Origin of the sequence: Siccirubricoccus deserti, from assembly GCF_014283215.1 — a bacterium.
GTDB lineage: Bacteria > Pseudomonadota > Alphaproteobacteria > Acetobacterales > Acetobacteraceae > Siccirubricoccus > Siccirubricoccus deserti.
In genome coordinates, this window is the sequence record NZ_JACOMF010000004.1 from 168,920 (window position 1) to 268,668 (window position 99,749).

Consider the following 99,749-nt stretch of genomic DNA (forward strand, 5'->3'; position numbering starts at 1 on the left):
CCTCGCAGACCACGCCGACCCCGATCACCTCGCCGGTCTCCGGATCGCGCACCGGATAGAGCTGCACCTCCCAGTCGCGCCGCACCCCGGGGATCTTGGGGGTTTCGCCGGAGAGCTCGATGCCGGTGATCGTCGCGCCGGTCTCCAGCACCTCCCGCAGCAGCGGCTCGGTCGAGGCGCGCAGGTCCGGAATCAGGTCCCAGATGACGTGGCCGAAATGCGCCTCCGGCGGCCGGCCGTTCATGTCGGCCAGCGCCTGGTTGATGCGGAGGTAGCGCAGGTCGCGGTCGAGCTGGGCGAGGCCGAGCGGCGCGGTTTGGTAGAGGATTTCGAGGTCGGCGAGCCGCCGCCGCGCCTCCCGCTCGCTCTTGGCCTGGGCGGCCAGGGAGCGGCGCTGCACCGACATGTCCAGATGGGTGCCGCTCAGCACCTGCGCCAGGCCGTGGGCGTCGCGCTCCAGCGCCTGGCCGCGCGACAAGATCCAGATCCAGCGGCCGGAACGGTGGCGCATCCGGAACTCCGCCTCGAAGCTGGCGGAGGTGCCGGCGATGTAGCGGTCGAGCAGCACCCGGGTCCAGGGCAGGTCGTCCGGATGCACCAGCGCCTCGAATTCCGCGACCGTCATGGTCGTGGCGCCCGGCCAGCCCAGCATGCCGTTCCAGCGTTCCGAGACCTGGACCTCCCCGGTGCGGCGGTCCCAGTGCCAGGCGCCGAGATCAGCCCCGGCCAGCGCCACCTCCAGCCGCCGATGGGCGACCGTAAGTGCCTGCTCAGCCTGATGATGCGCGGTGAGGTCGACCAGTCCGGCGGAGAGCAGCGTGCGGCCGGCGACTTCGAGCAGCCGGGCACGCACCAGCAGGTATCGCGGCAACTGGCCGGGCAGCGCCAGCATCGCCTCGAAGGCCTCCGGCGTGCGGCCGCGGCTGGTGACCTCGGCCAGCCGGCGCCGCAGCAGCGGCCCGTGCGGTGGCACCGCCAGCGCCGCCTCCCAGGCCGTGGCGATGTCGTGGCCGGCCACCGGGGCTGTCGCCAGCGCGGCGGCGCGGGATGCGGCTGGCGCCGGTTCCTGCCCCACCAGCATGGCCACCGCCTCGGCATTGCCCGCCAGCAGCCGCAGGCTGCCGGGCTCCAGCAACAGGGCCGGCAGGGGGATGGCGTCGAGCAGGGCGCCATGATCCTCGGCCGCCGGGCCCGTCGCCGCGGCCGGGTCGGTCACCCGGGCCGTCCGAGCATGTGCAGTGGCGGCTCGCAACGGCAGGATACAGAGATGATCGCGGCCTTCATGCAGCAGGCGGGACTTTCCAGCTTCGGCGATTGTCCCTCAGTTCTTCCCGGAACCGGCCTCACATTGGGGTCATATACGAACCCAACGAGATAGTCAGCCCAATGTTTCCCCTCGCAACAGGCGAATGATCGCGGAGAAATCCAGGCCGCCGCCACCCTGCTCCAGGAAGCGGGTGTAGAGCGCCAGCGCGACGGCGCCGAGTGGCGTTTCCAGCCCGGCACCGGCCGCCGCCGCCTGGCTCAGCCCGAGATCCTTGGCCATCAGCGCGGCGGCGAATCCAGGAGTATAGCCGCGGTTGGCAGGGCTGGCGGGCACCGGCCCGGGCACCGGGCAATAACTGGTCAGCGCCCAGGACTGGCCGGAGGATTTGCTCGCCACATCGAACAGCGCCTGGTGCGAGAGGCCGAGCTTCTCGGCCAGCACGAAGGCCTCGGCGGTGACGATCATGTTGGCCGCCAGCATCATGTTGTTGCAGGCCTTGGCGGCCTGGCCGGCGCCGGCGCCGCCGCAATGCACCAGGGTGCGGCCCATCTGCGCCAGGATCGGCTGGACGCGGGCGTAGGCGTCGTCCGGCCCGCCGACCATGAAGGTCAGGGTCGCCGCCTCCGCCCCCATGGTGCCGCCGGAGACCGGGGCATCCAGCATCGGCCGGCCGGCGCCGGCGGCGACCTCCCGCGCGGTGGCGACGTCAATGGTCGAGCAATCGACCAGTATGGCGTCGGGCCGGCTGGCCGCGGCCATGCCGCCGCTGCCGAGCCAGGCGTCGCGCACATGCGTGCCGGCCGGCAGCATGGTGATGACGACATCGGCTCCGGCGGCGGCGGCGGCGGCGCTGGCGGCGGCGGTACCCCCGGCGGCGGCGAAGCCGGCCAGGGCGGCCGGCACCAGGTCGAAGCCCGCCACTACATGCCCTGCCTTCAGCAGGTTGCGCGCCATCGGCGCCCCCATGTTGCCGAGCCCGACGAAGCCGATGCGTGCCATTGGCGATTTCTCCCCGCGTTCCGGCGGCAGTGTGGCCGGGGCGCGGGGCGAAGGCCAGACAGGGCACGGCCTACGCCGGGACGCGTCGCGCGCTGCCGGCCTCGGCCAGGAAGCGCCCGCGATCCTCGCACGGCGCGTCCGGATCGGTGACGTAGGGGGCCGTGCGGAACATCGTCTCCAGCCAGCAATGGCCGCGGCGATTGTTGACGAAGCGGATGTGCGGGTTGCGCGCCAGCATACCCGGCATGGCGCCGGTGACCTCCGTGCCCCGCGCCACCGGCCCGACGGCCAGTCCTGATTTTGTCGACACCCTCCTATGGCCTGAACGGCACCAGCCGCTAGCCTGCGTGCCGGAGGAGGACCAGCCGCATGCGCGTGATCATCATCGGCGGCGGCATCGGCGGGCTGACCACCGCGCTCGCCCTGCATGCCGCCGGAATCGAGGCTGCAGTGTACGAGGCCAGCGCCACGGTCAGGCCGCTTGGCGTCGGCATCAACCTGCAGCCGCATGCGGTGCGCGAGCTGACCGAACTCGGCCTCGGCGACGCACTGGCCGAAACCGGCATCGCGACCCAGGAGCTGGTCTACGCCAACCGCTTCGGCCAGGTGATCTGGCGGGAGGATCGTGGCCTGAAGGCCGGCTATCGCTGGCCACAATACTCCATCCACCGCGGCCGGTTGCAGACGCTGCTCTGGGAAGCGGCACAGACCCGGCTGGGCGCGGCGCGGGTGCAGACCGGCAAGCGGCTGGCCGGCTTCATCCAGGATGAAGGCGGCGTCACCGCCCGCTTCGCCGATGGCGGCACCGCGACCGCCGATCTGCTGATCGCCGCCGATGGCATCCATTCCGTGGTGCGGCGGCATTTCGCCCCGGATGAGGGGCCGCCGAAGTGGAATGGCGCCATCCTCTGGCGCGCCACCAGCGAGGCACCAGCCTATCTCACCGGCGCCTCCATGGTGCAGGCCGGCAGCCATCACCAGAAATTCGTCGTCTATCCGATCGCCGCCCTGCCCGATGGCCGGCGGCTGACCAATTGGATCGCCGAGATCCGCTTCGAGCCGGACCATGTCTGGAACCGCGAGGATTGGAACCGCCCCGGTCAGCTCGGGGATGTGCTGCCGGCCTTCGAGAGCTGGGATTTCGGCTGGCTCGACGTGCCCGGGCTGATGCGGCGGGCGGAGGCGGTGTTCGAATTCCCGATGGTCGACCGCGATCCGCTGGAACGCTGGACCGATGGCCGCGTCACCCTGCTCGGCGATGCGGCGCATCCGATGTACCCCATCGGCAGCAACGGCGCCTCTCAGGCCATCCTCGATGCGCGACGGCTGGCGTGGCATCTGGCCACTGCGCCAGGCTGGCCGGATGCTCTGGCGGCTTACGAAGCGGAGCGGCGGCCGGCGACCGCGGCGATCGTCGCCGCCAATCGCGGCCTCGGCCCCGATCTGGTGCTGGAACTGGTGCATCAGCGCGCGCCGGACGGCTTCACCGACCTCGACAGCGTGATCAGCCGGCGGGAGCTGGAGGAGACGGCCAGCGGCTACAAGAAGCTGGCAGGCTTCGACCCGGCGGTGCTGAACGCGCGGGAGAGCTGGAGCGTTACCACCGGCCGTCCCGGCTGAGGCCTGCCCGCTGAAAGGAGTGGCCCATGCGCTATGCTCCGCTGCTGATCCTGATCGGCGTCCTCGGCCTCGCCGTCCATGCCGCGGTCCGCGGCTGGGGCGCCGTGCCGGGGGCCGAGATCGGCTGGCACGGGATCATCGCCCTGGTGCTGGGCGTCGGTTTCAGCCTGGCGCTGGCGGGGGTGCTGGTCTGGCTGATGCACTACAGCCGGCGGAAGAATTTCGACCAGTAGAGGCGGTTCCCGGGCGCCGTCATACCGGCACCTCCCCCGGTGGCTTCAGCGTGGTCAGCACGAAGCTGCTGCGGGTCTCCTTCACCCCCGGCATGCGCAGCAGCGCCTTAAGGGCGAATGCCGGATAGGCCACGAAATCCGCGGCCAGCACGTGCAGCAGGTAGTCCATCTCGCCGCTCATCGCATAGGCCGCCAGCACTTCCGGCCGTTCGGCCAGCGCTTTGTGGAAGCGGTTGACCACCTCCTCCGCGTGGCTTTCCAGCGCCACCATGACGAAGGCCTGCAACGGCAGGCCGAGCCGCGCCGGGTCCAGCACCGCGCCGTAGCGGGTGATGATGCCGGCCTCCTCCAGCCGCTTCAACCGCCGCTGGCAGGGGGTGGCGGAGAGCCCGACCTGCTCGGCCAGCGCCACCACCGGCAACCGGCCGTCGCGTTGCAGGGCGCGCAGGATGCGACGGTCGATGGCATCCAGCTCAGGAGCGGATTTCGCCATGGCTGAGGCTCTCTTGAGCTGATTCCGCTCAGGATAGCCGAAATCAGCACAAATTTTGCCGAAAAACCCTCCACGTCCTGGCGCATTCTTGCTGTCGGAGGTTGCCATGCCAGCCATCGTCCAGGCGCCGCCACCAGGACTGCCAGCCGGGTTGCGCGGCGACTACGCCGCCGCCGGGGCCGATTTCACCCTACCGCAGGACCATGCCGCCTATACCGCGGCCGACCATGCCACCTGGCGCAGGCTGTTCGCCCGCCAGACAGCGCTGCTGCCGCGCCACGCCGCGGCGGCCTTCCGCAAGGGCCTGGACCGCCTGCCCTTCGCCGCCGGCGTGCCGGATTTCGCCGCAACCTCCGCCGTGTTGCGCGCGGCAACCGGCTGGTCGCTGGTGGCGGTGCCGGGGCTGATCCCGGATGCCCCCTTCTTCGCCCATCTGGCCGCCCGGCGCTTCCCCGTCACCCGCTGGATCCGCCGGCCGGAGGAGCTGGACTACATTGTCGAGCCGGATGTCTTCCACGACGCCTTCGGCCATGTGCCGCTGCTGGTTCAGCCGGATTTCGCCGATTTCCTCGAAGCCTATGGGAGGATGGGCGAGGTCGCAGCGCGGCGCGGCGCGCTGAAGCCGCTGGCGCGGCTCTACTGGCACATGGTGGAATTCGGACTGATCCGCGAGCAGGGCGGGCTGCGGGCCTATGGCGCCGGCATCCTCAGCTCCTCGGCCGAGACGGTCTACGCCACCGGCAGCGCGACACCGCGGCGGCTGCGCTTCGACCCCGCCCGCGTGCTGCGCAGCGACTACTTCATCGACGACCTGCAGCCGACCTACTTCGTCATCGACCGCTATGCCGAACTCTTCGCCGCCATGCGCGAACTGCCGGCGATGCTCGAAGTCGCGCGCGATGCCGCGCCGATCCCGCCCGGAGCGCCCGACCCCGCCGACCTGCCGATCTGATCCCGCCACAGCGGAGACACCCCATGGACATCCCGCCCGATCGCACCGCACTGGCTGGCGTCATCTCCGAGGCCAACCCCATGGGCACGGATGGCTTCGAATTCGTCGAATTCACCGGTCCCGATCTGCCGGCGCTGGAGGCGCTGTTCACCCGCCTCGGCTTCAGCGCCGTGGCGCGGCACCGCAGCAAGCAGGTCACGCTATGGCGCCAGGGCGATGTCAATTTCATCCTGAACGCCGAGCCGGAGAGCTTCGCCCAGGCCTTCCAGCGGGTGCACGGCGCCTCGGCCTGCGCCATGGCCTTCCGCGTCGCCGATGCCGCCGCGGCCTATCGGCGCGCTATCGCGCTGGGCGCCAAGCCGGTCACCGGCAAGGTCGGGCCGATGGAGTTGAACATCCCGGCGATCGAAGGCATCGGCGGCTCGCTGCTGTATTTCGTCGACCGCTACGGCGCCCGCGGCAGCATCTACGACGTGGACTTCCGCTGGCTGAACGATGCCGAGCCACATCCGCGCGGCCATGGGCTGACGGTGATCGATCATCTGACGCATAACGTGCATCGCGGCCGGATGGATGTGTGGTGGGGCTTCTACGAAAAGCTCTTCAATTTCCGCGAAATCCGCTACTTCAACATCGAGGGCAAGCTGACGGGGCTGAAGTCGCGCGCGCTGACCTCGCCCTGCGGCCAGATCCGCATCCCGATCAACGAGAGCAGCGACGACAAGTCGCAGATCGAGGAATACCTGCGCGCCTACAGGGGCGAGGGCATCCAGCACATCGCCCTCGGCACCACCGACATCTTTGCCAGCGTCGAGGGCATGCGGGCCGCGGGCGTGCAGTTCATGGACACGCCGGACACCTATTACGAGCTGCTGCCGAAGCGGATGCCGGACCTCGATGCGGCGGAGATCGCGCGCCTCGCCCGCAACCGCATCCTGACCGATGGCGCGCCGACGCCGGAAGGTGGCCGGTTGTTGCAGATCTTCACCGGCACGGTCATCGGCCCGATCTTCTTCGAGCTGATCCAGCGCAAGGGCGACCAGGGCTTCGGCGAGGGCAATTTCCGCGCCTTGTTCGAAAGCATCGAGCTGGACCAGATCCGCCGCGGGGTGTTGACCGCCCAGTAGTCGGCATTCAGCGGCGTCGCGCTCCCGCTTCGTCCAGCAGCAGCTGCGCCTGGCGCTGCACCCGCTGCCGCGCCCGCTCCGCCCGCGCCTTGCGCAGCATCTCCAGCCCGCGCTCCGCCGCCCGCGCTTCGCCGAGTGACGCCGCCGCGGCCGTGGCGGTGGCCTCGGCAAAGCCGCGGGCGCGGTCGGCGCGGTCCCGTTCTGCGAGGCCGCGGGTCAGCCAGGTGCCGTAGTCGGACGGCAGCCCCAGCGTCCCTTCCCGCGTCAGCGCCGCACCGGCCCCGGCGGCCCTCTCCTCGGCCCCGGCCAGGCGGCCATAGGCTTCGCCCAGGCGGCGCCTTGCCGCCTCCGTTTCCAGCCGGCGCAGCCGCGCCAGCACCGCCAGCGGGTCACGCGGCATCCGCGTCCTCCAGCGCCATGGCGAGGGCGGCGAAGGCCGCTTCCACCGTGCCGCCCTTCTCCTCCCCCTTGCCCTGGGCGAGCATCGCTTCGATCCGCGGCGCCAGGCGGATTGCCGCATCCACCGCCGGATCGGCGCCGGCGCGATAGGCGCCGAGCCGGACCAGATCGGCCATTTCCGCATGCAGCGCCAATATGCCGCGGGCCTGGCGCATCAGCGCCGCCTCCTCCGGTGCCAGGCAGCCGGGCACGGTGCGGGACAGGCTGCGGAGGATGTCGATGGCGGGGTAGCGCCCGCGTTCGCCGATGCCGCGGTCCAGCACCACATGGCCGTCGAGGATGCCGCGCACCGCATCGGCCACCGGCTCGTCATGGTCATCGCCCTCGACCAGCACGGTGAAGAGGCCGGTGATGGCGCCAGGCTTGCCCGCCGCGCGCGGCCCGGCGCGTTCCAGCAGCCGCGGCAGTTCGGCGAAGACGCCCGGGGTATAGCCGCGGGTCGCCGGCGGCTCCCCGCCGGCGAGGCCGATCTCGCGCAGCGCCATGGCGAAGCGGGTCACGCTGTCCATCAGCAGCAGCACTTGCCGGCCCGCCTCGGCGAAATGCTCGGCGATGGCCATGGCGGCGTAGGCGGCCTCCCGCCGCATCAGCGGCGGGCTGTCGGAGGTGGCGCAGACCACCACGCTGCGCGCCAGCCCCTCGGGCCCGAGGTCGTCCTCCAGGAACTCCCGCAACTCCCGCCCGCGTTCGCCGACCAGCGCCAGCACCACCACATCGCAGCCGGCGCCGCCCGCCAGCATCGCCAGCAAGGTGGATTTGCCGACCCCGGAGGCGGCGAAAAGGCCGAGGCGCTGGCCGCGCCGGCAGGTGGCGAAGGCATCAAGCGCCCGCACCCCGAGGTCGATCCGCGGGCCGAGCCGGGCGCGCTGCCCGGCCGAGGGCGCCGCCGCCCGTACCGGCCAGGGCCGCGGCCCGGGGCGGAGCGGCCCGCGCCCATCGATCGGGCGGCCAAGCGGGTCCAGCACCCGGCCGAGCCAGCTCTCATCCACCGCCAGCGTGGCGGAGGGGGCGAGGCTGGCGGCGGTGCCGGTGGCGATGCCTTCCAGCGGGCCGAAGGCTAGCGCGGTGGCGAGCCCATCGGCGAAGCCCACCACCTCGGCGGCAATGGGTTCGGCACCAGGCGGATCCAGCCTGAGGCGGGAGCCGATCTGCAACCAGGGCGCGAGGCCGGTGATTGAAATTGAGAGGCCATTGGCCGAAACCACGTTGCCATGCGGCGCCCAATGCGTCTGGCGCCGCAGAGCCGCACTGGCGAGACTGCATTTCTCAACCATTTGGTAAGACAAAATTCTTTGCCCTGCAGGCACCCGGTTTATCCTCTTCCAAGGAGTCGTCTCGCATCTTGGTACATCAAACTTGTGAAATTCCCCTTCACAATGCGCGCATAGGTGGTATCTCCATACACGTCTGGCGTGTAGGAGATCGAGACATGCGCGTGTTATTGGTTGAAGATGACCTGACCGCTTCTCGTGGCCTCGTCGCGATGCTGAAGGCGGCCGCCATGGTGGTGGACGCCGTCGACACCGGTGAGGAGGCGCTCGAGATGGTGCGCCTCTACGACTATGACGTGGTGCTGCTCGATCTCGTCCTGCCGGACATGGAAGGCTACGAGGTTGTCCGCCGACTGCGCGCCGGCCGGGTGGAAACCCCGGTGATGATCCTCTCCGGCCTTGCCCGGCCGCAGGCCAAGGTGAAGGGCTTCGGCATGGGCGCCGACGACTTCATCACCAAGCCCTTCGATGGGCAGGAGCTGGTGGCCCGCATCCAGGCAGTGGTTCGCCGCACCAAGGGCTTCGCCCAGCCGAGCCTTTCGGTCGGCCCGCTCACTCTGAACCTCGGTTCGCGCGAGGTCTCGGTGGCCGGCGCCCCGGTGCATCTGACCGGCAAGGAGTATGCGATCCTGGAGCTGCTGACCCTGCGCAAGGGGCTGGTGCTCACCAAGGAAGCCTTCCTGAACCACCTCTACGGCGGCATGGACGAGCCGGAGGTGAAGATCATCGACGTCTTCATCTGCAAGCTGCGCAAGAAGCTGGCCCAGGCCGGCGCCGACAATCTGATCGGCACGGTCTGGGGGCGCGGCTATGTGCTGCGGGACCCGCAGCAGCCCGGCAACCGCTTCCCCGCCGCGGCACCGCTCGGCGCCGCGCCCCTGATCCCGGCCCACGCCGCCTGATCGGGCGGTGACGGCACGGCAGGGGATCGCAATGGGATTGATGCCGATCTTCCGCGCCGGGGATGACACACCAGCGCCGCACCGGCGGCATCCGCCCATGCCGGGCAGCCGGAGCCGGCGAGTTTCATCCCGCCCCTTGACGCGCTGCCCCTGCGGCGCTGGGCGAGAAGCCGCCGCCCAACCCAATTTCGCCAAGACCAGCCGGACAGCGACCGCCGCGCTTCAGCCCGCCAGGGCGGCAACGCGCCGGCGCTCATAGGCGCCGCGTTCTGTCGGCAGCGCCACCAGCTGGTCGGTCAGCCCCAGCACCGTCTCCGCCCCGCCGAGGTAGAGCAGCCCATCCGGCGCAAGCCGCGCCGCCAGTGCCGTCAGCACCTGGGTCTTGGTCGGCGCGTCGAAGTAGATCAGCACGTTACGGCAGAAGATGATGTCGAACCGCCCGAGGCCGCGGAGGTCCGACAGCAGGTTCAGATGCTCGAACCGCGTCATCGCCCGCAGCGCGGGCGAGACGCGCCAGCGCCCGGCCTCCTGCTGGAAATGCTTCACCAGCAGCCGTGCCGGCAGGCCGCGCTGCACCTCGAACTGGCTGAAGTAGCCGTCCCGCGCCCGCGCCAGCACCTCATGCGAGATGTCGGTGCCGAGAATCTCGGCCTTCACGCCGGCCGGCTCCAACTCCTGCAGTAGCATGGCGATGGAATAGGCTTCCTGCCCGGTGGAGCAGGCGGCCGACCATATCCTAAGTGGCGTTCCCGGCGGCCGCGCCGCGGCCAGCGTGGGCATCACGCGCTTCAGGTGCTCGAAGGGCTTTCCATCGCGGAAGAAGGAGCTTTCGTTGGTCGTCAGCGCCTCGGTCACCGCATCGGCCAGCAGGGTCGCGCGGGGTTCCCGCAGCCGCATCGCCAGGGCGTCGAGGCTCGCCAGCTTCTCCCGCTTCAGCAGCGGGCCGAGCCTGGTGTCCAGCATGTATTGTTTGTCCGGCGTCAGGATGAGGCCGGAGCGGCTTTTCACCAGGCCGGCGATGAAGGCGAAGCCCTCGGGGCTCATGCCAGTGCTCCCGCGTGGCCGGCGGTCGCCACCAGCACCTGTTCCGCCAGGGCTTCGGGCGGTAGCAGGGCGCGTGCCAGCCCGGCCCGCGCCACCGCGCCAGGCATGCCCCACACCACTGAACTCGCCTCATCCTGCGCCAGCACCGTGCCGCCGGCGGCGGCCACCGCCCTGCAGCCGGCCAGACCGTCATGTCCCATGCCGGTCATGATCAGCGCCAGCACGCCGCCCTCGCAGGCGGTGGTCAGGCTGCGCAGCAACGGATCCACCGCGGGGCGGCAGAAATTCTCCGGCGGTCCATCGGATAGCCGGGCCACCAACCGGCCGGCGGCGACCTCCGCCAGCAGGTGCCGGTCGCCGGGTGCCAGGTAGAGCCGGCCTGGCTGCAGCGCCTCGCCATCCTGCGCCTCGGCGCAGCCGAGGCTGCCGAGCCGGTTCAGGTGGTCTGCCAGCATGGCGGTGAAGCCGGCCGGCATGTGCTGCACGGTCAGCACCGGCACCGGCAGCGGCCGGCTCAGGCCGCGCACCAGAGCCGCCAGCGCCTGCGGGCCACCGGTCGAGCAGCCGATGGCGATTGCCCGCAGGCCACCGCGCGGTACCGGCACGGCGGGAGCTGGGCGTGGCGCGGCCAGCCTGGCCGCCGCCGGGGCACGCCCCATCCGGGCCCAGCCCTTCACCTTGGCGATCAGTTCGGCGCGGAAGCCGGCATCGGCCAAGCCACCGCCGGCCGCGCCCGGTTTCGGGATGTAATCCGCGGCGCCGGCCCGCAGCGCCGCCATGGTGACGGCGGCGCCCTTCTGGGTCAGCGCGCTGGCAACGATCACCACCGGCCGCGGCACCTGGGCCAGCAACAGCGGCAACGCCGTCATGCCGTCCATCACCGGCATCTCAAGGTCGAGGAGCACCACCTGCGGCCGCACCGCCGTCGGCATGGCAGAGAGTGCGTTGACCGCCTGCCGGCCGTCGCCCACCCGGGCGACGATGCGGATCTCGGGGTCGGCTTCCAGCACACGCGCGAGCGCGGCGCGCACCGTGACGCTGTCATCGCACAGCATGACCCGCACCGGGCCCGAAGCGGGTATCACGCGCCGGTATCCTGCAGCAGCCCGGCCTGGATGAATTTGTCGCGCAAGATCGCCTCGTCGAAGGGCTTCATCACATATTCCTGCGCCCCAGCCTCCAGCGCGGTGATGATGCGGTCCATCGCGCCTTCCGTGGTGCAGAACACCACCACGGGGCGGTCGGGGCCGAATTCGGCGCGGACAGCCTGCAGGAATTGCAGCCCGTCCATCACCGGCATGTTCCAGTCGAGCAGCACCGCTTCCGGCAGCGTGTCGCGGCAGGCGGCCAGCGCCTGCTGGCCATCCTCCGCCTCGCGCACGGCGAAGCCGTGTTTTTCCAGAATGCGCCGGGCCGCCTTGCGGACCACGCGGCTGTCGTCGACCACCAGGCAGGTGGTGGCGGGTTCGGGGCTGGTCATCCCTCAGCCGATCGCCAGGATGCGTTCGACGTCGAGCAGGATCAGCAGCCGTTCGCCCATTCGATGAACGCCGTCCGAAACCTCCCGCCACATCGGGTCGAGCGTCGGCGGGTTGGGCGCGCGGTCGGCGCGCGGCAGCGGCAGCACCTCGCCCACCTGGTCGGCCAACAGGCTGTAGAGTTCGTTGTCGCGCTCCACCACCACGCTCATTGCCGCCCCTTCCTCCGCGCCGCGCGGCGGCAGGCCGAGCCGGCGGCGCAGGTCGATGGCGGTGACGATGCGGCCGCGCAGGTTGAGGCTGCCGGCCACCTCCGGCGGCGCCAGCGGAATGCGGGTGATGGTCTGCGCCCCCAGCACGTCGCGCACCGCCAGCACCGGCACCCCGCAGAGCTGGTCGGCGACCGTCAGGGTCAGGTAGCTCTCGGCCGTCACGTCGCCGAGCGGCGAGGCACCGCGCCCCGGCGCGGCGGATGGCGGCTTGGGCGCCGTTGCGGCCGCCCCGTTCATGGCCTGCTGCATTACGGTTCCCCTCTGCTCAGCCCTGCACCGGTGCCGAGAGGCATTGCCGGAGGCTCTCCAGCAGCGCGGCGCGGTCGAATTTGGCGACGTAGTCGGTGAAGCCTGCGTTGCGGCCGCGGGCGATGTCGGCCGGTTCGGCCCGGCCGGTCAGCGCGATCAACGGCAGCGCCTGCCATGGTCCGCCCTCCCGCACTGCGCGGGCCAGGCCGACGCCGCCCATCCCCGGCATCTGGATGTCGGAGACGATGGCCTCGAAGCCGGCGCCGGCATCGCGCAGCCGCAGCGCCTCCTCGGCATCGGCGACGGCGGTGACGGCGTAGCCCGCGGCGCCGAGTGCCGGGACCACCAGGTTGCGGAAGAAGGCGCTGTCCTCCACTACCAGCACCCGCTGGCCTCTGGCCGGAGCGCCAACGCCGCTGCCACCGAACCAATCGGCGCCGGCCTGGCGCAGCCACCAGGCGGTGTCGATCATCTCGGTCACCTTGCCGCCGATGACGGCGCTGCCGAGGTAGCCCGGACGCTCGCCGGCGCTGTCGATCACCAGCGCCTCGTCGACCACGTCGAGGATCTCCTCGACCATCAGCCCCATCGCACGGTCGCCATCGGAGAAGACCAGCACCGGCTGGCGCTCCGGCGCGCCGGCGGCGTCCCATACGCCAGAAAGCGGCACCAGCGGCATCAGCTGGCCGCGGTATTGCACCAGCGGCCGGCCGCCGGCGCATTCGATCTTCTCCCGCGCCACATCCTCCAGCCGGGCGACCAGGCCGAGCGGCACCGCCTTCGGCGTGGCATCGCCGGCGCGGAACAGAAGCAGCGCGGTGCGCGTGTCGGATTGCAGCAGCGCCGCCGGGCGGGCGGCGTCGCGCTCCGCCTCGGCCTCCCCACCCTCGGCGCCGACGCCGGTGGCGCGGGCGATGCCGTTGGGGTCGAGGATCATGATGACGCTGCCGTCACCGAGGATGGTATTGCCGCTGAACATGGTGACATGCCGCAGGATCGGCGCCACCGGCTTCACCACGATCTCCTCGGTGTCGAAGACCCGGTCGACGATGATGCCGAAGACATGGGCGCCGACCTGGGTGACGATGACGAAGCCGCTCTCCTCCTGCGGCTGGTCGTCATCGAGCCGCAGCAGCGAGGCAAGGCGGACCAGCGGCAGCAGCCGGTCGCGCAGCCGGAGCACCGGAGCATCCTTGATGCGTTCCAGCCTGGCCGCGCCCGCCCCGCCGACCCGCACCAGCTCCACCACGCCGATTTGCGGCACCGCGAAGCGCTCGCCGCCCGACTGGACGATGAGGGCGGAGACGATGGCCAGGGTCAGCGGGATCTTGATCAGGAAGCGGGTGCCGCTGCCCTCCTTCGAATGCACCTCGATGGTGCCGCCGATCCGCTCGATGTTCGTCTTTACCACATCCATCCCGACGCCGCGGCCGGAGACGGCGGTGACCGCGGCGGCGGTGGAGAAGCCGGCGCGGAAGATGAAGCGCTGGATCTCGCGCTCCGACATGCCGGCGAGTTCCGCCTCGGTGGCGAGGCCCTGGGCCAGCGCCTTCTGGCGGATGCGCTCGAGGTTCAAACCACGGCCGTCGTCGGCGATCTCGATGATGATGTGGCCGCCCTCGTGGTAGGCGTTCAGCGTGATGCGGCCGGTCTCCGGCTTGCCGGCGCGGCGGCGCTCCTCCGGCCCTTCCAGCCCGTGGTCGCCACTGTTGCGGACCATATGGGTCAGCGGGTCCTTGATCAGTTCCAGCACCTGGCGGTCGAGCTCGGTCTCGGCGCCGCGCATCTCGAGGTCGATCTTCTTGCCGAGTTCGACCGAGAGGTCGCGCACCAGTCGCGGCAGCTTCGCCCAGGCATTGCCGATCGGCTGCATGCGGGTCTTCATCACGCCTTCCTGCAGGTCGGAGGTGATGTGGCTGAGCCGCTGCAGCGGCACCGCGAAGGCGCTGTCGGTCTGGTTGCGGGCGAGTTGCAGCAGCTGGTTGCGGGTCAGCACCAGCTCGCTGACCAGCATCATCAGGTCTTCCAGCACATCGACCGAAACGCGGATGGTTTGCGGCGCCGAGACCGCCCCGCCGCTGGCCGGGCTTTCGGCCTCCGCCTGCGCGGGGCCGGTCCCGGCCAGGGTCGCGGCTGGCGGCGGCAGGGGCGTTGCGGCCTCGACCGCGGCGGCCCCGACGGTCGCCTCCGCCGGCGTGGCAAGGCCCTCGCCATTGGCCTTGGCGTTCAGCGCGGCGATCAGCCCGGCGTCGTCGCCGGCCGGCTCGGCGCCGGTCGCCTCCAGCCCGGCGACGATGGCGCGGATGCAGTCGCCGGCGCGGAGGATCAGCGATATGCCGCCACGGCTGACCGGCAGGGTGCCGTCGCGGTAGCGGCCGAGCACGTTCTCTCCGGCATGCGCCACGGATTCCATGCGCGACAACCCGAGGAAGCCGCAGGTGCCCTTGATGGTGTGGACGATCCGAAACACCTCGGACAGCGTCGCCGCATCCTCCGGCGCCCGTTCGAGCCGCACCAGGGCGGCATCGAGGGCGACCAGCCCCTCATGCGTCTCGGTCAGGAAATCGGCGAGGAGGTCATCCATAACTCATTCCCGGTCAGGCTGCGCCGGCCGAGACTGCCCAAGGGAGACCGAAGATTCGGTAAAGCCTTGCGGTGCCGGACAGCGCCACCGCGCAGTCCGGGCCGTTGGCCCTTTGGAGTGCCTATGAATACCATCCCGTTTCCTTCCGCAGCCTTGCGGCGGAGGACGTGTCGAAGTGCCGATCGGAAGGGATCATCCTCCCGCAACACTGAGACGCGGATTTGTGGGGAGGTCTTACGCCGGGCTCAGCACCAGCGGCGCCACCGGGCCGGCGCCCATCGCCAGCGACAGCGCCCAGCCCTGCTCCGTGGCCAGGGCGAGCATCAGCGGCACCACCACCCGCCGCGGCCCCTCTTCCAGCGCCGCCTCAAGGCCATGCCCAGCCAGCATCGGCAGCAGCCCGGCCGGCCAAGCGGCGTTGCGGCCCTGCGGCAGGATGGTAAAGCCAGCGTCGGCGCTGCCGGCGAGGTGCACGGTGCCGCCGCGCGGCAGCGCCTCGGCTGCCAGCAGCGCCGCGTTGAGCACCAGCGGCACCAGCCCGGCTGGCACCGGCTGCGCCGGCGACAGCGCGTCCACGGCGAATTGCACCCGTGGCGAAGCCGGTGCGCCCAGCAGCAGCCCGCCGATCGCCTGGCCATCGTACTCGGTGGTCGGCCCGCCCCAGCACACCGCGAAAAGCTTCAGCCGCTGGCGCAGCGACGCGGCGGTTTCGCGTGACAGGTCGAGCATCCCTGGATCACCCTGCCCGACGAGGTCGAGGGTTCCGGACAGGCTGCCCACCGCGCCACCGAGATCGTGGCACAGACGCGCGGCAAGCAATCTGGCAAGGCGGGAGTCGAGACTCATTCCTTTTCCATCCTGTCGGGCAATGCATTCGCGTGTTGATCACATTCTGGTTATGCGTCCCTTTATCGTGCCGCTTCCCACCCGGAGCCGGTGATTGAGCGGGTTGATCGAGCCCGGAATGCGGGTGCGACACCCCGATCGGCCGGATTGGGGGATCGGTCAGGTGCAGTCCGTGATCGGCGACCGGATCACGGTGAATTTCGAGCATGCAGGGAAGCTGCTGATCAACGCCGCGGTGGTGGCGCTCGACATCCTTGATGCGGATGCCGATTGAACCTGGCCAAGCCCGGCAGCGCGGGGGCTTGCGGCGCGGGGGGGTTCCGGACCAAATGCCAGGGCCAATGCCCAGCATGCCAGGAAGCCGCTCCATGATCGATCCGTTCGGCCGGCGGATCTCCTATCTCCGCGTCTCGGTCACCGACCGCTGCGATCTCCGCTGCGTGTACTGCATGGCGGAGGACATGACCTTCCTGCCGAAGGCCGAGGTGCTGACCTTGGAGGAGCTGGACCGGCTCTGCGGCGCCTTCGTCGGATTGGGCGTCGAGCGCATCCGGCTGACTGGCGGGGAGCCGCTGGTCCGCAAGGGCGTGCTGACCCTGTTCCGCAGCCTCGGCGCCCGGATCGGCGCTGGCGGCCTGAAGGAGCTGACGGTTACCACCAACGGCACCCAGCTCACGAAAATGGCCGACGACCTCTATGCCGCCGGGGTCAGGCGCATCAACGTCTCGATGGATACGCTGGACCCGGCGGTGTTCAAGGCGGTGACCCGCTGGGGCGAGCTGGAGAAGACGCTGGACGGCATCTTCGCCGCAAAATCCGCCGGGCTGCAGGTGAAGATCAACGCCGTGGCGCTGAAGGGCGTGAACGAGGGCGAATACGACCGGATGCTGGCCTGGTGCGGCGAGCACGGCTTCGACCTGACCCTGATCGAAACCATGCCGCTGGGCGAGATCGGCGGCGACCGCACCGACCAGTACCTGCCGCTCTCCCTGGTCCGCTCCCGGCTGCGGGAGCACTGGACGCTGGAGGAAACCGACTATACGACCGGCGGCCCGGCCCGCTACTTCACGGTGAAGGAGACCGGGCGGCGGATCGGCTTCATCACGCCGATGACCCATAATTTCTGCGAAAGCTGCAACCGGGTGCGGCTGACCTGCACCGGCACGCTGTTCATGTGCCTGGGCCAGGAGGATGCCGCCGACCTGCGCCGCCCGCTGCGCGACCCGGCGGTGGACGACGCCGGCTTGCGCGCCGCCATCGAGGCCGCCATCGCCCGCAAGCCGAAGGGCCATGACTTCATCATCGACCGGCGCCACAATCGGCCGGCGGTCGGCCGCCACATGAGCGTGACCGGCGGCTGAGGAGATGAGCATGGCGTTGCTGCAAGACCTGGCGACCCGGCTCGCGGTGCCCGGGTTGCCGGAATGGACCGGGCTGCTGGCGCTGCTGGTGTTGCTGCTGGTCGGCCTCGCCTATCTGCTGATGCCCTTCAGCGTCTTCGGCCTGAAGGGCCGGCTCGATTCGCTGGAAGCCCAGCTCGACGACATCCAGAACGAGATCCGCAGCCTGGCACTGCGGCTGCCGGACGGACCGCGCCGTGCCGCGGCGCAGGACTGGGTCGATCTGCCGGCCCACACCGCCCGCCCGGTGGAGGAGGCGCCGCGCCGCGCCACGCCGCCGGTGCCGCCACCGGCCGCCTGGCCGGAGGATAGCCGCGGCGGCCGATCGGAACCCAGGCTGGACTGGCCACGGCGGTAAACCCCGGTGCGCCCTTGCCGCCGCCCCTCCGGCGCGGCTTGATGCGGGACCTGGATCGGGCTCCGTTCGCCTCGGCGCGCGGAACCCGCTCCGGCCCTTTGTTTCTTGCGGGCCAATCACGCCGCTCGACCGGGCTTGGCTGAGCGGAGTTTGCCCTTGGTCGGAGTTGGCACGATGCGCGTCAGCGTCATCCAGATGAACCAGGGTAGCGACAAGGAGGCGAACCTTGCCCAGGCCCGGCGGCTGATCGAGGCGGCGGTGGAGGCCGACCGCCCCGCCCTGGTCAGCCTGCCGGAAACCTGGACCAACCTCGGCGGCGGCCGCGAGAGCCGAATGGCCGCGGCCGAGGTACTGCCGCCCGAGGGCAGCGGCGAGACCGGCGGCCCGGCCTATGAGCTGCTGCGCGACCTCGCCCGCACCCATGGCATCCATGTCCATGGCGGCAGCCTGGTGGAGAAGGGTGACGAGAAGCTGTTCAACACCACCTTGGTCTTCGGCCCCGAAGGCCGGGAGATCGCCCGCTACCGCAAGATCCACCTGTTCGACATCACCGGCCCGGATGGCACCGGCTACCGCGAGAGCGCGCTCTACGGCGCTGGCGACCGGCTGGTGACCTTCACCGCCGGCGGCATCACCTTCGGCTGCACCATCTGCTACGACATGCGCTTCGCCGAGGAATACATCGCGCTCCGCCGCGCTGGCGCCGAGGCGATCCTCGTCCCCTCCAACTTCACCCTGCAGACCGGCAAGGACCATTGGGAGGTGCTGCTCAGGGCCCGCGCCATCGAGAGCCAGTGCTGGATTCTCGCCGCCGCCTCCTGGGGCCAGTACGAGGAGCGTGGGGCACAGCGCTCGGTCTACGGCCATTCGCTGGTCGCCGATCCCTGGGGGCATGTGGTCGCCAAGGTCTCGGACGGGATCGGCTGGGCGACGGCGCGGATCGACCCTACGGTGACCGCACGGGTGCGGCGCGACATGCCGGTGCTGGCGCATCGCGATGCCCGTCCGCTGGCGCTGTGACGGCCGCGTGGACGAATTGATCCCGGCCCCCTTCCCGCAGCCGGTGACGTTGCAGGCGGCGGATTTCGCCGGTCGCATCGGCTTTCTCGCCTCCTCCACCGAAGCCGCCTGCGCCGCCCGCGCCCGGCTGGTCGCCCGCTACGGCGATGCGCCGCCGGAGACCGCCGTGGCCATCGTCGCCCTCGGCGGCGACGGCTGCATGCTGGAGACCCAGCATCGGCTGCTCGGCCGCAACATCCCGGTCTACGGGATGAACTGCGGCAGCGTCGGCTTCCTGATGAACGACTACCGCGAGGATCTGCTGCCGGAACGCCTGGCCGATGCCCAGGCCGCCATGCTGCACCCGCTGCGGATGCGCGCGGTCTCGGCTGATGGCACGGCGCAGGAGGCACTGGCAATCAACGAGGTGTCGCTGCTGCGCGAGACTCGCCAGGCCGCCAAGATCCGCATCCTGATCGACGGCAAGGAACGGCTGCGGGAGCTGATCTGCGACGGCGTGCTGGTCTCCACCCCGGCCGGCAGCACCGCTTACAACCTCTCGGCGCATGGGCCAATTGTGCCGCTCGGCGCCAATTTGCTGCCGCTGACGCCGATCTCGGCCTTCCGCCCGCGGCGCTGGCGCGGTGCGTTGCTGCCGGCTGATGCCGAGGTGGTGTTCGAGATCCTCGAAGGCGACAAGCGCCCGGTCGCCGCCGTGGCCGATTACACCGAGGTGCGCGAGGTGCGCCGGGTCGAGGTGCGGGAGGATCGCGGGGTGTCGCTGACCCTGCTGTTCGACCCGGACCATGGCCTCAGCGAGCGGATCATCGCGGAACAGTTCACGGTGTGAGACCACCCGCTGCGCCGGCTCGGCCGGGCCGCCCCCCCCATCCGACCGGCGCGTCGCCCTTGGTCAGACCATCGGCTGAGGCATGCTGTTCTCGGCCTTCTGCCGTTCGGCGCGCCGCAGAAGGCCGGGCTTGGGCTGGCCGCAGGGCAGCCTTCCCCCTCGCAGCCCGGCAGCGTTGAGCCGGCAGCCAACGGTTCACCCGGACTCCGCGTCACATCGGCGCGAGCGGGTAGACGGCAAGAGCACCGATGGGGTCAGATGCGGCCTCGCCGCCTGAAGGCAGCGACGTCCGTGCTCGGGAGCCAGACCCGCACGGTGCGAAGGTCCTTTGAAGACCGGCTGGCCGCGTCCCGCACCTGGGATGCCAGTGGAACTGCCGAACACCGGCCATTGCCGCGGGTCCAGGCGCATCGCGCCATGGGCGCGACGGCTGATCACAACCGCATTTCAAGCAGGAACCAGACCCGGATGTCTCAGGGAAAATCAGGCTTCGACTTCAGTGAGCCGCAGCGGTTCGGCAGCGCGCTCCTCAACAGCGCGCTGTTCGGGCCGGGGACCGAGGCGGTGCTGGCCGCTCAGCGAGCCCTCGTCTCCCAGACGGAGACCATGCTGTCGGGCTGGATGTCCCGCCGACAGGAGGCAGTTCAGGATACCCAGCGGCTGGTCACCCGGCTGCGCGATTGCCGCGACATGCGGGAGGCGATGCAGGCGCAACAGAGCTGGCTGATGGGCGAAATGCGACGGCTGGCTGAGGATGCGACAAGCTGCCAGCAGGCGATGCTGGGCGGCGGCATGACCCTGGCTGCGGCCATGCCGCAGGCCGATGCGTTGAACGATGGCGAGGCCGCGCGCCCACTTGCCACGGTACGGCCGAAGCCGGCGGGGCCGCAGGCCGGAGCAGCCTGAGCCTGCTCCAGGCTCAGCGCAGGCGGCTGTCCTCCCGCAGGCTGCCGCCGACCGCGCCGCCGACATAGGGGCCACTCGCTCCCGTGCCGGCGCAGGCGGCGAGCATCAGCAGCAGCAACAGGACGACGCGCCTCATGCCGCGTCGTTCAGGTGGCAGGCGCTGCGGCGGCCGGGGGCGATCTCGCGCAGCGCCGGGCGCTCGATCCGGCAACGCTCCATCGCATGCGGGCAGCGCGGGTGGAAATGGCAGCCGCTCGGCGGGGCGAGCGGCGAGGGAATCTCGCCTTTCACCCCGGCGAAGGCGCGCTTGCGGGTGTCGATCCGCGGCACCTCGGAGAGCAGCGCCTGGGTGTAGGGGTGGTTGGCGCTGCGGAAGACATCCTCGGCCGGCGCCTCCTCGACCACCCGGCCGAGGTACATGATGACGACGCGGTCGCTGAGATGCTCCACCACGCCGAGGTCGTGCGAGATGAACAGGTAGGTGAGGTCGAGTTCCTGCCGCAGCTTCATGAAGAGGTTCAGGATCTGCGCCTGGATCGAGACATCCAGCGCCGCCACCGCCTCGTCGCACACCAGGAATTCCGGCTGCACCGCCAGGGCCCGGGCGATGCCGATGCGTTGCCGCTGGCCGCCGGAGAACTGGTGCGGGTAGCGCTTCTTCAGCCCAGGATCGAGGCCGGCACGGCGGAATTGCTCATCGACATAGCCGGCGAAATCCTCGCGCCGGACCAGCCCGTGCACCAGCGGCGCCTCGCCGACGATGTCCTCCACCTTCAGCCGCGGGTTCAGCGAGGCGTAGGGGTCCTGGAAGATCATCTGGGTGCGCAGCTTGGTGCGGCGCGCCTCGACGCCGCTCAGGCTGCGCAGGTCGCGGCCATGCGACAGGATGCTGCCCTCGGTCGGCGGCATGATGCCGGCGACCATGCGGCCGAGGGTGGATTTGCCGCAGCCGCTCTCGCCGACCAGCCCCACCACCTCGCCGCGGCGGATCGACAGGTCAACGCCGTCCACCGCATGCACCACATCCTCGCGCACCGTCACGCCCAACCGCCGCGCCAGCTTCGCGGCGAAGTCGAGGGAGCGGGAGAAGCGCTTGTAGACGCCGCGGATCTCGACGATCGGCGGCGTGGTGGCCGCGACGGCGTGCGGCGGGTCCATCACCTCGCTCATGCCCGCACGGCCTCCTCGATATAGGGGTGGATACAGCGGGCGTGGCGGCCGGGCAGGTATTCGGCGAAGGGTGGCGGCTCGGCGCAGCGGGATTCGGCGCGCGGGCAGCGGGCGCGGAAGGCACAGCCGGCCGGCAGGTTGAGCAGCGAGGGCGTCATGCCGGGAATCTGGCTGAGCGGGGCGCCGCGGCGGTTGCGGCTCGGCACGCTGCCGATCAGCCCGGCGGTATAGGGGTGCAGCGGCGCATCCAGCACCGCACCCACCTCGCCGCTTTCCACCACCTTGCCGGCGTACATCACCGCGATGTCGTCGGCGAGGCCGGCGACGACCGAGAGGTCATGGGTGATCCAGATCAGCGCGGTGCCGAATTGCGCGCAGAGCTTCTGCGCCTCGGCCAGGATCTGGCCCTGGATGGTCACGTCCAGCGCCGTGGTCGGCTCGTCGGCGATGATCAGCTCGGGCTTGTGCAGCAGGGCGATGGCGATGGCGACGCGCTGGCGCATGCCGCCGGAGAATTGGTGCGGATAGGCGCGCAGCCGCTCATCCGGGCTCGGGATGCCGACCTGGCCGAGCGCATCGCGGGCCCGTTGCCGGGCTTCCTCGCGGCTGACCCTGGCATGGGCCTGCACCGTCTCGATCATCTGGGTATCGATGCGCAGAACCGGGTTCAGCGTCATCATCGGGTCCTGGAAGATCATGGCGATGCGGTTGCCGCGCAGGTTGCGCATCTCCGCCTCGCTCAGGCTCGCCAGATCGGTGCCCTGGAACAGGACCTGCCCGCCGGTGATGCGCCCGGGCGGATCGACCAGGCCGATGATCGAGAAGCCGGTGACCGTCTTGCCCGAGCCGCTCTCGCCGACCAGGCCCATCACCTTGCCGCGCTCGACGGTGAAGGAGACGTCGTCCACCGCCTTCACCACGCCGGCCCGGGTGAAGAAATGGGTGCGCAGGTTGCGGACTTCCAAAGTCGGCCCGCCCGGTGCCGCCACGGCTGGAAGGCTCATTTCTTCAGCCTCGGGTTCAGCACGTCGCGCAGCTGATCGCCGACCAGGTTGATGGAGACGATGGTCACCAGCAGGGCGATGCCGGGGTAGAAGCTGATCCAGTATTTGCCGCTGAGCATGTACTCATAGCCATTGGCGATCAGCAGCCCGAGCGAGGGCTCGGTGATCGGCACGCCGAGGCCGAGGAAGCTCAAGGTCGCCTCCAGCGCGATGGCGCGGGCGATCTGCATGGTGGCGACGACGATCAGCGGCGGCAGGCAATTCGGCAGCAGGTGGCGGAAGATGATTCTCCGGGTTGGCAGCGCCAGGCACTGCGCCGCCTCGATGTACTCCCTGCGCCGCTCAACCAGCGCCGAGCCGCGGACGGTGCGGGCGTAATAGGCCCATTCCACCACCACCAAGGCGATGACGACGTTCAATATGCCCTTGCCGAGGAAGGCAAGGATCATCAGCGCCGCCAGGATGGCGGGGAAGGAGAGTTGCAGGTCGACCAGCCGCATGATGGCGCCATCGGTCCGGCCGCCGGCATAAGCCGCGATCATGCCGAGCGAGGCGCCGACAATGCAGGCGATGATTGCCGAGCCGGCGCCCACCAGCAGCGAGATGCGCAACCCGTACATGATGCCGGACAGCATGTCCCGGCCCTGGTCATCAGTGCCGAGCCAATAGGTGAAGCCGGCGCCACCGACCGTCCCCGGCTCCATCCGCCCGTCCATGATGTCGAGCTGGGCGAGGTCATAGGGGTTCTGCGGGGCGATGAAGGGCGCCAGGATCGCGATCAGCGCAATGGCGCCGAAAACCAGCAGCCCGAACAGCGCCAGCCTGGATTCGGCGAATTCAGAGACGAAGCGTCGGAACGGCGTCTCGACCCGCGGCGCGACCACCGGGGCTGCGGTGGTGGTGCTCATGACTTGCCTTCCAGCCGGACGCGGGGGTCGAGCACCGAATAGGTGATGTCCACCAGCAGGTTGATGGTGATGAACAGCAGCACGATGATCATCAGATAGGCCACCATCACCGGCCGATCGAGCACGTTGATGCTGTCGATGATCAGCTTGCCCATGCCTGGCCAGGCGAAGACGCTCTCGGTGACGACGGAGAAGGCGATGGTCCCGCCGAACTCCAGCCCCACCACCGTCACCACCGGAATCAGGATGTTCTTGAAGACGTGCACGAAGGTGACGCGGGACGGCGAGAGGCCCTTGGCGCGGGCGAATTTCACGTAGTCCATCAGCATCGTCTCCCGCACCCCGGCGCGGGTCAGGCGGATGACCAGGCTGATCTTGAACAGCGCCAGGTTCAGCGCCGGCATGGCCATATGCGCGAGGCCATCGCGGGTCAGGAAGCTCCAGCGGGTGCCGAGAATCTCCACCGTCTCGCCCCGTCCCGTGCTCGGCAGCCAGCCGAGCTGCACGGCGAAGACCATGATCAGCATCAGCCCGACCCAAAAGGTCGGCAGCGAGAAGCCGAGGATGCTGGTCGCCATGATGCCGCGACTCACCGGCGAGTGCGGCCGCAGCCCGGCATAGAGGCCGAGCGGCAGGCCGATGACCAGCGCGGCAAGGGTGGCGCCGAGCGCGAGTTCCAGGGTCGCCGGCATCCGCTGCAGGATGAGCTGCAGCGCCGGCTCGTTGAAGACGAAGCTGCGGCCGAGGTCGCCTTGCAGCGCCTTGCCGAGGAAGACGAGGTATTGCTGCCACAGCGGCAGGTCGAGGCCGAGCGCCTTGACCGCCCGCTCACGCTCGATCTGGTCGGCCTCGGGGCTGATCAGGATCTCGACCGGGTCGCCGATGGCGAAGACGCCGACGAACACCAGCAGCGACATCACCAGGACCACGCCACCAGCCTGCAGCAGCCGGCGGAGCAGGAAAACCGTCATCGGGCAGCGGTTCCGGCGGTGGCGGCCGGGCGCACATCCTGCGCCCGGGTCAGCTCATCGGCACGGGCGTTATGCGCGAGGCCCCGGCGCATCGCCCAGGTATTCTTCTGGATGTGCAGCGGCACGATGCCGACATCCTCGAAGGCCACGCGGGTCGCCTGCTGCAGCAGTGCCTCGCGCTTCGCATCGTCCAGCTCACGCATCCCCGCCTCCAGCAGCCGGTCGACCTCAGGGTTGGAGTAGCGGCCGCGGTTGGAGGCGCCATAGCCCTTGTCGCGGTCGGCGGTGGCGACAAGGTTGCGCAGCGGGTTGGATGCCTCGCCGGAGGAGGTGCCCCAGCCGACCAGGAAGCTCGACAGCTCCTGCCGCGAGGCGCGGCCGATGAAGGTGGTCCAGGGCAGCGCCTCGACCGAGGTGCGCACCCCGGCGCGGGTCCACATCTGGCCGATCGCCTGGATGATGCGGCTGTCGTTCGGGTAGCGGTCGTTCGGCCCGTGCAGGGTCAGGCGGAAGCCCTGTGGGAAGCCGGCCTCGGCCAGCAGCCGCTTCGCCGCCTCGGTGTCGGGGCGCGGCGGCACCAAGCCGGGCACATGGCCGAAGGCGCCGTCCGGCAGGAATTGGCCGGAGGGGATGGCGGCGCCCTCCATCACCCGCTCGACGATCGCCGCGCGGTCGATCGCCATCGACAGCGCCCGCCGCACCCGCACATCCTTCAGCGGGTTCTGCGGAATCGGCTTGCCATCGTTGTCGGTGACGAAGGGCGAAGCCTCGGTGCGGGAATGGTCGAAGCCGAGGAAGATCAGCCTGAGGCCGGTGACTTCCGAGAGCGCCAGCCGCTGGTCGACGCGCAGCTTGCCGAGGTCGCTGGTCGGCACCTGGTCGATGATCTCGACATCGCCGGCAAGCAGCGCCGCGGTGCGCGCCGCATCATTGGTGATCATCCGGTAGGTGACCCGCTGCCAATGCGGGCGGGTGCCCCAGTAGGCGTCGTTGCGCTCGAACTCGATGCGGTCGCCGTTGCGGTGGCTGGCCATGCGGAAGGGCCCGGTGCCGACCGCCATCGGGCCGGCGTTGAAGCCCTCGGTGGTGGCGCTGCCATGGGTCTCGCGGTCGAGGATCATGATATTGGCGAGATCGGTCGGCATCAGCGGATAGGGCACCGCGGTGCGCAGCCGGAGAGTGTGGCTGTCGACAATCTCCACCTGGCGGATCGGCCGTGTGTAGATGGCGTAGGAAGAAGGCGAGTTCGGCACGTTGGGGACGCGCTGGAAGGTGAAGGCGACGTCCTCGGCGGTAAACTCGCTGCCGTTATGGAAGCGTACGCCCTGGCGCAGCTTGAACTCCCAGGTGGTCTCGTCCACCGCACGCCAGCTTTCGGCAAGGTTGGCCACCACCCGGGCGCTGCCGTCGGTGCCGGTCAGGCCGCCGAAGATCATCTGCGCCACCGCCGTGTTCGGCGACAGCTGGTGGTAGTGCGGGTCGAGCGAGGTGACCGGCGCACCCACCCCCATGGTCAGGGTCTGTGCCGCGGCGGCGCCCGCGAGCAGAAACGCCAAAGACGCGGCGGCGGCAGCCGCTTGCAGACCCTTTGTCATTGTATACCCCGGAAGCCCCAGCCACCGCGACTGTAGCAGCGCCCCCAACCTGCCGCCAGCACCGCCGCGTCCGCCGCACGGCGAGGCAGCCTGGCCGTGGCGCGGGCACCGCCGCGCCGTCCCGCTGCCGGCTTCCTCAGCATGCCCGCGGTTCCGTGCTGCCCACGACCTGCAACACAGGGTGGATGCCAACATCGCCGCCGAGACGCGCGGTCCCGCAACCCGCAGGTCAGGCAGCGGCCCGGCTACATCGTATTGCTGCGATCAGGCTGCTAAAGCGCCCTGGAACCCATTCGGAGACGCCGATGCGCCGACCTGCCCTCGCCACAGCATCCGCCCTTGGCCTGCTGCTCGCCGCCTTCGCCTCGGCCCATGCCCAGACCGCCAATGGCCCTGCCGCCGGCGCCACGCTCAACATCGGCATCGGCGGCTCGGTCACCTCGCTCGACCCGCATTTCTACAATGCCACGCCGAACAACAGCCTGGCGATGCACCTGTTCGACCGACTGGTGGAGCGCGACGAGCGGGCACAGCCCTATCCGGGCCTCGCTGAAAGCTGGCGCGTAATCTCGGACACGGTGTGGGAGTTCAAGCTGCGGCCGGGCGTCACCTGGCACGACGGCCGCGCCTTCACCGCCGAGGATGTCGCCTTCACCATCCAGCGCGCGCCCAGCGTGCCGGGCAGCCCAGGCGGATTCGGCGGCTTCCTCCGCGCCATCCAGCGAGTGGAGGTGGTGGACCCGCTGACCATCCGCATCCACACCCCGCAGGCGCACCCGCTGCTGCCGACCGAGCTGGCCTCGGTGGCGGTGATCTCGCGCCATGTCGGCGAAGGCGCCTCGACCGAGGATTACAACAGCGGCAAAGCGGCGATCGGTACGGGCCCCTACCGCTTCGCCGGCTACCGCGCCGGCGACCGCACCGAACTGGTCCGCAACGAGAACTACTTCCGCGGCGCCGAGCCCTGGGCCCGGGTGAACTACCGCTTCATCGGCAATGACGCCGGCCGCACTGCGGCGCTGCTGGCGGGCGACGTGGACGTGATCGACCAGGTGCCGCCCACCGACATGCCGCGACTGCGACGGGACCAGCGGATCACGCTGTCCGAGATCCAGGGCGTGCGGCTGATCTATGTGGTGCTGGACCGCTCGCGCCGCAGCGGCGTGCCCTTCGTCACCGACAACGACGGCAAGCCGCTCGACACCAATCCCTTCGACGACCTGCGGGTGCGCCGCGCCCTGTCGATGGCGATCAACCGCCAGGCGCTGGCCGACCGGGTGATGGAGGGCACCGCCCAGCCGACCGGGCAATGGCTGCCGGACGGCACCTTCGGCTACAACCCGGAGGTGAAGCCGCCGGCCTTCGACCCGGACGGCGCCAAGCGGCTGCTGGCCGAGGCCGGCTATCCGCAGGGCTTCCGGATCACCTTCCATACCCCCAACGACCGCTATCCGAATGACGCCAAGGCTTCCCAGGCGCTGGCGCAGATGTGGACCCGCATCGGCATCCGCACCGAGGTGGAGGCGGCGCCCTGGGCCACCTTCTCGGTGCGCTCGAACCGCCAGGAATACGGGCTGCGGCTTGGCGGCTGGGGCAGCACCACTGGCGAGGCGAGCTACGCGCTGGTCAACATCCTCGGCACCTATGACCGGGAGAAGCGGACCGGCGCCAGCAACAACGGGCGCTATTCCAACCCGGAGCTGGATGCGCTGACCGCCCGCGCCGCCGCCACCATCGACGACCCGACCCGCGCCGCGCTGCTGCGCGAGGGGGTGCGGATGGCGATGGAGGATGTGGCGCTCATCCCGCTGTTCCAGTTGGTGAACACCTGGGCGCTGAAGCGTGGCCTCAGCTACGCGGCGCGGATGGATGAGCGGACCTTAGCGATGGCGGTGCGCCGGCAGTAGCCGGGGCGACGTAGCGGCCGGTCCGGGTGGCCTACTCTTCCGGATCGGCCGGCGCGACGGGGAGGATGGACGTTTCCTTCACCGTCGCGATGGCCAGCAGCGTCCCCACCCGCTGCACCCCGGACTGGGCCCGCAGCTCGTCGTTGAGAAAGGCGTCGAGCGCCGGCAGGTCGGCCAGCCGGACCTTCAGCAGATAAGTCCAGTCGCCGGTGATGGCGTGGCATTCCAGCACCGCCGCCTGGCGGCGCATCGCCTTGCGGAAGGCGGCTTCGTCCTTGCCCGGCGCCACGGTGACCAGGATATGCACCAGCAACGGGCAGCCCGCGGCGACGGGGTCGAGATCGGCGCGCCAGGCGCGGATCACCCCCCGCTCCTCCAGCCGCTTCACCCGTTCGGCGGTGGCGGAGACTGAAAGCCCGGCGACCTTCGCAAGCTCCGCCAGCCCGGCACTGCCATCGAGTTGCAGGGCGACGGTGATGTTCCGGTCAATTTCATCCATCGGGCGAGACTATGCGCCTCATCGCCTCTTGGAAACGGAAAATTTTAGCTGGTGCGGCCCGCCAGTTGAAGGCGGGCCGCGCCGGCGGCCCGCCCATCGAGCGTCAAACGTAGTGTTCGGCCAGCGGCGCGAAGCCGTTGAAGCGCTGGCTGGCGTAGGTGGTGACATAGGCACCGGTCGCCAGCAGCTCCACCCGGTCACCGCTGTCGAGTGCCAGCGGCAGGCGGTAGTTGGATTTCTCGTACAGCGTGTCGGTGCTGTCGCAGGTCGGGCCGGCGATGGTCACCGGGCCTTCGGCGCCGCCGTCATGCGGCGTGCGGAAGGCGTATTTGATCGCCTCGCCCTCGGTCTCGGCCAGGCCGCCGAAGCGGCCGATGTCGAGGTAGACCCAGCGCACCGGGTCATCCTTCGCCTTGCGCGAGACCAGAACCACCTCGGCGCTGACCACCCCGGCATCGCCGACGATGAAGCGGCCCGGCTCGATGACGATCTCCGGCAGGGCATTGCCGAAATGCTTGGTCATGGCCCCCATGATGGCGGCGCCGAAATCGTCGATCTCCGGCACTTCCTGGCGGTAGCGCACCGGATAGCCGCCGCCGAGATTGACCATGCGAACATTCACGCCCGCATCCCGCAGGTCGGTGAACAGCATCGCCACCTTGGCGATCGCCGCCTCGTAGGCGACGGTCTTGGTCTGCTGGCTGCCGACATGGAAGGACAGGCCGAAGGGGTCGAGGCCGAGTTCGCCGGCCAGCACCATCAGCTCCTTCGCCATCTCCAGCTCGCAGCCGAATTTGCGGCTCAGCGGCCATTCGGCGCCGTCGTTGCCGACCAGGATGCGGCAATAGACCCGCGCACCGGGGGCGCTGCGCGCCAGCTTGCGCAGCTCGGCCTCGCTGTCGAAGGCGAACATCCGCACGCCGCGGGCGAAGGCGGCGCGGATGGCGCTCTCCTTCTTGATGGTGTTGCCGTAGCTGATCGCCTCCGGATGCGCGCCGGCGTCGAGGCAAGCCGCAACCTCCTCGAAGCTGGCCGCATCGAAGGAGGAGTCGAGCGTCACCAGACGCTGCAGGACCGGCGCGGCCGGGTTCGCCTTCACGGCATAGTAGATGCGAGCCTGCGGCAGCGCCGCAGCCAGCCGGCGATAGTTTTCCTCGACCCGGTCCACATCCAGGACCAGGCACGGGGTCGCCGGCATGGAATCGCGCAGATAGCGAGCGACCTTGGGGGTCATCGCACCACCCTCTCACAAACAAAGAGGACCAACCCCCTGCCGGGTGGCGGCCCCAGATTGACGAAACGGTCGAACGAACCAGCGACCAGAGTGACCGCACGGCCTGCGCCGTGCGGGGTGCCAGAACGCTTGACGTCGTTGCGTAAACCTTGCGCCGCGGTGATCCGGCAGATGGCGCCTTGATGGAGGGGCACCTGGATTCCGTGGGCCTGGGGCCAGAGGCACGTGCGTACTGCGTCTGGCGCGGCATATAGGCCGCCCACCCACCCCTGCAAAGCGGAAAATGCGCAAGTCCCGGATTATTTTCGACCGCCCCGTGGGGAAGGCCGGAAACTCCTATGGCACCCCCCGCTCCGCTCCGGGTGTTCCGGGCGCCAGCCGGCGAATCGGCCGGGAAACCACCGGTGACGCGGCTATGCCACCACCACCCGCGCGGTGGCCCGGGCGGTGCGGCCGCGCTCGTCGGTCCAGAGGAACTCCAGCTCCGCCGTCCGCTCCATCCGCAGGTGGAAGACATGATAGGGATTGGCCGAGGTGCCATTGCCGAGGTCGGCGGTGAACACCGTCTCGCCATCCCGCCGCACCTGCAGCCGGGTGAGCATGTCGTGCGGCACCACGCCCGCGACGCCGCCGCGGATGCCGTTTTCCATCGGATGCTCGATCAGGGTGCGGATCTCGATCACCTCGCCGGGGCGGGCGGTGCGGGGGATGCGGATGCGAGGCTGGGCAAGGCCGGTCATTGCATCATTCCACCTATTATGCAGCCGCGGTCACGCGATGCAGCCGCCGGTGACCACGCGGGTTTCGGCGATAGCGCGCCGCACCCGGCCGTCCGACAGCACCGCCAGCGCCAACACCTGCTGGTCCTCGGCCAGGCGGATGCGAGTCTGCACCTCGGCCCGGCCCAGCGCCGGGGTCAGGTGGAAGCTGGCGATCCCTGGGGTCGGGTTGCGGGTCGCCAGCAGATGGATGGCGCTGACATGCTCGGCCGCGGTCATCGGGCTGTCGACGCTGACGGTGACCGACACCTGGGCGCCGTTCTCGGCCAGAGCCGGCAAGCGAAGGGCCATGCCGCCATCCTCCGGCCGTGCCTCGCCGATCAGCCGGCGCATCGCCGCCTCCAGCGCTGGATTTGCCCGGGCGGTCCCGCCAAGCGGGAGCATCGCGAGCGTCAACAGCAGGGGGCGACGGGACAGCATCAGCCGAACATGTCGCGGGTGATGCTGGCGTACCAGGCATCGGCGTAGAGCGCCTCCAACCGGCGCTGCTCCGGCAAGTCGCCGCGCGGCGAGACGCCGCCGGAGTTCGGCACCTCGACGAAGCCGTTCGGGCCGGCGCGGAAGATGTTGACGACGCTGATGCCGTACTCCTCCCCGACATGGCTGTAGCAGGTGTTGAAATAGACCGCTTCCGGGGGCGCGGCCCCGCGCAGCGCGGCGACGGCGCTGGCCACCGCCTGCTTCGCCGTGTTGTTGGCGATGAAGCCGGATTTCGGCATCGGCGCTGCGTTGTTGGCGTCGCCGATGATGTGGATGTCCGGCGCCACCCTGGAGGCCAGCGTGGTGGGGTCCACCTGCGCCCAGCCGGTCTGATCGGCGAGGCCGCTGTCGATGACGATGCGCGCCGCCGATTGCGGCGGGATGACATTTCCCACCGCCAGCTTGTGGCGCACCCCGAATTCGGATTCGAAGGTTTTCTCCGCCGGATCGACCCGGATCACCTTGCCGTCGCTGCTGGCCGGCACCCATTCCACCATCGGGCCGTAGAGCGCCTTCCAGCCATCCTGGAACAGCCCCTGCTTGCTGAAAGCCTCCTTGGCATCCAGCGCCAGCACCTTGGAGCGCGGCTTGTGGCGCTTGAGATAGGCCGCGATCATGCTGATCCGCTCATAGGGGCCAGGCGGGCAGCGGAAGGGGTTGGCCGGGATGGCGATGCCGACCACGCCGCCATCCGGCATGGCTTCCAGCTGCCGGCGCAGCAGCCGGGTCTGGCTGCCGTCGCCCGGCACCCAGGCATGCGGGAAGACCTCCGCCGCCGCCTCGTCATAGCCCGGCAGCGCGCCGTAGCGGAGGGCGATGCCGGGCGAGAGGATCAGCTTGTCATAGGCCAGGGTCTCGCCGCCGCGCAGCCGCACGGTCTTCGCCGCGGGATCGATGGCGGCAGCCCAGTCGTGCAGGATGCGCACGCCCTGCGCCCGCAGCCCATCGTAGGAATGGGTGATGTCGCCGATCTGCCTGTACCCGCCCAGCAGCAGGTTGCCGTAGGGGCAGGTGACGAAGCGGGTCAGCGGCTCGACCAGCGTCACCTGGATGTCGGGGTAGGTGGCGCGGGCGAAGCGGGCGGCGGAGGCGCCGCCGAAGCCGCCGCCCACCACCACCAGCCGCGCCGCGGTCTGCGCCCGCAGCGCCTGGGGGGCGGCCAGCAGGCCAAGGGCGGCACCAAGCGAAGCGCGGCGGGTCAGGGTCCGGAGCATGGCGCGTTCCCTCAACGGATTGCCGCAAAATAGGCGGCGACCGCGGTGATTTCTGCATCGGTGTACCCGCGGGCAATGCGCGGCATGATGGTACCCGGCCGCTCATTGGCGCGGTAGGCCCGGAGGATCGCCTCCAGTTCCCCGGCATCGCGGCCGGAAAGCCTGGCGCCAGCCGCGATGCCGCCACCGTTCGGGCCGTGGCATCCAACGCAGCCCTGGGCCGCCAGGGGCGCCGGCCCGGCGGCGACGGCCGGGGCGGGGAGCAGGGCCGCGGCGAGGACCGCGGCGGCCAGAAATCCGGTCGGCTGCATCTTGGTTCGTCCTCCCCAGCCTGCCGCTTTGGCGGCGACACGCGTCGTTCCGATCCACCAGGGAGATATTCCACACCTGATAGAAGCGCAATAAAAATAAATATGTGATATATCTTGTAGAATTACAGCGCCGTTCCTCGCGCCTGTGCCATGCTGAAAGCCGGCCGCAGCCGCAGCCCGACCCAGTTGCCGAGCAGCCCGGGCAGGATCCAGGCCCAGCCATGCAGGCTGCCGGAGGCGATGCCGGAAAAATAGGCGCTGACGTTACAGCCGAAGGCCAGCACCGCACCGATGCCGAGCAGCAGCCCGCCGACCACCGCCCCCGCCGCCTCTCCGGCCGGGATCCGCCAGACCGGCCGCAACCGTCCGGCCAGTGCCGCCGCCAGCGCCGCCCCGGCAATCAGGCCGAGGTTCATCACCGTGGTCCGGTCGGTGGCAAGCGGGCGGAGCAGCGCCTCGACCCGCGTCGGCTCCTCCCAATAGGACCAGAAGACCAGGTCATCCCAGCCCAACGCCTCAACCGCCAGCGCCCCCCAGAGCGGCAGCGCGGCGGTGATCGCCCAGGGCCGGCCAGCCAGCGCCAGGGTGGCGAAATTCAGCCCGGCCAGCGCCAGCGCCCCCCAAGCGAGCGGCCAGGGTCCGGCCAGCAGGGCCCGCCTGCCCGACCCGGCGGCGAAGATGGGCTCGACCCCGCCGTGCCGTCGCCGCTCCAGCACCGCACTCGCCCGGGCGACCAGGGCGAAGGCGCCGAGCGCCAGGGCGATGGCGGGCCAGAGCCCGAGCCTCTCCGGCAGCGAAACCGCCGGCAACGCCGGTAACTCCTGCCACAGCTCGGCCTGCCAGGCGGCGAGGGTGGCGCCGGCGATGAAGCAGGCCAGGGTCAGCAGGCTGCGCCCGCTGGCGCCGCCGACCGCGTAAAGCGTGCCGGAGGCGCAGCCGCCGCCAAGCTGCATGCCGATGCCGAAGAGGAAGGCGCCGAGCGCCAGCGCCAGCCCAACCGGGAAGACGAAGCCGCGCACCGGCTGGCCGAGGAACTCGCCGCCCGCCAGCACCGGCTGGAACAGCAGCACCGCGATGGCCAGCATCAGCATCTGCGCCCGCAGCCCGGCGCCGCGGCGCTCCGCCAGCAGCGCGCGGAAGGCACCGGCGAATCCGAAGGTGGCGTGATAGAGCGAGAGCCCGAGCGCTGCGCCAACCAGCCAGAGCGCCGCCTGCCGCCAGCCCTGGCCGGCACCGAGCCAGATGGCCCCGGCCACCAGCACTGCCCCGGCCGCCACGAGCCGCATCCGCGCTCCGAGGCCGCGTTCGCGGCGCCGTCCGGGCTAGCGGATCAGCCCGCCCAGCGGGCTCGACGGATCGGCCACGTATTGCCGCGGCATCCGCCCGGCGAGGAAGGCCTGCCGTCCCGCCTCCACCGCCGCCTTCATGGCGCGGGCCATGCGGACGGGGTCCTTGGCATGGGCGATGGCGCTGTTCATCAGCACCGCATCGCAACCGAGTTCCATCGCCTGGCTGGCGTCGCTGGCGGTGCCGACGCCGGCATCGACCAGCACCGGGACCTTGGCGTTCTCGATGATCGCCCGGATCATCACCGGGTTCTGGATACCAAGGCCGCTGCCGATCGGCGCGCCGAGCGGCATCACCGCCACCGCCCCCATCTCCTCCAGCCGCTTCGCCGCGATCGGGTCGTCGCTGCAGTAGACCATGACCTGGAAGCCGTCCTTCAGCAGCGCCTCCAGCGCCTCGAAGGTCGCCCGCATGTCGGGGTAGAGGAAGGGCGGCGGGCCGAGGACCTCCAGCTTCACCAGGTTCCAGCCGCCGGCCTCGCGGGCCAGCCGCAGGGTGCGCACCGCATCCTGGGCGGTGAAGCAGCCGGCGGTGTTCGGCAGGTAGGTGTAGCGCTTGGGATCGACGTAGTCCTGCAGCATCGGCGCCTTCGGGTCGCCGAGGTTCACCCGCCGCACCGCGACGGTGACGATCTCGGCGCCGCTCGCGTCGATGGCGCGGCCGGTCTCCTCCAGATCCTTGTAGCGCCCGGTGCCAACGATGAGGCGGGAGCGGAAGCGCAACCCGGCGACCTCCCAGCCATCGTCGTCGAGGGCGGGCGGGGCCACCGCGGCGTTGGGAATTCCGTCCATGGCGTCAGCCTCCACCGATGAAATGCACGATCTCCAGCCGGTCGCCGGCGGCCAGCGCGGTCGCGGCGTAGGTGGAGCGGGGCACGATCTCAAGGTTGCGTTCGACCGCCACCTTGCGCGTGTCGAGCCCGATCCGCGTCAGCAGATCGGCGATGGTGGCGGGGGCGGGGATGTCGCGCGCCTCGCCGTTCACGGTGATCTCGATCGTATCCTCCATGTCCCGGAATGTGGCGAAGCCGGGCGCCGGGGGCAAGGCGGGGCCTGCGCATGGCAGCCACGGACGCCCGGCGGACCGCCATCCGGCCAAACGCTTGCCCGGGCAAAGCCGCCCATGCTAGCCCACCCCCCCGCTCCGGATCGGATACCGCCCGTGAATCCGCCTTTGATCACCGTGCTGAACGGCCCGAACCTCAACCTGCTCGGCATCCGCGAGCCGGAGAAATACGGCCATTCGACATTGGACGACGTGGAATCGCTCTGCGCCGAGGTGGCGGAGGGGCTCGGCCTCGCCATCGACTTCCGCCAGACCAACGGCGAGGGCGAGCTGATCACCTGGGTGCAGGAATGCCGCGGCCGGGCGGCCGGGATCATCATCAACCCGGCGGGCTATACCACCACCTCGATCGGGCTGCTGGATGCGCTGCTCGCCTCCGACCTGCCGGTCATCGAGGTGCACATCACCAATATCCACCGGCGGGAGGAATTCCGGCACCACTCCTTCGTCTCGAAGGCCGCCACCGGGGTGATCGCCGGGCTCGGCGTGCAGGGCTATGCGCTGGCGCTGCGCGCCATGGCCCAGCTGGTTGCCCCGGCCGATGCGGATGACGAGGGATGAGCGCCCGATCGGAGACAATTGCATGAGCGCGGTGAAATTCGACCCGGAGGCGATTCGCGCCCTGGCACAGATCCTGCGGGACACCGACCTCACCGAGATCGAGCTGGTGGAGAAGGACAGCCGCCTCCGCGTGGTGCGCACACCGCCGGCGGTGATGGCCCCACCGCCGATGGGCTGGGCCGCCGCGCCCGCCGCCGCCGCGCCGGTCGCCGTGGCGCCGGCCACGGCGCAGGCCGAGGCGGTTCCGGATGTGACCAAGCACCCCGGCGTGGTCACCTCCCCCATGGTCGGCGTGGCCTATCTGTCGCCGGAGCCGGGCCAGCCGCCCTTCGTCGCCGTCGGCGCCAAGGTCGTCCAGGGCCAGACCCTGCTGCTGATCGAGGCGATGAAGACCTTCAACCAGATCCGCGCGCCCAAGGCCGGCACCGTCACCCGCATCCTGATCGAGACCGGGATGCCGGTGGAATACGGCGAGCCGCTGCTGATCATCGAATGATCCTCGGCAAGGTCCTGATCGCCAACCGCGGCGAGATCGCGCTTCGCATCCACCGTGCCTGCCAGGAGATGGGCATCCGCACCGTCGCGGTGCACTCCACCGCCGATGCCTCGGCCATGCATGTGCGGCTGGCGGATGAGAGCGTCTGCATCGGCCCGCCGGCGGCGCGCGACAGCTACCTGAACGTCGCCGCCATCCTCTCCGCCGCCGCCATCACCGGCGCCGATGCGGTCCATCCCGGCTACGGCTTCCTTTCGGAGAACGCCAATTTCGCCGAGATGGTGGAGGCGCACGGCCTCGCCTTCGTCGGCCCCTCGCCCGGGCACATCCGGATGATGGGCGACAAGATCGCGGCGAAGGATGCGATGCGTCGGCTTGGCGTACCGCTGGTACCCGGCAGCCTCGGCGCGCTGAACTCGCTGGAGGAAGCCCGCAGCGTCGCCGCCGAGGTGAAGTACCCGGTGCTGATCAAGGCCGCCGCCGGCGGTGGCGGGCGCGGCATGAAGGTGGCGCGCTCCGAGGAGGAACTCGAGGAAGCCTGGCGCGTCGCCCGCACCGAGGCCAAGGCCGCCTTCGGCAATGACGAGGTCTATCTGGAGAAATACCTCGACCGGCCGCGCCACATCGAGTTGCAGGTGATGGCCGATGCGCATGGCGGCGTGGTGCATTTCGGCGAGCGCGACTGCTCGCTGCAGCGCCGCCACCAGAAGCTGGTCGAGGAGGCCGGCTCCCCGGTGCTGAGCGCGACCGAGCGCGACGCGCTCGGCGCCCAGGTGACCCGGGCGCTGCGCGAGCTCGGCTACCGCAACGCCGGCACGCTGGAGTTCCTCTGGCAGGACGGGCAATTCGCCTTCATCGAGATGAACACCCGGCTGCAGGTCGAGCATCCGGTGACCGAGATGGTCTGCGGCATCGACTTGGTGAAGGAACAGCTCCGCGTCGCCGCCGGCGAGCCGCTGGGCTACGGCCAGTCCGACATCCGCTTCCATGGCCATGCCATCGAATGCCGGATCACCGCGGAGAATCCCGACACCTTCGCCCCTTCCCCCGGCCGGGTGCACACCTATCACGCGCCGGGCGGCCTCGGCGTGCGGGTGGATAGCGCGCTCTATTCCGGCTATGCGGTGCCGCCGCATTACGACAGCCTGGTGGCCAAGCTGGTGGTGCATGGCGCAACTCGCGCCGAGGCCATTGCCCGGCTGCGGCGCTCGCTGGACGAGATGGTGGTGGACGGTATCGACACCACCCTGCCGCTGCACCGGGCGATCGTCGAGGCCCCCGAATTCCAGGCCGGCGACTACAACATCCATTGGCTGGAACGCTTCGTGGCACGGCGGCAGGAAGGCCGCAGCTGAAGCCGCGGCGGCCGGCCATGCCCCACGGGGACGGGACCGCCCGCCGCCGCATGGCAATGGTATTCGGGTCGGCCGCTGCCTATAGTCGGGGCATGTCAAGCCGCAGCCTCGCCTGGGTGCAACGCCGCTGGCCCGATGCCGCCCGCGGTGTCTCGTCGTGGTCTGGCCGCCGCTGTGCCCCGGGTTGCGGCACGTGATATTCCGCCGCGGCGCCGGGCTGGTGTCGCCGGGCCCGGCGAAGGCGCCTGCCGGCGGCGCCCCGCGATGAGCCGACGGCATATCGACATCACGCCGGAGCTGATGCTGCGGGCCTATCGCGCCGGGTTGTTCCCGATGGCCGAGAGCCGGCGCGGCGACCGGCTCTACTGGCTCGACCCGGAACGCCGCGGCATCATTCCGCTCGACGGCGGCTTCCACCTGCCGAAGCGGCTGCGCCGCACCGTCCTCTCCGGCCCCTACCGGGTGACCGCCGATGCGGATTTCGCCACCGCCATCGCCGGCTGCGCCGCCCCCGCCCCGGGCCGCGAGGACACCTGGATCAATCCGGAGATCGAGGACCTCTTCCTCTCGCTGCACCGCCAGGGCCACGCCCATTCGGTCGAGGTGTGGGAGGGCGCGACGATGGTCGGCGGCCTCTACGGCGTGGTGCTGGGCGGCGCCTTCTTCGGCGAGAGCATGTTCAGCCGGGCCCGCGATGCCTCCAAGGTGGCGCTGGTGCATCTGGTGGCGCGGCTCAGGCTTGGCGGCTTCACCCTGCTGGATGCGCAATTCCTGACCGAGCACCTCAGCCAGTTCGGCGCGCATGAGATCCCCCGCGCCGACTACAAGCGGCGGCTGGCCAACGCCATCCTGGCCGAGGCGAACTGGCTGCCCACGCCCGACCCCGCCACCCTCGAAGCCGAGATCCGCAACCTGCGGTCGCCGCCGGCGTGAGCGAGGAAATAGCCGCGCCGCAGCCCGCCGCCCCGGCGAAGCGGGTGCAGGGCGGCGTCGCCACGGCGGATGTCGTGCTCTCGGCCCATGCCGGCCGCAATGCGGAGCTCTTCCCGCGCATCCTGGCACTGCATGTCCCGCCCGGCGCCATCATCGCCGATGTCACCTATGGCCAGGGGGTCTTCTGGCAGCAGGTGCCACCCGGCCGCTACCGGCTGCTGCCGAGCGACCTTGCCACCGGCACCGATTGCCGCGCCCTGCCCCATGCCGATGCCTCGATCGACGCGCTGGTGCTCGACCCGCCCTACATGGAAGGGCTGCTGCGGGAGAAGGCGGAGACCCGCGGCGGCCTGGGCAGCCATGTCGGGCTGCGGGCCTATTACGCCGCCGGCGGCGAGACCCCCTCCGCCCCGGGCGCCGGCCGCTGGCACCAGGCGGTGCTCGACCTCTACCTCGCCGCCGCGGCCGAGGCCCGGCGGGTGCTGCGCGACCATGGCATCCTCATCGTCAAATGCCAGGATGAGGTCAGCGCCAACCGGCAGGAGCTGACCCATGTGCAGATCGTCACCGGGCTGGCCGCGCTGGGCTTCTACGCCCGCGACCTGTTCGTGCTGCTGCGGGCCAACCGGCCCGGCGTGGCGCGGCTGAAGCGCCAGGTGCATGCGCGGAAGAACCACAGCTATTTCCTGGTCTTCCAGAAGGTTCCGGACGGCCAGGAGGTGGCCCGCTACCGGACCCGCGTGCTGGTGCCGGGCGCCGCGCCGGCGGGCGACCCGGCGGATCGTTCCGGCTGACGCCATGATGCCGGGGCGGGCCGGATCGCCCTGAACACGGGCGGTGCGATCGCGGTTCAGCCGCCGAACTGGACAAGCCGGGGGCAAGGTCGCAAGTAGCGCCCCCGCCCGACCGGGACCTGCCGGAGCACCGCATGTCAGACCTCATCTCCCTGCCCAAGGACCGCATCCGGATCCTGCTGCTGGAAGGCATTTCCGACAGCGCGGTCGAACTGCTGTCCGCCGCCGGCTACCGGAACGTCACCCGCGTCGCCAAGGCGCTGGACGGGCCGGCGCTGGCCGAGGCGCTGCAGGGCGTGCATATCCTCGGCATCCGCTCCCGCACCCAGCTGCATGGCCCGGCGCTGGCGGCGGCGGACCGGTTGATCACCGTCGGCTGCTTCTGCATCGGCACCAATCAGGTCGACCTCGACACCACCCGCCTGCGCGGCATCCCGGTGTTCAACGCCCCCTTCAGCAACACCCGCAGCGTGGCGGAGCTGGTGATGGGCGAGGTGGTGATGCTGCTGCGAAGCATCCCCGACCGCTCCCGCGCCGCGCATCAGGGCGGCTGGAACAAATCCGCCGAGGGCAGCTACGAGGTGCGCGGCCGGACCCTCGGCATCGTCGGCTACGGCAATATCGGCAGCCAGCTTTCCGTGCTCGCCGAGGCCTTCGGGCTGCGGGTCATCTATTTCGACCACACCACCAAGCTGCCGCACGGCAATGCCCAGCCCTGCGCCACCCTCGGCGAGCTGCTGGCGGAAGCCGACATCGTCACCCTGCATGTGCCGGAGACGCCCGAGACCATCGGCATGATCGGCCGGGCCGAGATCGCGGCGATGAAGCGCGGCAGCATCCTGATCAACAACGCCCGCGGCAGCCTGGTGGACCTGGAGGCGGCGGCGGATGCGCTGCGCGCCGGCCACCTGATGGGCCTCGCGGCGGATGTCTTCCCGGAGGAGCCGGCGCGCAACGGCGAACGCTTCGCTAGCCCGCTGCAGGGCCTGCCGAACGTGATCCTCACCCCGCATATCGGCGGCAGCACCATGGAGGCGCAGTCCCGCATCGGCCAGGAAGTGGCCCGCAAGCTGGTGGAGTACAGCGACACCGGGGCGACCCTCGGGGCGGTGAATTTCCCCCAGGTGCAACTGCCGCCGCGGCCGACCGGGGCACGCTGGACCCATGTGCACCGCGACGCGCCCGGCGTGCTGTCCCGCATCAACGAGGCCTTCGGCCGGCGCGGCCTCAACATCACGGCGCAATACTACCAGACGCATGCCGACCTGGGTTACGTCGTGGTCGAAAGCGTCGAGGCGCGGGATGCGGCGGAAGCGATCCTGCAGGAGCTGCGCGGCCTGCAGGGCACCATCCGGGCACGGCTGATCTACGAGCGGGAGTAGCCCCCCCCCGCCCCACCGGGCGCCTCCTGGTCGGGCGCTACGCTAGGCTGCCTGGCGTTCGCGGCGGCCGGCTTCGGCGGCGCGGCGGCGCGACTGGGCCTGCAACCGCGCCAGATCGGCGGGCGGCAAATCGAAACCCTCCAGCACCGCGTAGCAGCGATGGGTTTCGGTCATGTGCTGGAAGAAGCCGCGGATGTCGCCGCAGCGGCGGGCGCAGGCGGCGCCGGCCTCGGCCGCTTCGTATTCGGCGAGCGCCGCGCGGAAGGCTGCCTGCAGCTTGGCGTCGCCATGCAGCCGTGGTCCAGGGCCGCGGCGTGGCCATTCCAGCCGCAGCGGCTCGGGCGCAGCAGGGTCGCGGGGGGGTGCGAAGAAGTCGGTTGGCAGACCAACCAGCGCCAGCGGCCGCAGCCCGCCGACGGTCGTCATACGGCGTTCCATCCCACATTCTCGCTTGTTGCAGCGGTTAGAGGCCGAGGGGCGCCTCGATACAAACTGTAACCCGAATTGGCCCCGCTGGCGAGGCAGGGAATGAATTCAATGCTAAATCGGAATTTTTGGCTGACTTGAGCTTAATCGGGTCCCGTCACGGCAAGATTTGAAACACGACACAGGCCGCAGCCGCAAAATCCGGAAAGTCCGGATACCAGCATTTGCACGCGCGCGACCTGATGACGAGAAACCTGATCGTCATTCCGCCGGAGATGCCGGTGGTGGCGCCGAGGGCCAGTCGCCCGGCATCGCCGCCAAGAGCGACCTGATCCGCCACCTGCCGATAAGCCGCTGGGGCCGCTCGGATGTTCCCTAACCTGTTCCGCAGCGCGCAGCCGCTGGTCCAGCAATACCTGACCTGAAGGTGCATGAAGCCTCGGCCGAGGAGGTCGCCCGGCTGGTGGAACAACCCCACATCCGCCGCGTGCCGGCCAGCTGATCGGCGTGGTCAGCCGCGCCGGCCCGTAGCCGCGATGATGACGAGGCTGCGGTGGCGCCGCACTTATCGGTTGCCGATGCACCGCAACCAGTCGCAGGCCTCGGCCATTGCCGGCGCGGCACCATCCACCTTGCCGACCCAGAACAGGAAGCCGTGGTTCATCCCGGCCCAACGAGTGACCTGCACCGGCACGCCGGCCGCGCGCAACCGATCCGCGTAAAGCTCCGCCTCATCGCGCAGCGGGTCGTATTCCGCGCTCTGGATCAGCGCCGGCGGCAGGCGGGAGAGGTCGGGCGCGCGCAATGGCGCGGCGTGCGGATGCACGGCATCCCCGGGCCGCGCCAGGTAGTGGTCCCAGAACCATTCCATCGTCGCGCGGGTCAGGCCGTAGCCCTCGGCGTTCTCGGCGTAGCTCGGCGTGCCGGGGGTGTGGAAATCAGTGACGGGGTAGAGCAGCAGCTGGCCGATCAGCTTCGGCCCGCCCTCGTCGCGGATCCGCAGCGCGGTGACCGCAGCGAGGTTACCGCCGGCGCTGTCGCCGCCGACCAGCACCCGGGCCGGATCGGCGCCGAGTTCGGCCGCATGCTCGGCGCACCAGCGCGTCGCTACCAGGCAATCCTCGGTCGGACCGGGGAATTTCGTCTCCGGCGCAAGCCGGTAGTCCACCGAGGCGACGACGCAGCCGCCGCCGGCGCAGAGATTGCGGCAGATGCCGTCATGCGTGTCGAGGCTGCACAGCACGAAGCCGCTGCCGTGGAAGAAGACCAGCAGCGGATGCGGCCCCTCGCCCTCCGGCGTGTAGAGCCGGATGCGCAGCGCGCCGCCCGGTCTGTCGATGGCGAATTCGCGCGTGGCGAGCTGCGGCCCGGGCGCCATCAGGGCGATGCGCGCCTCGTACTGCGCCCGCGCCTCCGGCACCGGCAGGGTCTGCGTCGCCGGGACGCCGGCCCCCTTGTCGAGCAGCGCCTGGATCTGCGGATCGACCGGCATCAGCGGAACGCCTGCATGATGCGGCCCCAATCTTCGATCGCCTGTTCCTGGCCGGGGATGATCTGCACGGTGAACCCGGTGTAGCCGGCGTCGCGCAGGTCGCCGATGCGGCGCTTCAGCTCGGCCTCGGTCGCGGTGAAGCTGGTGATGCGGATCATCTCACCGGTGACGAAGGGCTTCTCCTCCGGCTTCAGGAACATCAGATGGCCGCGGTGGTTCTGCAGATACGGCGCATCCTTCGGCTCGAAGCTGCGGGCCAGGGCGACATAGCCCTCGACCTCCCGCCGCACGCTCTCGGGCAAGGGAGAGATGTTGGGCAGGCCGGACAGCGCCTCATCGGCCGCGCGATGCAGCAGCACCGCGGCGCGGGGGCCGGCCTGGGCGATGGCGCGCGGACTGTCATAGGGCTCGCCCTCCTCCAGCACGCAGCCGAGGACGAAGGCGGTGGCCTCCAGCGCCTTGGTCTGGCCGGCCTGGCCCCAGGCCTGCTGCATCTCGCCGAGCATCGCCACCGCAGCCGGGACATCCGAGAAGAAATTGATCCAGCCGGCGCCGAGCCTCGCGGTCAGCGCCCGCGCCCGCGGCCCGGCGGCGGCCAGGTGCAGCCGCATCGGCGTCCGCGTGTCGATCAGCCCAAGCTCCGGGTTCAGCAGCCGGATTTTTCTCCGGGCGCCCTCGATGTCCGTCTCGACGGTTTCCTCCCGCAGAAGAGCCATCATGACGCGGATGTATTCCTCGAAATCCTTCAGCTTCATCGCGCCGAGGCCCATGGCGCGCCGCCCGGTGAAGCCGGTGCCGATGCCGATATCCACCCGCCCCGGCGCCAGCTTGTTCAGCGAAGCGAAGGCATTGGCGGTGACCGCAGCAAGGCGGTTGGAGGGGATCAGCACCCCGGTGCCGAGCCGGATGCGGCTGGTCTTCACCGCCGCGGCACCCATGGCGACGAAGCAATCGGCCGAGAGCATCTGGGTGTCGTAGAACCAGGCACTACGAAAGCCGAGTTCCTCGGCGCGGGCGGCGAGCTTCCAACTGGCGGCGTCCGTCGCCATGGCGATGCCGAATTCCATTGTCCTTCCTCCCGATGCTGGACGCAGCCAAGCGCGTTGCGCGGGGCGGAGCAAGCCGGCGCCGTGAATGAGGGTGAGGATGGGCTACCGGTGGCGCTGGCGATGGCGCGGCCCGTGGCAACCGGTATGGTGCAGCGGTGCTGTCCTTCCTCTCGCTCTGCGCCCCGATCTTCGCCATCATCGGCCTGGGCTGGGCGGCCGCGCGCTTCCGGATGGTGCAGCCGGCGATGGTGGATGCGGTCGGCACCTTCTCCTTCCACTTCGCCCTTCCGGCCTTGCTGCTGCGGCTGATGGGCTCCCAACCCCTGGGTCACAGCTTCGAGCCGGTCTTCTTCGCCGGCTACCTGGCGGTCTGCCTGAGCATCTTCTTCGCCACCATGCTGCTGGCACTGCCCTGGCGCCGGCGTGGCCCGGCGGCGGCGCTGGGGGCGGCGGCGGCGATGGGCAATGTCGGCTACCTCGGCCCACCGCTGCTGCTGCCGCTGCTGGGCGAGCGCGGCGCCGGGCCGATCGCCATGGCCATCATGTCCGAGGTGGCGGTGGTGCTGGCGCTGGGCTCGCTGCTGATGGCGCCGGCGATGCCGGGGGCGGGGCTGCGGGCGATGGGACGGGCGCTGCGGGCGCTGCTGGTCAACCCGGTGCTGCTGGCGATCGCCGGCGGGGCGCTGCTGGGGGCGGCGGCCATCCCATTGCCGGGGCCGGTGGACCGCTTCCTCGGCTTCCTCGGGGGCGCGGCGGGGCCGACGGCGCTGTTCGCCCTGGGCGGCACGCTGGGACGGTTGGCGGTCAGCCGGAAGCTGCTGGCGGTGGCAGGCGGGCTGTCGCTGGCAAAGCTGGCGCTCTACCCGCTGCTGGTCTGGCTGCTGCTGGGGGTGATGCTGCAACGCGACGGGTTCTGGGTGCAGGCGGGGGTAATGCTGGCGGCGATGCCCACGGCGAGCAACGCCTTCATCATGGCCCAGCGCAACATGGCGGCGGCGGAGGAGGTCTCCGCCACCGTGCTGCTCTCGACGCTGCTGGCGGCAGCCTGCTTCCCACTGACCGCCTGGCTGGTGACGGGGCCGTTGGCGGTGCCCTGAAGGGCTGGTGCGTCGGCGCCATCCAGGCGTTCGGGCGATACACACGCCGCCATGAAGGCCCGGAACTTTCAGCCTCCGGGACGCTTGCTTGGGCGTGATCGGACCCCGCGCTTGGCGGCGCCTCCGCCGGCCGGAACGGGCCCCTCAGGACATACCCTACGCTGCTCCGTTGCCTCGGCCGTGCCTTTGGGCCATCCCTGTCCGTCCCGGACGAGGCTTCGTTCGGCACCGTCATCCGGAGGAATTTGTGCGCTTGTCGAATGTCATACGATCTGGCCGCCGCGCTGTTCTCGCGGCCGCCCTCGGCACCCCCGCACTCGTCCATGCCCAGGGCTCCGGCTTTCCGACCAGGCCGGTCAGCCTGATCGTCCCCTTCCCGCCCGGCGGCACCACCGACATCTCGATGCGCGCCCTGGCCGAGGCCGCATCCCGCCATCTGCCGCACCCGGTCATCATCGAGAACAAGCCTGGCGCCGCCAATACCCTCGGCGCCGCACAGGTGGCGCGGGCGCGGCCGGACGGCTACCTGCTGACGCAATTCCCGGCCTCCGCCATCCGCGTGCAGATGCAGCAGCGGCTCAGCTACGACCCGCTGCGCGACTTCACGCCGATCCTCTGCGTCACCGGCTACCCCTTCGTCGTCGCCGCGAAGGCCGGCCGCTTCCCCAATGGCTGGGCGGGCTTCGTCGAGGAGGCGCGCCGCAATCCCGGCAAACTCTCCTATGGCAGCACCGGGGCGAATGGCACGCCGCATGTCCACCTGGCCGACCTGCTGCAGCGGGAGAAGCTTGAGCTCACGCATATTCCCTTCCGCGGCGACGCGGACGGCTCGCAGGCCATGCTGGGGGGGCACATCGAGCTGATGGCCGGCTCCACCAGCATCGGCGGGCTGGTGGATGGCGGTCAGGCCGAGTTCCTCAATGTCTGGACCGCACAACGCCTGCGCCGCTGGCCCAATGCGCCAACGCTGCACGACCTGGGCTACAACAAGACGGTGACGACGCCCTTCGGCATCGTGGGGCCGGCACGGCTCGACCCCGCCGTCACCCGGACCCTGCACGACGCTTTCGCCGCAGCCATGAGGGATCCCCAGTTCATGACGGTGCTCGACCGCTACGACATGGTGTCGGAATACCGCGACAGCGCCGCCTATGCCGCCTTCCTGAAGGAGATGGTGCAGGAGGAGGCCGACCTCATCCGGCGGCTGAATCTCACCGCCGCCTGACGCGGCGGTCCGGCGCGCCCCTAGCGGATCGGGGGCGCGTACATCAGCCCGCCACGAGTCCAGAGGTCGTTCATCCCGCGCCGCAGCTTGATCTGGCTGCCCTGGCCCAGGTTGCGCTCAAAGATCTCGCCGTAATTCCCGGCCGCCTTGATGGCGTTGTAGGCCCAGTTCCGGTCGAGCCCCATCAGCGGCCCATGGTCGCCGGACAGGCCGAGCAGCCGGCGGATCTCCGGATTCTGGCTTTTGAGGAAGCTGTCGACATTGGCCTGGGTGATGCCGAGTTCCTCGGCGGTCAGCAGCGCGAAGAAGGTCCAGCGGATGATATCGAACCACTGGTCGTCGCCGTGCCGGACCACCGGGGAATGCGGTTCCTTGCTGATGATCTCCGGCAGGATCACGTGCTCCTCCGGATTTGGGTAGGAGGCACGCAGCCCGGCGAGCTGGCTCGCATCGGTCGTATAGGCGTCGCAGCGGCCGGCCAGGTAGCTGCGGCGGGCTTCGTCATTCTGCTCGAAAACCACCGGACTGTACCGGATGTTGTTGGTCCGCGCCCAATCCGCCAGATTGAGCTCATTGGTGGATCCGGCGACGACGCAGATCGAGGCGCCGGCCAGATCGGTTGCCTTGGTCACGCCGAGCGATTTGCGCAGCATGAAGCCCTGCCCGTCGAAGAAGCTGACGGCGGTGAAGTTCAGCCCGTTGGCGGTGTCGCGCCCCTGGGTCCAGGTGACGGTGCGGATCAGCAGGTCGATCTGGCCGGATTGCAATGCCGGCAGCCGCGCCGTGGTGGTCAGCGGCACCCAGCGGATCTTCGTCGCATCGCCGAGGACGGCGCCGGCGATGGCGCGGCAGAGGTCGTTGTCGAGGCCGCGGTACTCGCCGCGGCTGTCCGGCAGGGAGAAGCCGGCAGCGCCGGTGGAGGTGCCGCAGACCAGCAGGTCGCGCGCCTTCACCGCCGCCAGGGTCGGCCCGGCAGGTTGCGTCTGGGCGCCAGCCGGCAGGGCCAGGACTGCCGCGAAGACGGCGGTGAGGAAAGGAATACGCATCAGATCATGGCTCCAGACTTTCCCGCATGATGTACGGGTGACGACGACGCCGCCAGAACAAATGCCGCCAGGCGTGGAGGCTGTTCGGCGGTGATTGCCCGGACGCAAGCATCGGACCGCGGCGCCGGGCTTGCGCCGGAAAGATGCGATTCGTCGCGGCCACATGACGGGCTGGGCGTTACCCTGTGACCATGCTCCGCCGCACGCTGCTGCTCGCCGCCCTGCTGCCGGTGCCCGTCCGTGCCCAGCGCCTCGTGGTGCCCGAGGGCGAGCATCTGCGCATCGTCGCGCGGCAATGGGGCTGGACCGTGCTGCGCGACGTCACCGCACCGGCCGATGCGGCGGAGACCGCGCTGGTGCTGATCCGGCCGCAACGCCCGGTGCCGCCGGAAGCCCGCGCCGGCCACCTTGCCGCGACGCTGCGCAACCTACGCCCCTTCCGCTTCGGCCCGCTGCCGGCCGAGACGGAGGTGCGGATCGGCGGCCTGCCGGCCACGGTGATCGAGACCACCGCGACCGGCGCCCGCAGCGGCCAGATATTGCGCCTGCGGGCGGAAAGCCGCTTCGCGCCGGAGCGAAGCTGGCTGCTGGTCGCCGCCGCGCCCCCTGCCGCCTGGGATGCGCTGGGACCGGAGATGCTTGCGATTTTGCAAGATTTTCATTCTGGCTGAGTTGAAAAGCCCTTGGCCAGCGCCCAGGCGCCGTGGCATTGTCACCGGCCGGGCAGCTGCCCGAATGGGGAATGACGTCCATGCCAATGCGGGCCTTGCGGGCAACCACCGCCGTTGCCAGTGGTCACATCACGAAGAACCTCTGGCGCTCGACCGCGATCTGCGCCGTGCTTGCCGTGATCGCGGCGCTGCTGATGAGTGTGCGGGCGCTTGGCCTGGTCGCTCTCTGGGCCGATGCCTTCGCCTTCTTCGTTTGCACCGCCGGCATCCTGGTCATGCTGCAGAGCCAGGTCGGCTACGTCTCGCCCCACGCCCCGCCGCCCGAAGAGGTCTGATCCCGCCTGGTACGGCGTGACCTGATCCGGACGTTGGCCGGATCAGGTCAGCAGGGCTCGGCCACGAAGCGGCGAGTGGGCGTGACGATCTCCTCCTGCGCCGCGACCAGCAGCAGCTCCTTCGATCCCGCCGCCGCGGTGCGGCGCAGCACGCCATGGATCGAGGAGGCCGCGGCGGAAAGCGCCGCCGGCGCCTCGCGGCGCAGCCGGTGGAACAGGAACAGCGCGGCGATGGCGTCGCCCGCGCCGTTGAAGCCCTGCGGCAGCAGCGGCGTCCGCAGCCGCCAAAAGCCGCCGCCCTCCCCGGTCAGCAATTCCACCGCATCGGCGGGTGTATCCGCCAGCCGCAGGCTGGTTGTCAGCACGCAGCGCGGGCCGCGCGCCTGCAGGGCGGCGATCGCCGCCTTCGCCTCGGCCAGCGTCGTCACCGCCGTGCCGGCCAGGTATTCCAACTCGAATTGATTGGGGGTGGCGATGTCCGCCAGCGGCAGCGCCATGTCGCGCAGCAGCGCCGGAATGCCCTCCCCCACATAGATCCGGCCGGCGTCGCCGATCACCGGGTCGCAGCAATAGAGCGCGCGCGGATTGGCCGATTTCACCTGCCGCACCGCATCCACCACCGCGCCGCCGATGCCCGCCTCACCGATATAGCCGGAGAGCACGGCATCGCATTGCGGCAGCACGCCACGCTCGGCGATGCCCTGGACACAGTCGCGGACCAGCCCGCCGGAGAACACCTGGCCGCGGAAGCCGCCATGACCGGGGTGGTTGGAGAATTGCACGGTATTCACCGCCCAGACCTCGGCGCCGAGCCGCTGCAGCGGGAACACGGCGCTGGCATTGCCGACATGGCCATAGGCGACCCAGGACTGGATCGAGAGGATGTTCACGGCCGACAAGGCTAGAGCAAACCCCGCCCGGATGGAATCATCCGGCCGGCGTAATCTACCGTGAGAGCAAGCGGCTGGGGCAGGTTCCGCGTGCCGCTCCGGCTGAAGGCCCTGCTCAGAGGGGCGTAAGCCTGCCCCTTCACACCTCTGCCCGGCATCGGCATGCTGTAACCAACCGGGGATACGCCGGGAATAGGGAGACGAACTGCATGACCCACGCGCTCACCCGCCGGCAGGCGATCCTCGGCGCCGCCACCTCCGGCAGCCTGCTCTTCGCTGGCGGCAATGCCGGGGCGCAGCAGAAGCCGGCCGAGCTCAAGGTCGGCATCTGCACATTCCTCTCCGGCTCCGCCTCGGTCTTCGGCGTGCCGGCAAAGCAGGCCGCGGAGATGCTGTTCGAGGAGATCAACAAGGCGGGGGGCATCGGCGGGGTGCCGGTCAGGCCCTATTTCGTCGATGAGGCACCGGGCACGGACCATCTGGTCGGCGAATATCGCCGCCTGGTGCAGAACGAGGGCGTGCACATCATCTTCGCCGCCATCTCCTCCGGCTCCTGCCTCGCCTGCACCCCGCTGTCCGATGAGATGAAGAAGACGACGCTGCTGTGGGATTGCGGCACCCAGCGAATCTTCGAGGAAGGCAACCACCCCTATGCCTTCCGCACCCAGGGCTACGGCGCGCCGGAAGTGCTCGCCCCGCTGCTGTATCTGCTGAAGCACAAGCCGGATTTCCGCTCCCTGGCCGTCATCAACCAGGATTACGCCTGGGGGCGCGACAGCTGGGAGATGTGGAAGGCCGGGATGGATGCGCTGAAGCCCGGCGTGCGGGTGGTGGCGGAGTTGTTCCCCCGCCTCGGCGCCACCGACTACAGCACCGAGGTCACGCGCCTGCTGGCCTCGCGCCCGGATGTGATCCTATCCACCAGCTGGGGCGGCGACCTCGTCACCTTCGTCCGCCAGGCGTCGGAGCGGCGGCTGTTCGAGCGCTCGACCTTCGTGCTGCCGGTGGCGGAGGCGTCGCTGCAGATGCTCGGCCGCACCATGGCCGCCGGCCACGTCATCGGCGCCCGCGGCGACCACTGGAACAACCACCCGCGGCCGAAGGACCCGGCGCGGCTGGCGAAATTCGTCGCCGACTACCGGGCGCGGTTCAACGAATACCCGATCTATCCCTGCCACCACATGGCGCAGGCGATCTCGGCCATGCAGGCCGGCTTCGCCAAGGCCATCGCGGCCAAGGGCGGCGGCTGGCCGAATGACGAGGAACTCGCCAACGCTTTCCGTGGCCTGACTTTCGACACGCCCACCTCCTCCATCACCCTGCGGGAGGACGGCCAGGGGCTGGAGGACCAGATCGTCGGCCTCAGCACCTTCACCGACCGCTTCCCCTTCGCCGTACCGAAGGACATGGTGATCTTCCCGGCGGCGATGGTGAGCACTCCGGTCGGGCAGAAGAGCGTCGAGTGGATGAAGACGCTGAAACCGGACATCCTGGCGCAGATGCCGGCGGCGATCGCCGGCTGAAGCCCGCATGACCGCCTGGTTCACCGACAACGGGCTGCTGCTCGGCCTCGCCCTGCTGGACGGCCTTGCCTATGCGGCACTGGTCTTCATGGTGGCGGTGGGGCTGAACCTGGTGTTCGGCGTGCTGCGCATCGTCAACGTGGCGCATGGCAGCCTGTTCGCCATCGGCGCCTACACCGCCGCCTCCATCGGCCTGTTCCTCGCCGCGCACGGCCTGCCGCCAGTCGCCAGCTACGGTGCCCTGCTGCTGGCCGCGGTGCTGGTCGGCGCCGTACTCGGGCCGCCGATCGAGCGGCTGGTGCTGCGCCGGGTCTATGGGCATGAGGATGCGTTGCAGCTGCTGGTCACCTTCGCCCTGTTCATGATCCTCGAGGATGTGCAGAAGCTGGTCTGGGGCGTGCAGCCGGTCGCCAATGACGCGCCGATGAAATACCTCGGCACGGTCGACGTGCCCTTCGGCGAGGACGTGATCCCCTTCACCGCCTACCAGCTCTTCGTGCTGCCCGGGCTGGCGGTGCTGACCCTGGCGGGCCTCGCCTGGTTCCTGCGGCGGACCCTGACGGGGCGCGTCATCGTCGCCGTCACCACCGACAAGGAGGCGGCGATGGCGATGGGCATCGACGCCACAAGGGTCACGCTGCTGACCTTCACCTTCGGCGCCGCACTGGCCGCCTTCGGCGGGGCGCTCGCCTCGCCCACCACCTCGCTCGTGCCGGGGGTGGGGGCGCAGACCATCGTGCTGTCCTTCGCGGTGGTGGCGACGGCCGGGCTCGGGCAGATCGAGGGTGCGGCGGTCAGCGCTCTGCTGATCGGCCTCGGCCGCAGCGTCGCCGTCTACTTCGCCCCGGAGTTCGAGGTGGTGGTGCCCTACATCATCATGGTGGCGGTGCTGCTGGTGCGGCCGCAGGGGCTGTTCGGCGTGCCGGAGACGCGACGGGTATGAACCGCCCTCTCGAAGCCGGGCTGGCGGTGCTCGGCGCCGCCGCGCTGGTGCTGGTCGCCTGGGCCGCGCCCTGGCTGAAATTCGTCCTGACCCTGGCGCTGGCCAAGGGCATCGCCGTGCTCGGCATCCTGCTGCTGCTGCGCGCCGGCCAGGTCAGCTTCGGCCATGCCATGTTCCTGGCGACCGGCGCCTATACCGTCGCCTTCCTGGCGCCGGAGATGCCGGAGGCGTTGCTGCTGCTGCCGCTCGGCGCGCTGTTCGGCACGGCCCTCGGGCTGGTCGTCGGGCTGTTCGTGGCGCGCTACCGCGACATCTTCTTCGGCATGCTGAACCTCGCCCTCTCGATGGTGCTCTATTCGCTGCTGGAAAAGCTCTACGCCCTGACCAAGGGCACCGACGGCATTCGCGTCGCCGGCCTGACCTTCGCCGGCGCGCAGCCGGCGCGGGAGATCCAAGAATGGATTATGTTCGCCCTCGCCCTCGGCCTCGCCCTCGGCTTCGGGCTGCTGGTCAGGGCTTATCTCGGCTCGCCGATGGGACAGGCGCTGGCGGGGATCAAGACGCGGGAGACACGGCTGGAGTTCATGGGCGTCCCGGCGCGGCGGGTGCTGCTGTTCGCCTATGTGCTCTCGGCCTGCATGGGCGGCACCGCCGGGGCGCTGGTGGCGATGACCAGCCGCCATGTGACGCCGCAGCTGGCCTATTGGACCTCCTCCGGCGAGCTGGTGTTCATCGCCATCCTCGGTGGCGCGGGCAGCGCCCTCGGCCCCTTCCTCGGCGCCGTCGCCTTCGAGCTGGTGCGGGTCTATGCGGCGGCGCAGGTGGCGGATGCCTGGCAGATGATTTTGGGAGGAGTGCTGCTGGCGGTGATCCTGTTCGCGCCGGGGGGGGTCTGGGGCATCCTGGCCGCCCGCTTCAAGGCCCGCGCATGAGCGCGACCGCCCCCCTCCGGCCGCTGCTCTCGGCCCGGAGCCTCCGCCTCGCCTTCGGCGGCGTGAAGGCGGCCGATGGCATCGACCTTGACGTGATGCCCGGCGAGTTCCTGGCGATCATCGGCCCGAATGGCGCCGGCAAGACCACCTTCATCAACATGACCACCGGCTACCTCAGGCCGCAGGGCGGCAGCATCGACTACGAAGGCCGCTCGCTGCTCGGCCTCCGCCCGCGCGCCATCGTCCGGCGCGGGATCGGCCGCAGCTTCCAGCTCCCGCAGCTCTTCACCGAACATACGGTGCTGGAGAACGCCGCCCTCGCCATCGCCGCCCGCGCCGGGCTGTGGTCGCCGCTGACGCCGCTGCTGCGGCCCGGCTGGCGGGCTGAGGCCGAGGCGCTGCTGGACCGCTTCGGCCTCGGCGCCGTGGCCGGGGCCCGGGCCGATGCGCTGAACGAGGGCGCCCGCAAGCTGGCCGACATCGCCATGGCCGTCGCGCTGAACCCCCGGCTGCTGCTGATGGACGAGCCCACCAGCGGCGTCGCCGCGTCCGAGAAGATGGGCGTGGTCGAGACATTGGTGCGGGTGCTGCGCCAGGCCGGTGTCACCGCGGTCTTCGTCGAGCATGACATGGACGTGGTCGCCCGCTTCGCCGATCGTGTCGCGGTCTGGAGCCAGGGCCGCATCGTCGCCCTCGGCCCGCCGCAGCAGGTGCTGGCGGATCCGGTGGTGCGGCGCGAGGTGATTGGCATCGAAGCCCATGCTTGAATTGCACGACCTCTCGGTCGACATCGCCGGCGTGCCGGTGCTGCGCCGGGTGCACCTCAACGTCCCGCCTGGCGGGCGGGTAGCGCTGATCGGCCGCAACGGCGCCGGCAAGACGACCACGCTGCGCGCCCTGATGGGCCTGTTGCCGGTGCGGGAGGGCCGCATCACCATCGACGGGCGGGACGCCACCGCGCTGCCGGCGCATCATCGCCCACGGCTCGGCATCGGCTACGCGCCGGAGGAACGCCGGCTGTTCGGCAGCTTCTCGGTGCGGGAGAACATGCTGCTGCCGGCCCAGGTGCTGAAGCTGCCGGCGGCCGAAATCGCCCGCCGGCTGGACGCCGTCTTCACCCTGCTGCCGGAACTGCAGGACCTCGCTCCCCGCCGCGCCGCCGGGCTGTCGGGTGGCCAGGGCAAGATGGTGGCGCTCGGCCGGGCGCTGATGGTCGGCACCAGGGCGGTGCTACTGGACGAGCCTTTCCAGGGCCTCGCCCCTGCCCTCGCCCAGCGCTATGCGGAGGCGCTGGCCCGACTGCACCAGGCCCTGCCCGAGGTCGCCATCCTGATCACCGAGAGCAACCCGGAACTGCTCCGCTCCCTGGTCGAGCGAAGCTTCGCGATCGAACGCGGGGAAATCCTGCCTGCGTAACGGGATGCCGGTATAGGTGGGCATCGACACGCCGAATGGGCGGCATTCCGATGCGCAGGGTGCTGCTGGCGACGCTGGCGATCTGCCTCCCAGGCCGCGAGACCGGCCAGGTCGCGCCGCCGCTGCCGGACCTGGCGGCGATGGCTGCGCATGAGGGGAGATCACGGCCCGCCCTGGGTCCCAGGGGAACTCCCCTGGGTGGCGCCGCCGGTCGGTTATGCACTGCCCGGACCCGGCCACTACTATGCCCCTTGGCCCCGGTACTGGGAGCCTTGGCCGGCATCGGCCTTGGGGTCCGGTGCGGCACTGGTGAAGTGGCATCGCGGGCGCCGCTGACGCGCTGGCGCACCCTGCCCCGGGCGGGCGCGGTTGCGCCCTCTGACCCCTTCCCTTATACGGCCCCCTTCCTGCGGCCGGTCGGTATCGGCGGCACTTGAACGCACGAGCACGCCATGAAGTCCGACATCCATCCCGAGTACCACGAGATCAACGTCGTGATGACCGACGGCACCACGTACAAGACGCGGTCCTGCTACGGCAAGGCGGGCGATACAATCCGCCTCGATATCGATCCGAAGTCGCATCCGGCCTGGACCGGCGTGCAGCGGGTGATGGACACCGGCGGCCAGGTGGCCAAGTTCAACAAGAAATTCGCCGGCATCGGCGCCCGCAAGAAGTAGCCTGGCGACCGCTTCGCCGTCGCCCTATCGGTGTTTTTCGGCAGCGCCGCCCCTCTTGAACCGGGGGGCGGCGTTTGCCAATTTCGCCCTGTCAGGAATGCCCGCTCGGGGTTCCTGGCGCGGTTCCCGCCGCCATCCGGTGCCCGCATGGGGCCGACTGGCGAGGAGCCGCCGGATCAATCGGACCTTGCTCCCGTCAGGAGGTTCCAGACCATGAATGCTCTCGATTTCTCGCCCCTGTTCCGCACTGCAATCGGCTTCGACCGGTTGGCCCGTGTGCTGGAGACGGCGCGCACCTCCACCGAAAACCAGGGCTACCCCCCCTACAACATCGAGAAGACCGGTGAGGACACCTATGTCCTGACCATGGCTGTTGCCGGCTTCGGCGAGGCCGACCTCGATATCGTGGCGCGGGACAATGTCCTGACCATCACCGGCCGCGCCCCGCAGCCGGAGGAGGGCCGCAGCTTCCTGCACCGTGGAATCGCCGGCCGCGCCTTCGAGCGGCGCTTCGTTCTCGCCGACCATATCGTGGTCGATGGCGCCCAGCTCGAGAACGGGCTGTTGCAGCTCGGCCTCAAGCGGGTGGTGCCGGAAGCGCTGAAGCCGCGCCGGATCGAGGTGCAGAGCCGCCGGCCGGCGCTGGCGAACGATGCCCCGGCGCCGCAGGCGGACAACACCCAGGCGCCGCAGGCCGCGGCCGCCTGAGCTGAGCGATTGGTGCCCGGTCACGACGGGCGCCGACCCGGCCGGCGGGTCATCCCGCCGGCCTTTTTCTGCCTCCGTCAGCCAGCGCCGGGCGGCCGGCGGAACAGCGCATCCACCGCGCCCCGATGCGCCTCCCGCGTCGCAATCGCCGCTTCGGCCCGGGCGATCTCCGCCTGCAGCCGGGCGATGTAATCGCGCAATTCTGCCACACCCCAACTGTCCAGCACCGCGGGTGTGAAGCCGGTGACCGGCCGTGGGCGTTCCTCCTCGATCATGCGCATTCCTCCCTCACGCGCCAGGACGGGCAATTCCTTTTCCGTTGCGGGCTTTGACCCGGTCCGGCACCGCCTCTATATGCCACGCCATTGCCGCGGCGCGGCTGCCTGCCCCGCGCCTTCCGGAAGGTTCATTCCATGACCCAGCCTCTGATGCCGAAGGCCACCGCCGTGTGGCTGATCGAAAAGACTTCCCTGACCTTCGAGCAGGTTGCGGATTTCGTCGGCATGCACCCGCTCGAGGTACAGGCCATCGCCGACGGCGAGGTGGCTCAGGGCATCATTGGTTACGACCCGGTTCTCAACGGCCAGGTCACGCGCGAGGAGATCGCCCGCTGCGAGGCCGATCCGAACGCCCGGCTGCACCTCTCCACGACGGCCCTGCCGACGCCCAAGGCCCGCGGCAAGGGGGCCAAATATACCCCGGTTTCCAAGCGCAACGACCGGCCGGACGCCATCGCCTGGGTACTGCGGAACCATCCGCAGCTGACCGATGTGGCAATCGGCAAGCTGCTCGGCACCACCAAGGAAACGATCGCCAAGGTGCGCGACAGGACCCATTGGAACAGCGCCAACATCAAGCCGCGCGACCCGGTGATCCTTGGCCTCTGCAGTCAGTCCGACCTGAACGCGGCGCTGATCGCCGCCGGCGATCGCGCGCCGGATACCGCGCCCCCCCCGGCCTACCCGGACCCGGCCGAGGAGAACGCGGCCTGAAGCCAGGCGTGTCGGGTCAGTCGCTGCGGCGAAGCCGTTCGATCTCCTCCTTCAGTCGCAATTTTTCGAGTTTCAGCCGGGTGAGCATCGTCTCATCCGGTTTAGGCCGGGCATCCTCCTCGCCGATTTGCCGTTCAAGCACCGCGTGCCGTTGCTCAAGTGAGCGGAGCCTCGGACCTTCGTGCATGCGGCAACCTCCTTTGCAGTTGTATCGCTGGGCAGTTCTGGATTGGCATGGCCGTTGGCAGAGGGCGATGGCGCACTGTTGCGCCCGCGCCGGGGCATGGTAATGGCGGCCTCCATCGGATTGCACCCTTTCCTTCAGCGCCCGAGCCCCCGCCCCGATGCTCGATGATCGTGAATCCTTGCTGCGCCGCCTACACGAGATGCGGAGCGAGCATCGCGACCTGGACACCGTCATCGCCCGGCTGGAAGGCGCCCGATCGGATCAGCTGCAGTTGCAGCGGCTGAAGAAGCGCAAGCTGAAGCTGAAGGATGAGATCACCTGGCTGGAGAGCCGGCTTGTCCCTGACATCATCGCCTGAGTCCGGCCTGGCCACCCCCGTGGTCGGCATCATTATGGGCAGCCGCTCCGATTGGGAGACGATGCGCCATGCCGCCGAGACGCTGGAAAAGCTGGGCGTTCCGCATGAAACCCGGGTCGTCTCGGCCCACCGCACCCCGGCGCGGTTGGTGGAATACGCCAGCGGCGCCCGCGACCGCGGCCTCCGGGTGATCATTGCCGGGGCCGGCGGGGCGGCGCACCTGCCGGGCATGGCGGCGGCGATGACCCCGCTGCCGGTGCTCGGCGTGCCGGTGGAAAGCCATGCTCTGAAGGGCATGGACAGCCTGCTGTCGATCGTCCAGATGCCGGGCGGCGTACCGGTCGGGACACTGGCCATCGGCCGCGCCGGCGCTATCAACGCGGCACTGCTGGCGGCGGCGATCCTGGCACTCTCGGATCCCGCGCTGGCGCAGCGGCTGGATGAATGGCGGGTGGCGCAGACCGCTGGCGTGCCGGACGAGCCGGCATGAGCCAGGCCGCGGGCTCCTTCCCATTGCCGCCGGGCAGCACCATCGGCATCCTCGGCGGCGGCCAGCTCGGCCGGATGTCGGCGATGGCGGCGGCCCAGCTCGGCTACCGCTGCCACGTCTTCGCGCCGGACGCCGACAGCCCTGGCATGCAGGTGGCCGCCGCCGCCACCGTCGCGGCCTATGAGGATGCCGCCGCCCTGGCGCGCTTCGCCGCCGCGGTGGATGTGGTGACCTTCGAATTCGAGAATGTCCCGGCCGAGACCCTGGCGGCGCTGGAACCCCTCGCCCCCTGCCGCCCCGGCGTCGGGGTGCTTCGGGTCTGCCAGGACCGGCTGGCCGAGAAATCCTTCCTGGAACGCGCCGGGGTACCGGTTGCCTCCTGGCGCGGGGTCGAGTCGGAGGCCGGGCTGGCCGAGGCCATCGCCACCGTCGGCCTGCCGGCGGTGCTGAAGACCACCCGCCTCGGCTACGACGGCCGCGGCCAGGCGGTCGTCCGCACCCCGGCGGAAGCCGCCGAGGCTTTCGCCAGGCTGGCGCCGAAGCCGTTGATCCTGGAAGCCTTCGTGCCCTTCGTGGCGGAGCTCTCGGCGATCGTCGCCCGTGGCGCCGATGGCGCGGTCGCGGTCTATGACGCGGTGGAGAACCGTCATCGCAACCATATCCTCGATCTCAGCTTCGCCCCGGCGCGGGTGCCAGCGGCGGTAGCGGAACAGGCACGTGGCCATGCCGCTTCGGTGGCGACGGAACTCGGCCTGGTCGGCGTGCTGGCGCTGGAGCTCTTCCTGCTTGCGGACGGCAGGCTGCTGGGCAACGAGATCGCGCCGCGGCCGCACAACTCCGGCCACTGGACCATGGACGGCTGCGCCACCAGCCAGTTCGGCCAGCATATCCGCGCAGTCGCCGGGTTGCCTCTGGCATCGCCGGCTCGTCATCACGACGTGGTGATGAAGAACCTGGTCGGGACCGAGGGGCTGGCGCTATGGCCCGCGCTGCTGGCTGAACCGGATGTGGTGCCGCACCTCTACGGCAAGGCGGAGGCCCGGCCCGGCCGCAAGCTGGGTCATGCAAACCGGCTTTTTCCTTACGAATCGATGGCGACGCAGGACGAAGCGGAGCTTCTGTCCAGGCTGTGACGAATTTGCCATGACCGCCTGTGGCATCAGCGCCACATCGATCCGGATTTGGTCGTTCCCCGGGTGCCACGGATCGCTTCCGATGCTAGGTTGTAATCGATGCAGCGTTGCGACCCGACCTTGATGCGGTACGGCGCAGTGGCTGTCAGCCTCTATGAATCCGAGGAGAATGTGAGGATGAACCTCAAGAAGGCCCTTCTGGCCGCTACGGTGCTGGCGCTGCCGGTGGCCGCGCAGGCCCAGCCCGTCACGGGCCTCTACGTCGGCGCCGGCGCTGGCCTGAACTTCCACCAGGATTCCAACGACAGCGGCACCCGCGTGCGCTACGAGGATGTCGGCGGCGTCGGCCTGGCCTCCATCGGCTGGGGCTTCGGCAACGGTCTCCGCGCCGAGGTCGAGGGCAACTACCGCCAGAACGCGGTCGACCGCGTCACGGTCAGCGGCGTCCGCGCCGGCTCCAGCGGCTACCTCAACAACTACGGCGTGATGGTCAACGCGCTGTATGACTTCAACATGGGCGCCCTGTCCCCCTACGTCGGCGTCGGCGTCGGCTACGGCTGGGTCGAGGCGAAGAACGTCCGCCTCGCCGGTCCGGGTGGCGTGACGGGTCGGGTCGACGACACCGACAGCCAGTTCGCCTACCAGGGCATCGCCGGCGTGTCCTACAACCTCACCCGCATGGTGCCCGGCCTGGCGGCGACCGCCGAGTACCGCTTCTACGGCACGCTGGACCCTGAGTTCCGGGTGACCAGCAACATCGGCTCCACCACCGTGAAGCCGACCAACTACAACCACAGCGTGCTGATCGGCCTGCGCTACGCCTTCAACACCCCGGCCCCGGCGCCGGTCGTGGCCCCGGCCCCGGTTGCGCCGGAGCCCGCCATCGCCCGCACCTATCTGGTGTTCTTCGATTGGGATCGGGCCGACCTGACCGACCGCGCCCGGCAGATCGTCGCCGAGGCCGCCTCCGCCGCGCCGCGGGTGCAGTCCACCCGCATCGAAGTGGCCGGGCACGCCGACCGCTCCGGCACGCCGCAGTACAACCAGCGCCTGTCGCAGCGCCGCGCCGATGCGGTGGCGGCCGAGCTGGTCCGCCGCGGCGTTGCCCGCACCGCCATCACCGTCACCGCCTTCGGCGAGAGCCGCCCGCTGGTGCCGACCGCCGATGGCGTGCGCGAGCCGCAGAACCGCCGCGTCGAGATCGTTCTGCGCTAAGCCGCAGACCGACCTCTTCGCATTGACCGGAAAGGGGCGCCTCGCGGCGCCCCTTTTTGCGTCAAGGGTGCAGCGCATCACGTTCAGCACTGCCGCAGTCCGGACAGCAGCAGCGCCGGCCGCATCGCGGCGGCTTTGGCCCAACGGTGGTCATCAACGTTTCGCGCGCAGCGAACTCTCGATCCAGGGACGTCGGGCGGCCAAGCCCGCCGCCCTCGCAATCCAAAATTGCGACCGTAGGTTATGGCAACGGCAGGCAATTTAATGCTGCGCGACAAAATCACCCGCATTGCCGGCGCCGTGTACTGCACCTTACGCCGGCCGGCGCTGGACTCTGTGGCTTGGCGGCAACAGGCGGCAGCGATGCATCAGCCCCGGCGAACCCGGAGCGGCCAGCTTCATTGAGGTAGCGACCGCATACTGTTGGAGCACCGGTTTCCCGCTTCGCCCTGGCAGTTGCGTCGTTGCAACGGAGATGACCAATGAACTTTAAAAGGGCCCTGCTGGCTACAGCGCTGCTGTCGGTGCCGGCCCTGGCGAATGCCCAGCCAGTCACCGGCCTCTACATCGGCGCTGGCGCCGGCGTGAACTGGATCAACAATCCGGAACGGTGGGACATTTCCGGCAATACCGTCGCCGGTAACTTCGGGCTGCCGCCGGGCGTCCAGATCAACAATGCCGGCAAAGCCAATTTCGAGACTGGCTGGGCCGGCGTGGTCAGCATCGGCTGGGGCTTCGGCAATGGCGTCCGAGCGGAAGTCGAAGGCAATTACCGCAGCAACGAGGTCGACAGCATCCGCGGCTTCGGCCTGGCGCCGGTCGGTCGCACCGGCGGGTTCCAGCAAAGCTACGGCGTCATGGTGAACGCCTTCTATGACTTCGACTTCGCCAACTTCGGCCTGGGCCAGAGCATCTTCCAGCCTTATGTCGGCGCGGGCGTCGGCTATGTCTGGACCGATTTCCGCAACATGCGTGGCGTGAGCGCAGCCAACGGCCTGGTCTTCAACGCCAACGACACCGATGGGCAATTCGCCTATCAAGCCATTGCCGGCGTCGCCACCCCGCTCACCTGGCTTGGCATCACCGGCCTGACCCTGACCGCCGAATACCGGTTCATGGGCACCCTGCAGCCGGAGATCTTCACGACGGTCAGCAACCCTGCCACCGGCAACGCAGTGGCAGCCGGCACGATCGAGGTGGAGAAGTACAACCACTCGGTCATGCTTGGCCTGCGCTACGCGCTGTTCCAGCCGCCGGCGCCACCGCCGCCGGTCGCCCAGGCCCCGGCGGTTGCCCCGGCTCCGGCGCCGGCCCGGACCTACCTGGTGTTCTTTGACTGGGACCGTGCCGACCTGACCGCCCGTGCCCGCGAGATCATCGGCGAGGCGGCGACCAACTCGCGTCGGGTGCAGTCCACCCGCATCGAAGTGGCCGGCCACGCCGACCGTTCCGGCACGCCGCAGTACAACCAGCGCCTGTCACAGCGCCGCGCCGATGCGGTGGCCGGCGAGCTGGTGGCCCGCGGCATCAGCCGGAACGAGATCACCGTCACCGCCTTCGGCGAGAGCCGGCCGCTGGTGCCGACCGCCGATGGCGTGCGCGAGCCGCAGAACCGGCGTGTGGAGATCGTCCTGCGCTGAGCAGGACGCGTCGAAGCACTGCCGTGAAGGGGGGGCGCCGCAAGGCGCCCCCTGTTCAATTCGCATCCCGGCGCGCAACCTCGGAGCGGTCGCCAGAAGGACTTCGAGGCGCGTGGCGCAACGCGCCTGGGTCAGCCGCCAGCCATAGGTGCCGGGACGCCCCCGATCTGCCGGTGCAGCCCTCGGCGGCGCTGCGCCTGGCTCGGATTAGAGAACGTTGAACAGATAAAGCAGGATGATGATTGGAATGGGGAGACCGAGAAGCCAAAGCAGGATGCCGCGCATGGGTGCCTTCCGTTGCGTTTCGATCAGGACCGAACGCCGCCCGCCCCGTTACGTACCTAGGCTCCCGTGTTCGTGACAGCATTGTCCCGGCGGCGCACTTTGGCGGCACTGCTCGCGCTCGGCGGCTGCGCCAGCGACCCAACAGCGGATTACCTGTTCGGCATCGGCGATCCAGTGCGTGGCGCTGCGCTATACGCGCCGCGCAATCTCGGCGACACCAGCCGCTGGAACGGCCGTCCGGCCGAGGCTGCGGTGGCCGTTGAACAGCTCGAATTCCTGGCCAATGAGCTGGCCACCAGCCCGCGCTACGCGCCGGAGGTCAGCCCCTCGGTATTGCAGCAATTGCAGATGGCGCGGGCGGAGATGCGAGGCTTCCTCGGCATCGCCGACACCGCCGCGCCGCCGCTGGTCATCGAGGCGATGCGTCGCACCGCCGAGGCCTTGCGGCGTGGCAGCCGGGCGGCGGCGGAGGCGGCGCTCAGCGGCCAGGCCTTCACCGCCGGACCGACCGTGACCCTCGCCCGGCTCGGCGCCATGCCGCGACTGCCGCGTACATCCGAGGCAGCGGGGGCGGTGGCGGCCGAGCTCGACCGGCTCGATCGCCGCCGCTGATCCATCGCATTCACGCCAAAGGGCTGGTTCCTGATCGGCCCGAGCGCGCTTTTGCGTACCTTGTCAGATCGCGGGGCGCTTGCGGGTAACCTGAACCCGCAAGGGCCAGGCCGCGGCTGTCAGAAGGCAATCAACTGCCGCACCACATGGCCGCCCTTCAACCGGGCGAAGCCCTCGTTGATCTCCGCCAGCCTGAGCTGGCCGCTGATCAGGTGGTCGAGGTGCAGCCGCCCCTGCTGCCACAGGGTCAGCAGCCGCGGCATGTCGGTGCGGAAGTGGTTGGAGCCCATGGAGGAGCCCTGGATCCTCCGCTCGCGCAGGAAATCGTAGCCATGCAGCTCGATCTTGGTGCCGAAGGGGACCATGCCGATGATCGTCGCGGTGCCGCCCGGGCGCAGCATGGCGAAGCTCTGCTCGGCGGTCTTCTTCAGGCCCAGCGCCTCGAAGCTGTAGTGGACGCCGCCGCCGGTCAGCTCCCTTACCGCCAGCACCGGGTCGTCATTGCCGACCAGCACGGTGTCGGTGGCGCCCATGGTCTTCGCCAGTTCCAGCTTCTCCGGCAGGGTATCGAGGGCGATGATGCGGGAGGCGCCGGCCAGCGCCGCGCCGTTGATGGCGGACAGCCCGACGCCGCCGCAGCCGATGACCGCGACGGTCGAGCCCGCCTCGATCCGCGCTGTGTTGATCACCGCACCGACCCCGGTGATGACGCCGCAGCCGACCAGGGTGGCACGGTCCAGCGGCACCTCCGGGTCGATCCTCACCAGCGCATTCTCATGCACCAGCATCTGCTCGGCGAAGGCCGAGAGGTTGAGGAATTGGTGCATCACCTCGCCGTCCTTCCAGGACAGGCGGCGCGACTGGCCGGGCACCATCTTCACCTCGGTGTTCTCGCACAGCACCGTCCGGCCGGAGGTGCATTGCGCGCAGGCACCGCAGAACACCGACAGGCAGCCGATCACATGGTCGCCGGGCTTGAGGTAGGTGACATCGGCGCCGACCTGCTCGACCACCCCGGCGACCTCATGGCCAGGGACGGTGGGCATCGGGTGGGGGTAGAGCCCCTCGATGAAATGCAGGTCGCTGTGGCAGAGCCCGGCAAAGGCGGTGCGCACCAGCACCTCCCGCGCCTTGGGCTTCTGCAGCGTGACCTCTTCCACGGTCAGCGGCTGGTTGACCTCGTGCAGCACGGCGGCCTTCATGGCGGCTCTCCCCCCTCTTGTGTGTCGTCCGGCCGCGTTACGCGCCACAATCGGACCGGGTCCGGTGGAGCCTAGCACGGCGTCCCGGTATAGATTCCAGAACGGGATCAGACGGAGGAACACCATGGCACCCGAGCTGCTGCAGGAGCGCACCGAGGGCGTGCTGCTGCTGACGATGAACCGGCCCGAGGTGCTGAACGCGCTCGGCGGCCGGATGATGTGGGATTTGCTGGAAGCCCTGCAGGGTGCCGCGACCGACCCCGAGATCGGCTGCGTGGTGCTGACCGGGGCCGGGCGTGGCTTCTCGGCGGGCGGCGACATGAAGGCCCGGGCCAGCGGCGCCAAGCCGCCGCCGGTTACGCCCGAGGCTGGCGCCGATGAGCTGCGCAGCCGCATGGAATGCTCCCGCCTGCTGCATGAGATGCCGAAGCCGACCATCGCCATGCTGAACGGCGTCGCCGCCGGCGCCGGGATGTCGCTGGCGCTGGCCTGCGACATGCGCATCGCCGGCACCAGCGCGCGAATGACCACCGCCTTCGCCAACATGGGCTTCTCCGGCGATTTCGGCGGCCACTACTTCCTGGCCAAGCTGCTCGGCCCGGCCAAGGCGCGGGAGCTGTACTTCACCAGCGCCAAGCTGGATTGCGAGGCGCTGGAGAAGCTCGGCCTGGTCAACCGCGTGGTGCCCGACGCCGAGCTGCGGGAGGCGACCATGGCGCTCGCGACCCAGCTCGGCCGAGGCCCGCGCGTCGCCTGGCGCTACATGAAGCGCAACATGAAGGTGGCCGAGGAAGGCACGCTGGCCGAGGCGCTGGACGCCGAAGCGATCGGCATGATGCGCACCCGCGAGACCGAGGACCACAAGGAAGCCCTCCGCGCCTTCGTCGAGAAGCGCCCGCCGGTGTTCAAGGGGCGCTGAGCCGCTGCCCCTTACTGTATGATGCGTTCGGGATCGCCCGGCGGCCATCAGGCTGCCGGGCTCGCCGCCGGCCCGGACGGCGGATCAGCTTGCCGTGCCGGTCAGGCGTCCATGTTCCAGCAATCGACGTCCCACTTCCACGCATCGCCCTCCCGCTTCCAGAGAACGACATATTTCAGCGATACGGGCGCGGCGCCCGGGGCAGTGAAGATCTCGGCGCGGCCGACTTCCGCGGCACGGTCTCCGGTCACGGTCAGCTCCAGCGAATGCAGCTTCGCCCCCGTCACGCCCAGCCCGGCGACGGCCGAACTCCAGTATTCCCGGATGCCTGCCAAGCCGGTGATCGCCGGGACACCGGGCGACAGCAGCCGGGCATTGGCGGTGTAGACCTGGTCCAGGGCGCCGAACTCGCGGCGGGCAATGACCGCCTCCTCGAAGATGCGATTGGTCCTGCCGAATGCCTCGTTGGACATGTGCGCCTCCATCCTGCCGTTGCAGGTTTGCACCGGCAGGATGGGCCGCGGCATCACACCCGGGTGACGTCGCTCAGAACCGCAGCGGCACCGCCTGCACCACCAGCGGCAGGGCGCGGACCTCGGCCAGCACCGGCTCGGGGATCGGCCCGTCCAGCGAGACCAGGCAAATGGCATCACCGCCCTGCGCCGCGCGGCCCAGGTGGAAGGTGGCGATGTTGATGCCGGCATTCGCCAGCACCATGCCGAAGCGGCCGATGAAGCCTGGCCGGTCGTGGTTGGTGACGTAGAGCATGTCGGCGGCGAAATCCGCCTCCACCGCAATGCCCTTGATCTCGACAAGACGCGGCTTGGCCTCGCCCACCAGCGTGCCGGCGACGCTGCGTTCGTAGCGGTCGGTCACCACCGTGACCCGCAGCAGGCTGGCGTAGTCGCCGCGGCGCTCGTGTACGGTCTCGGCCACCGAGATGCCGCGCTCCTTCGCCACCACTGGGGCGTTGACCATGTTGACGGCGCCGAGCAGCGGGCCGAGCACGCCGGCCAGCCCCGCCGCGGTCAGCGGCCGGCGGTTCAGCTCGGCGACATGGCCCTCGTATTCGACCCGGATCGCCTTCAGCGCGCCATCCTGCGCCTGGGTCAGCTGCCCGGCCATGGCGCCCAGCAGCCGCGCCAGCTCCATGTAGGGCTTGAGGCGCGGCGCCTCCTCGGCGGTCACGCTCGGCATGTTGATGGCGTTGGAGACCGCGCCGCTCAGCAGGTAGTCGGCCATCTGGTCGGCGACCTGCAGCGCCACATTCTCCTGCGCCTCGGCCGTCGCGGCGCCAAGGTGCGGGGTGCAGACCACGTTCTCCAGCGTGAACAACGGGCTGTCGGTCGCCGGCTCGGTTTCGAACACGTCGAGCGCGGCGCCGGCGACGTGGCCGGATTTCAGCGCGTCATACAGCGCCGCTTCATCCACCAGCCCGCCGCGGGCGCAGTTGATGATGCGGACGCCCTTCTTCAGCTTCGCCAGATTGGCACGGCTGAGGATGTTGCGGGTCTGGTCGGTCAGCGGCGTGTGCAGGGTGATGAAATCGGCCCGCTCCAGCAGCTCGTTCAGCTCGACCTTCTCGACGCCCAGCTCGACCGCGCGCTTCTCCGACAGGAAGGGGTCAAAGGCGACGACCTTCATGTGCAGCCCGACCGCGCGATCGGCGACGATGGAGCCGATGTTGCCGCAGCCGATCAGCCCGAGCGTCTTGCCGAACAGCTCGACGCCCATGAAGCGGTTCTTCTCCCACTTCCCGGCCTTGGTGCTGGCGCTGGCCTCCGGCAACTGCCGGGCCAGCGCGAACATCATGGCGATCGCATGCTCGGCGGTGGTGATGGCGTTGCCGTAGGGGGTGTTCATCACCACCACGCCGCGGGCGGTGGCGCTGGTGACATCCACATTGTCGACGCCGATGCCGGCGCGGCCGACCACCTTCAGATTCGGCGCCGCCTCCATCAGCTCGCGGGTGACCTTGGTGGCGCTGCGCACCGCGAGGCCGTCAAAGGGGCCGATGATGGCGCGCAGCTCGGCCGGGGAGAGGCCGGGGCGGAACTCCACCTCTATGCCGCGGCGGCGGAAGATCTCAACCGCGGCGGGGGAGAGCTTGTCGGAGATGAGGACCTTCGGCATCACGCGGCCACCTTCGCGGCTTCGGCTTCAACCTGGGCGAAGGCCCAGTCCAGCCAGGGCAGCAGCGCCTGGATGTCGGCGGTCTCCACCGTGGCGCCGCCCCAGATGCGAAGGCCGGGCGGGGCATCGCGATAGGCACCGGCGTCGAGGGCGACGCCCTCCTTCTCCAGCAGCGTGGCGAGTTTCTTGGCTGTCGCGGACTGCGCCTCGGCGTCCAGCACCTGGAACCAGGGTGCGACGATCTTCAGGCAGATCGAAGTGCAGGAGCGCGTGGCCGGATCCTCGGCGAGGAAATCCACCCAGGGCGTCTTCGCCACCCAGCCGGCGATGGCGGCAAGGTTGGCTTCCGACCGCGCGATCAGCCTTTTGAGGCCGCCGACGCTCTCGGCCCAGCGCAGCCCGTCCACCGCATCCTCCACCGCGAGCATGGAGGGGGTGTTGATCGTCTCCCCCTTGAAGATGCCCTCGTTGAGGCGGCCAGCCTTGGTCATGCGGAAGATCTTCGGCATCGGCCAGGATGGGGTGTAGCTCTCCAACCGGGCGACGGCCCGCGGCGACAGCGCCAGCATGCCATGCGCCGCCTCGCCGCCCAGCACCTTCTGCCAGGACCAGGTGACGACATCGAGCTTGTGCCAGGGCAGGTCCATGGCGAAGGCGGCGCTGGTGGCATCGCAGATCGCCAGCCCCTCGCGCGCATCCGGGATGAAATCGGCGTTCGGCAGGCGGACGCCGCTGGTGGTGCCGTTCCAGACGAAGACCAGGTCGCGCGTGCCATCGGCCGCCAGCGCCGGCAGCCTTCCGTAGGGCGCCTCGATCAGCCGGACATCCGCCAGCTTCAATTGCTTCAGGATGTCGGTCGCCCAATCCTTGGAGAAGCTCTCCCAGGCCAGCACGTCGACGCCGCGGGCGCCGAGCAGGGACCACAGCGCCATCTCCACCGCGCCGGTATCGGAGGCGGGGACGATGCCGAGCCGCCAGCCTTCGGGCAGGCCGAGCAGCGCCTTGCTGCGCTCGATCACCTCGGCGAGCCGGGCCTTGGGGTCCTTGGCGCGATGGCTACGGCCGAGGAAGGCGCCCGAGAGCGCATCCAGCGTCCAACCGGGACGCTTGGCACAGGGGCCGGAGGAGAATTTCGGATTGGCCGGACGCAGGTCCGGCTTGGTGGCGATCGCCATATGCGGCTCCCTTCCAGAAGCGAATGCGCCCCGGTGGGGGGGCGTGGCCCGGGGCGGGAGGTACGCCTCGGCCGGCGATGACGCAAGCGTTCCGTGCGACCGGAGGCCCGCTGCCGGCTCAGGCCAGCAATGACAGCAGCGGGCTGCTGGCGCCGCCGCCCTCATTGGCCTTGGCCATGACGTAGCGCTGGGCGATCTGCTGCAATTTCCTCGGGTCGTTCAGATCCGCCAGCTTGAGCCGGGCGGTGATGGCCCGTGCCTGGGTTTCGACCGATTGCACCGCCATGGCATCCGGCAGCCCGAGCGCCTTGGTCACCACCCGGCGCATCACCGAGTTGCCGAGGATATTGTAGACGTCCGTCGCGCCCGGGGCATTCTTAATGAAATAGAGCGCGTCGGAGAGGCCAGCGTTCTTCTCGTCCAGCCCGCGCTGATACTGGTACTGCAGGTAGCCCTCGGTCAGCGTCTTCTGGAAGGCCGGGTCCTTCAGCGCATCCAGCCCCTTGGTGCGCAGGTCGAGCGAGGTGGCCGCCGCCTTGAAGCGGCTGTCGAGTTTGGCGAGCAGCCCCTTGCTGTCGGCCGGATCGGCCATCAACGCCTTCTGCACCAGCCCGGGATACTGCAACTGGTCGCTCAGCCCGAGCGAGGGCAGCAGCACGGCCAGGATGCGCGGATCGCGCAGCGCCGAGTTCACATCCTTGGCCTTGTCCAGCGCCTTCTGGAATTGCTGGAGCGCGGTGATGGTGACGGGATCCTTGCGCTCCGCGGCGACACCCCGGGCCTCGGCATCCTTCGCCTGCGCCGCCTTCAGCGCCAGCACGGCGGAGGCGGCATCGCCGGTGGTGGCCGCAGCCGGCGTCCCGCCGAACAGGCTGGATAGCAGGGCCGCGCTCAACGCCATGGCGGCGATGCTGTCAGGGGAGGTGACGACGGGCGCATTCGGGGTGCCGGGCATCCACGGGAGGACCGTCGGAGCATGGTCCCAACCTGCTGAAGCCTCGGTTAACGCACGGCAGCGGGCCGGGAAGGCGCCCCCTTCCCGGCCCGCCCCGTTGCGTCACCCGCGCGGACGACGGCGCGCGCCGGTGCCGCGACTGCTGGAGGCAGCACGCCCGCCCTTGGCTGCCGCGGGAGTGCGGCCTGCCGCGCCCTTCGAGGCGCCGCGCTTCGTCGCCGCGCCGTTGGCGCGCTTGGCAGCCGCACCGGCCGCAGGCTTCGTTGCCGCGCCAGTGGCGCGCTTCGCCGCCGTGCCAGTGGCACGCTTCGCCGTCGTGCCGGTCGCGCGCTTCGCCGCCGTGCCGGTCGCACGCTTCGTAGCCGTGCCAGTGGCACGCTTCGCCGTCGTGCCAGTGGTACGCTTCGCCGTCGTGCCGGTCGCGCGCTTCGTAGCCGTGCCGGTCGCGCGCTTCGAGGCGCCGCTGGCCCGCCCGCCCTTGGCGGCCGCCGCGGTGCGCCCGGCGGCTCCCTTGGCGGTGGAACGCCGCGTCGCCGCCGCTCCGGTGGCGCGCTTCGCGGTCGCGGCAGTGCCGCGCTTCGCCGTCGTGCCAGTGGCACGCTTCGCCGTCGTGCCAGTGGCACGCTTCGTCGCCGTGCCGGTCGCGCGCTTCGAGGCGCCGCTGGCCCGCCCACCCTTGGCGGCCGCCGCGGTGCGCCCGGCGGCTCCCTTGGCGGTGGAACGCCGCGTCGTTGCCGTCCCCGCCCGCTTGGCCGTGCCGGCGCTGGCCCGACCGCCCTTGGCCGCCGCCGCGGTGCGCCCGGCGGCACCGGTTGCCCGCTTGGCGGGGGTCCGGGCGGCGCCGGCAGCGGTGCGGGTCGTACGCTTCGCCGCGCCAGCCCGCGCCGCGCTCTTCGCGCCGGTGCCGCGGGTCGCGGATGCCTTGCGTGCCGCGCCGGCGCCACCGGCCTCGCGGCCGGCCTCGGCCTGCGCCGAACGTGTCGCGGTGCGGCGGGTCGGCTTGCGGACGGCTGCCGGGGTGCCGCCCTCCTCGGCCGTGGAACTGGTGCGGCGGCTGCGACGCGGCGCCGCCTCCGTCTCCGCACCATCCGCACGACGGCGCGGCGCGGCGCGGCGGCGCTTCGGCGCCGGCTCTGCCGGCATCTCGGAAGCCGGCGCCTCGGACCCGGCCTGCGGACCGTTCTCCTCGCCTTCGGCGGGCTGCGTGTCGTTGTCCTGCATCATGGCCTCCTGTTGCTGGGGGTCGTGCCCCCAATTCATCAGCGAGTAGCGCCAACGCGTCGCCGCGATGTCGCCCTCCGGTCGCTGCGCCAGATGGCGACGGATGTAGCCCACCACCACGCGCAGGAAGTCCTCCTCCGCCTCGCCGCCTTCGAGGATCTCGAGGATGCGGCGGCCGGATTGGTGGCCCACCGCCTCATCCTCGCCTGTCGGGGTGAAGCCGACGGAGCGGCTTTCCTCGGTCTCCAGCCAGCGCCGCAACTCGGCGGCGGGGATGTTCACCAGGGCGCGGAAATCCGCGGCGATGCCCTGCGGCTCGTCCTGTTCCATGCGATCCCTCTGCTCCCTTGCCTTTGGGTGCCGCGCCGCTGCGGCCTTTGCCGCGACATCGGGCGGCTGGGCGGAGAACTGCCGCCCGGCGGCCTTGTCGCGCCGCTTGGCGGCGGTGCTCCGGTGTATTCCTCCTTGGCCGGCGCCTCGCACGCGGCGCGTGGGAGGTAGCGCTTACCGATCTCGCCCGATGCCTTGCCGGAGCGCGTGCCCCACGCCTCCCGCGCCCAGCGGTCGAGGTGATTGCCAGGGGCTTTCGGCCCGGCATAGCCACCGCCGCGTCGCTGGTATTCCGGCGGCGAGTTGCGCCTTGCGGGCGGAGCACTGGCCGGGCGCACCGCCGTTGTCCGCGCGGTGACCTGCGCCTTCACCGCTTCCCAAAGTGCGGGGTTGGTCTTCCGCGCAGTGCCTGGCATGTGCGCTGTGCCCCTCCCTGCAGGTCGTGTTGAATCTCGCAACGTCACGCCACGGCAAGCGTTCCCGCGCGCCGCATCGCGCGGCGCATTTCACCGCCGATTGCGCGCGACATGTGACCAGAGGGCTCAGCGCGTCGCGGTCAGGCGCAACCGCGCATCCAGCGACTCGCCCGGCAGCAGCATCGTCATCGGTCCGAAGGTGGCGAGCGCCGGGCGGTTCGGCGCATCCGGCAGATGACTCACCGGCTCGATGCAGAGCACCTTGCCGCCGGCTGGGGCGAAGAGCTGGAGGTTGTGCGCCCAGGCGCCGCTGGCTTCGATTCGCAGCGCGCAATCGGGCCGGATGATCGTCGCCACGCCATCCCAGCCGGCGAAATGCGTGTCCAGCCCCTCATAGGCGGCCTCGTCGCCATCGATGCCGGCCGTGGGCTGCGCCGCCACCGGCAGGGTCCGCGCGTCGCGGGCGAACAGCGTCGTGGCGTGCAGGTGCAGCCGCGTCCCCGGCGGCCGCAGGAAGAAGGGGTGCCAGCCGAGACCGAAGGGAAACGGCTGCGCGCCGTCATTCACCAGCCGCAGCGCGAGCGTCGCCGCGCCGCCGGCCAGCTGCAATTCGAGTCGTGTGGTGAAACGCCAGGGGATGCCGAGCGGTGCGGTATCCATCGCCTGGGTCAGCACCACATGCGCCGGCGTCGCCTGTTCCACCTGCCAGTGCGCATCGCGCACCAGGCCATGGATGGCGGTGCCATCGGCCGGGCGGTTCACCGGCAGGTGGTAGGTGGTGCCGGCAACCGGCAGCATCCCGCCATCCAGGCGATTGGCCCAGGGCGCCATGGTGAAGGCGCCACAGAAGCTGGTATTGGGGTCGGCACCAGCGGGCAGCGGCATCAGCAGGTCGATCCCGCGCCAGGTGAGCGCGGCGAAGGCGCCGCCCTGCGCCGGCAACAGCGCCGCCGACCATTCACCGGCTTCCAGCGCGACTCGGTCAGCCGCCATCGATCAATCGAGCGCGAAAGCATCGCGCGGCGAGGGCGCGCTGCGGGAATACCCGATGCTGGCGTAGCCGCCGCCCTGGTAGCGTTCCTCGACCGGATCGCCCGAGACAATGTGGCCGACCTCCGCCCGATATGCCTCGGCGCTGTCCTGCGGCTGCCAGCCGATGCGGTCGCGGTGGTCCTTGCCCCAAAAACTGGCCGGGTTGTCGGAACACGCCCAGATGACGCAATGCCCGCTGCGCGGCGCCAGCACCGCCGCGGTCGCCAGCCTGATCAGGTCGCCGAAAGACAGCCAGGTGGAGAGCATTCGCGCATTCACCGGCTTCGGGAAGCAGGAGCCGATCCGGCAGTTGACGTTCTCGACGCCATGCTTGTCCCAATACGTGCGGCCCATCAACTCGCCATAGGCCTTGGACAGGCCGTAATAGCCATCCGGGCGCAAGGCGCAATCGACGTCGAGCTTCGGAGCATTGCCCTGCGGTCCAGAGGCGTCCGGCCGCTCGTGGAATCCGATCGCGTGGTTCGAGGAGGCGAACAGGACCCGTGCGCCCTCTCGCCGGGCCGCCTCATACACATGATACAGGCCGCGCAGGTTGGGCCCGAGCACGGTCTCGAAGGGCTGCTCCACGCTGATGCCGCCGAAATGCAGGATGGCTCCGCACCCTTCCGCCTGGCGCAGCAGCGCGACGCCGTCATTGAGGTCCGCCTGCACGAAGCGGGCGCGCGGCGGCAGCGGGTCCGGGAAGGGGGCGATGTCGGTCAGCCGCAGGGTCCAGCCCTGTGCTGCCAACCCCTGCGCCAGCACCCTGCCGAGATTGCCGGAAGCACCGGTGAGCAGGACGGGTTTCTGCGGGTGGGCCATGGTGCGGACACCTCTTGCCGGGACGTAGGGCGGCATTCTGCGGCGGCGTGGCGGCCGATGCCACCGCGGCGCGACGCCCCGGCCACATCGGCCGGGCAGCGTGGCCGCCGTGCCGCCCCGGCGACGCCGGCGCGAGCGGCCGCGGGGCAAGGCCCGCCGAGGGGTGTTTCCTCCCCGATGGGGTTTGCTCTAGCGTCAGGCGGTGCGCGACACCCCGGACGTCATCCCCCCTCGCCCCGGCTTCACGCAGCGCGAGGTGCGTACCATCGTCCTCGGGCTGACCCTGGCGCTGTTCCTGTCGAGTCTCGATCAGACCATCGTGGCGACGGCGCTCTCCTCCATCGCCGGAGATCTCGGCGGCTGGGATCTGATGCCCTGGGTGGTCTCGGCCTATCTCATCGCCTCCACGGTGACGACGCCGATCTACGGGCGGCTGTCCGACCTCTATGGCAGGAGACCGGTGCTGCTGGTCTCGGTGACGGTCTTCGTGGTCGGCGCGGTGCTCTCGGCGCTGGCGCCGACCATGCTGGCACTGATCGCGGCACGGGTGGTGCAGGGGCTCGGCGGCGGCGGGCTCAGGGCCATCGCCCTGGCCGTGGTCGGCGACATCCTGCCGCCGCGGGAACGCGGCAAGGTGCAGGGCTACCTCTCCGCGACCTTCGCCACCGCCAACATCATCGGCCCGGTGCTGGGCGGGCTGTTCGTCGAGTACCTGTCCTGGCACTGGATCTTCTGGGTGAACCTGCCGCTCGGCGCCGCGGCGTTCGCCGCGACGTATTTCCAGCTGCGCAGGCTGCCGCTGCCGGGCAAGCGGCCGAAGATCGACTGGCTGGGGGCGGCGCTGATCGTGTTGTCCTGCACGCCGATGCTGCTCGGCATCACCTTCGTCCAGCGCGCCGGCTCCTGGCTGGCGCCGGAGGCGCTGCTGTGCTTCGGGCTGGGGCTGGCCTTCCTGGTGGCGCTGATCCTGCAGGAGAGGGTCGCATCGCAGCCGATGCTGCCGCTGCACCTCTTCGCCAACCGGATCTTCACCGCCGCCATCTGCATCACCGCCCTGGCATCGATGGTGATGATGGCGCTGGTGATCCTGGTGCCGCTGCACTACCAGCTGGTCGGCGGGCTTTCCGCCAAGGATGCCGGCCTCCGGATGATAGCGATGACGCTCGGCAACGTCATCGGCAGCTTCCTGGCCGGCCAGGCGGTAAGCGCGACCGGGCGCTACCGCTTCCTATCCCTGCTCGGCAGCAGCGTCGCGGTGGGGATGTGCCTGGTCATCGCCTGGCTCGGCCTCGGCCATTCACTGGTGCAGGACAGCGTGGTGACGCTGCTGCTGGGGCTGTCCTTCGGCTGCCAATTCTCGCCCATCACCATCACCATCCAGAATGCGCTGGAGCCGCGGGACGGCGGCATCGGCATCGCCTGCATGATGTTCTTCCGGCTGATGGGCGGCGCCTTCGGGGTGGCCTTCCTTTCCTCCCTGCTGCTCGGCGCGCTGCCGGCCGGGGCGACCGGCGCGGCGGCGGAGCCGGCCTTCGCCATGGTGTTCGAGGCGGCGGCGGTGGTCGCCGGGCTGTCGCTGCTGGCCGGGCTGGCGCTGAAGGAGATTCCGTTGCGCGGGCGGGATTAGATCGCCCGCAGGAACCGGCCGCTGATCGCTCTCGATCGGCGCCTCGGCACGCCTTCCGCGGCGAATCACAGGCGCTCCTGCCTTCAGCGTACCGGCTGGGGCAGATACGACCCTCCGCCTTCACCGCGACAACCTGATAGCACCGCCTGCGAGGGCGATGCTCCCTCCCGTAGGCGCTACGCCGCCGTGACCCGCGCGCCGCTCGGCGGGCGGAAGGCCGGAATCACCCGCTCGGCGAAGAGCTGCAGGCTGCGGGTAATCTTCGCGGCGCCGTAATAGGGCGGGTAGTGCAGCAGCAGGCTGGTCATGCCGGTCTTCGCCTGCAGCGCCCGCAGCTTGGCGATGATGGTCTCGGCTGAGCCATGCAGCAGGGTGGTCTCCAGCAGATCCTCGTAGCGCAGCTCCTGTCCTTTCTCCGAGACGCTGCCGAGATAGCCGCCGGTGCCGCTGCCGCCGAAATGCGTGATGTGACGAAGGATGTGCTCCTCGGTGTCGGCGCGCGCCGCGGCGTCGGTCTCCGCCACATAGACGTAGCGGGCGATGTCCACATCGCCAGCCGCCGGGTTGGTGCGGAGCTGCGCCGGCGCCTCGGCCAGGGCAGCGCGGTAGATGGCGATCTGCCGCGCCAGGGTCTCGGCCGAGGGCAGGGTCGAGAGCATCAGCCCGAAGCCGTGGCGCCCGGCATAGCCGATGGAGCGGTCGGTGCCGCCGGCCATGTAGAGCGGCGGATGCGGCGCCTGCACCGGCACCGGCAGCATCTCATACGGACCTTCGACGGTGCCGCGGTAATGCCTGCCTTCATGGGTCCAGCGGCGGCGGTGGAAGGCCTCGAACATCAGCCCGACGGCTTCCTCCACCTGGTCGCGCCGGCTGTCGAAATCGCGGCCAAGCCCGGTGAACTCATAAGGCCGGTAGCCCGAGCCGATGCCGAGCCGCAGCCGTCCGTTCGAGAGCACGTCGACGAAGGAGGCATTCTCCACCACCCGGATCGGGTCGTAGAGCGGCAGGGTGATGACCCCGGCTGCCAACTGATGCGTGAGGTACGGGCCGCGAGATAGGCCAGGTAGGCGAAGCAATCCGGCATGATGCCGTAGCCGGTGGAGAAATGATGCTCGGCGATCCAGGCGGTGTCGAAGCCAAGCCGTTCCGCCGCCTCGACCTCTGCCGTGGTGCGGGCGTGCACGCCGTGATGGGGGTAGGGCTCTTCCTGCGGATTGGGGTGGGAGGTGAAGAGGACGCCGAATTCCATGACCATTTCCCCGGACGCTTTTGTCCGGCAGTCTAGATCAGGTCATTCGTCCGTCCACCCCTTGGCCGCTCCTCATGCCGCCAGCGGCAAGCCCGGCGCCTCCAGCCGCATCATCGCCTCGCGGAAGCGGTCGCGGCGCCAGCACAGCAGCCGCCAGGCGCCGCGTGCCGCGATACCCGAAAGCCGGCCGCGCGGCTCAAGGCCCACCGCCTTGAAGACCATGCCCATGCTGCGCTCGATGTGCCGATAGCGGTAGAATCCCATGGCGCGGCCCATGTAGCCGGCGGAGCAGCGGGTGTGGTCATAGGCCATCGACAACGGCTCGTTCGCGCAGTGGAAGGCGAAGGCCAGCTCGTCATCCTCGGTCTCGCCGATCCGCCCGGCGGCGACACGCAGGCGCTGCAGGAAGGAGAGGTCCTCCCGCGCCAGGTAGCGCTTCATGTGGTCGTAGAAGAGCTTGAAATGCCGGTACTCATCGGCGGCGATCTGCTTGCAGACCTGCCGCAGCACCGGCTCCTCGGTCGCCTCGGCCAGGGCGGTGTAGTAGCTGCTGGTCCCGGTTTCGACCATGCAGCGGGCGATCAGCTCCCCGGTGCGGGAGCCGCGGATCGAGGCATCGGCGGAGGTGTCGATCTTGTAGCCGGCGCGATATCGGGCGAAGGCCGCGGCATAATCCCAGCCCGGGTCGGCCAGCGAAGCCCAGCGGCCAAGCGCGTCGCCGTGCTGAATCTCCTCCTCGGCCCAATTCTCCGCGGCTCGGCGGAAATCCGGATCGTCGTGGAAGACACCCTTGAGGTACAGCGCGTAGTCGTCGCCGTTGCGCTCCACCATGGCAGCAGCCTTCACCAGCGGCACGATCTCCGGATCGACCTTCGCGGCATCGAAGAGATCCCAGGACAGCTGGTCGACACGCCAGTGCTTCATGGCTTTACCGCGGCCTATCGCAGGCCATCCCCATCCCCGACAGCGGACAACGCCGCCTCGCCCGCAATGTTCTCAGGTGCCGGTGCCGTTTCAAGATTTATGGCGGCAGGGCCACGGCAGTGATGGCAAATTTTCCGTAATGTTGCAGCCATGCCCCAGGGGAAGTCCAGGAGTAGCGCCGCCGTCCCAGGCGATCAGGCCGCCTGGGCGGCCTCCACGGCGGTGCGCATCGCCAGCACCCGGGCCAGCGCGGCGTCGCGCTTCGCTTCCGGATCGCTGGTCTGCACCTCGCGCAGAGCCGCCTCGGCCTCGGCCAGCCGCCGCTCGGAAGCGGCGCGGGAGAGGCTGGCGAGCGGCGTCGCCTCATCAGCCAGCACGGTCACCCGTTCCGGCGACACCTCGGCGAAGCCGCCGCCGACGAACAGCGTCTCGGTCTCGGCGCCATTCTCGCGCACCCGGATGATGCCACCGCGCAGCGCGACGATCATCGGCGCATGGCCGGGCAGCACGCCCATCTCGCCCTCGGCGGCGGGGATGGTCGCCATCTCGACCTGGCGGGAGAGCAGCAGCTTCTCCGGCGAGACGAGTTCGAACTGGAAGGTGGCCATGTCTCGATCCTTACTCGCCTACCGTCCCGCCGGGGCACGCTAGCAGCGTGCACCCGGGGAAGCGGCGCCTGGTGCAGACTGCCTGCTCAGGCGGCCTGCTTCAGCGTCTCGCCCTTCTTCACCGCTTCCTCGATGGTCCCGACCATGTAGAAGGCGGCTTCCGGCAGGTGGTCGTATTCGCCCGAGACGATGGCGGCGAAGCTGCGGATGGTGTCCTCCAGCTTCACGAACACGCCCGGAGTGCCGGTGAAGACCTCGGCGACGTGGAAGGGCTGGCTGAGGAAGCGCTGGATCTTGCGCGCCCGCGCCACCACCAGCTTATCCTCCTCCGAGAGCTCATCCATGCCGAGAATGGCGATGATGTCCTGCAGCGACTTGTAGGTCTGCAGGATGCGCTGCACCTCGCGGGCGACGCGGTAGTGCTCCTCACCCACTACCCGGGGATCGAGGGCGCGGCTGGTGCTGTCCAGCGGGTCGACGGCCGGGAAGATGCCCAGCTCGGCGATGGAGCGGTTGAGCACCGTCGTCGCGTCCAGGTGGGCGAAGGAGGTCGCCGGCGCCGGGTCGGTCAGGTCGTCGGCCGGCACATAGATGGCCTGGACCGAGGTGATCGAGCCCTTCTTGGTGCTGGTGATCCGCTCCTGCAGCGCGCCCATGTCGGTCGCCAGGGTCGGCTGATAGCCCACCGCCGAGGGGATGCGGCCGAGCAGCGCCGAAACCTCCGCGCCCGCCTGGGTGAAGCGGAAGATGTTGTCGATGAAGAACAGCACATCCTGGCCCTGCTCGTCGCGGAAGTACTCCGCGACCGAGAGGCCGGAGAGCGCGACGCGGGCGCGGGCGCCCGGCGGCTCGTTCATCTGGCCATAGACCAGCGCCACCTTGGAGCCGGCGGTGTCGCCCTCGTTCAGCTTGATGACGCCGGCATCGACCATTTCGTGGTAGAGGTCATTGCCCTCGCGGGTCCGCTCGCCCACGCCGGCGAAGACCGACACGCCGCCATGCGCCTTGGCGATGTTGTTGATCAGCTCCTGGATGGTCACGGTCTTGCCCACGCCGGCGCCGCCGAACAGGCCGATCTTGCCGCCCTTCAGATAGGGTGCCAGCAGATCCACCACCTTGATGCCGGTGACCAGGATTTCCGCGCTGGTCGCCTGATCCTCGAAGGGCGGTGCGTCACGGTGGATGGTGTAGGTCTTCTCGTGCGGGACCGGGCCGCGCTCGTCGATCGGCTCGCCGATGACGTTCATGATGCGGCCAAGCGTGCCCTCGCCGACCGGGACCGAGATGCCCGCGCCGGTGTCGACCACTTCCTGGCCGCGCACCAGGCCGTCCGTCATGTCCATGGCGATGCAGCGGACGGTGCGCTCGCCAAGGTGCTGCGCCACCTCGAGGACCAGCGTGTTGTCGCCATTCTTCGTGGTCAGCGAGTTCAGGATGGCGGGCAGCTCGCCGGGGAACTGCACGTCCACGACGGCGCCGAGAACCTGGGCGATCTGCCCGACGTTGTTCTTCATAGCTAAGGGCTCCTCAGACGGCTTCGGCGCCGGAGATGATCTCGATCAGCTCGCGGGTGATGTTGGCCTGGCGGGTGCGGTTGTAGTTCAGCGTCAGCTTGTTGATCATCTCGCCGGCGTTGCGCGTCGCATTGTCCATCGCGGTCATCCGCGCGCCCTGCTCGCCGGCGGCGCTCTCAAGGATGGCGCGGTAGATCTGAATGGCCAGATTGCGCGGCAGCAGCGTGGCGAGGATCTCCTCCTCGGTCGGCTCGTAGTCGTACAGCGCTGCCAGCCTGTCGGTCGCGGGGGCCGCGGCCTCCGGGATCGGCGCTGGGATCAGCCGCTGCTCGGTCGGGATCTGGGTGATCACGTTGCGGAAGCGGTTATAGATCAGGCTGCAGACGTCGAAGGCGCCTTCCTCCAGCAGTTCCGTCACCTGGACCGCCACCGCCTCGGCATCGGCGAATTCAACGCGCTTGCGGCCGGCGAAGCTCACCTCGGCGATGAAGCGGCTGGCGAATTCCCGCTTCAGGAAGGACGCGCCCTTGCGGCCGACGGTCAGCAGCTTGACCTGCTTGCCCTCGGCCTCCAACGCGCGGATGCGGTTGCGGGCGAGGCGGCCGACGTTGGTGTTGAACGGCCCTGCCAGGCCGCGATCCGCGGTGACCACCACCAGCAGATGCACCCGATCGGCGCCATTGCCCACCAGCATGCGCGGCGCGGTCGGCGAGCTCGCCACCACCGCGCCGAGCGAGGCGAGGATCGCCTCCATCCGCTCCGCATAGGGGCGCGCGGCTTCCGCCTGCGCCTGGGCGCGGCGCAGCTTCGCCGCCGCCACCATCTTCATCGCCTGGGTGATCTTCCGCGTGGATTTCACGCTGTTGATCCGCCCGCGCAGATCCTTCAGGCTGGCCATCGGCCCTTATCCCCTATGCCGAGGCGTCAGGCCGCGAAGGACTTGGCGAAGCTGTCGAGGAAGGCCACCAGCTTATCCTCGGTCGGCTTCTTGATCTCGCGGTCGTTACGGATCGCGTCGACGATCTCGGGCGCCGAGGCCTTCAGCTCACCAAGCAGCTGGCGCTCGAAGGCGCCGACCGCGGAGACCGGCAGCTTGTCGAGATAGCCGCGGGTGCCGGCGAACAGCGAAACCACCTGTTCCTCGACCGGCACCGGGCGGTACTGCGGCTGCTTCAGTAGTTCGGTCAGTCGGGCGCCGCGCGCCAGCAGCGCCTGGGTGGAAGCGTCAAGGTCGGAGGAGAACTGGGCGAAGGCCGCCATCTCACGGTACTGCGCAAGCTCGAGCTTGATGCGGCCCGCAACCTGCTTCATCGCCTTGATCTGCGCCGCGGAGCCGACGCGGGAGACCGAGAGGCCGACGTTCACCGCGGGGCGGATGCCCTTGAAGAACAGCTCGGTCTCCAGGAAGATCTGCCCGTCGGTGATCGAGATGACGTTGGTCGGGATGTAGGCCGAGACGTCGCCTGCCTGCGTCTCGATCACCGGCAGGGCGGTCAGCGAGCCATTGCCGAAGTCGTCGTTCATCTTCGCCGCCCGCTCCAGCAGGCGGGAGTGCAGGTAGAAGACGTCGCCCGGATAGGCCTCGCGGCCCGGCGGACGGCGCAGCAGCAGCGACATCTGGCGATAGGCGACCGCCTGCTTCGACAGGTCATCGTAGAAGATGACCGCATGCATGCCGTTGTCGCGGAAGAACTCGCCCATGGTGCAGCCGGTGTAGGGCGCCAGGAACTGCATCGGCGCCGGATCGGAGGCCGTGGCGGCGACGACGATGGAATATTCCAGCGCGCCGTTCTCTTCCAGGGTCTTCACCAGCTGGGCGACGGTGGAACGCTTCTGCCCGACCGCAACATAGATGGTGTAGAGCTTCTTCGACTCGTCGCCGGAGGCGTTGATGCCCTTCTGGTTGATGATGGTGTCGATGATGACGGCGGTCTTGCCGGTCTGCCGGTCGCCGATGATCAGCTCGCGCTGGCCGCGGCCGATCGGGATCAGCGCGTCGATCGCCTTGATGCCGGTCTGCATCGGCTCATGCACCGACTTGCGCGGGATAATGCCGGGGGCCTTCACCTCGACGCGCATGCGGGTGGTGTCGACCAGCGGGCCCTTGCCGTCGATCGGGTTGCCGAGGCCGTCGACCACGCGGCCGAGCAGGCCCTTGCCGACCGGGACGTCAACGATCGAGCCGGTGCGCTGCACCGTGTCGCCTTCCCGGACCTCCTTGTCGGAGCCGAAGATCACGATGCCGACATTGTCGGATTCGAGGTTCAGCGCCATGCCGCGCACGCCGGCGCCGGGGAACTCCACCAGCTCGCCGGCCATGACGTTCTGCAGGCCGTAGACCCGGGCGATGCCGTCGCCCACGGTCAGCACGGTGCCGACTTCCGCGACATTCGCCTCGGCATCGAAGCCGGCGATCTGCTGCTTGAGGATCTCAGAGATCTCGGCGGGACGGATGTCCATGGTCAGGCGGCCCCCTTCATGGCGAACTGCAGGCGCTGCAGCTTCGATTTGATGCTGTTGTCATAGAGCCGGGAGCCGATCCGCACGATCAGCCCGCCGAGGATCGTCGGATCCACGCGCTCTGCCAATTTCACGCCGGAATAGCCGGCCTCGGTCAGCCGCGCCGCGATCTGGGCGCGCTGAGTGTCGCTCAGCGGATGCGCACTGACCACATCGGCAACCTGCTGGCCACGCCGCGCGGCGAGCAGCGCGCCGAAGGCGGCGGCCACCTCCGGCAGCTTCGAGAGCCGGCGGTTGGCGATCAGCACGCCGACCAGGTTGCGCACCTCGGCGCCGATGCCGACGCGGTCCAGCAGCGCAAAGGCACCGCGCTTCTGCGCCGCGGCATCGAGGCGCGGGTCGGCCACGAAATGGCGGAAGGTGCTGTCCTCCGACCACACCGCAGCCAGCCGCTCGAGATCGGCGGCGATGCGGTCGAGCGCGGTGGGGTCGGCCTTGCGTCGGTCGTCGGCCAGGGCCAGCAAGGCCAGCGCGTAGCGCGCGGCGAGGCCGGTGGGATTGAGCGCTTGGGGCGACGCGGAGGCAACGGTCTCGATGGAGGCCACGAGCAGTCCCGGTCCTGTTCCTTGTTGGTGCGCAAGCGCAGATCCGCACCGGCGGCAACCGGCGTGGCGGCGCGGCTTTACCATGGGGTTCACAGCCCCGCAATCCAGCCGTCACCCGACAATTCGTTCCCCGGCGAAGTTGTGGAAGCCGGCTTTCGGCTAAGCTCCACGAGGGATAGGTCCGGAAGCGACATGGCACGAGGGTTCTTCGGCTGGCAGGTGGTCGCGGCCGCCTTCATCCTCGCCATGTGCAGTTGGGGGATCAATTTCTACGGCCCCTCGGTCTTCCTGCACGCGCTGCACCTGCGGGAAGGCTGGTCGCTGTCGCTGATCTCCGCCGCCATCACCCTGCATTTCATTGCCAGCGCAGTGGTGGTGACGCGGCTGCCCAGCCTGCATCGCCGGTTCGGGCCGGTGGCGGTGACCCGCGGCGGGATGCTGTGCTGCTGCCTCGGCCTGCTTGGTTGGGGATTCGCCGCGGCGCCCTGGATGCTGGTACCGGCGGCGCTGCTGACCGCGGCGGGCTGGGCGGTGACCAGCGGCGCGGCGATCAATGCCTATGTCGCCCCCTGGTTCGACCGCCGGCGGCCGGCGGCGCTGGCCATGGCCTATAACGGCGCCAGCATGGGCGGGGTGGTGTTCACCCCGGTCTGGGCCCTGCTGATCGGCGGCCTCGGCTTCGCCTGGGCAAGCCTTGCCGTGGCGCTGGCGGCGCTGGCAGTGACCTGGCCGCTCGCCGGGCGCTGGTTCGGCCGCACCCCGGCGGCGCTGGGGCTGTTCGCCGATGGCGGCACGGCAGCCCCGCCACCCCGGCCGATGCCGGCCCCGGCCGGGCCGCTCTGGCGGCAGCGCGGCTTCCGCACCCTCGCCCTGGCCTTCGCCCTCGGGCTGACGGCGCAGATGGGGCTGCTGACCACGCTGTTCTCCATCATGGCGCCGGCGCTGGGGCCGCAGGGGGCGGGGCTGGCGGTGAGCCTCACCACCGCCTGCGCCGTGGTCGGGCGGACGGTGGTCGGCACCATGCTACCGCCAGGGATGAACCGGCGGGTGGCGGGGGTGCTGAACTTCCTGCTGCAGATGACGGGGTCGGTGCTGCTGGCGCTGGCCGCCGGGCAGTCGGTGCCGCTACTGCTGACGGGGACGGTGCTGTTCGGCCTCGGCCTCGGCAATCTGCTGTCGCTGCCACCGCTGATCGCTCAGCGGGAGTGGCCGGCCGAGCAGGTGACCGCCGTCATCGCCCTGGTGACGGCGGTGAACCAGGCCTTCTACGCCTTTGGGCCCGGAATGTTCGGGGCGGCGCTGGAGGTCTGGGGGCCGGCCGCGCCGCCGCTGCTGGCGGCGGGGCTGCAACTGGCGGCGGCGACGGTGCTGGCGATCCGGGTGCGATAGCCAAGCCAGGAACCGCCCGCTTCCTGTTGTCCTATCCGCGGCTTTGCTGCGGAAGGCTGTGTTGAAGCGGCGGTCGGGAGCGCCCCTCCGCCCCGCGGGCAAGGCCGCAAAGCGGCCTCGTGGGGAGGGCTAAAGGAACCCCACCGGATCCACATCCACCTGCACCCGAACGCTGTTCGGCACCTCGACCCGCGCCAGCCATTCCCGCAGCACCGGCTGCACCGCGATGTCCCGCCGGGTCTTCAGCAGCAGCCGCCGCCGGTGTCGGCCGCGCAGCAGGGCCAGCGGCGCCGGCGCCGGGCCCAGCACCTGCACCCCCTCCCCGCCCGGCGCCGCCAGCCCCAGGTCACGGGCGGTGCGCTCTGCCTCCCGCTCATCCTCCGAGCTGACGATCAGCGCCGCCAGCCGGCCGAAGGGCGGCCAGTGGCCGGGGCGGCGCATCGCCGCCTCCTCCCGCATGAAGGCGTCGAGGTCGCCGGAGACCAGCGCCCGCATCACCGGATGCTCGGGCGAGAAGCTCTGCAGCAGCACCCGGCCCGGCGCCTCGGCCCGGCCTGCCCGGCCGGCGACCTGGTGCAGCAGCTGCACCGTGCGCTCCGCCGCCCGCAGGTCGCCGCCCGCCAGGCCAAGATCGGCATCGACCACCCCGACCAGGGTCAGATGCGGGAAATGCCAGCCCTTGGCCACGATCTGGGTGCCGATGATGAGGTCCACCGCGCGGTCCTGGATCGCCTGCGCCGCCGCTGCGGCCGCCGCCGGGCCGGGCAGGGTATCGGAGGCCATGACCACGCGCCGTGCCTCAGGCCACAGCGCGATGGCTTCCTCCAGCACACGCTCCACCCCCGGGCCGACGGCCGTCAGGCTGTTGGCGGTGCCGCATTCCGGGCATTCGGCAGGAGGAGCTTCGGCATGGCCGCAGTGGTGGCACTGCAGGCGGCGCTGGGCGCGGTGCTCCACCAGCCAGGCGGTGCAGTTCGGGCAGCGCATGCGATGGCCGCAGTGCCGGCAGAGGGTCAGCGGTGCGTAGCCCCGGCGGTTGAGGAACAGCATCGCCTGCTCCCCCCGGCCAATCGTTTCGCTGACGGCGGCGATCAGTGGCGGCGACAGGAACCGCCCGCGCTCCGGCGGCGCCTGGCGCAGATCGACCATCTCCACCGCAGGCAGGGTCGCGCCGCCATGCCGCTGCGGCAGGTGCAGCGCCTGGTAGCGGCCGGTTTCGGCATTGTTCAGCGTCTCGAGGCTTGGCGTGGCGCTGACCAGAACGCAGGCGGCCTTCGCCAGCCGGGCGCGCACCACCGCCATGTCGCGGGCGTGGTAGACCACGCCATCCTCCTGCTTGAAGGCGGTCTCGTGCTCCTCATCCACCACCACCAGGCCGAGGTCGGGGAAGGGCAGGAACAGCGCCGAGCGGGCGCCGACCACCACCGGCGCCTCGCCCTGCGCAACCGCCCGCCAGGTATCGCGCCGGGTGCGGCTGCCGATCTCGGAATGCCAGAGAGCAGGAGCGACGCCGAAGCGGGCGCGGAACCGGTCGAGCCATTGCGCGGAAAGGGCGATCTCCGGCAGCAGCACCAGCGCCTGGCGGCCCTGGCGCAGGCATTCGGCGACGGCGTCCAGGTAGACCTCGGTCTTGCCGGAGCCGGTGACGCCGGTCAGCAGGGTCACCCCGAAGGCACGGGCGGCGACCCGTTCGACCAGCGCCGCCGCGGCGGCGGCCTGCGCGTCCCCCAGCACCGGCCCGGGATGGTCGGGGTCGGGCCGGGCGAAGCGGCGCGGGTGGGGCAGCAACGCCGGGCGGATCAGCCCGTTATCGGCCATGCCGCGCAGCACGCCGAGGGAGACCCGGGCGGCTGCGGCGAGCTGGCCGCCGGCCTGGACCTCGCCTGGCCGCATCGCATCCAGCACCCGCTGCCGCTCAGGTGTGATGCGGGGCTGGCGGTTGCCGCCGGGTCCGGCCAGGACCCAGCCAGCCTGCGGCGTCGGCGCCTCCAGCGCCGCCGGCACGCTCATCGCCATGCGCAGCACCGCGCCGGGCGGGCTGAGGGTATAGGCGGCGACCCAATCGACGAAGCGGCGCAGACTCTCGGTCATCGGTGGCGCCGGCAGTACGGCAGTGATGGCGCGCAGCCGATGATCCGGCACTGGTTTGGATTCTCCCTCGGTAGGCGAATCCCAAACCACCCCCAGAATGTCTCTCTGGTTGAGTGGAACGACTACGAAATCTCCTATTTTGAGTGACAGCGTCCGAGGAACGCGATAATCGTATGCGCCGGCAAGCGGAAGCGGCAACAGCACCTTCAATCGTGGCTCAACGGCAACGCTCAGCGTGTCTTTCATACCGCGGTGCTTTCCCCGCCCCTCGCGCATCGGCTATCCTGACCTGGAACAAAGCTGAAACGATTTTGCCTCCACGCTTCCCCTCCCGGCAGGCCAAAGGACTCCCCTTGCCATGAAGTTTTTCGTGGACACCGCAGATGTTGCCGACATTCGTTCCCTTGCGGAGGCAGGGCTAGTCGATGGTGTGACCACCAACCCGAGCCTGATCGCCAAATCCGGGCGGAAGATGGCAGAGGTGATCGCCGAGATCTGCGCCATCACCCCGGGGCCGGTCTCTGCCGAGGTCACCGCCACCGAATACGAGCAGATGCTGGCCGAGGGCCGGCACCTACGGCAGATCGCCACCAATGTCGCGGTGAAGGTGCCGCTGACCGAGGCCGGGCTGCGCACCTGCCGGACCCTCACCGGCGAGGGTACGCTGGTGAATGTCACGCTCTGTTTTTCCGCGGCGCAGGCGCTGCTGGCGGCCAAGGCAGGTGCCACCTTCATCTCTCCTTTCGTCGGGCGGCTGGATGACATCGCCACCGACGGCATGCAGCTGATTGCGGATATCGTGAAAATATACCGCAACTACCCTCATATTAAGACTGAAGTCCTTGTCGCGTCCATTCGTCACCCGATCCATCTCGTCGAAGCCGCAAAGCTCGGCGCCGGTGTCGCCACCCTCCCACCGGCCGTCATCCGCCAGCTCCTGAAACACCCGCTGACCGACCGGGGGCTTGATGCCTTCCTGGCCGATTGGCGCAAGACGGGCCAGAGCATCCTGTGACAGCCATCCTCCCCGAGACCAGAATCCTGCCGGCTCCCGCGGAGTCGGCGCTGCCGGTCCCCGAGGCCGTCGTCGCCTTCCTCCGCGCCTACCCGGAATTCCTGGCCGAGCGGCCGGAGCTGTTCCGTGTGCTGGAACCACCGAAGCGGGTGCATGGGGAGCGCATGGCGGACCATATGGCGGCGATGCTGGCGGCCGAGCGCCGCCGCGTCCGCAGCCTGGAGGCCGAGGTCGATGCCGCGGTCACCGCCGGCCGTGCCGGGCATGGGCTGACCATCCGGGTTCGCCTCGCGGTGCTGGCGCTGATGCGCAGCACTGACGTAATCGACACGGTGACGCAGGAGCTGCCGGCGCTGCTCGGCATCGAGACCTGCGCCCTGGTGAGCGAGCAGCCGGACCGCCGCGGCGTGCACCGCCTGGCGCGCGGCACGGTGGCGCGGCTGCTTGGGCCCGGGCGGGATGCGCTGGTCCGGCCGACACCGGCCGACGAGGCCGAGCTGCTGCACCAGGAAGCGGCGCCGCTGGTCTGCCGCGATGCGCTGGTCCGGGTGCCGGTCTGGACCGGGCACCCGACCCTGCTGACCCTCGGCGCCCGCGACGCCGCGGCGCTGCCGGCCCGCCAGGCCATCGCGACCTTGGCCTTCCTTGGCCGCGCGGTGGCCGCAGCCCTGGCGCGCTAGAGGCGGCGGGGCCGCGCATGATGCCCCGCCCGCCGGCATGACCGGCGCCGAGGCGCGCGCCCGCTGGCTCGACTGGCTGGCACGCGAACGGCGCGCCGCCACCAATACGGTCGAGGCTTATGGCCGCGATCTGCGCGACTTCCTCGGCTTCCTCACCGGCCATCTGGGCGAGGAGCCGGATACCGCCGCCCTTGCCGGACTGCGCGCCGCCGATCTGCGCGGCTTCCTTGCCGCCCGCGCCGCCGAGGGCGTCGGCACCGCCACCCTGGCCCGGCAGGTCGCCGCCATCCGCAGTTTCCTGCGCTACCTCGGTCGCACGGAGGGCCTGCCCACGCCGGCGCTCGGCGGGCTGCGTGGACCGCGGCCGAAGCCGCCGGTGCCACGGGCACTGACCCCGGCACAGGCCCGCGAAGCCGCCGCCCAGGTCGGCACGGTGCACGACCCCGCCCGGTCGGAGGCGCCAGCCGAGCAGGCGGCGCGCGACATCGCCCTGTTCACCCTGCTCTACGGCTGCGGCTTGCGCATCAGCGAGGCGCTGGCGCTTGACGTGCGCGACGCGCCGCTGCCGGGCAGCGAGGCCGGGCTGCGGGTGGTCGGCAAGGGCGCGAAACCGCGGGTGGTGCCGGTGCTGCCGGTGGTCCGCCAGGCGATTGCCGACTACCTCGCGCTGCGCCCCGCCGCCGGGCCGGGGGAGCCGTTGTTCCGCGGTGCCCGCGGCGGGCGCCTTGACCCGGCAGTGGCGCAGAAGGCGATCCGCGACTACCGCCGTCTGGCCGGCCTGCCGGAGCATGCGACACCACACGCCATGCGGCATTCTTTCGCCACCCATCTGCTGGGCGGCGGCGGCGACCTGCGATCGATCCAGGAGTTGCTGGGCCATGCCAGCCTCTCCACCACCCAGCGCTATACGGTGGTGGATGCGGCGGGGCTGCTGGCGACCTGGCGCAAGGCGCATCCGCGGGCGGGCTGATGACCACCGGACCAAGCCGCGGCGTCACGAGATCGGGAGGCGAACGACACGCGGTTGTCCGCCGCCCCGCAGGCATGGTCCCCTCGCCGCCGACGTCCTGCCGAGGCACCCCGATGGCGTTGGCGAGAATGGCTGGATGGCGCCGCCTTGGGCTCGCCGCGGCACCGCTGTTGGCGGCCTGCGCCGGACCCGGCCCTGGCGAATACGCAGATGTCGCCCGCGCCGGCGCCACCTACACCGAGGCGCTGGACCCGGTGCTGGTCGCCGTGATGCAGACCCAACTCGATGCCTCCGGCGAGGCGGCGCTGGCCGAGGCCCGCTCGCCACTCGGGCAGCGTCAGGCCCGGCTGCGCCGCACCGCTGCCTATCAGCCCACCGATCCTTTCAATGCCGCGGACTGCCCGGCGATGGACGCGCCGCAGGCCGAGCCGAACAGCCCGGCGGCGCGGCGGCTGCGGGATTGTGCCGATCGCCGCTACGTCGATTCCCTGTTGCTGCTCCGGCAACACAATCAGCAGCTCCGGAGCTATTTCGCCGCGGTGCTGACGCTCGCCACCACCGATGCCCCGGCCCGCGCGAAAGCGGCGGCGGCCTCCGCGCTCGCCGCTGCCGGGACTGTCACCGGGCAACTCGGCATCGCGGTGCCGGCCGAGCTTGTGGCGGCCGGGCCGATCACCCGAGGGGCGGCCCAGGCGCTGCAGCGCAGCGCGCTCCGCGCCGAGCTGGAGGACCATGCTCCGCTGATCCGCTGGCACCTTGCCCTGCACGACCGGCTGCTGCGGAATGCCGAGCGCGAGGTCGCGCTGAACCGCCCGGCGGCGATGCTGGCGCGCTACCAGCGGCAGGTCGGCCTGCCCTGGTGGAGCGGCGAGGCCGAGCAGTCCGGCGACGCCTGGATCGCCGACCGCACTGCCGCCTTCATGGCGCCGCGCCGCACCTCCGAGGTCGCCGCGGCCCGCCGGGCGCTGGACAGCCTCAGCGCCGCCTACGAGACGCTGGCGAGCGGCGGCGACACCCTTGAGGCCCGGGCCACCCAGGCGCTGATGGATGCCGATGACGCGCTCGATCTTGCCGAGCGGCTGGCGCCGCCCGCGCCATGAGCAAGCCCGGCGAACGCGCCGACAGGCGCCATGCTGAAGCGCCACAGCCTGCGGGCAGAAGCTGCTGCGGGGCAATATCGCAACGGTTGTCCTTGAGCGGATCGCCGCCGCCCTCGCCGAGGAGGATGAGCTGGAGGCGGCCACCGCCAACCTCCGCCGCGCCCTGCAGGAGCAGAACGACACCATCCGCGTCATCGAAGCCACCGCCGCGGCGCTCAACACGGCGGCGCGGATGCTTGCCCTGGCGGCCTGAAGGGCCGCCCTGTCAGGAGTCATCCGCCAGCCAGGCCGCGCCAGCCTGATCGGCGCCGGAGGGCAGTGGCGCCGCGGGCGCGGCGATCCAGGCGCGGATATCCTCGGCCACCACCGCGCGGTCCAGGTCGCGCAGCAGCAGGTGCCATCCTTCCGGGTAGAAGGCGACCCGGGCCGCGCCGGGCGGCTGGCTGCGCAACACGCGGCGGGCAGTGCGCACCGGGATGATGCGGTCCTTGGCGCCGATCAGCACCAGGGTCGGAGCCATCGTCCCGGCCAGCCCCCGGCAGCAGCCGGGCAGCGCCGCCACCGCCGCATCCATCAGATCCACCAGCCCATGCGCCGCATCGACGCGGGTGATCTTGATGGTCAGCGGGTCGCGCCCCCAGCGGCGCAGCGCCGCCTCGTTGTCCGAGGCGGCGAGGCCGCCGACGGCATCCGGGAAGCCTACCAGCGGGATGGTCCGCGCCGCCAGCCAGAGCCCGCCACGTATGATCCCCGGCATGCCGGCGCGGCCCCAGAGCGCGGGCGCCGAGAGGATGTAGCCCTCCGCCGGCGGCGGCTCCGGCCCGCTCGCGGCCAGGACCAGCACCGCGGCCCCCATGCTCTCGCCGAGCAGCAGCAGCGGCAGGCCGGGGTGGCGGGCGCGGATCAGCCGGGCCGCCACGGTCGCATCGGCGGCCAGGGTGGCGCCACCAGCCCAGATGCCGCGGTGCGGGGCGGCGCCGAAGCCGCGCTGGTCATAAGCATAGACGGCGATGCCGCGGTTGGTGAACTCCGGCGCCGCATCCGCCATGTAATTCTGTGCCGCGTCGTTGAAGCCGTGCAGCGCCAGCAGCACGGCATGCGGCGGGCCCTCCGGCAGCCAGGCGTGCAGCGGCAGCCGGGCGCCGTCCGGCATCACCAGCGCATCCCGCGCCAGCGCCGCCGGCCCCAGCGCCGGCCCGGCCGGCAGCACCCGCGGGGAGCACGCGCCGAGCAGCATTGCCAGCAACAGGGCCGGAAGCAGGCGGATCATGCGGGGCGACGACGGGTCATCGGTTGCTGCGGGCTGGTCCATCGGAGCCATGCCCACTATGGTGCGCGGCGATCCAGCATGTCCATGAGGAGCCCGATGCGCGACGCCAAACTGACCGGCTACGCGCCGAAGCCAACCCCCGGCGTGACCCCGGACCAGCGCATCGAGGTCGAGCGGCGCAGCATCCCCTGCGATGGCGAGATCGGCGTCGGCGGCCTGGGCCATCCGCGGGTCTGGCTGCGGATCAACGATGGCGAGTCCGAGGTCTGTTGCCCCTATTGCTCCATCACCTATGTGCTGAAGGTCGGGGCGGGTGGCGACGACCACCACTGAGGCCGGCGCCGCGCCGCCCGAACTGGCCGACGGCGCTGCCCCACCCCCCGTGGCTGGCCGGCCGCGCGGCAATGCCCTGGCCGAAGCCGCGGCCGAGGCGGTGCCGGTCACCCCGCCCGGGGCGAAGCACCTCGTCCTGATCGACGGCTCGGGCTACATCTTCCGCGCCTTCCACGCCCTGCCGCCGATGACCCGGCCGGATGGCACGCCGGTGAATGCCGTCTTCGGCTTCACCCAGATGCTGTCGCGCTTCCTGACCGACCACCGCGGCAGTCATCTGGCGGTGGTGTTCGACGCCTCCCGCCTCACCTTCCGCAACGAGATCTACCCGGACTACAAGGCCCACCGGCCCGACCCGCCACCCGAGCTGATCCCGCAATTCGCCCTCATCCGCGAGGCGACCGAGGCCTTCGGCGTCGCCCAGGTGGAACAGCCGGGGTTCGAGGCGGATGACATGATCGCCGCCTATGCGCGCGAATTCGTCGCCCAGGGCGGCGAAGTCACCATCGTCTCGTCCGACAAGGACCTGATGCAGCTGGTGCGGCCGGGCGTGCAGATGCTCGACCCGATCAAGCAGAAGCCGATCCGTGACCCCGAGGTGTTCGAGAAATTCGGCGTCCCCCCCGAGAAGGTGGTGGATGTCCAGGCGCTGGCTGGCGACCCGACCGACAATGTCCCCGGCGTGCCCGGCATCGGCATCAAGACCGCCGCGGCGCTGATCCAGGAATACGGCGACCTGGAAGGGCTGCTGGCGAACACCGGCAAGATCAAGCAGCCGAAGCGGCGCGAGGCGCTGGAGCAGAATGCCGAGAAGGCGCGCATCTCGAAGCGCCTGGTCCAGCTCGACGACCAGGCGCCGCTGACCCTTGCGGTGGAGGCGCTGGCGGTGCGGGCGCCGGACCCGGCGATGCTCTCAAGCTTCCTCGCCGCCCAGGGCTTCCGCAGCGTCATCGCCCGCATGGGCCTCGGTGAAGCAGCGGGCGATGCCGGCACCCGGGCACGCCAAGCCGCCGTCGCCGCCGCCCAGGCCGCGACCGCGCTGCCCGAGATCGACCGCGGCAGCATTCCCTTTGGCCCCTATGAGACGGTGACGACGCTGGAGGCGCTGCACGCCTGGGTCGCCGAGGGCATGCAGGCCGGGATCATCGGCCTCGACACCGAAACCGACAGCCTGAACGCGCTGCGGGCCAATCTCGTCGGCGTCTGCCTCGCCACCGCGCCGGGCCGGGCCTGCTACATCCCGCTGCGCCATGTCGCCGCCGGCACCAACCAGGGCGACATGCTGGCCGCCCCGGTGGAGGCCCCGCCGCAGATTCCCTTCGACCAGGCGATGGATGCGCTGCGGCCGCTGCTGACCGACCGGGGCGTGCTGAAGGTGCTGCAGCACGCCAAATATGACCTCGAAGTGCTCCGCCGGCCGGAGAACGGCGGCATCGAGGTCGGTCCGATCGACGACACCATGCTGATCTCCTATGCCATGGAGGCCGGCAAGCACGGGCATGGGATGGACGAGCTTTCTGTCCTCCATCTCAACCACAAGCCGGTCGGCTTCGACGCCGTCACCGGCACCGGCCGCACTCGCATCTCCTTCGCCCAGGTGCCGCTCGACAAGGCCACCGAATATGCGGCGGAGGATGCCGACGTCACCCTCCGCCTCTGGCACGTCCTGCGCCCGCAGCTGCGGGAGGAGGGCGCGCTGGCCCTCTACGAGCAGGTGGAGCGCCGCATGGTCGCGGTGCTGCGCGACATGGAGGTCGCCGGCATCAAGGTGGATGGCGCCGAGCTGGCCCGCATCGGCGAGGATTTCTCCCAGCGCATGGTGGTGCTGGAGCAGGAAATCCACACCCTGGCCGGCCGCCCCTTCAACGTCGGCTCGCCGAAGCAACTGGGCGAGATCCTGTTCGACGAGATGAAGCTGCCGGGCGGCCGCAAGGGCAAGGCCGGCGCCTGGGGCACCGATGCCTCGGTGCTGGAGGAGCTGGCGGCGCAGGGCGTTCCGCTGCCCCGCAAGGTGCTGGACTGGCGGCAGCTGGCGAAGCTGAAATCGACCTATGTGGACGGGCTGGCGGCGGCGATCGACCCGCGCGATGGCCGGGTCCACACCGATTTCTCCATGGCCAACACCAGCACCGGCCGCCTCGCCTCCACCGAGCCGAACCTGCAGAACATCCCGATCCGCACCGAGGAAGGGGTGAAGATCCGCCGCGCCTTCGTGGCGGAGCCCGGGCATGTGCTGCTGGCCGCCGACTACAGCCAGATCGAGCTGCGGCTGCTGGCGCATCTGGCCGAGGTGCCGGCGCTGCGCGAAGCCTTCGAGACCGGCCAGGACATCCATTCCCGCACCGCCGCCGACATCTTCCGCCTGCCGCCGGATGCGGTGGACAAGGAAGCCCGGCGGCGCGCCAAGACGATCAATTTCGGCATCATCTACGGCATGTCCGCCTTCGGCCTGGCCGGGCGGCTCGGCATCGGGCCGGGTGAGGCGCGTGGCATCATCGACGCCTATTTTGCCCAATACCCCGGCATCCGGGACGCCATGGAGCGGCTGAAGGAGGAGGCGCGGCTGCGCGGCTATGTCTCCACCTCCTTCGGCCGTCGGCTCTGGGTGCCGGACATCAACGCGAAGGACATGGTCCGCCGCGCCGGCGCCGAGCGCGCCGCCATCAACGCCCCCTTCCAGGGCGGCGCCGCCGAGATCATCAAGCGCGCCATGGTCCGTCTGCCCGGAGCGCTGAAGGCAGCCGGCCTCGCCGCTCGCATGCTGCTGCAGGTGCATGACGAGCTGGTGTTCGAGGTGCCGGAGGCCGAGGTGGAGCCGACCGCCGCCCTGGTGCGGCAGGTCATGGAAGGCGTCGCCACCCTTCGGGTGCCGTTGGCAGTCGAGGTCGGCTCAGGCCGGAGCTGGGCCGAGGCACATTGATCCAGACTCGGTCCAAAATCGTATGTTATTCCGGATCGCGCAAGTCACGCTGAAATGATAAGATATTCGTAACTGGTCGCACCATCGTGCGGCTTTGTTGCGAAAGGGGTTCCATGCCTGCGGGCAATGGCGGGAGTGCTGCGGGCGCATTGAACCGACAGGTGCCGCTTTCGCTGCGCATCCTGCTTGTCGCCTCGATCCTGGTGCCCTTGCTTTTCCTGCTTGGCACCGCGCTCTATGACCGCCAGCAGCTGACCGCACAGGCCTATGCCGATGCCGACCGGCTGTCCGCCATCGCCAAGGAGCATGCGCTGAAGGTCGTCGAGACCAATGCGCTGGTGCTCGACCGGATCGAGGACCGGATCCGCGGCCTTAGCTGGGACCAGATCGATGCCGAGGCCGAGCCGATCCAACGCTGGATGGTCTTGCTTGACGAGGCGGTGGCGCAGTCGATCTCGTTGCACTTGGTCCGGCCGGACGCCAGGGTCGCGCTGCTCAGCATCGCCTGGCCGACCCCGCCGCTCGACCTCAGCACGCGGGGATATTTCCGCAGCCTGGTGGCGGGCGAGCGCGGGCTGGTGTTCGGCCCGCCACGGCTCTCCCGGCTGACCGGCATCGTCACTTTCGTCATGGCGCGGCGGCGGGAGACGGCGGAGGGGCGGTTCGACGGCGCCGTCATCGGCTCCATCCTGCCGGGCTATTTCCAGGCCCAGTGGCACGCCATGGACCCGGAGGGCAGGGCCACCTTCACGCTGCTGCGCACCGACGGCCAGATCCTCGCCTCCCATCCCACCAAGGATGGCAACGGCCTGTTCGATCCGCCGGAGCCGGGCAGCGTGCCGGCCGCGGTGCTCCACCCGAGCGAGGCCGGCGTCGCCATCCAGCGCTTCGGCGAACGCCAGGAATGGCTCACCGCCTTCCGCAAGGTGGGCGAGCACCCGCTGGTGGTCTCGGTCACCGTCTCAATGGACCGGGTAGCGGGGGAATGGCTGCGCAACACCGCCCTGACCGGCAGCATTTGCCTGGTCGTGGCCCTCGCGCTGAGCCTCACCACGGCGCTGGCGATCCGCCGCTGGCGTTCCGAGCAGCGGGTGCAGGCACGGCTTTCGGTGACCGCCGACGAGCTGCGCGGCGAGATCGCCCGGCGGGAGACGGCCGAGGCAGGGCTGATGCAGGCCCAGAGGCTGGAGGCGCTGGGCCGGCTGACCGGCGGCATCGCGCATGATTTCAATAACCTGCTAACCGCCATCCTCGGCACCGTGCATCTGCTGGAACGTCATATCGGTGCCGCGGCGGATGACCGGGTGCGCAAGCTGCTGGGCGTGGCGCGGGATGCGGTGCAGCGTGGCGCCAAGCTGAACGCCAGCCTGCTGGCCTTCGCCCGGCGGCAGCGGCTGCACACCGAAAGCCTCGACGCCAACGAGCTGGTGCAGGGCTTTACCCCGCTGATCCAGCGCGCCCTCGGCGAGGCCGTGACCCTGGCCCTGGTGCTCGACCCGGAACTGCCGGCCTGCCGGGCCGATGCGGCGCAACTGGAAGCGGCACTGCTGAACCTCGCGATCAATGCCCGGGACGCCATGCCGCGCGGCGGCACGGTGACCTTGACGACCCGTCCGGCGCGGCTGGACCAGACGCTGCTGGCCAGCAATCCGGATGCCAAGCCGGGCGACTACGTGGCAATCTCGCTGCGCGATGTCGGCACCGGCATGCCCGCCGCGGTGCTGGAGCGCGTCTTCGAGCCCTTCTTCACCACCAAGCCGCAGGGCAAGGGTACCGGCCTTGGCCTGTCCCAGGTATTCGGCTTCATCCGCCAGCTCGGCGGCCATGTGGCGATCGACAGCACCCCTGGCGAGGGTTCGGTGGTGACGCTCTACCTGCCCGAGGCGGAGGAGCTGCCGGCCGCGCCCCGGCGCCCAGCGCCATGTTGCCGCCCGAGACCGTCGCCGGCCTGGCTCGCGCCACCATCCTGGTGGTCGAGGATGACGAGCGGGTGCGGGAGGTGGCGGCGGAGACGCTGCGCGATGCCGGCTATCGGGTGATCGCGGCCCAGGATGCGCTGGAGGCCTTGGCCCTGCTGCGCCGGGGCGAGACGCTGGACCTGCTGTTCAGCGACATCGTCATGCCCGGCGGCATGAACGGGATCGAGTTGGCCCAGGCGGCGCTGCGGCTGCGGCCGGGCCTGCCGGTGCTGCTGGCCACCGGCTTCGCCGGCACGGTGGAAGGCGCCGATGACCATGGATTCGAGGTGCTGGCGAAGCCCTACGATCAGACCGCGCTGGTGCGGCGGATCGCTGAATTGGTCATGGCCCGCAAGGTCAACGCGGCCTGACCGGCTCCACCCCGCCCGGCGCGGCGAGGCCGCGGGCCTGAAGGCAATCACGGTAGGCGCGGGCGCTCACGACCTGCTGCTCCTTGGCCAGGCGGTCGGTATTCCATTGGTTCAGGGTGTTGCGCTGAGCGTTCAGCGCGGCGACGCCCGGGGATCTCTGGGCTTCCGTCCGGCATGCTTGGTGGCCGGGGGTATCCTCCCCCAACGGGACCTGGGGGACCGTGCGGCCGCAAGCCGCCAGCAGCAGCGCCAGCCCCAACCCGGCCAGCCTCATGCCCCGGTTGTCCGGTCCTGGGGCATCCCATGAGCCAGCCAATCCTCAATCAGTCGGCGGGCGATGCTGTCGGCCCGCGGCAGGGCGAAGCCATGCGCCGCCGGGTCGCGGATCTCAGCCCGGCTGAACCAGCGGGCGTCGCGCAATTCCTCGGGGTCGATGGTGATGGCCTCGGTCAGCCCCTCGGCATGGAAGCCGAGCATGATCGAGGAGGGGAAGGGCCAGGGCTGCGAGGAATGGTAGCGGACATCGCCGACCACGATCCCGCTTTCCTCCAGCACCTCCCGCCGCACCGCTTCCTCGAGGCTTTCGCCCGGCTCCACGAAACCGGCAAGGGTCGAATACATGACCGTATTGGGAAAACGGGTGGAATGGCCGAGCAGGCAGTGGTCGTCGCGCACCACCAGCATGATCACCGCCGGGTCGGTGCGCGGGAAATGCTGCGCCTTGCAGCCGGTGCAGACCATGGCGTGGCCGGCCGAACGGGGCTCGCAGCCGGACCCGCAGATGCCGCAGAAGCGGTGCTTGGTGCGCCAGTGCATCAGCCCGCGGGCATGGGCGAGCACGCTGGCCTCGCCGGCCGGCAGCAGCCCGGCGACGGCGCGCAGATCGGTGAAGCTGCCCATGCCCTCGGGCAGCAGCGGCAGCGGATCGGCCGCCTCGGAGCAATCCACGGCGAAGACCGGGCGGCCTTCCCACAGGCCGAGGAAGCTCCAGGGGCCGCCAGCCATGCGCACCGCCTCGGCGGCGGCGCCAGTCAGCAGCACCGCTTCCGGGCGCCCCTCCTGCACGCCCTTCATCAGGCTGCGGGCGCGCCACACCGGCACGAAAAGGGTTTCCGGATCGGCCAGCGCGGCGGCGATCCAGTCGGCGTCCTCCCGCCGCAGCGCGGCGCGGTCGAGGGGGCTGCCGGTATAGGCGTTGGGGCGGCTGGCGGGGATCGAGAGCATGCAGACCGGACCCTGCCACGCGCCCGGGGCCTCGGCAACCGGGGGTGGCGCCGGCGCCGGCGCGGCGGATCCGCCGCGGCACGGATCCGCAGGTTTCGCGCGCAACCGCCATACCATTACGCCAGGTGGCATTGTGCGCCTCCCCCTCTGGCATGATATGGTGTCCTCGGAAGGTCGGCGGTGGACGGGCTCCTCGCCAACCCGGTCAGGTCCGGAAGGAAGCAGCCGCAACGGGTTCTTGCCCGGGTCGCTTGCCGGCCTTCCACCCTTCGGTGCGGATCGCCGGGGAGCGGGCGCGCTCCGAGGCGGGAATCCACGCCGCCATGCGGCTCGGCTCGGCGGCCACCGCCCACCAGGATTCCGCCCCCCGCGCATGTCCTCCTCGCTCTTCGGTCCCGCCGATCCGCCCGATGCCCCCGAGGTCGAGGCGCTGCCGGAGCCGCCGCCGCCCGAAGGCCCCGGCCTGTTCGGCGATGCCCCGGCCGAACCGCCCCAGGCTGCGCCTGTCCCGGCCGCGCCCGCGCCGCCGGCCGCCGCCGCTACCCCGTACCGGGTGCTGGCCCGCAAATACCGCCCGAGCACATTCGCCGAGCTGATCGGCCAGGAAGCCCTGGTCCGGACCCTCCGCAATGCCTTCGCCCAGGATCGGGTGGCGCATGCCTTCATGCTCACCGGGGTGCGCGGCGTCGGCAAGACCACCACCGCCCGCATCATCGCCCGGGCGCTGAACTGCATCGGCCCCGACGGCCGCGGCGGCCCGACCCCCGAGCCCTGCGGCGTCTGCCCGGAATGCCTGGCGATCCTCGCCGACCGCCACCCGGATGTGCAGGAACTGGATGCCGCCTCCAACAACGGCGTCGACGAGGTACGGGAGCTGCGCGAACGGCTGCGCTACCGCCCGGCCCAGGGCCGCTTCAAGGTCATCATCCTGGACGAGGTCCACATGCTGTCGAACGCGGCGTTCAACGCGCTGCTGAAGACGCTGGAGGAGCCACCGGCCCAGGTGAAATTCATGCTGGCGACGACCGAGCTGCGCAAGGTCCCGGCCACCATCCTCAGCCGCTGCCAGACCTTCCACCTGAAGCGCGTGCCGCAGGCCGAGCTGCGCGCCCATTTCGCCCGGATCGCGGCGAAGGAGCAGGTGGAGGTCGACCCGGAAGCCCTGGCCATGGTCGCCCGCGCCGCCGACGGCAGCGTGCGCGACGGGCTCTCGCTGCTCGACCAGGCCATCGCGCTCGGCGGGCCGGATGGCGCGGTCACCGCCGATGCTGTCAGGGACATGCTGGGCCTCGCCGACCGTGGCCTGGTGCTGGATCTGATGGAGGCGCTGATGGCCGGAGATGTCCCGGCGGCACTGGCCACCCTTGACCGGGCGCATGAGCGCGGTGCCGACCCGGGCATGGTGCTGCAGGATCTGCTGGAGCTGACCCACACGCTGACCCGGCTGCGCAGCGTGCCGGCGCTGAAGGATGACCCCGCGCTGACCGAGGCCGAACGCACCCGTGGCGCGGCGCTGGCGGCGAGGCTCTCGGTGCCGGTGCTCGGGCGGGCCTGGCAGATGCTGCTGAAGGGCCTCGGCGAGCTGGCTGGCGCGCCGGACCGCCGCGCCGCCACCGAAATGGTGCTGATCCGCCTCGCCCATGTCGCCGAGATGCCGCCGCCGGGCGATCTGGTGAAGCGGCTCATGGACGGCGGCTCGCTGCCCGCCGGCGCTCCGCGGCCGGCGCCGAATGGCGGGGGCGGCGGGCTGCGGGCGATGGGTGGTGGCGGCGCCATGCTGGCCGAGGCTGCACCCGTGGCCGCCGTCGCGGCGCAGCCGCAGGCCTGGCGCGACGTGGTTGCGCTGGCGTCTGGCCGCAAGCCGCTGCTGCACTCCTACCTGCTGCACCGGGTCCATCCGGTGCGCGTCGCCCTCGGGCAGATCGAGATCCGGGTGCTGCCCGACACCCCGCGCGACCTCGCCGCCCAGCTCGGCGCGCTGCTGGCGGAACAGACCGGCGCCCGCTGGACCGTGGCGCTAAGCAATGCGGAGGGCGAGGCGACCCTCGCGGAGCAGGGCCGCAATGCGGAAGCCGGGCGGCTCAGCCTGGCGCAGAGCCACCCCCTGGTGCAGGCGTTGCTCGCCGCCTTTCCCGGCGCCAGCATCGAGCGGGTACGGGATGCCGGCGCCGATGACTACGGCCTGCCGCTGATCGCGCCGGCCGAGGCGGCGGAGATGGAGCCGGGCGACATTCCGCCGACCGAGCTGGAAGAACCGCCCGACTTCGACGATGTTCCACCCCCAGACGACGACAGATAGGCCAATGCCATGAAGAACCTCGGCAACATGCTGAAGCAGGCGCAGCAGATGCAGTCCCGCATGCAGGAGATGCAGGCGAAGCTGGATGCGACGCTGGTGGAGGGCGCGGCCGGCGCCGGCATGGTGAAGGTCACGCTCACCGGCAAGGGCGACCTCAAGCGCGTCTCGATCGACCCCAGCCTGATGGTCGCGGATGACCGCGAGGTGCTGGAGGATCTGCTGGTCGCCGCCCATGCCGACGCCAAGCAGAAGGTCGAGGCGCAGATGGCCGAGGAGATGCAGAAGGCCACCGCCGGCCTCAGCCTGCCGCCCGGCATGAAGCTGCCGTTCTAGGCATTTCCCGCTGCGCGCCCACGATCCGATCGAGCATTTGATCGGCCTGCTGGCGAAGCTGCCCGGCCTCGGCCGGCGCAGCGCGCGGCGGGCCGTGCTGAAGATGCTGATGCAGCCGGAGCAGGCGATGCTGCCGCTGGCCGCGGCGCTACGCGAGGCGGCTGCGGCGGTGCGGCCCTGCCGGATCTGCGGCAATCTCGATGACCAGGACCCCTGCCACATCTGCCGTGACCCGCAGCGCGACCGCAGCGTGATCTGCGTGGTGGAGGGTGTCGCTGAGCTCTGGGCGCTGGAGCGCGCGCATGCGCATCGCGGGCTCTACCACGTGCTGGGCGGCACGCTCTCGGCCTTGGGCGGGATGGGGCCGGAGGATCTGTCGGTGCAGCCGCTGCTCTCCCGCATCGCCGAGGACAAGGTGGAGGAGGTGATCCTTGCCCTGCCGGCCACGGTGGATGGCGCCACCACCGCGCATTGGCTCGGCGACCGGCTGCGGCCAAGCGGCGTGCAGGTCACCAGGCTGGCGCAGGGCGTGCCGATCGGCGGCGCGCTCGACGTGCTGGATGAGGGGACGCTGGCGGCGGCGCTGAAGGCGCGGCGGGTGGTGTAGCGAAGGACATCGCACCGGTCCCGGCGGCTGCGCCGGACTGGCGCACAGCAGAAGCGCCTGGGCCGGACGCAACTTTTCCATCTGCAACAAATAAGCTGCATCGCTTCGGAATATTCATAACATAACAACATTGTTGGGCGTGTGGTATGGTTACTGGTCGTGTGCTACGGCTGGCGCCCCTTAGAGCCCATCCGGGAAGTTTCGATTCACGCTGAGGGCTTTCTGGCCAGCCGGCGGAGCATGATGCGGATCATTGCCATGCGGACGAAGGCGGCGGCGATGCGGCAGTGTCGCTCGAAGTCGCGGGCGAGGCGGCGGTTGCGGCTGATCCAACCGAT

The 99,749-nt window shown here is 70.3% G+C and carries 103 protein-coding genes, 1 other RNA gene and 2 pseudogenes (1 of these 106 cut by a window edge); 51 read left to right on the plus strand and 55 right to left on the minus strand.

Annotated features, from left to right (window positions below):
* The 3 genes from H7965_RS05480 to H7965_RS05490 all read right to left on the minus strand — a co-directional run.
* Positions 1–1,216, minus strand: partial view of a sensor histidine kinase gene (locus tag H7965_RS05480; protein ID WP_186769536.1) — the 5' portion only. Its footprint begins 650 nt before the window's first position; the window shows 1,216 of its 1,866 coding nt (coding positions 1–1,216); its start codon is at positions 1,214–1,216; its stop codon lies off the left edge, out of view.
* A 162-nt stretch (positions 1,217–1,378) separates the two neighbouring features.
* Positions 1,379–2,266 carry a 3-hydroxyisobutyrate dehydrogenase gene (gene mmsB / locus H7965_RS05485; RefSeq protein WP_186769537.1) on the minus strand — a complete coding sequence of 296 codons (888 nt, stop codon included), beginning with the start codon at positions 2,264–2,266 and terminating at the stop codon, positions 1,379–1,381.
* A 70-nt stretch (positions 2,267–2,336) separates the two neighbouring features.
* Positions 2,337–2,576: a hypothetical protein gene (locus H7965_RS05490; RefSeq protein ID WP_186769538.1), complete on the minus strand. Its 240-nt coding sequence runs from the start codon at positions 2,574–2,576 to the stop codon at positions 2,337–2,339.
* Positions 2,577–2,635: 59 nt separating this feature from the next.
* Here H7965_RS05490 and H7965_RS05495 point away from each other — a divergent pair, with 59 nt between their 5' ends.
* Both H7965_RS05495 and H7965_RS05500 read left to right on the plus strand, forming a co-directional pair.
* Entirely contained in the window at positions 2,636–3,886 is a 1,251-nt protein-coding gene (locus H7965_RS05495; RefSeq protein ID WP_186769539.1) for a flavin-dependent oxidoreductase, read from the plus strand.
* Positions 3,887–3,912: 26 nt separating this feature from the next.
* On the plus strand, positions 3,913–4,119 hold the full coding sequence (locus H7965_RS05500; protein ID WP_186769540.1) for a hypothetical protein: 207 nt from the start codon (positions 3,913–3,915) through the stop codon (positions 4,117–4,119).
* Positions 4,120–4,138: 19 nt separating this feature from the next.
* Here H7965_RS05500 and H7965_RS05505 read toward each other — a convergent pair whose 3' ends face one another.
* Positions 4,139–4,612, minus strand: a complete 474-nt coding sequence (locus H7965_RS05505) for an Lrp/AsnC family transcriptional regulator (protein WP_186769541.1) — start codon at positions 4,610–4,612, stop codon at positions 4,139–4,141.
* Between the two features lie 106 nt (positions 4,613–4,718).
* Between H7965_RS05505 and phhA the strand changes: the two genes are divergently transcribed.
* Positions 4,719–5,564: a phenylalanine 4-monooxygenase gene (gene phhA / locus H7965_RS05510; protein WP_186769542.1), complete on the plus strand. Its 846-nt coding sequence runs from the start codon at positions 4,719–4,721 to the stop codon at positions 5,562–5,564.
* Between the two features lie 23 nt (positions 5,565–5,587).
* Positions 5,588–6,691 carry a 4-hydroxyphenylpyruvate dioxygenase gene (gene hppD, locus H7965_RS05515; RefSeq protein WP_186769543.1) on the plus strand — a complete coding sequence of 368 codons (1,104 nt, stop codon included), beginning with the start codon at positions 5,588–5,590 and terminating at the stop codon, positions 6,689–6,691.
* A 7-nt stretch (positions 6,692–6,698) separates the two neighbouring features.
* Here hppD and H7965_RS05520 read toward each other — a convergent pair whose 3' ends face one another.
* Together H7965_RS05520 and H7965_RS05525 are read right to left on the minus strand one after the other, a co-directional pair.
* On the minus strand, positions 6,699–7,091 hold the full coding sequence (locus tag H7965_RS05520; RefSeq protein WP_186769544.1) for a hypothetical protein: 393 nt from the start codon (positions 7,089–7,091) through the stop codon (positions 6,699–6,701).
* Complete coding sequence (locus tag H7965_RS05525; RefSeq protein ID WP_186769545.1) at positions 7,081–8,424, minus strand: FliI/YscN family ATPase; 1,344 nt, start codon at positions 8,422–8,424, stop codon at positions 7,081–7,083. Before H7965_RS05525 ends, H7965_RS05520 begins: the two co-directional genes overlap by 11 nt.
* Before the next feature lie 155 nt (positions 8,425–8,579).
* On the opposite strand from H7965_RS05525, the gene ctrA reads away from it, so the two are divergent.
* A complete protein-coding gene (ctrA, locus tag H7965_RS05530; protein ID WP_186769546.1) occupies positions 8,580–9,323 on the plus strand; it encodes a response regulator transcription factor CtrA in 744 nt (247 codons plus the stop codon).
* 222 nt (positions 9,324–9,545) lie between these two features.
* On the opposite strand, the gene H7965_RS05535 is transcribed toward ctrA, so the two are convergent.
* From H7965_RS05535 to H7965_RS05560, 6 genes are all read right to left on the minus strand, one after another.
* Complete coding sequence (locus H7965_RS05535) at positions 9,546–10,367, minus strand: CheR family methyltransferase (protein ID WP_186769547.1); 822 nt, start codon at positions 10,365–10,367, stop codon at positions 9,546–9,548.
* Positions 10,364–11,452, minus strand: coding sequence for a chemotaxis-specific protein-glutamate methyltransferase CheB (gene cheB / locus H7965_RS05540; protein ID WP_408906673.1), 1,089 nt, complete (start codon positions 11,450–11,452; stop codon positions 10,364–10,366). Before cheB ends, H7965_RS05535 begins: the two co-directional genes overlap by 4 nt.
* Positions 11,449–11,847, minus strand: a complete 399-nt coding sequence (locus H7965_RS05545) for a response regulator (protein WP_186769548.1) — start codon at positions 11,845–11,847, stop codon at positions 11,449–11,451. The genes cheB and H7965_RS05545 overlap by 4 nt, the downstream gene beginning before the upstream one ends.
* 3 nt (positions 11,848–11,850) lie before the next feature.
* A complete protein-coding gene (locus H7965_RS05550; RefSeq protein ID WP_229682476.1) occupies positions 11,851–12,366 on the minus strand; it encodes a chemotaxis protein CheW in 516 nt (171 codons plus the stop codon).
* A 16-nt stretch (positions 12,367–12,382) separates the two neighbouring features.
* On the minus strand, positions 12,383–14,950 hold the full coding sequence (locus H7965_RS05555; RefSeq protein ID WP_186769549.1) for a hybrid sensor histidine kinase/response regulator: 2,568 nt from the start codon (positions 14,948–14,950) through the stop codon (positions 12,383–12,385).
* A 234-nt stretch (positions 14,951–15,184) separates the two neighbouring features.
* Positions 15,185–15,796, minus strand: a complete 612-nt coding sequence (locus tag H7965_RS05560; RefSeq protein WP_186769550.1) for a histidine phosphotransferase family protein — start codon at positions 15,794–15,796, stop codon at positions 15,185–15,187.
* Between the two features lie 94 nt (positions 15,797–15,890).
* Between H7965_RS05560 and H7965_RS05565 the strand changes: the two genes are divergently transcribed.
* The 6 genes from H7965_RS05565 to H7965_RS05590 all read left to right on the plus strand — a co-directional run bounded on the left by H7965_RS05565 (position 15,891) and on the right by H7965_RS05590 (position 20,309).
* Entirely contained in the window at positions 15,891–16,070 is a 180-nt protein-coding gene (locus tag H7965_RS05565; RefSeq protein WP_186769551.1) for a DUF3553 domain-containing protein, read from the plus strand.
* A gap of 94 nt (positions 16,071–16,164) precedes the next feature.
* Positions 16,165–17,157 carry a GTP 3',8-cyclase MoaA gene (gene moaA / locus H7965_RS05570; RefSeq protein WP_186769552.1) on the plus strand — a complete coding sequence of 331 codons (993 nt, stop codon included), beginning with the start codon at positions 16,165–16,167 and terminating at the stop codon, positions 17,155–17,157.
* Positions 17,158–17,167: 10 nt separating this feature from the next.
* Positions 17,168–17,554 (plus strand): hypothetical protein, encoded by a 387-nt coding sequence (locus H7965_RS05575; protein WP_186769553.1) that lies wholly within the window; start codon positions 17,168–17,170, stop codon positions 17,552–17,554.
* Between the two features lie 174 nt (positions 17,555–17,728).
* A complete protein-coding gene (locus tag H7965_RS05580) occupies positions 17,729–18,574 on the plus strand; it encodes a carbon-nitrogen hydrolase family protein (RefSeq protein WP_186769554.1) in 846 nt (281 codons plus the stop codon).
* A gap of 16 nt (positions 18,575–18,590) precedes the next feature.
* A complete protein-coding gene (locus H7965_RS05585; RefSeq protein WP_229682479.1) occupies positions 18,591–19,403 on the plus strand; it encodes an NAD kinase in 813 nt (270 codons plus the stop codon).
* A gap of 468 nt (positions 19,404–19,871) precedes the next feature.
* Positions 19,872–20,309, plus strand: a complete 438-nt coding sequence (locus tag H7965_RS05590) for a hypothetical protein (RefSeq protein ID WP_186769556.1) — start codon at positions 19,872–19,874, stop codon at positions 20,307–20,309.
* Between the two features lie 13 nt (positions 20,310–20,322).
* Here H7965_RS05590 and H7965_RS30745 read toward each other — a convergent pair whose 3' ends face one another.
* From H7965_RS30745 to H7965_RS05615, 6 genes are read right to left on the minus strand one after another with little or no spacing between them, the layout of a single operon-like run.
* Positions 20,323–20,445, minus strand: a complete 123-nt coding sequence (locus H7965_RS30745) for a hypothetical protein (protein WP_261394082.1) — start codon at positions 20,443–20,445, stop codon at positions 20,323–20,325.
* Positions 20,442–21,479 (minus strand): ABC transporter ATP-binding protein, encoded by a 1,038-nt coding sequence (locus tag H7965_RS05595; RefSeq protein ID WP_186769557.1) that lies wholly within the window; start codon positions 21,477–21,479, stop codon positions 20,442–20,444. Before H7965_RS05595 ends, H7965_RS30745 begins: the two co-directional genes overlap by 4 nt.
* Positions 21,476–22,483 (minus strand): ABC transporter ATP-binding protein, encoded by a 1,008-nt coding sequence (locus H7965_RS05600; protein ID WP_186769558.1) that lies wholly within the window; start codon positions 22,481–22,483, stop codon positions 21,476–21,478. Before H7965_RS05600 ends, H7965_RS05595 begins: the two co-directional genes overlap by 4 nt.
* Entirely contained in the window at positions 22,480–23,391 is a 912-nt protein-coding gene (locus H7965_RS05605) for an ABC transporter permease (protein WP_186769559.1), read from the minus strand. Before H7965_RS05605 ends, H7965_RS05600 begins: the two co-directional genes overlap by 4 nt.
* The gene (locus tag H7965_RS05610) at positions 23,388–24,362 is read right to left on the minus strand and encodes an ABC transporter permease (RefSeq protein WP_186769560.1); all 975 of its coding nucleotides are present in this window, start codon (positions 24,360–24,362) and stop codon (positions 23,388–23,390) included. Before H7965_RS05610 ends, H7965_RS05605 begins: the two co-directional genes overlap by 4 nt.
* The gene (locus tag H7965_RS05615; protein WP_186769561.1) at positions 24,359–25,957 is read right to left on the minus strand and encodes an ABC transporter substrate-binding protein; all 1,599 of its coding nucleotides are present in this window, start codon (positions 25,955–25,957) and stop codon (positions 24,359–24,361) included. Before H7965_RS05615 ends, H7965_RS05610 begins: the two co-directional genes overlap by 4 nt.
* Before the next feature lie 305 nt (positions 25,958–26,262).
* On the opposite strand from H7965_RS05615, the gene H7965_RS05620 reads away from it, so the two are divergent.
* A complete protein-coding gene (locus H7965_RS05620) occupies positions 26,263–27,864 on the plus strand; it encodes an ABC transporter substrate-binding protein (protein WP_186769562.1) in 1,602 nt (533 codons plus the stop codon).
* Positions 27,865–27,895: 31 nt separating this feature from the next.
* On the opposite strand, the gene H7965_RS05625 is transcribed toward H7965_RS05620, so the two are convergent.
* The 9 genes from H7965_RS05625 to thiS all read right to left on the minus strand — a co-directional run bounded on the left by H7965_RS05625 (position 27,896) and on the right by thiS (position 34,772).
* Positions 27,896–28,363: an Lrp/AsnC family transcriptional regulator gene (locus tag H7965_RS05625; RefSeq protein WP_186769563.1), complete on the minus strand. Its 468-nt coding sequence runs from the start codon at positions 28,361–28,363 to the stop codon at positions 27,896–27,898.
* Between the two features lie 103 nt (positions 28,364–28,466).
* A complete protein-coding gene (locus tag H7965_RS05630) occupies positions 28,467–29,597 on the minus strand; it encodes a type III PLP-dependent enzyme (RefSeq protein WP_186769564.1) in 1,131 nt (376 codons plus the stop codon).
* Positions 29,598–30,010: 413 nt separating this feature from the next.
* Positions 30,011–30,337, minus strand: a complete 327-nt coding sequence (locus tag H7965_RS05635; protein ID WP_186769565.1) for a thiosulfate oxidation carrier complex protein SoxZ — start codon at positions 30,335–30,337, stop codon at positions 30,011–30,013.
* Between the two features lie 30 nt (positions 30,338–30,367).
* Complete coding sequence (locus H7965_RS05640) at positions 30,368–30,796, minus strand: thiosulfate oxidation carrier protein SoxY (protein WP_186769566.1); 429 nt, start codon at positions 30,794–30,796, stop codon at positions 30,368–30,370.
* A complete protein-coding gene (locus H7965_RS05645; protein WP_186769567.1) occupies positions 30,796–32,070 on the minus strand; it encodes an NAD(P)/FAD-dependent oxidoreductase in 1,275 nt (424 codons plus the stop codon). The genes H7965_RS05640 and H7965_RS05645 overlap by 1 nt, the downstream gene beginning before the upstream one ends.
* 11 nt (positions 32,071–32,081) lie before the next feature.
* Positions 32,082–32,381, minus strand: coding sequence for a c-type cytochrome (locus H7965_RS05650; protein ID WP_186769568.1), 300 nt, complete (start codon positions 32,379–32,381; stop codon positions 32,082–32,084).
* A 122-nt stretch (positions 32,382–32,503) separates the two neighbouring features.
* Complete coding sequence (locus tag H7965_RS05655; protein ID WP_186769569.1) at positions 32,504–33,667, minus strand: YeeE/YedE family protein; 1,164 nt, start codon at positions 33,665–33,667, stop codon at positions 32,504–32,506.
* A 36-nt stretch (positions 33,668–33,703) separates the two neighbouring features.
* Complete coding sequence (locus H7965_RS05660; protein ID WP_186769570.1) at positions 33,704–34,519, minus strand: HisA/HisF-related TIM barrel protein; 816 nt, start codon at positions 34,517–34,519, stop codon at positions 33,704–33,706.
* A 4-nt stretch (positions 34,520–34,523) separates the two neighbouring features.
* Complete coding sequence (gene thiS, locus H7965_RS05665; protein ID WP_229682477.1) at positions 34,524–34,772, minus strand: sulfur carrier protein ThiS; 249 nt, start codon at positions 34,770–34,772, stop codon at positions 34,524–34,526.
* Between the two features lie 117 nt (positions 34,773–34,889).
* Here thiS and aroQ point away from each other — a divergent pair, with 117 nt between their 5' ends.
* From aroQ to serA (H7965_RS05695), 6 genes are all read left to right on the plus strand, one after another.
* Entirely contained in the window at positions 34,890–35,354 is a 465-nt protein-coding gene (aroQ, locus tag H7965_RS05670) for a type II 3-dehydroquinate dehydratase (protein WP_186769571.1), read from the plus strand.
* Between the two features lie 22 nt (positions 35,355–35,376).
* The gene (accB, locus tag H7965_RS05675) at positions 35,377–35,850 is read left to right on the plus strand and encodes an acetyl-CoA carboxylase biotin carboxyl carrier protein (RefSeq protein WP_186769572.1); all 474 of its coding nucleotides are present in this window, start codon (positions 35,377–35,379) and stop codon (positions 35,848–35,850) included.
* Positions 35,850–37,205 carry an acetyl-CoA carboxylase biotin carboxylase subunit gene (gene accC / locus H7965_RS05680; protein WP_186769649.1) on the plus strand — a complete coding sequence of 452 codons (1,356 nt, stop codon included), beginning with the start codon at positions 35,850–35,852 and terminating at the stop codon, positions 37,203–37,205. Before accB ends, accC begins: the two co-directional genes overlap by 1 nt.
* 264 nt (positions 37,206–37,469) lie before the next feature.
* Positions 37,470–38,138 carry a leucyl/phenylalanyl-tRNA--protein transferase gene (aat, locus tag H7965_RS05685; RefSeq protein ID WP_186769573.1) on the plus strand — a complete coding sequence of 223 codons (669 nt, stop codon included), beginning with the start codon at positions 37,470–37,472 and terminating at the stop codon, positions 38,136–38,138.
* Positions 38,135–38,932 carry a TRM11 family methyltransferase gene (locus H7965_RS05690; RefSeq protein WP_186769574.1) on the plus strand — a complete coding sequence of 266 codons (798 nt, stop codon included), beginning with the start codon at positions 38,135–38,137 and terminating at the stop codon, positions 38,930–38,932. Before aat ends, H7965_RS05690 begins: the two co-directional genes overlap by 4 nt.
* Positions 38,933–39,066: 134 nt before the next feature.
* Positions 39,067–40,314 (plus strand): phosphoglycerate dehydrogenase, encoded by a 1,248-nt coding sequence (gene serA / locus H7965_RS05695; RefSeq protein ID WP_186769575.1) that lies wholly within the window; start codon positions 39,067–39,069, stop codon positions 40,312–40,314.
* 42 nt (positions 40,315–40,356) lie between these two features.
* Here serA (H7965_RS05695) and H7965_RS05700 read toward each other — a convergent pair whose 3' ends face one another.
* The 4 genes from H7965_RS05700 to H7965_RS05715 form a co-directional block, all read right to left on the minus strand.
* Positions 40,357–40,740, minus strand: a complete 384-nt coding sequence (locus H7965_RS05700) for a hypothetical protein (protein WP_186769576.1) — start codon at positions 40,738–40,740, stop codon at positions 40,357–40,359.
* Between the two features lie 157 nt (positions 40,741–40,897).
* Positions 40,898–41,212, minus strand: coding sequence for a hypothetical protein (locus H7965_RS05705; RefSeq protein WP_186769577.1), 315 nt, complete (start codon positions 41,210–41,212; stop codon positions 40,898–40,900).
* 93 nt (positions 41,213–41,305) lie between these two features.
* On the minus strand, positions 41,306–42,232 hold the full coding sequence (locus H7965_RS05710; RefSeq protein WP_186769578.1) for an alpha/beta hydrolase: 927 nt from the start codon (positions 42,230–42,232) through the stop codon (positions 41,306–41,308).
* On the minus strand, positions 42,232–43,299 hold the full coding sequence (locus tag H7965_RS05715) for an LLM class flavin-dependent oxidoreductase (RefSeq protein ID WP_186769579.1): 1,068 nt from the start codon (positions 43,297–43,299) through the stop codon (positions 42,232–42,234). The genes H7965_RS05710 and H7965_RS05715 overlap by 1 nt, the downstream gene beginning before the upstream one ends.
* 137 nt (positions 43,300–43,436) lie before the next feature.
* Here H7965_RS05715 and H7965_RS05720 point away from each other — a divergent pair, with 137 nt between their 5' ends.
* Entirely contained in the window at positions 43,437–44,378 is a 942-nt protein-coding gene (locus tag H7965_RS05720; protein WP_186769580.1) for an AEC family transporter, read from the plus strand.
* A gap of 253 nt (positions 44,379–44,631) precedes the next feature.
* Complete coding sequence (locus H7965_RS05725; RefSeq protein ID WP_186769581.1) at positions 44,632–45,603, plus strand: Bug family tripartite tricarboxylate transporter substrate binding protein; 972 nt, start codon at positions 44,632–44,634, stop codon at positions 45,601–45,603.
* A gap of 20 nt (positions 45,604–45,623) precedes the next feature.
* Here the strand turns inward: H7965_RS05725 and H7965_RS05730 are convergent, their stop codons facing one another.
* Complete coding sequence (locus H7965_RS05730) at positions 45,624–46,649, minus strand: amino acid ABC transporter substrate-binding protein (RefSeq protein WP_186769582.1); 1,026 nt, start codon at positions 46,647–46,649, stop codon at positions 45,624–45,626.
* 191 nt (positions 46,650–46,840) lie between these two features.
* Here H7965_RS05730 and H7965_RS05735 point away from each other — a divergent pair, with 191 nt between their 5' ends.
* Positions 46,841–47,320, plus strand: a complete 480-nt coding sequence (locus tag H7965_RS05735) for a hypothetical protein (RefSeq protein WP_186769583.1) — start codon at positions 46,841–46,843, stop codon at positions 47,318–47,320.
* 80 nt (positions 47,321–47,400) lie between these two features.
* A complete protein-coding gene (locus H7965_RS05740; protein WP_186769584.1) occupies positions 47,401–47,655 on the plus strand; it encodes a hypothetical protein in 255 nt (84 codons plus the stop codon).
* 47 nt (positions 47,656–47,702) lie between these two features.
* Here H7965_RS05740 and pdxY read toward each other — a convergent pair whose 3' ends face one another.
* On the minus strand, positions 47,703–48,545 hold the full coding sequence (gene pdxY, locus H7965_RS05745) for a pyridoxal kinase PdxY (protein WP_186769650.1): 843 nt from the start codon (positions 48,543–48,545) through the stop codon (positions 47,703–47,705).
* A gap of 209 nt (positions 48,546–48,754) precedes the next feature.
* Between pdxY and H7965_RS05750 the strand changes: the two genes are divergently transcribed.
* From H7965_RS05750 to H7965_RS05780, 7 genes are all read left to right on the plus strand, one after another.
* Positions 48,755–50,068, plus strand: coding sequence for an ABC transporter substrate-binding protein (locus tag H7965_RS05750; protein WP_186769585.1), 1,314 nt, complete (start codon positions 48,755–48,757; stop codon positions 50,066–50,068).
* Between the two features lie 7 nt (positions 50,069–50,075).
* Positions 50,076–51,011: a branched-chain amino acid ABC transporter permease gene (locus H7965_RS05755; protein ID WP_186769586.1), complete on the plus strand. Its 936-nt coding sequence runs from the start codon at positions 50,076–50,078 to the stop codon at positions 51,009–51,011.
* Positions 51,008–51,943, plus strand: a complete 936-nt coding sequence (locus tag H7965_RS05760) for a branched-chain amino acid ABC transporter permease (protein ID WP_186769587.1) — start codon at positions 51,008–51,010, stop codon at positions 51,941–51,943. Before H7965_RS05755 ends, H7965_RS05760 begins: the two co-directional genes overlap by 4 nt.
* A complete protein-coding gene (locus H7965_RS05765; protein WP_186769588.1) occupies positions 51,940–52,710 on the plus strand; it encodes an ABC transporter ATP-binding protein in 771 nt (256 codons plus the stop codon). The genes H7965_RS05760 and H7965_RS05765 overlap by 4 nt, the downstream gene beginning before the upstream one ends.
* The gene (locus H7965_RS05770; protein WP_186769589.1) at positions 52,703–53,359 is read left to right on the plus strand and encodes an ABC transporter ATP-binding protein; all 657 of its coding nucleotides are present in this window, start codon (positions 52,703–52,705) and stop codon (positions 53,357–53,359) included. Before H7965_RS05765 ends, H7965_RS05770 begins: the two co-directional genes overlap by 8 nt.
* Before the next feature lie 452 nt (positions 53,360–53,811).
* Positions 53,812–54,039, plus strand: coding sequence for a 50S ribosomal protein L31 (gene rpmE, locus H7965_RS05775; protein ID WP_186769590.1), 228 nt, complete (start codon positions 53,812–53,814; stop codon positions 54,037–54,039).
* A 213-nt stretch (positions 54,040–54,252) separates the two neighbouring features.
* Positions 54,253–54,747 carry an Hsp20 family protein gene (locus H7965_RS05780; protein WP_186769591.1) on the plus strand — a complete coding sequence of 165 codons (495 nt, stop codon included), beginning with the start codon at positions 54,253–54,255 and terminating at the stop codon, positions 54,745–54,747.
* 77 nt (positions 54,748–54,824) lie between these two features.
* Here H7965_RS05780 and H7965_RS05785 read toward each other — a convergent pair whose 3' ends face one another.
* A complete protein-coding gene (locus tag H7965_RS05785; protein WP_186769592.1) occupies positions 54,825–55,022 on the minus strand; it encodes a DUF1192 family protein in 198 nt (65 codons plus the stop codon).
* A 138-nt stretch (positions 55,023–55,160) separates the two neighbouring features.
* On the opposite strand from H7965_RS05785, the gene H7965_RS05790 reads away from it, so the two are divergent.
* Complete coding sequence (locus H7965_RS05790; RefSeq protein WP_186769593.1) at positions 55,161–55,739, plus strand: DUF1013 domain-containing protein; 579 nt, start codon at positions 55,161–55,163, stop codon at positions 55,737–55,739.
* 16 nt (positions 55,740–55,755) lie between these two features.
* Here the strand turns inward: H7965_RS05790 and H7965_RS05795 are convergent, their stop codons facing one another.
* The gene (locus tag H7965_RS05795; protein ID WP_186769594.1) at positions 55,756–55,926 is read right to left on the minus strand and encodes a YdcH family protein; all 171 of its coding nucleotides are present in this window, start codon (positions 55,924–55,926) and stop codon (positions 55,756–55,758) included.
* 157 nt (positions 55,927–56,083) lie between these two features.
* Here H7965_RS05795 and H7965_RS05800 point away from each other — a divergent pair, with 157 nt between their 5' ends.
* From H7965_RS05800 to H7965_RS05825, 6 genes are all read left to right on the plus strand, one after another.
* Entirely contained in the window at positions 56,084–56,284 is a 201-nt protein-coding gene (locus H7965_RS05800) for a YdcH family protein (protein ID WP_186769595.1), read from the plus strand.
* 34 nt (positions 56,285–56,318) lie between these two features.
* Positions 56,319–56,774, plus strand: coding sequence for a 5-(carboxyamino)imidazole ribonucleotide mutase (gene purE, locus H7965_RS05805; RefSeq protein ID WP_229682480.1), 456 nt, complete (start codon positions 56,319–56,321; stop codon positions 56,772–56,774).
* Entirely contained in the window at positions 56,771–57,907 is a 1,137-nt protein-coding gene (locus H7965_RS05810; RefSeq protein WP_186769597.1) for a 5-(carboxyamino)imidazole ribonucleotide synthase, read from the plus strand. Before purE ends, H7965_RS05810 begins: the two co-directional genes overlap by 4 nt.
* Positions 57,908–58,084: 177 nt before the next feature.
* A complete protein-coding gene (locus H7965_RS05815) occupies positions 58,085–59,122 on the plus strand; it encodes an OmpA family protein (RefSeq protein WP_186769598.1) in 1,038 nt (345 codons plus the stop codon).
* 482 nt (positions 59,123–59,604) lie between these two features.
* A complete protein-coding gene (locus H7965_RS05820) occupies positions 59,605–60,762 on the plus strand; it encodes an OmpA family protein (protein ID WP_186769599.1) in 1,158 nt (385 codons plus the stop codon).
* 357 nt (positions 60,763–61,119) lie between these two features.
* Positions 61,120–61,659, plus strand: a complete 540-nt coding sequence (locus H7965_RS05825; protein ID WP_186769600.1) for a hypothetical protein — start codon at positions 61,120–61,122, stop codon at positions 61,657–61,659.
* 119 nt (positions 61,660–61,778) lie between these two features.
* Here H7965_RS05825 and H7965_RS05830 read toward each other — a convergent pair whose 3' ends face one another.
* Entirely contained in the window at positions 61,779–62,861 is a 1,083-nt protein-coding gene (locus H7965_RS05830) for a Zn-dependent alcohol dehydrogenase (protein ID WP_186769601.1), read from the minus strand.
* Between the two features lie 124 nt (positions 62,862–62,985).
* Between H7965_RS05830 and H7965_RS05835 the strand changes: the two genes are divergently transcribed.
* Positions 62,986–63,780, plus strand: a complete 795-nt coding sequence (locus H7965_RS05835) for an enoyl-CoA hydratase (protein ID WP_186769602.1) — start codon at positions 62,986–62,988, stop codon at positions 63,778–63,780.
* A gap of 101 nt (positions 63,781–63,881) precedes the next feature.
* On the opposite strand, the gene H7965_RS05840 is transcribed toward H7965_RS05835, so the two are convergent.
* The 7 genes from H7965_RS05840 to H7965_RS05870 all read right to left on the minus strand — a co-directional run bounded on the left by H7965_RS05840 (position 63,882) and on the right by H7965_RS05870 (position 71,864).
* Positions 63,882–64,253, minus strand: coding sequence for a YybH family protein (locus H7965_RS05840; protein ID WP_186769603.1), 372 nt, complete (start codon positions 64,251–64,253; stop codon positions 63,882–63,884).
* A 73-nt stretch (positions 64,254–64,326) separates the two neighbouring features.
* Positions 64,327–65,913, minus strand: a complete 1,587-nt coding sequence (gene serA / locus H7965_RS05845; RefSeq protein ID WP_186769604.1) for a phosphoglycerate dehydrogenase — start codon at positions 65,911–65,913, stop codon at positions 64,327–64,329.
* Positions 65,913–67,088, minus strand: a complete 1,176-nt coding sequence (locus tag H7965_RS05850) for a phosphoserine transaminase (RefSeq protein WP_186769605.1) — start codon at positions 67,086–67,088, stop codon at positions 65,913–65,915. Before H7965_RS05850 ends, serA (H7965_RS05845) begins: the two co-directional genes overlap by 1 nt.
* Positions 67,089–67,206: 118 nt before the next feature.
* Entirely contained in the window at positions 67,207–68,043 is an 837-nt protein-coding gene (locus H7965_RS05855; protein ID WP_186769606.1) for a DUF1217 domain-containing protein, read from the minus strand.
* 102 nt (positions 68,044–68,145) lie between these two features.
* Entirely contained in the window at positions 68,146–69,594 is a 1,449-nt protein-coding gene (locus H7965_RS05860) for a DUF3140 domain-containing protein (RefSeq protein WP_186769607.1), read from the minus strand.
* A gap of 542 nt (positions 69,595–70,136) precedes the next feature.
* A complete protein-coding gene (locus H7965_RS05865) occupies positions 70,137–71,003 on the minus strand; it encodes an aldose epimerase family protein (protein WP_186769608.1) in 867 nt (288 codons plus the stop codon).
* Positions 71,004–71,006: 3 nt separating this feature from the next.
* Complete coding sequence (locus tag H7965_RS05870; RefSeq protein WP_186769609.1) at positions 71,007–71,864, minus strand: NAD-dependent epimerase/dehydratase family protein; 858 nt, start codon at positions 71,862–71,864, stop codon at positions 71,007–71,009.
* A gap of 202 nt (positions 71,865–72,066) precedes the next feature.
* Here H7965_RS05870 and H7965_RS05875 point away from each other — a divergent pair, with 202 nt between their 5' ends.
* Positions 72,067–73,491 carry an MDR family MFS transporter gene (locus H7965_RS05875; RefSeq protein ID WP_186769610.1) on the plus strand — a complete coding sequence of 475 codons (1,425 nt, stop codon included), beginning with the start codon at positions 72,067–72,069 and terminating at the stop codon, positions 73,489–73,491.
* Between the two features lie 176 nt (positions 73,492–73,667).
* Here H7965_RS05875 and H7965_RS05880 read toward each other — a convergent pair.
* The 7 genes and pseudogenes from H7965_RS05880 to atpH form a co-directional block, all read right to left on the minus strand.
* Positions 73,668–74,746: pseudogene (locus tag H7965_RS05880) on the minus strand (LLM class flavin-dependent oxidoreductase).
* A gap of 66 nt (positions 74,747–74,812) precedes the next feature.
* On the minus strand, positions 74,813–75,664 hold the full coding sequence (locus tag H7965_RS05885; protein ID WP_186769612.1) for a ferritin-like domain-containing protein: 852 nt from the start codon (positions 75,662–75,664) through the stop codon (positions 74,813–74,815).
* 194 nt (positions 75,665–75,858) lie between these two features.
* Complete coding sequence (atpC, locus tag H7965_RS05890; protein WP_186769613.1) at positions 75,859–76,272, minus strand: ATP synthase F1 subunit epsilon; 414 nt, start codon at positions 76,270–76,272, stop codon at positions 75,859–75,861.
* 86 nt (positions 76,273–76,358) lie between these two features.
* Positions 76,359–77,786 (minus strand): F0F1 ATP synthase subunit beta, encoded by a 1,428-nt coding sequence (gene atpD / locus H7965_RS05895; RefSeq protein WP_186769614.1) that lies wholly within the window; start codon positions 77,784–77,786, stop codon positions 76,359–76,361.
* Between the two features lie 13 nt (positions 77,787–77,799).
* Positions 77,800–78,684 carry a F0F1 ATP synthase subunit gamma gene (locus tag H7965_RS05900; RefSeq protein ID WP_186769615.1) on the minus strand — a complete coding sequence of 295 codons (885 nt, stop codon included), beginning with the start codon at positions 78,682–78,684 and terminating at the stop codon, positions 77,800–77,802.
* A gap of 26 nt (positions 78,685–78,710) precedes the next feature.
* Positions 78,711–80,246 carry a F0F1 ATP synthase subunit alpha gene (gene atpA, locus H7965_RS05905; protein ID WP_186769616.1) on the minus strand — a complete coding sequence of 512 codons (1,536 nt, stop codon included), beginning with the start codon at positions 80,244–80,246 and terminating at the stop codon, positions 78,711–78,713.
* Positions 80,247–80,248: 2 nt separating this feature from the next.
* Complete coding sequence (gene atpH, locus H7965_RS05910) at positions 80,249–80,842, minus strand: ATP synthase F1 subunit delta (RefSeq protein ID WP_186769651.1); 594 nt, start codon at positions 80,840–80,842, stop codon at positions 80,249–80,251.
* 201 nt (positions 80,843–81,043) lie between these two features.
* Between atpH and H7965_RS05915 the strand changes: the two genes are divergently transcribed.
* Entirely contained in the window at positions 81,044–82,240 is a 1,197-nt protein-coding gene (locus H7965_RS05915) for an MFS transporter (RefSeq protein ID WP_186769617.1), read from the plus strand.
* 129 nt (positions 82,241–82,369) lie between these two features.
* Here the strand turns inward: H7965_RS05915 and H7965_RS05920 are convergent, their stop codons facing one another.
* Complete coding sequence (locus tag H7965_RS05920; RefSeq protein WP_229682478.1) at positions 82,370–84,577, minus strand: primosomal protein N'; 2,208 nt, start codon at positions 84,575–84,577, stop codon at positions 82,370–82,372.
* A 112-nt stretch (positions 84,578–84,689) separates the two neighbouring features.
* Between H7965_RS05920 and fsa the strand changes: the two genes are divergently transcribed.
* The 4 genes from fsa to H7965_RS05940 all read left to right on the plus strand — a co-directional run bounded on the left by fsa (position 84,690) and on the right by H7965_RS05940 (position 88,096).
* Complete coding sequence (gene fsa / locus H7965_RS05925; RefSeq protein ID WP_186769619.1) at positions 84,690–85,346, plus strand: fructose-6-phosphate aldolase; 657 nt, start codon at positions 84,690–84,692, stop codon at positions 85,344–85,346.
* Positions 85,343–86,026, plus strand: coding sequence for a DUF484 family protein (locus H7965_RS05930; protein WP_186769620.1), 684 nt, complete (start codon positions 85,343–85,345; stop codon positions 86,024–86,026). Before fsa ends, H7965_RS05930 begins: the two co-directional genes overlap by 4 nt.
* A gap of 37 nt (positions 86,027–86,063) precedes the next feature.
* On the plus strand, positions 86,064–86,996 hold the full coding sequence (locus H7965_RS05935) for a tyrosine recombinase XerC (protein ID WP_186769621.1): 933 nt from the start codon (positions 86,064–86,066) through the stop codon (positions 86,994–86,996).
* A gap of 128 nt (positions 86,997–87,124) precedes the next feature.
* Complete coding sequence (locus tag H7965_RS05940) at positions 87,125–88,096, plus strand: hypothetical protein (RefSeq protein ID WP_186769622.1); 972 nt, start codon at positions 87,125–87,127, stop codon at positions 88,094–88,096.
* Between the two features lie 265 nt (positions 88,097–88,361).
* Here H7965_RS05940 and H7965_RS05945 read toward each other — a convergent pair whose 3' ends face one another.
* A complete protein-coding gene (locus H7965_RS05945) occupies positions 88,362–89,366 on the minus strand; it encodes an alpha/beta fold hydrolase (protein ID WP_186769623.1) in 1,005 nt (334 codons plus the stop codon).
* Between the two features lie 96 nt (positions 89,367–89,462).
* On the opposite strand from H7965_RS05945, the gene H7965_RS05950 reads away from it, so the two are divergent.
* The 4 genes from H7965_RS05950 to H7965_RS05965 all read left to right on the plus strand — a co-directional run bounded on the left by H7965_RS05950 (position 89,463) and on the right by H7965_RS05965 (position 94,948).
* Complete coding sequence (locus H7965_RS05950) at positions 89,463–89,699, plus strand: zinc-finger domain-containing protein (RefSeq protein WP_186769624.1); 237 nt, start codon at positions 89,463–89,465, stop codon at positions 89,697–89,699.
* Positions 89,700–89,775: 76 nt separating this feature from the next.
* Positions 89,776–92,619, plus strand: coding sequence for a DNA polymerase I (polA, locus tag H7965_RS05955; RefSeq protein WP_222440485.1), 2,844 nt, complete (start codon positions 89,776–89,778; stop codon positions 92,617–92,619).
* A gap of 161 nt (positions 92,620–92,780) precedes the next feature.
* On the plus strand, positions 92,781–94,658 hold the full coding sequence (locus H7965_RS31665) for a hybrid sensor histidine kinase/response regulator (protein ID WP_186769625.1): 1,878 nt from the start codon (positions 92,781–92,783) through the stop codon (positions 94,656–94,658).
* Positions 94,541–94,948: a response regulator gene (locus tag H7965_RS05965; RefSeq protein WP_186769626.1), complete on the plus strand. Its 408-nt coding sequence runs from the start codon at positions 94,541–94,543 to the stop codon at positions 94,946–94,948. The genes H7965_RS31665 and H7965_RS05965 overlap by 118 nt, the downstream gene beginning before the upstream one ends.
* Here the strand turns inward: H7965_RS05965 and H7965_RS05970 are convergent.
* Together H7965_RS05970 and nudC are read right to left on the minus strand one after the other, a co-directional pair.
* Complete coding sequence (locus H7965_RS05970; RefSeq protein ID WP_186769627.1) at positions 94,935–95,222, minus strand: phosphoribosylamine--glycine ligase; 288 nt, start codon at positions 95,220–95,222, stop codon at positions 94,935–94,937. The two genes, H7965_RS05965 and H7965_RS05970, sit on opposite strands and share 14 nt — an antisense overlap.
* On the minus strand, positions 95,219–96,172 hold the full coding sequence (nudC, locus tag H7965_RS05975) for an NAD(+) diphosphatase (protein WP_186769628.1): 954 nt from the start codon (positions 96,170–96,172) through the stop codon (positions 95,219–95,221). The genes H7965_RS05970 and nudC overlap by 4 nt, the downstream gene beginning before the upstream one ends.
* 171 nt (positions 96,173–96,343) lie before the next feature.
* On the opposite strand from nudC, the gene ffs reads away from it, so the two are divergent.
* The 4 genes from ffs (at position 96,344) to recR (ending at position 99,411) form a co-directional block, all read left to right on the plus strand.
* Positions 96,344–96,436, plus strand: an RNA gene (gene ffs, locus H7965_RS05980) — signal recognition particle sRNA small type.
* A gap of 109 nt (positions 96,437–96,545) precedes the next feature.
* The gene (locus H7965_RS05985) at positions 96,546–98,471 is read left to right on the plus strand and encodes a DNA polymerase III subunit gamma/tau (RefSeq protein ID WP_186769629.1); all 1,926 of its coding nucleotides are present in this window, start codon (positions 96,546–96,548) and stop codon (positions 98,469–98,471) included.
* A gap of 9 nt (positions 98,472–98,480) precedes the next feature.
* Entirely contained in the window at positions 98,481–98,804 is a 324-nt protein-coding gene (locus H7965_RS05990) for a YbaB/EbfC family nucleoid-associated protein (RefSeq protein ID WP_186769630.1), read from the plus strand.
* A 10-nt stretch (positions 98,805–98,814) separates the two neighbouring features.
* Complete coding sequence (recR, locus tag H7965_RS05995; RefSeq protein WP_186769653.1) at positions 98,815–99,411, plus strand: recombination mediator RecR; 597 nt, start codon at positions 98,815–98,817, stop codon at positions 99,409–99,411.
* Between the two features lie 206 nt (positions 99,412–99,617).
* Here the strand turns inward: recR and H7965_RS32255 are convergent.
* Positions 99,618–99,749 (minus strand): annotated as a pseudogene (locus H7965_RS32255) (IS5 family transposase); the annotation flags it as partial.

What these genes read in the sequence shown, in the direction of transcription:
- H7965_RS05985 (WP_186769629.1), top strand. Translation starts at nt 96,546, where the DNA reads ATGTCCTCCTCGCTCTTCGGTCCCGCCGATCCGCCCGATGCCCCCGAG.
- H7965_RS05605 (WP_186769559.1), bottom strand. Translation starts at nt 23,391, where the DNA reads ATGAGCACCACCACCGCAGCCCCGGTGGTCGCGCCGCGGGTCGAGACG.
- H7965_RS05920 (WP_229682478.1), bottom strand. Translation starts at nt 84,577, where the DNA reads ATGAAAGACACGCTGAGCGTTGCCGTTGAGCCACGATTGAAGGTGCTG.
- H7965_RS05590 (WP_186769556.1), top strand. Translation starts at nt 19,872, where the DNA reads ATGTCTCAGGGAAAATCAGGCTTCGACTTCAGTGAGCCGCAGCGGTTC.
- H7965_RS05640 (WP_186769566.1), bottom strand. Translation starts at nt 30,796, where the DNA reads ATGCTGTCCCGTCGCCCCCTGCTGTTGACGCTCGCGATGCTCCCGCTT.
- H7965_RS05780 (WP_186769591.1), top strand. Translation starts at nt 54,253, where the DNA reads ATGAATGCTCTCGATTTCTCGCCCCTGTTCCGCACTGCAATCGGCTTC.
- purE (WP_229682480.1), top strand. Translation starts at nt 56,319, where the DNA reads ATGGGCAGCCGCTCCGATTGGGAGACGATGCGCCATGCCGCCGAGACG.
- H7965_RS05525 (WP_186769545.1), bottom strand. Translation starts at nt 8,424, where the DNA reads ATGGTTGAGAAATGCAGTCTCGCCAGTGCGGCTCTGCGGCGCCAGACG.
- atpD (WP_186769614.1), bottom strand. Translation starts at nt 77,786, where the DNA reads ATGAAGAACAACGTCGGGCAGATCGCCCAGGTTCTCGGCGCCGTCGTG.
- H7965_RS05650 (WP_186769568.1), bottom strand. Translation starts at nt 32,381, where the DNA reads ATGCAGCCGACCGGATTTCTGGCCGCCGCGGTCCTCGCCGCGGCCCTG.
- H7965_RS05800 (WP_186769595.1), top strand. Translation starts at nt 56,084, where the DNA reads ATGCTCGATGATCGTGAATCCTTGCTGCGCCGCCTACACGAGATGCGG.
- H7965_RS05915 (WP_186769617.1), top strand. Translation starts at nt 81,044, where the DNA reads ATGGCACGAGGGTTCTTCGGCTGGCAGGTGGTCGCGGCCGCCTTCATC.
- atpA (WP_186769616.1), bottom strand. Translation starts at nt 80,246, where the DNA reads ATGGACATCCGTCCCGCCGAGATCTCTGAGATCCTCAAGCAGCAGATC.
- H7965_RS05860 (WP_186769607.1), bottom strand. Translation starts at nt 69,594, where the DNA reads ATGGAACAGGACGAGCCGCAGGGCATCGCCGCGGATTTCCGCGCCCTG.
- atpC (WP_186769613.1), bottom strand. Translation starts at nt 76,272, where the DNA reads ATGGCCACCTTCCAGTTCGAACTCGTCTCGCCGGAGAAGCTGCTGCTC.
- H7965_RS05760 (WP_186769587.1), top strand. Translation starts at nt 51,008, where the DNA reads ATGAACCGCCCTCTCGAAGCCGGGCTGGCGGTGCTCGGCGCCGCCGCG.
- H7965_RS05795 (WP_186769594.1), bottom strand. Translation starts at nt 55,926, where the DNA reads ATGCACGAAGGTCCGAGGCTCCGCTCACTTGAGCAACGGCACGCGGTG.
- rpmE (WP_186769590.1), top strand. Translation starts at nt 53,812, where the DNA reads ATGAAGTCCGACATCCATCCCGAGTACCACGAGATCAACGTCGTGATG.
- H7965_RS05855 (WP_186769606.1), bottom strand. Translation starts at nt 68,043, where the DNA reads ATGCCCGGCACCCCGAATGCGCCCGTCGTCACCTCCCCTGACAGCATC.
- H7965_RS05785 (WP_186769592.1), bottom strand. Translation starts at nt 55,022, where the DNA reads ATGATCGAGGAGGAACGCCCACGGCCGGTCACCGGCTTCACACCCGCG.
- hppD (WP_186769543.1), top strand. Translation starts at nt 5,588, where the DNA reads ATGGACATCCCGCCCGATCGCACCGCACTGGCTGGCGTCATCTCCGAG.
- accB (WP_186769572.1), top strand. Translation starts at nt 35,377, where the DNA reads ATGAGCGCGGTGAAATTCGACCCGGAGGCGATTCGCGCCCTGGCACAG.
- H7965_RS05830 (WP_186769601.1), bottom strand. Translation starts at nt 62,861, where the DNA reads ATGAAGGCCGCCGTGCTGCACGAGGTCAACCAGCCGCTGACCGTGGAA.
- moaA (WP_186769552.1), top strand. Translation starts at nt 16,165, where the DNA reads ATGATCGATCCGTTCGGCCGGCGGATCTCCTATCTCCGCGTCTCGGTC.
- H7965_RS05535 (WP_186769547.1), bottom strand. Translation starts at nt 10,367, where the DNA reads ATGAGCCCCGAGGGCTTCGCCTTCATCGCCGGCCTGGTGAAAAGCCGC.
- H7965_RS05835 (WP_186769602.1), top strand. Translation starts at nt 62,986, where the DNA reads ATGGCACCCGAGCTGCTGCAGGAGCGCACCGAGGGCGTGCTGCTGCTG.
- H7965_RS05660 (WP_186769570.1), bottom strand. Translation starts at nt 34,519, where the DNA reads ATGGACGGAATTCCCAACGCCGCGGTGGCCCCGCCCGCCCTCGACGAC.
- mmsB (WP_186769537.1), bottom strand. Translation starts at nt 2,266, where the DNA reads ATGGCACGCATCGGCTTCGTCGGGCTCGGCAACATGGGGGCGCCGATG.
- serA (WP_186769575.1), top strand. Translation starts at nt 39,067, where the DNA reads ATGTCAGACCTCATCTCCCTGCCCAAGGACCGCATCCGGATCCTGCTG.
- H7965_RS05505 (WP_186769541.1), bottom strand. Translation starts at nt 4,612, where the DNA reads ATGGCGAAATCCGCTCCTGAGCTGGATGCCATCGACCGTCGCATCCTG.
- H7965_RS05765 (WP_186769588.1), top strand. Translation starts at nt 51,940, where the DNA reads ATGAGCGCGACCGCCCCCCTCCGGCCGCTGCTCTCGGCCCGGAGCCTC.
- H7965_RS05710 (WP_186769578.1), bottom strand. Translation starts at nt 42,232, where the DNA reads ATGCCGGTCGATCCGCAGATCCAGGCGCTGCTCGACAAGGGGGCCGGC.
- H7965_RS05495 (WP_186769539.1), top strand. Translation starts at nt 2,636, where the DNA reads ATGCGCGTGATCATCATCGGCGGCGGCATCGGCGGGCTGACCACCGCG.
- H7965_RS05945 (WP_186769623.1), bottom strand. Translation starts at nt 89,366, where the DNA reads ATGATCCGCCTGCTTCCGGCCCTGTTGCTGGCAATGCTGCTCGGCGCG.
- H7965_RS05940 (WP_186769622.1), top strand. Translation starts at nt 87,125, where the DNA reads ATGGCTGGATGGCGCCGCCTTGGGCTCGCCGCGGCACCGCTGTTGGCG.
- H7965_RS05990 (WP_186769630.1), top strand. Translation starts at nt 98,481, where the DNA reads ATGAAGAACCTCGGCAACATGCTGAAGCAGGCGCAGCAGATGCAGTCC.
- H7965_RS05810 (WP_186769597.1), top strand. Translation starts at nt 56,771, where the DNA reads ATGAGCCAGGCCGCGGGCTCCTTCCCATTGCCGCCGGGCAGCACCATC.
- H7965_RS05965 (WP_186769626.1), top strand. Translation starts at nt 94,541, where the DNA reads ATGTTGCCGCCCGAGACCGTCGCCGGCCTGGCTCGCGCCACCATCCTG.
- H7965_RS05950 (WP_186769624.1), top strand. Translation starts at nt 89,463, where the DNA reads ATGCGCGACGCCAAACTGACCGGCTACGCGCCGAAGCCAACCCCCGGC.
- H7965_RS05885 (WP_186769612.1), bottom strand. Translation starts at nt 75,664, where the DNA reads ATGAAGCACTGGCGTGTCGACCAGCTGTCCTGGGATCTCTTCGATGCC.
- H7965_RS05970 (WP_186769627.1), bottom strand. Translation starts at nt 95,222, where the DNA reads ATGAGGCTGGCCGGGTTGGGGCTGGCGCTGCTGCTGGCGGCTTGCGGC.
- H7965_RS05935 (WP_186769621.1), top strand. Translation starts at nt 86,064, where the DNA reads ATGACCGGCGCCGAGGCGCGCGCCCGCTGGCTCGACTGGCTGGCACGC.
- H7965_RS05790 (WP_186769593.1), top strand. Translation starts at nt 55,161, where the DNA reads ATGACCCAGCCTCTGATGCCGAAGGCCACCGCCGTGTGGCTGATCGAA.
- H7965_RS05600 (WP_186769558.1), bottom strand. Translation starts at nt 22,483, where the DNA reads ATGAGCCTTCCAGCCGTGGCGGCACCGGGCGGGCCGACTTTGGAAGTC.
- H7965_RS05580 (WP_186769554.1), top strand. Translation starts at nt 17,729, where the DNA reads ATGCGCGTCAGCGTCATCCAGATGAACCAGGGTAGCGACAAGGAGGCG.
- H7965_RS05595 (WP_186769557.1), bottom strand. Translation starts at nt 21,479, where the DNA reads ATGAGCGAGGTGATGGACCCGCCGCACGCCGTCGCGGCCACCACGCCG.
- H7965_RS05575 (WP_186769553.1), top strand. Translation starts at nt 17,168, where the DNA reads ATGGCGTTGCTGCAAGACCTGGCGACCCGGCTCGCGGTGCCCGGGTTG.
- H7965_RS05615 (WP_186769561.1), bottom strand. Translation starts at nt 25,957, where the DNA reads ATGACAAAGGGTCTGCAAGCGGCTGCCGCCGCCGCGTCTTTGGCGTTT.
- H7965_RS05770 (WP_186769589.1), top strand. Translation starts at nt 52,703, where the DNA reads ATGCTTGAATTGCACGACCTCTCGGTCGACATCGCCGGCGTGCCGGTG.
- H7965_RS05555 (WP_186769549.1), bottom strand. Translation starts at nt 14,950, where the DNA reads ATGGATGACCTCCTCGCCGATTTCCTGACCGAGACGCATGAGGGGCTG.
- H7965_RS05500 (WP_186769540.1), top strand. Translation starts at nt 3,913, where the DNA reads ATGCGCTATGCTCCGCTGCTGATCCTGATCGGCGTCCTCGGCCTCGCC.
- H7965_RS05645 (WP_186769567.1), bottom strand. Translation starts at nt 32,070, where the DNA reads ATGCTCCGGACCCTGACCCGCCGCGCTTCGCTTGGTGCCGCCCTTGGC.
- H7965_RS05815 (WP_186769598.1), top strand. Translation starts at nt 58,085, where the DNA reads ATGAACCTCAAGAAGGCCCTTCTGGCCGCTACGGTGCTGGCGCTGCCG.
- H7965_RS05730 (WP_186769582.1), bottom strand. Translation starts at nt 46,649, where the DNA reads ATGCGTATTCCTTTCCTCACCGCCGTCTTCGCGGCAGTCCTGGCCCTG.
- H7965_RS05520 (WP_186769544.1), bottom strand. Translation starts at nt 7,091, where the DNA reads ATGCCGCGTGACCCGCTGGCGGTGCTGGCGCGGCTGCGCCGGCTGGAA.
- nudC (WP_186769628.1), bottom strand. Translation starts at nt 96,172, where the DNA reads ATGCTCTCGATCCCCGCCAGCCGCCCCAACGCCTATACCGGCAGCCCC.
- H7965_RS05610 (WP_186769560.1), bottom strand. Translation starts at nt 24,362, where the DNA reads ATGACGGTTTTCCTGCTCCGCCGGCTGCTGCAGGCTGGTGGCGTGGTC.
- H7965_RS05735 (WP_186769583.1), top strand. Translation starts at nt 46,841, where the DNA reads ATGCTCCGCCGCACGCTGCTGCTCGCCGCCCTGCTGCCGGTGCCCGTC.
- phhA (WP_186769542.1), top strand. Translation starts at nt 4,719, where the DNA reads ATGCCAGCCATCGTCCAGGCGCCGCCACCAGGACTGCCAGCCGGGTTG.
- H7965_RS05865 (WP_186769608.1), bottom strand. Translation starts at nt 71,003, where the DNA reads ATGGCGGCTGACCGAGTCGCGCTGGAAGCCGGTGAATGGTCGGCGGCG.
- H7965_RS05840 (WP_186769603.1), bottom strand. Translation starts at nt 64,253, where the DNA reads ATGTCCAACGAGGCATTCGGCAGGACCAATCGCATCTTCGAGGAGGCG.
- H7965_RS05820 (WP_186769599.1), top strand. Translation starts at nt 59,605, where the DNA reads ATGAACTTTAAAAGGGCCCTGCTGGCTACAGCGCTGCTGTCGGTGCCG.
- H7965_RS05750 (WP_186769585.1), top strand. Translation starts at nt 48,755, where the DNA reads ATGACCCACGCGCTCACCCGCCGGCAGGCGATCCTCGGCGCCGCCACC.
- aat (WP_186769573.1), top strand. Translation starts at nt 37,470, where the DNA reads ATGAGCCGACGGCATATCGACATCACGCCGGAGCTGATGCTGCGGGCC.
- H7965_RS05560 (WP_186769550.1), bottom strand. Translation starts at nt 15,796, where the DNA reads ATGAGTCTCGACTCCCGCCTTGCCAGATTGCTTGCCGCGCGTCTGTGC.
- H7965_RS05755 (WP_186769586.1), top strand. Translation starts at nt 50,076, where the DNA reads ATGACCGCCTGGTTCACCGACAACGGGCTGCTGCTCGGCCTCGCCCTG.
- H7965_RS05635 (WP_186769565.1), bottom strand. Translation starts at nt 30,337, where the DNA reads ATGACCGGCCTTGCCCAGCCTCGCATCCGCATCCCCCGCACCGCCCGC.
- H7965_RS05740 (WP_186769584.1), top strand. Translation starts at nt 47,401, where the DNA reads ATGCCAATGCGGGCCTTGCGGGCAACCACCGCCGTTGCCAGTGGTCAC.
- H7965_RS05655 (WP_186769569.1), bottom strand. Translation starts at nt 33,667, where the DNA reads ATGCGGCTCGTGGCGGCCGGGGCAGTGCTGGTGGCCGGGGCCATCTGG.
- H7965_RS05700 (WP_186769576.1), bottom strand. Translation starts at nt 40,740, where the DNA reads ATGACGACCGTCGGCGGGCTGCGGCCGCTGGCGCTGGTTGGTCTGCCA.
- H7965_RS05625 (WP_186769563.1), bottom strand. Translation starts at nt 28,363, where the DNA reads ATGGATGAAATTGACCGGAACATCACCGTCGCCCTGCAACTCGATGGC.
- H7965_RS05900 (WP_186769615.1), bottom strand. Translation starts at nt 78,684, where the DNA reads ATGGCCAGCCTGAAGGATCTGCGCGGGCGGATCAACAGCGTGAAATCC.
- ctrA (WP_186769546.1), top strand. Translation starts at nt 8,580, where the DNA reads ATGCGCGTGTTATTGGTTGAAGATGACCTGACCGCTTCTCGTGGCCTC.
- H7965_RS05715 (WP_186769579.1), bottom strand. Translation starts at nt 43,299, where the DNA reads ATGGAATTCGGCATCGCCATGGCGACGGACGCCGCCAGTTGGAAGCTC.
- serA (WP_186769604.1), bottom strand. Translation starts at nt 65,913, where the DNA reads ATGCCGAAGGTCCTCATCTCCGACAAGCTCTCCCCCGCCGCGGTTGAG.
- H7965_RS05630 (WP_186769564.1), bottom strand. Translation starts at nt 29,597, where the DNA reads ATGACCCCCAAGGTCGCTCGCTATCTGCGCGATTCCATGCCGGCGACC.
- H7965_RS05870 (WP_186769609.1), bottom strand. Translation starts at nt 71,864, where the DNA reads ATGGCCCACCCGCAGAAACCCGTCCTGCTCACCGGTGCTTCCGGCAAT.
- H7965_RS05550 (WP_229682476.1), bottom strand. Translation starts at nt 12,366, where the DNA reads ATGCAGCAGGCCATGAACGGGGCGGCCGCAACGGCGCCCAAGCCGCCA.
- H7965_RS05850 (WP_186769605.1), bottom strand. Translation starts at nt 67,088, where the DNA reads ATGGCGATCGCCACCAAGCCGGACCTGCGTCCGGCCAATCCGAAATTC.
- fsa (WP_186769619.1), top strand. Translation starts at nt 84,690, where the DNA reads ATGAAGTTTTTCGTGGACACCGCAGATGTTGCCGACATTCGTTCCCTT.
- H7965_RS30745 (WP_261394082.1), bottom strand. Translation starts at nt 20,445, where the DNA reads ATGAGGCGCGTCGTCCTGTTGCTGCTGCTGATGCTCGCCGCCTGCGCC.
- H7965_RS05545 (WP_186769548.1), bottom strand. Translation starts at nt 11,847, where the DNA reads ATGACCAGCCCCGAACCCGCCACCACCTGCCTGGTGGTCGACGACAGC.
- H7965_RS05620 (WP_186769562.1), top strand. Translation starts at nt 26,263, where the DNA reads ATGCGCCGACCTGCCCTCGCCACAGCATCCGCCCTTGGCCTGCTGCTC.